This is a genomic window from Martinezella miluonensis (assembly GCF_900094545.1).
GTDB classification, from domain to species: domain Bacteria; phylum Pseudomonadota; class Alphaproteobacteria; order Rhizobiales; family Rhizobiaceae; genus Rhizobium; species Rhizobium miluonense.
Window position 1 is genome coordinate 1 of record NZ_FMAH01000004.1, and the last position, 110,006, is coordinate 110,006.

Here is a 110,006-nt window from a genome sequence, read left to right on the forward strand (position 1 = left end):
TGCATTCACCACACGGATCGCGGATGCCAATACGCAAGTGAGACCTATCGACGGGCGCTCGATGCCGCTGGTCTACAGGGTTCCATGAGCGCCGTCGGCAACCCTTATCATAATGCGCAGGCAGAGAGCTTCATGAAGACCTTGAAAGTGGAAGATATCTACCCCGCTGGCTACGAGACCTTCGCGGACGTGGCTGACCGCTTGCCCAGGTTCATCGAGGAGATCTACAATGCCAGGCGGTTGCACTCAGCCCTTGGCTATCGATCGCCAGCAGAATTTGAAACCCAACTCGCCCAGCAGGCGGCTTAGTTTGACGCGCATCGCTGGTCCAGCCCCAGGGGTTCACTCCAGCGTCGGGTCAGTTCCTAGCGGAAATCAACAGATAGGCAGCAAAAAGTGATTTAGGGAATTGGCGGCTCGTTCCCCGCGGGCTGAGAAAACGCTGTCACGAGCAGCGGGCATGGGATGGCGCAGTTTTGAAGCTTCATGATTTTCCGGTTCTCTTGACCGTCGCCTGCTTTGCGCTTTCCTGCGTGGTGGTATTCCTGACCGACGTTTTTGCGATGCCGGCTGCCATCAATGCGCAGAATCGTACCGAGAGAAGCTGGCGCCGCCGTCTTTGCGACTTTGCCGTCAGAATTCCCGTCATCGCATTGATCTATGCCGCCTTTTTTGCGATTTCCTGGCGCCCGATCTACAGTAGTCAGGCCGTCATCAGCTTCTTCGTGATCTTCACGGGGATTTCCCGGGCAAAGTTCGAATTCATTCGCGAGCCCCTGGTATTTTCCGACATCGCGCTCGTGGTCGACGTCTTCAAGTACAAGGAGATCTTCTACGCGACGTCGCTGAACATCTTCTTCTGGGTCATCGCCTTCGCTTACGTGTTCGGCCTAAGCGGCCTCTATATGTATTGGGAACCGACGGTCCTGCCTGCCCGGAACGGTGTTCTTTGGGTTCTTCTGATGATTGTCATAGCGGTTTCGCCATGGCTCGCTCTTTTCAGCAGGGTTGTCAGCGAACCGGTTTGCCGCTTCACGCAGAGATATCTTATCAAGGTCGATGTCAAAATGGATACCGTCCGCTTTGGCACCTTCGCCTCGGTGGTTTTTCATTTCGTCATCTGGGTCGGCGTCAGGCGCGAGGCGATCGTCGCGGATCTGTCGGGGCGTCTTATCTCTGCTTTGCATGAGCTTTGGGAGCACGGCGACGACGAGCCGCTCATTGTCGTCTGGCAGTCGGAATCCTTCATCGACCTCAGGCATTTCGGCGTCGAGAGCGTCAAACTTCCGAATCTCGACCGGCTGCGGGAGCGGGCCGCCCAATGGGGCCGGATGTCCAGTGTTTTTGAAGGCGGCTATACGCTGCGCACCGAATTTGCAGTCCTGAGCGGGCTGCTGCCGGAAAACGTGCATATCGATGCCAGCTATCCGTACCTGCGCGCCAGCCACTACAAGGATGTCGTCTGGCCGGCGCGGCTGAAGAAGGCTGGCTGGAAGACACAGTTCATTCATCCCTACGACAAGACCTTTTTCCTGCGCCATAAGGCGATGCCGCAGCTTGGCTTCGACCGGATGATGATGCTGGACGAGTTCGATCACAATTCGGAGCGCGATGGTCCTTATGTCAGCGACCAGTCGCTGACGAAGAGCGTGATTCGAGCGATCGACGAGGACGGAACGGACAAGAATTTCGTCTTCGTCGCATCCATGGCGAATCACGGTCCCTGGGAGTCAGGCCGCTGCGGCGATCTCGTCGATCCGGTGGAGATCTATGCCGAATTGTTGATGCGCGCCGATCACGCGCTCGGCAACCTGGCCCATCACCTCGACAGGCTGGATCGCCCGGTCTGGCTACTGTTTTACGGCGATCATGCGCCGTTGTTGAAAGCGTTTGCCGATCCGTTCCCCGATCCGCGGACCGACTATGTCATCGTTCCGCTCGGGCGGGCGCGGGCGCATTCGCAGAAGCCCACGCAGCCGCAGGAAGAGGCGCCCTGGAATTTCATCGGCACCATGCTGCGCTATGCCGGATTGAGCACCGAGGTCCCGGAGTAATGGCCGAAGGGAAGGGGGAGGCGGGTGATTCCCGACAGGTGTTCCTTTTCCTGCAGGGACCGTCCTCGCCGCTATTTGTGGAAACCGCCAGGTTACTTCGGGCTGCCGGCAGCCGATGCGTTCGCATCAACCTGAATGCCGGCGACTGGATTTCCTGGCGCACTGACGGTGCTTTCAATTATCGAGGCAATTTTGCCGGTTGGCGTAGCTATATCCGAGGCCGAATCGAAGCCGACAACGTCACGGACATGATTCTGCATGGCGAGGAACGCCCCTATCATCGTGTCGCGATCGAGGAGGCGCGGCGATTGGGCGTCCGCGTCAATGTTGTGGAAATGGGATATTTGCGGCCGGATTGGGTGACGCTCGAGCGAGATGGGCTGTCCTCCAATTCGCGCTTTCCGACCGACCCGGCCTATATCGTCGAGGCGGCATCAAATCTGCCCGAGCCGGATTGGACGCGTCGCTTCAGCCAGACCTTCCTTGCCGAAGCGCTTTACGATCTCGCCTACTATCTTCCGACCGTCTTTTTATGGTTTCTTTATCCCGGCTATCGCCGTCATGGGCTCTACCATCCCTTGATGGAATATGCCGGCTGGCTGCGCAGACTTCCGGCAAGCGGCAGGAGGTCTCGTGAGGCCGAAGGCCTGATCGAGGAGCTGATTGCCGGCGACAAGCGATTCTTTGTTTACCCGCTGCAGCTTCAGACCGACTACCAGCTGCGCTCGCACTCGCCTTTTCATCAGCAGCAGGATGCCATCAGGCTGATTCTCCAATCTTTTGCGGATAATGCCGCCGCCGGGACGGAACTCGTGGTCAAGCTGCATCCGCTCGACAGCGGGCTCGTGGATTGGAGAGCCTACGTAAATCGCATCAGCACCGCGCACGGGTTGTCTTCCCGCGTCCATTTCCTCGATGGCGGCAATCTCGACCGGTTGATCGTCGCCAGCCAAGGCATGGTGACGGTCAATTCCACTGCGGCGCTTTCGGCATTGCGGGCCGGCAAGCCTGTGAAAGTCCTGGGAATGGCGGTCTACGACATAGAGGGCCTAGCCGACCAGGGGCCCTTGGATCGATTCTGGACCCATCCGGCACAGCCATCGGCAGAGCTTTGCGCGGCATTCTTCAAGCTGCTTGCTGCAGCAGTACAGGTGCGCGGCAACTTCTGCTCCAAGGATGGAGCACAATCAGCCGCCGAGCAGATCGCTAAGAGATTATTGTCGTGCACGGTCAATCTGCCCGGCGCTTATGTCGAGCCGGCACCGCGGCAAAGGCCTTCGAAGATCTCGATACCCTGATCGCTCGATGAAACGCTGAGCTAGGATCAACACGCGCTCGGTCGTGGCGATGCAATTAACATTCCGGCCACTTACATATGGACTTGTAGTAAACTGATGCAGCGATTCGGCGTCAGGGCCTAAGCGCACAGTCGTTTGTTGGGAGCAAACGCCATGGGTGGAAGTAAGATGGAAAGATTCATGCTGAAAGAACTGCTTGTGATCATGGCAGCTCTTGGGCTTGTTTCCGTGGTTCTTCTGGGAGTTGTCATAACCGGCAATTACTGAGCGGCCGCCATCGCGATCTACAGAGGATCATCTGCGCATAGCGCAACGGTCATTCCATTTCGGCTAATCGCTCAATTTGTGAGGCTTAGAAATGGTGGGCGATGAGAGACTCGAACTCCCGACATCCTCGGTGTAAACGAGGCGCTCTACCAACTGAGCTAATCGCCCGTCAGGCAAGCGGGTCATTGGCCCGCCGCATCCGGTGGCCGTGATCTATGCGGAACGAGGAAAAACCGCAAGAGTGTTTGTGAAGATTTTTTGATTTTTTTGATTTTTCCCCACCCCGGTCTCGGTCGTCCATATGCACGGATGTGAAGCCTGCCGGATTATCCCCTGTGCATATCAGGCTCGCATGAAATGCGTGGGGCGGGAAGCTGCCATGCCAAATCGCGGGAACGGAAACTTGAGGGCGAGCTTGTCCAAAACAATTCGCACTCTGTCATCGATTTGTATTCAAACCTGCTTGACACCCAAACACGAACCCCGTAGTTAGCCGCTCATCGAACGGCGAGGGCCGCTTTGATGGGTGCGAAAGCATCCGGACTGCTTGAAATGAAATGCGGGTGTAGCTCAGTCGGTTAGAGTGCCGGCCTGTCACGCCGGAGGTCGCGGGTTCGAGCCCCGTCACTCGCGCCATTTCAAGGTCAAATCCGGATCATGCGCCCGGCCGAAAGGTCAAGCAATGCGCGGGTGTAGCTCAGTCGGTTAGAGTGCCGGCCTGTCACGCCGGAGGTCGCGGGTTCGAGCCCCGTCACTCGCGCCATTCTCTCCAAGCCATTACAATCAAACATCAATTTATTGCGATTGCGAAAGAGCCGTTTGGCCTTTGCGCCGATTTGTCGCGATGCCGTCGCAACATATTGATATCTACCGCTCGACAGTACTCCGAACGACAGATTCAAAAGGCTTGCGCCCGCGCTCCGGCTGCGCTAACCACGGCTTTGTTGCAACGCTCTTTCGCTTGCTGGGCATTTGCTCAAATGCGCCGCCCCGGCGCTGATCGCAAGCAGGGATGGACATGATGACTGGACTGCTCAGTTCCTATATTCCGATAGCGATTTTCATTGGTGTTGCCTTGGTGATTGGCTTGGCGCTGTTGATCGCGCCGTTTGCCGTCGCCTTCAAGGCGCCGGACTCCGAAAAGCTGTCGGCCTATGAATGCGGCTTCAACGCATTCGATGACGCCCGCATGAAGTTCGATATCCGCTTCTACTTGGTGTCGATTCTCTTCATCATCTTCGACCTGGAAGTCGCCTTCCTTTTCCCCTGGGCCATATCCTTCGGTGCGATCGGCTGGTTCGGATTCTGGTCGATGATGGTGTTCCTGGCGGTGCTGACCATCGGCTTTATCTATGAATGGAAGAAGGGAGCCCTGGAATGGGAGTAGCTCCGACTAACACGACGCTCGTGGCGCCGCAGCCGAAGGGGATCATCGATCCCGCGACCGGCAGGCCGGTTGGCAGCAACGATCCGTTCTTTGGCGAGATCAACAATGAGCTCGCCGATAAGGGTTTTCTGGTTACCTCCACAGATGAGCTGATCACCTGGGCCCGCACCGGCTCCCTCATGTGGATGACTTTCGGTCTCGCCTGCTGCGCCGTCGAGATGATGCAGGTTTCCATGCCGCGTTACGACGTCGAGCGTTTCGGCTTTGCGCCGCGCGCTTCGCCGCGTCAGTCCGACGTCATGATCGTGGCCGGCACGCTGACGAACAAGATGGCGCCCGCTCTGCGCAAGGTCTACGACCAGATGCCTGAGCCGCGTTACGTCATTTCGATGGGTTCCTGCGCCAACGGCGGCGGCTACTATCACTATTCCTATTCCGTCGTGCGCGGCTGCGATCGCATCGTGCCGATCGACATCTATATTCCGGGCTGTCCTCCCACGGCAGAAGCGCTGCTTTACGGCGTGCTTTTGCTGCAGAAGAAGATCCGGCGCACCGGCACGATCGAACGGTAAGGCAGGGGACAAGGTATTATGAGTGAAGCCCTGAACGAGCTCGCCGCCTACCTCACGGAAGTTCGCAGCGCCCTGATCTCTTCGATCGAGATCAAGTATGGCGAGCTGAACGTGACGACGACGACCGAAAACGTTATCGCACTGCTGACCTTCCTGCGTGACGACGCCAAGTGCGGCTTCGTCAACATGACGGACATTTGCGGTGTCGACTGGCCGCAGCGCGCCGAGCGTTTCGATGTCGTCTATCATCTGCTGTCGCCCAAGAAGAACCTGCGCATCCGCGTCAAGGTTCCGGTTGGCGAAGACCAGCCTGTTCCCTCCGCCTGCGGCATCTATCCCGGCGCCGACTGGTTCGAGCGCGAAACCTGGGACATGTACGGCGTTCTCTTTACCGGTCATCCGGATTTGCGCCGTTTGCTGACGGACTACGGTTTCGAAGGCCACCCGCTGCGCAAGGATTTCCCGACGACTGGTTTCGTCGAAGTACGTTATGACGATGCCGCCAAGCGGGTCGTCTACGAGCCGGTGGAACTGAAGCAGGAATTCCGCAACTTCGACTTCCTGTCGCCGTGGGAGGGCACCGACTACGTGCTCCCGGGTGACGAGAAGGCGAAGGCCTAATTGTTGGCGTGTGGCGGGCTTCGGCCTGCCATTCTCTGAAATTCTGAAAACGCGAGCATCGCCGCCATGACAGAACATAACGTTCGCAACTTCAACATCAATTTCGGCCCGCAGCATCCGGCTGCGCACGGCGTCTTGCGTCTTGTCCTCGAATTGGACGGCGAAATTGTGGAACGCGTCGATCCCCATATTGGCCTGCTGCATCGCGGCACGGAAAAGCTGATCGAATCGAAGACCTATCTTCAGGCCGTTCCTTACTTCGACCGCCTCGACTACGTGGCGCCGATGAACCAGGAACATGCCTACGCGCTGGCTGTCGAAAAGCTGCTCGGCATCGATATCCCGATCCGCGGCCAGCTGATCCGCGTGCTTTATTCGGAAATCGGCCGCATCCTGTCGCATCTCCTGAACGTTACGACGCAGGCCATGGACGTCGGCGCGCTGACGCCGCCGCTCTGGGGCTTCGAAGAGCGCGAAAAGCTGATGGTGTTCTACGAGCGCGCCTCCGGCTCGCGCATGCACGCAGCCTATGTCCGTCCGGGCGGTGTTCACCAGGATCTTCCCGAGAAACTGGTGCAGGATATCGGCGATTGGTGCGATCCCTTCCTGAAGGCGCTCGACGATATCGACGACCTTCTGACCGGCAACCGCATCTTCAAGCAGCGTAACGTCGATATCGGCGTGGTTTCGCTGGAAGACTGTTGGGCCTGGGGCTTCTCCGGCGTCATGGTCCGCGGTTCGGGTGCTGCCTGGGACCTGCGCAAGGCCCAGCCCTATGAATGCTATTCCGATCTCGAATTCGACATTCCGATCGGCAAGAACGGCGATTGCTACGACCGTTACCTCATCCGCATGATCGAGATGCGCGAATCCGTCCGCATCATGAAGCAGTGCGTCAATCGCCTGCTGGGCGATGCCAAGGCCGGACCGGTCTCGTCGCTGGATGGGAAGGTCGTTCCGCCGAAGCGCGGCGAGATGAAGCGCTCGATGGAAGCGCTGATCCACCACTTCAAGCTCTACACCGAAGGCTATCACGTGCCGGCCGGCGAGGTTTATGCGGCTGTCGAAGCGCCCAAGGGCGAGTTTGGCGTCTATCTCGTCTCCGACGGCTCCAACAAGCCTTATCGCTGCAAGATCCGTGCACCGGGCTATGCGCATCTGCAGGCCATGGACTTCATGTGCCGCGGCCATCAGCTCGCCGACGTCGCTGCCGTCCTCGGTTCGCTTGATATCGTCTTCGGTGAGGTGGATCGTTGATGCGAGTTTGGCAGGTGGTTATCCCGGCGCTTCTGGTCGCTTGCGGTGCTTCGGCACAGCAGACCGGCAAGACGCAGAGCCTGCCGACCATCAACTTGCAGGGTTCGAATGCGCCGAGCGCGAATTCTGCGAAAGGCGGAAATGCGGTTACGCAGGGCGGAGATTCGACAGTGGCGGATCTCCTCTCGCGCGGTTATCAGATCAAGGCCGCTGTGCCGAATGGCGGCAAGTTTGTTGTGTTTATGCAGAAAGACCAGTCGGCCTATGCCTGCGAATTCTCGTCTCTGACGAATACGCGGTGTGGGTCCTTAAACTGAGATAAGGCGTGAAAGATGTCCGTTCGTCGACTAGCCGAAGATCAATTCCAGCCTGCCGCTTTCGCCTTTAATGCGGAGAATGCGGTCTGGGCTGAAAAGACGATCAATAAATACCCCGAGGGCCGTCAGCAGTCCGCGATTATCCCGCTGATGATGCGGGCGCAGGAGCAGGATGGCTGGGTCACCAGGGCAGCGATCGAGAAGATCGCCGACATGCTGGATATGGCCTATATCCGCGCGCTCGAAGTTGCGACGTTCTACACGCAGTTCCAGCTGAACCCGGTCGGCACGCGCGCCCACGTTCAGGTTTGCGGCACGACGCCCTGCATGCTGCGCGGCGCCGAAGGGCTGATCAAGGTCTGCAAGAGCCGGATCCATGATCACGCCTTTGAGCGCAACGCCGACGGCACGCTCTCCTGGGAAGAGGTCGAATGTCAGGGCGCCTGCGTCAATGCACCGATGGTGGTGATCGGCAAGGATACCTATGAGGATTTGACGCCGGCACGTCTCGAAGAGATCATCGATGCATTCGCCGCAGGCAAAGGCAGCGAAGTTCCGACTGGCCCGCAGATCGACCGCGTCTTCTCCGCTCCGGAAGGTGGCTTGACGTCTCTCCTGTCGGATGAGACGAAGGCAAAGAGCGTTGCCGCTAAGGCCAAGGCTGCAGCAGAGCAACCTATTGCCGACACTGCGCCGGAAAAAACCGAAGCCGCCAAGAAGCCGTCGCTTGACGACAAGGATCGTCCCGCCGGTATCGAAAGACCCGCGCAGCCGGACGACCTGCGGCTGATTTCCGGCGTCGGCCCGAAGATCGAGTCCATCCTGCATGAGCTTGGCATCTTCACCTTCGCGCAGGTGGCCAGCTGGCATGAGGCCGAGCGCCATTGGGTTGACGGCTATCTGAATTTCAAGGGCCGGATCGAGCGCGACGACTGGGTCAGGCAGGCTGAGGCACTCGCTAAGGGTGGCGAAGCGGAATATATCAAGGTCTTCGGCAAGAAGCCGCGGTAAGAGGTGAAGCATGTTACAGGATCAGGATCGCATCTTTACCAATATCTACGGCCTCAAGGATAAGTCTCTCAAGGGCGCGATGTCGCGCGGCCATTGGGACGGCACGAAGCAAATCCTCGAAAAGGGTCGTGACTGGATCATCAACGAGATGAAGGCCTCCGGCCTTCGCGGTCGCGGCGGCGCAGGCTTCCCGACCGGTCTCAAGTGGTCCTTCATGCCGAAGGAAAGCGACGGTCGTCCGCACTATCTCGTCGTCAACGCCGACGAGTCCGAGCCGGGCACCTGCAAGGACCGCGACATCATGCGCCACGATCCGCACACGCTGATCGAAGGTTGCGTCATTGCCGGTTTCGCCATGGGCGCTAATGCCGCTTACATCTATGTTCGCGGCGAATATATGCGCGAGCGCGAAGCCCTGCAGGCGGCGATCGACGAATGCTACGATGCAGGATTACTCGGCAAAAACAACAAGCTCGGCTGGGATTATGACGTTTACGTTCATCATGGCGCCGGCGCCTACATCTGCGGCGAAGAAACCGCGCTGCTCGAAAGCCTGGAAGGCAAGAAGGGCCAGCCGCGCCTGAAGCCGCCGTTCCCGGCCAACATGGGTCTCTATGGCTGCCCGACGACAGTCAACAACGTCGAGTCGATCGCCGTTGCCCCGACGATCCTGCGCCGCGGTGCCGGCTGGTTCTCCTCCTTCGGCCGTCCGAACAATGTCGGCACGAAGCTGTTCATGCTCTCCGGTCACGTCAACCGTCCTTGCACGGTTGAAGAGACGATGGGCATCACTTTCCGCGAGCTGGTCGAAAAGCATGGCGGCGGTATTCGCGGCGGCTGGGACAATCTGCTGGCCGTCATTCCCGGCGGCGCGTCGTGCCCGGTCGTTCCGGCTGCCGATATCATCGACTGCCCGATGGATTTCGATGGTCTGCGCGAAGTCAAGTCGTCCTTCGGTACGGCAGCGGCGATCGTCATGGACAAGTCGACCGACATCATCAAGGCGATCGCCCGCATCTCGGCCTTCTTCAAGCACGAGAGCTGCGGTCAGTGCACGCCGTGCCGCGAAGGCACGGGCTGGATGTGGCGCGTTCTGGAGCGCATGGCGCGCGGCAACGCGCAGAAGCGCGAGATTGACATGCTGTTCCAGGTGACGAAGCAGATCGAAGGTCATACCATCTGTGCGCTCGGCGACGCAGCCGCATGGCCGGTGCAGGGCCTGATCCGCAATTTCCGCCCCGAGATCGAAAAGCGCATCGACCAGTATACCGCCAACGCGACAAGCCGCGGCGCCGTACTGGAAGCTGCCGAGTAAGGACGATGATGGCGAAGACCACGGATATCAGGCAAGGGAATGCAGTGGCCGGTGACGCATCGGCCGATCTCGGCCGCGTTGCCGCCGATATGCTGCGGAATTCGTCCGTTATGCCGATCTATCCACTGATGGCCAATCCGGCAGCGGCATTTGCCGCTGCGGCGGCCATCGGTTTCGGCGTTACCTCGCAGATCGCCGGAGCATTCTTCGGTGCACTTCAGGGTGCCGTCGAGGTTGCGAACAAGCGGGCTGCCGAGCCGGATCAAGGGAATGATGGCGCCGCCGAACAGAAAGCGGCAGCGAAGAAGGCCGGGGCAGGGGAAGCGAAGCCCGTAGAGGCATCGCCCGTTGCCGCTCCGGTCGCATCGAAGCCGGTGGCTGCAAAGCCGAAGCCCGCCGTCGCAAAGAAGGCCGCGCCAAAGCCGGCTGCGGTTGCTGTGACTACGGCAGCGCCGGCCAAGAGTAAGGCCAAGGTCGAGGTGGCGGCGCCTGTTGCAGCAAAGCCGGCTCCCGCGCGTAGCCGCAAGGCCGCGCCGAAAGCCGACGACCTGAAGCTCATTTCGGGCGTCGGCCCGAAGCTGGAGCAGGTGTTGAACGGACGCGGTATCCAGCGCTTTGCCGATATCGCTGTCTGGACCGATGCAGATGTCGAGCGGATCGATGCGGAGCTCGGCTTTGACGGCCGCATCCGGCGCGACGACTGGGTGGGCCAGGCGAAGGCGCTGCTGCCGAAGGGCCGGAATTGAGGTTTTTCCTTGGCTGTACGCGACAGCCGGGGAGGGTGAATGAAGGCGGTGGAAATGTTGCGGGCAAGCCCCGCATGTTTCGATCGCGACGCTGATCTTGCGGGGACAAGATTCGGCAAAGCTTATTGTGAGCGAACCGGTGCCCTGCGGCGGTCATGCCGCGCCGGTGGCAGTCCGGTTTGCGATCATGAAATTGCCTGCAGCCAGGTTCGGCTGGAGACGTGACATAGGACTGAGTGGACGATGGCTAAACTGAAGATTGACGGTAAAGAGATCGAAGTTCCGGATCACTACACGCTTATCCAGGCGTGCGAGGAAGCCGGCGCCGAAGTCCCGCGCTTCTGCTTCCATGAACGACTGTCGGTGGCCGGCAATTGCCGCATGTGCCTCGTAGAGGTAAAGGGTGGCCCGCCGAAGCCGCAGGCTTCTTGCGCCATGGGCGTGCGCGACATTCGCGGCGGCCCGAACGGCGAACTTCCGGAAGTCTTCACCAATACGCCGATGGTCAAGAAGGCCCGCGAAGGCGTGATGGAGTTCCTGCTGATCAACCATCCGCTGGATTGCCCGATCTGCGACCAGGGCGGCGAATGCGATCTGCAGGATCAGGCCATGGCCTTCGGTATCGACAGCTCGCGCTATCAGGAAGACAAGCGCGCCGTCGAAGACAAGTATATCGGCCCGCTGGTCAAGACCGTGATGAACCGCTGCATTCACTGCACGCGTTGCGTCCGTTTCACGACGGAAGTTGCCGGCATCTCCGAGCTCGGCCTGATCGGCCGCGGCGAAGACGCCGAGATCACCACCTATCTCGAGCGCGCAATGACCTCGGAGCTGCAGGGCAACGTCGTTGATCTTTGCCCGGTCGGCGCGCTGACCTCGAAGCCCTTCGCCTTCACGGCTCGTCCGTGGGAGTTGAACAAGACCGAATCGATCGACGTCATGGACGCGCTCGGCTCCGCCATCCGCGTCGATACGCGTGGCCGCGAAGTCATGCGCGTGCTGCCTAGGGTCAACGAGCAGATCAACGAAGAGTGGATCTCCGACAAGACGCGCTTCATCTGGGATGGCCTGAAAACGCAGCGCCTCGACAAGCCCTATGTCCGCAAGGATGGCCGCCTGCAAGCCGCAAGCTGGAGCGACGCCTTTGCCGCTATCAAGTCGGCGGTCTCCGCCACCAGCGGCGACAAGATCGGCGCCATCGCCGGTGACCTCGCTTCGGTCGAAGAGATGTACGCCCTCGGCGAACTGATGAAATCGCTTGGTTCGGAGAATCTCGACTGTCGCCAGGACGGGACGGCGCTTGATCCGTCGCTCGGCCGCGCAAGCTACATCTTCAACCCGAGCATTCAGGGTATCGAAGCCGCCGATGCGCTGCTGATCGTCGGCGCCAATCCGCGCTTCGAAGCTGCCGTGCTGAATTCGCGCATCCGTAAGCGCTGGCGCCGCGGTAAGTTCCCGATCGGCGTGATCGGCGAACATGCCGACCTGCGCTACTCCTACGACTATCTCGGTGCAGGCTCGGACACGCTCGCCGATATCGTCAACGGTTCGCACAGCTTTGCGGACGTTCTGAAGAAGGCCGAAAAGCCGATGATCATCATCGGCCAGGGCGCACTGATCCGTGAAGATGGCGCGCAGGTGCTGGCAAATGCCGCCAAGCTCGCGGCAGCCGTCGGTGTCGTCAAGGATGGCTGGAACGGCTTTGCCGTGCTGCACACGGCGGCATCCCGCGTGGGTGGCCTCGATCTCGGCTTCGTGCCGGGCGAAAAGGGCGTCAATGCGGCGACCATGCTGTCGTCGATGGACGTGCTCTTCCTGCTCGGCGCCGATGAACTCGATTTCAGCCGCAAGGGCGCCAAGTTCACCGTCTATATCGGCTCGCATGGCGACAACGGCGCACAGAGTGCCGACGTCATTCTCCCGGCTGCCGCCTACACTGAAAAGTCGGGCACCTGGGTCAACACCGAAGGCCGTGTCCAGATGGGCAATCGCGCCGGTTTCGCACCGGGGGATGCCCGCGAGGACTGGGCCGTCATTCGCGCCCTTTCCGACGTACTCGGCAAGAAGCTTCCCTTTGATTCGCTGAGAGAATTGCGCGCGAAGCTCTATGCAGCTTTCCCGCATTTCGCCGGCATCGACGAGATTGCCGAAGCCGATAGCGCCCAAATTGCCGCACTTGCGAAAAAAGCCGGCGCGATGGGCAAATCGGCATTTGCGTCGCCGATCAAAGACTTCTATTTGACGAACCCGATAACGCGCGCGTCGGCTGTCATGGCCGAATGCTCGGCATTGGCCCGCAACAATTTCCAGGCTGCGGCAGAGTAAGGGCAAGGACTATGGATTCATTCGTTTCGACCTATCTCTTGCCGGGGCTGATCATGTTCGGCCAGGCCTTGTTGCTCCTGGTCCCTCTGCTGATCTTCATCGCCTTTATTCTGCTTGCCGACCGTAAGATCTGGGCGGCGGTTCAGCTGCGCCGCGGCCCGAACGTCGTCGGTCCCTTCGGCCTGTTTCAGTCCTTCGCCGACCTTCTGAAGTTCATCTTCAAGGAGCCGATCATCCCGGCCGGTGCAAACAAGACCGTGTTTCTGCTGGCGCCGCTGGTGTCCGTGGTACTGGCGCTGTCCACCTGGGCCGTCGTGCCGCTGGCGCAGAATTGGGTCGTCGCCGATATCAACGTCGGCATCCTTTACATCCTGGCGATCTCGTCGCTGGAAGTATACGGCATCATCATGGGCGGCTGGGCTTCGAACTCGAAGTATCCGTTCCTCGGCGCGTTGCGCTCTGCAGCACAGATGGTGTCCTACGAAGTCTCGATCGGTTTCGTCATCGTCACCGTGCTGCTTTGCGTTGGTTCGCTGAACCTGACGGATATCGTGCTCTCGCAGCAGACGGGCCTCGGCACCAAGCTCGGCCTGCCGGCCTCGTTCCTCGACTGGCACTGGCTGTCGCTGTTCCCGATGTTCATCGTGTTCTTCATTTCGGCGCTCGCTGAAACCAACCGCCCGCCCTTCGATCTTCCGGAAGCGGAATCGGAACTGGTCGCCGGCTTCATGGTCGAATACAGCTCTTCCCCGTACATGATGTTCATGCTCGGCGAATATGCTGCCGTCGTGCTGATGTGCTCGCTCACGACGATCCTCTTCCTCGGCGGCTGGCTGCCTCCGGTCGATATCTGGATCCTGAATTGGGTTCCGGGCATCATCTGGTTCCTGCTGAAGTCCTGCCTTGTGTTTTTCATGTTCGCGATGGTGAAGGCTTTCGTGCCGCGCTACCGCTACGACCAGCTCATGCGCCTTGGCTGGAAGGTTTTCCTGCCGCTGTCGCTTGCCATGGTCGTTATCGTTGCATTCGTGCTGAAGCTGACGGGATGGGCGTGATGATGTCTGTCCCCGCTTCTGGCAGTTTTGGAGGTTAAGATGGCCGGTTTGTCCAACGCCGTCAGCTCGCTGTTTCTCAAGGAATTTGTCGGCGCGTTCTTTTTGTCGATGCGTTACTTCTTCAAGCAGAAGGCGACGATCAATTACCCCTTCGAGAAGGGGCCGGTCAGCCCGCGCTTCCGCGGCGAACATGCGCTGCGCCGCTATCCCAACGGCGAAGAGCGCTGCATCGCCTGCAAGCTCTGCGAAGCCATCTGTCCTGCCCAGGCTATCACCATCGAGGCCGGGCCGCGCCGCAACGACGGCACGCGCCGCACGGTGCGTTACGACATCGACATGGTGAAGTGCATCTATTGCGGCTTCTGCCAGGAAGCCTGCCCGGTCGACGCTATCGTCGAAGGGCCGAACTTCGAATTCGCCACCGAGACCCGCGAAGAGCTCTACTTCGACAAAGCGCGGCTTTTGGACAATGGCGACCGCTGGGAACGCGAAATCGCGCGCAACATCGCGATGGATTCGCCGTACCGCTGAGCGGAGTTTTGAGTATGCCGTGACGGGCGGCCCGTTGTCGCCGTCGCGGTTGAATCTAGACCGGGGCTTTGCCGGACGAAGGTCCGACCGAGCTCCATCGGGCAGGGGAAGCACCCCGCTGCCCGGGGGAAGACGAAAAAGGCACCAACATGGGTCTGCAGGCTCTTTTTTTCTACATCTTCGCCTTTGTCGCTGTGGCGTCGGCGTTCATGGTCATCTCAGCGCGGAATCCGGTCCATTCGGTCCTGTTCCTGATCCTGGTTTTCTTCAACGCGGCCGGCCTCTTCCTGTTGATGGGGGCCGAGTTCCTGGCGATGATCCTGCTGGTCGTTTATGTCGGCGCCGTGGCGGTTCTCTTCCTTTTCGTCGTCATGATGCTTGATGTCGATTTCGCCGAACTCCGGGCGGGCATTCTGGAATATGCGCCGATCGGCGCGCTGATCGGCGTCATCCTCGCCGCCGAGCTGATCGTCGTCATCGGCGGCAGCGTGATCTCGCCCCAGATCGCCAAGTCGGTCGCCATGCCGATCCCCGCCATCACGCAACGCACGAACACTGCCGCCCTCGGCGACGTGCTCTATACCAACTACGTCTATTTCTTCGAGATCGCCGGCCTTGTTCTGCTGGTTGCGATGATCGGCGCGATCGTGCTGACGCTGAAGCATCGCACGCACATCAAGCGCCAGAATATCCCCCAACAGGTCGCCCGCACGCCTGCGACCGCCGTCGAGGTGGTCAAGGTCAAGCCGGGGCAGGGCGTCTGAGGCGAGGCACGAGGATCAAAGGAACAAGAACATGGTCATCGGACTTTCCCACTACCTGACGGTTAGCGCCATCCTCTTCGTGCTCGGCGTCTTCGGTATCTTTCTCAACCGCAAGAACGTCATCATCATCCTGATGTCCATCGAGCTGATACTGCTCGCGGTCAACATCAACATGGTCGCCTTCTCGTCGTTCCTCAACGACATCGTCGGCCAGGTCTTCGCTCTATTCATTTTGACCGTCGCTGCGGCCGAAGCTGCGATCGGTCTTGCAATTCTCGTCGTCTTCTACCGTAACCGCGGCTCCATCGCGGTTGAAGACGTCAACGTGATGAAGGGCTGATACAGCTATGTTTTTATATAAGGCTATCGTCTTTCTTCCCCTGATCGGTGCGATTATCGCCGGCCTTTTCGGCCGCGCCATCGGCGCCAAGGCTTCGGAATATGTTACCACCGGCCTGATGATCGTCGCCGGCGTCCTATCCTGGGTCGTCTTCTTCACGGTGGCTCTCGGCCATACGGACGGCCCGATCAAGGTTGAAGTCCTGCGCTGGATCCAGTCCGGCGGCATCGACGCGTCCTGGGCGCTGCGCATCGACACGCTGACCTCGGTCATGCTGATCGTCGTGAACACGGTTTCGACCCTGGTTCACGTCTACTCGATCGGATACATGCACCACGATCCGCATCGTCCGCGCTTCTTCGCCTATCTGTCGCTCTTCACCTTCGCCATGCTCATGCTGGTGACCTCCGACAACCTCGCCCAGATGTTTTTCGGCTGGGAAGGCGTCGGTCTGGCCTCCTATCTGCTGATCGGCTTCTGGTTCAAGAAGCCGTCCGCGTCCGCAGCGGCAATCAAGGCCTTCATCGTCAACCGCGTCGGCGACTTCGGCTTCGTGCTCGGCATTGCGGGCGTCTTCGTCCTCTTCGGCTCGATCAACCTCGACGTCATCTTCGGCAATGTGCAGAGCTTTGCCGCAGGGCAGGGCGGTCAGCCGGGCGATATCGTACTCAACCTTTTCGGCATGCATCTCGATCGCGGTCACGCGCTCACCGGCGTCTGCCTGCTGCTCTTCATGGGCGCGATGGGTAAGTCGGCACAGTTCCTGCTGCACACCTGGCTGCCGGACGCCATGGAAGGCCCGACCCCGGTTTCGGCGCTCATCCATGCCGCAACGATGGTCACCGCCGGCGTCTTCCTCGTCGCCCGCATGTCGCCGATCTTCGAACTGTCGCAAGATGCCCTGACCGTCGTGACCGTCATCGGCGCGATCACGGCCTTCTTCGCCGCAACCGTCGGCCTCGTGCAGAACGACATCAAGCGCGTCATCGCCTATTCGACTTGTTCGCAGCTCGGCTACATGTTCGTCGCGCTCGGCGTCGGCGCTTACGGCGCTGCCATTTTCCATCTGTTCACGCACGCCTTCTTCAAGGCTCTGCTCTTCCTCTGCGCCGGCTCGGTCATCCACGCCGTCGATGGCGAGCAGGACATGCGCCATATGGGTGGCCTCCGTTCGCACATCAAGAAGACCTATTGGATGATGATCATCGGCACGCTGGCGATCACCGGCGTCGGCATTCCATTTTCGCCGATCGGCTTTGCCGGCTTCTTCTCCAAGGATGCGATCATCTCGGCTTCGTACACGTCGCACAATCCGGCCGCCGGCTTTGCCTTCACGCTGCTGGTCATCGCCGCGCTGTTCACCAGCTTCTATTCCTGGCGCCTGATCTTCATGACCTTCTTCGGCAAGCCCCGTGCCTCGCACGAAGTCATGCACCATGTGCATGAATCGCCGAATGTCATGTTGGTCCCGCTCTATCTGTTGGCGATCGGCGCCGTCTTCGCCGGCTGGTATTTCCATGACTACTTCGTCGGTCACGCCTATGAGGAATTCTGGAAGCACGCGCTCTTCACAGTGCCTGACAACAAGATCCTTGAAGAGATGGAGCATGCTCCGCATTGGGTCGAGCTCAGCCCGTTCATCGCGATGGTCGTTGGCTTCGTGGTTGCCTGGTACATGTACATCCAGTCGCCGGAAACGCCCCGTCGCCTCGCTCAGCAGCAGCGCCCGCTCTACGAGTTCCTCTTGAACAAGTGGTACTTCGACGAGCTCTATGACTTCCTCTTCGTTCGCTCGGCCAAGCGCCTCGGCCGCTTCCTTTGGAAGCAGGGCGATATCGGGGTCATCGACACCATCGGCCCGAACGGCATTGCCGCGCGCGTCGTCGATGTCACCAACCGCGTCGTGCGCCTGCAGACTGGCTACCTCTATCACTATGCCTTCGCGATGCTGCTCGGCATTGCGGCCCTCGTTACTTGGATGATGCTCGGGAGTTCCCTCTGATGACCGATTGGCCTATTCTTTCAACGGTCACGTTCCTGCCGCTGGTGGGCGTCCTTCTCCTGCTGTTTACGCGGGAAGACGGGCCCAACGGCCGCCGCAACATCCTGAATATTTCTCTGGCGACGACGGTCTTCACCTTCATCGTCTCGCTGTTCGTCTGGATCTGGTTCGACAACGCCAATCCGGGCTTCCAGATGATCGAGAAGCATGACTGGCTGACCAGCGGCATCAGCTATCACATGGGTGTCGACGGCATTTCGATGCTGTTCGTGATCCTGTCGACTTTCCTGATGCCTTTCTGCGTGCTGGCAAGCTGGCTTTCGGTCGAAAAGCGGCTGAAGGACTACATGATCGCCTTCCTCGTCCTCGAGACGATGATGGTCGGCGTGTTCGTCTCGCTGGATATTGTGCTGTTCTACGTCTTCTTCGAAGCCGGCCTCATCCCGATGTTCCTGATCATCGGCGTCTGGGGCGGCAAGGATCGCGTCTACGCCAGCTACAAATTCTTCCTCTACACGCTGCTCGGCTCGGTGCTGATGCTGCTTGCCATCATGGCGATGTACTGGCAGGCCGGTACGACCGATATCCCGTCGCTGCTCGCCTACAAGTTCCCGCCGCAGCTGCAGACGTGGCTATGGCTAGCCTTCTTCGCCTCCTTCGCGGTGAAGATGCCGATGTGGCCGGTCCATACCTGGCTTCCCGACGCGCACGTTCAGGCGCCGACGGCGGGCTCGGTCATTCTGGCCGGCGTCCTCCTGAAGCTCGGCGGCTACGGCCTCATCCGCTTCTCGCTCGGCATGTTCCCGAATGCGTCGGAATATTTCGCGCCGTTCGTCTTCGCCCTGTCGGTCATCGCCATCATCTACACCTCGCTGGTGGCGCTGATGCAGGAAGACATCAAGAAGCTGATTGCCTATTCCTCCGTCGCCCATATGGGTTACGTGACGATGGGTATCTTTGCGGCCAACCAGCAGGGTGTTCAGGGCGCGATTTTCCAGATGCTTTCGCACGGCATCGTCTCGGGCGCACTCTTCCTTTGCGTCGGCGTGATCTACGATCGGACCCATACCCGCGAGATCGCGGCCTATGGCGGCCTGGTCAACAACATGCCGAAATATGCCGTTGCCATGATGGTCTTCACCATGGCCAATGTCGGTCTGCCCGGCACCTCCGGCTTCATCGGCGAATTCCTGACCCTGATCGGCGTCTTCCGCGCCAACACCTGGGTTGCGCTCTTCGCCGCCACCGGCGTCATCCTGTCGGCTGCCTATGCGCTCTGGCTTTACCGCCGGGTCATTTTCGGCGTGCTGGACAAGGAAAACCTGAAGAAGCTGCTGGATCTGTCGCCGCGTGAACAGCTGATCCTCTATCCGCTGATCGCCCTCACGATCCTCTTCGGTGTCTATCCGGCGCCGATCTTTGACGCCACGGCCGCTTCGGTGGACCTCCTGGTGAATAATTACACCGCTGCCCTGCACGCTGCGCAGAATGTTGCGCTGTCGATGAATTGATGACGGGACCTATTCGATATGACTGCTGACACAATTTTTGCGAGCCTGCATCTTTCCATTCCGGAGCTCATCCTCGCGGTCGGTGCACTTGCGTTGCTCATGATCGGCGTCTTCTCGGGCGAGCGGTCGGGACCCATGGTCACCGGTCTTGCCATCGCGCTTCTTGCGGTGGCCGGTCTCTGGATCATCTTCGTGCCGGGCGAGGGGCTGGCCTATGGCGGTGCCTATCTCGCCGACGGCTTCTCGCGCTTCATGAAGATCGTTGCCTTGGTCGGCTCGATCGTCGCGATGTTCCTGAGCATGGGGCATGCGCGCGAGCAACAGCTCGATCGTTTCGAGTTCCCGGTTCTGCTTGTTCTCGCGACCCTCGGCATCCTGCTGATGATCTCGGCCCATGACCTGATCTCGCTCTACCTGTCGCTGGAACTGCAGTCGCTGGCGCTCTACGTCGTGGCTGCCATCAACCGTGACAGCGTCAAGTCGACCGAAGCTGGCCTCAAATACTTCGTTCTCGGTGCGCTCTCCTCTGGTATGCTGCTCTACGGCATGTCGCTGGTCTACGGCTTCACCGGCCACACGACCTTCGACGCAATTGCCACGGCCCTCAGCGCCGAGACCCGTTCGCTCGGCCTCGTCTTCGGTCTGGTCTTCGTGCTTGCCGGTCTGGCCTTCAAGATCTCCGCCGTTCCGTTCCACATGTGGACGCCGGACGTTTACGAAGGCGCTCCGACCCCGGTCACCGCCTTCTTCGCCGGTGCGCCGAAGGTTGCCGCCATGGCGATCCTGACCCGTATCGTGGTTACGGCTTTCCATCCGGTACTCGCCGACTGGCAGCAGATCATCGTGTTCATTTCGATCGCTTCGATGCTGCTCGGCTCCTTCGCCGCGATCGGTCAGCGTAATTTCAAGAGACTGATGGCCTATTCCTCGATCGGCCACATGGGCTATGCGCTCGTCGGTCTCGCCGCAGGGACCAAGACCGGTGTGTCAGGCGTCATGCTCTATATGGTCATTTACATGGTCATGACGCTCGGCTCCTTCGCCATCATTTTGGCGATGCGCCGCAAGGATGGACGTCAGGTCGAAAGCATCGAAGATCTCGCAGGCCTCTCCGCGACGAACCCCTTCATGGCGGTCGTGCTGACGGCGCTGATGTTCTCGCTCGCCGGCATTCCGCCGCTGGCAGGCTTCTTCGGAAAGTACTTCGTCTTCGTCGCTGCCATCCAGGCGCATCTCTACGCGCTCGCCATCATCGGCGTTCTGGCCTCGGTCGTTGGCGCTTACTACTATCTGCGTGTCATCAAGGTGATGTGGTTTGATGAAGCCAAGGACGAATTCACGCGCACGGCCGGTTCGCTGCGCCTGGTCTTCGGTCTCTCGGGCCTGTTCGTCATTACTTACGTCTTGTTCGGCGGCGCAATCGGCGGTGCTGCCGATCTGGCGGCCGCGACGCTGTTTTGATGGCGTTTGATATGAACAGCCGGAAGTCGCTCGCCGACTTCCGGCACGATGCCCTTTCAGAGACTTCCTCTACAAATAGCGTGTGTCTGGAAAGAGCGCGCTCTGGCGATCCTGGAAACCTGTGGGTGACCGCCGAGCGCCAGACCGGCGGCCGCGGTCGCCGCGGTCGTCCATGGGTTTCCGAGCCCGGCAATCTCTACGCATCGCTGCTTTTGATCGATCCCGCACCGATGGAGCGTCTCGGCTCCCTGCCGCTTGCGGTGGCGGTCGCCGTGCATCAGGCGGTGCGTGCCGTATTGCCGCTGGCGGCCGAGCCGGCCGAGATCAAATGGCCGAACGATATCCTGATCGGCCGCAAAAAGACCTGTGGCATCCTGATCGAGGGAGAAGCGCTCCCCGATGGGCGCTATGCGCTTGTCATCGGCATCGGTATCAATGTCACCACCATGCCGGACAATCCGATGTATCCAGTGACCAGCCTGCGCCAGCAGGGCTCTATGGTTTCAGCGGAAGAACTGTTTGCGCATCTCTACGCGGCAATGGCGGAAGTGCTTGCTGCCTGGAACAACGGCAAGGGCGTTCGGGAGGTCACCGCCCGCTGGCGGGAGGCGGCGTGCGGTATCGGTGAAAAGATCACCGTGAATTTGCCGGACCGGTCGATTTTAGGCCAATTCGTTGGAATCGATGATAATGGCTTGTTGATGCTCGAGACCGACGACGGCAAGACTATGCCGATCGCGGCGGGCGATGTTTTTCTTAAGTAATGGTTGGGAACGAAATGGCGAAGCAAGACGAACTGGTGTTTCTGCCACTCGGCGGCGTCGGCGAGATCGGTATGAATCTCGCATTGTACGGCTATGGTCCGCGGGAGAATCGCCAGTGGATCATGGTCGATTGCGGCGTCACCTTCCCGGGGCCGGATCTGCCTGGCGTCGATCTGGTGCTGCCGGATATCCGTTTCCTGGCCAAGGAGCGCAAGAACCTCAAGGGCATCATCATCACTCACGCGCATGAGGATCATTACGGCGCGCTGAATGATCTTTGGCCGGGCCTGAATGTCCCCGTCTACGCTTCGGGCTTTACTGCGGGCTTGCTGGAAGCCAAGCGGGACTACGAAAAGACTATGGGTGAGATTCCGATCACTCCGTTCAAGGCCGGCGACCGCATCAATGTCGGCCCCTTCAGCATCGAAGGCGTCGCCGTCAATCACTCGATCCCGGAACCGATGTCGCTGATGATCCGCACGCCGGTTGGCAACGTCATCCATACGGGCGACTGGAAGATCGACCACGAGCCGTCGCTCGGGCCGCTGACTGACGAGACCCGCTTCCGCCAACTCGGCGACGAGGGCGTGCTGGCGCTGATGTGTGATTCCACCAACGCCCTTCGCGACGGTGTCTCGCCTTCCGAGAAGGACGTCTCCGAAAGCCTGCGCAAGATCATCGAGGATGCCGAGGGTCGCGTTGCGGTTACCACCTTCTCCTCGAATGTCGGCCGTATCCGCACCGTCGCCGAGGCTGCCGAGGCTGCCGGTCGTGAGGTGCTGCTGCTCGGCAGTTCGCTGAAGCGCGTCGTCGATGTGGCTCGCGACATCGGTCTGATGGAGGGCATCAAGCCGTTCATCGCCGAGGACGAATACGGTTATATCCCGCGCGACAAGGTGGTGGTCATCCTCACCGGTAGCCAGGGCGAGCCGCGCGCTGCCCTTGCCAAACTGGCGAGAGATGAGATGCGCAATGTCGCACTGGCTGCGGGCGATATTGTCGTCTTCTCCTCGCGTGCCATCCCCGGCAACGAGAAAGCCATTCAGGATATTAAGAACGGCCTGATCGAACAGGGCATACATATCGTGACGGATGCCGAAGCGCTTGTTCACGTGTCCGGACATCCTCGCCGCAACGAACTACAGAAGATGTATGAGTGGACGCGGCCGAAGATCGTCGTTCCCGTTCATGGCGAGGCAACGCATCTGACTGCGCACAAGGAACTGGCCGAACAGAGCGGCATTTCTATCGTACCGCGCGTGCGCAATGGCGATATTTTGCGCCTCGCGCCGGGGCCGGCGGAAGTCATTGGTGAAGCGCCGCATGGGCGCATCTTCAAGGATGGCACTCTGATCGGCGATTTCGATGAGATGGGAATCGGCGAGCGCAAGAAGCTCTCCTATGTCGGCCATGTCGCTGTCAACGTCGTGCTCGATGCCCGTTACGACATCGTCGGCGATCCCGATGTCGTGGCGATCGGCTTGCCGGCCTATGACGACGAGGGTGACGAGATGGAAGACACGCTCTTTGACGCCGTCGTCAGCGCCATCGAAAGCATTCCCCGTGCCCGCCGTAAGGATCTGGACATGCTGCAGGAAGCTGCCCGCCGCGCCGTGCGCGCCGCCGCCAACCAGGGCTGGGGGAAGAAGCCTCTTGTGACCGTCTTCGTCACACGCACCGGCGGCTGAAGTTCGCCATCCGATCGGGGAGGAGAGATCGTGCTTGGACGGATCAATCATATCGCGCTTGCCGTTCCGGATATTGCAACGGCCAGTCGCGCTTATCACGAGACGCTTGGCGCCGTTGTGTCCGCACCGCAGGCTTTGCCCGAGCATGGTGTAACGGTCGTTTTCGTCGAATTGCCGAACAGCAAAGTCGAGCTGCTGGAGCCGCTCGGCGACGCATCGCCAATCGCAGCTTTCCTTGCGAAGAACCCGGACGGCGGCATGCATCACATCTGTTACGAGGTTGCCGATATTCTTGCGGCGCGTAACCATCTGGTCGCCACAGGCGCCCGGGTGCTTGGGAACGGCGAGCCGAAAATCGGCGCGCATGGCAAGCCGGTACTCTTCCTGCACCCGAAAGACTTCTTCGGGACGCTGATCGAGCTTGAGCAAGTGTGACATTAAAGCGCTGGAAGGTGCTTTGAAAGATGGCGGCTTTGCCCCTATAAGCAACTTGGAAGAGGGAAGGGCGAGCAGGCTCGTCTCTGGAGCAATTCCGGGAAAAGTGCGCAGCGGTTTTCCGTCCGGAATTGAGTAAAACAATAAGGTCGAGCGGTTCGGAGATTCCGTGAAGAACTGAACCGCTTTGAGGGAGCATAATGGCCCAGCAGATTGCAGCGAGCTTCGCGGTTTATTTCGTCATTTGGTGGATTACGCTGTTTGCCGTGCTGCCGTTTGGTTTGCGCACGCAGGCTGAGGACGAGCATGTGATCGCTGGAACCGTCGAAAGCGCGCCGACGAAATTTCGCGCCGGGAGAGTGGTATTCTTCACCACCCTGGTCTCGGCCCTCATCTACGGCGCCTGGTATATCGCCTCGCATTATTTCGGGCTGAGCATCGACTCCATTCCGAAAATCGTTCCGAGCTACGACAAGTAAGCAATCGTAACGGCCTGCAGCGTGGGTTGAATTCCAAACGCCTTGCAATCGCCTTCAATTCGTCACACGCCTGTCATCTGGGTGAAGCAAAGAGGCTGCAGATCATGGCCGAGAGGTCGTGACGGGAAGCGTTCGGCAACGCTTTCCGACGGGGCGTTCAAAGCATAGTTGGCCATAGTAAAAGCAAAAAAAAACAAGGCTATAAGCCTTGTTTTAAAGTATCGCGTGATCCTTATCCGTTACCGGGGCAGCGAACAAGCGCGCCTAAGATCTAATCCTCCCAAGACTTGACCGCGAAACGGCAAGAATTTAGCCTTCTTGCCTCTTTTGTGAGCTAAAATTAGCTCAAACATTGAGCTTTGTCATCTGTTTTTTTGCTTTTTTGCTACAGTCGCGCAGATTTTTTCTGTTGACAGATTTTCGTCGTAAATCCTTATAAAAACGCATCTTTTCGGAATCGTGAAAATATGCCGCATCGCCTGCATCCTCGGGCGTTTGCCAAGTTCCCCTCATGGAGAATGCGGGTTTCCTTCCGGCGCCGAAGCAGTTATGAACGGCCTCTATACATAATTTGCTAACGATTCCGTATAGAGCGGATCGTCAAACCATCTGGAACAAGCGTCATGCGTCTGTCTCGTTACTTCATGCCCATTCTGAAGGAAAATCCTAAAGAGGCTGAAATTGTTTCTCATCGGCTCATGCTGCGCACCGGCATGATCCGCCAGCAGTCGCAAGGCATCTATTCCTGGTTGCCATTGGGCAAGCGTGTGCTCGACAAGGTCAACAGGATCATCCGCGAGGAGCAGAACCGTTCCGGTGCCATCGAGCTTTCGATGCCGACGCTGCAGTCAGCCGAACTCTGGCAGGAAAGCGGCCGCTACGACGCCTACGGCAAGGAAATGCTGCGCATCAAGGACCGGCAGGACCGGCCCATGCTCTACGGCCCGACCAACGAGGAGATGGTCACCGACATCTTCCGGTCCTACGTCAAGTCCTACAAAGACTTGCCGCTGAACCTTTATCATATCCAGTTGAAGTTCCGCGACGAGATCCGTCCTCGTTTCGGCACCATGCGCTCGCGAGAGTTCATGATGAAGGATGCCTACTCCTTCGATCTGACGCAGGAAGGCGCTGTCCATTCTTACAACAAGATGTTCGCCGCCTATCTGCGCACTTTCAATCGTCTTGGCTTGCGGGCTATCCCCATGCGCGCGGATACCGGCCCGATCGGCGGCAATCTCAGCCATGAATTCATCATTCTTGCCGATACCGGCGAGTCGGAAGTCTTCTGCCACAAGGATTTCGTCAATTTCGACATTCCCGGCGAAGACACGAATTTCGACGACGTCGCCGGCCTGAAGGGCATCTTCGACAAGTGGACCTCGATCTATGCAGCCACTTCGGAAATGCATGACGAAGCTGCCTTCAATGCCATCCCGGAAGTCGAACGCCTGTCGGCGCGCGGTATCGAAGTCGGCCACATCTTCTACTTCGGCACGAAATATTCCGAGCCGATGGGTGCGAAAGTGCAGGGTCCGGACGGCAAGGAACACACTGTCCACATGGGATCTTACGGTATCGGCCCGACCCGCCTTGTTCCCGCCATCATCGAAGCATCGCATGACGACAACGGAATCATCTGGCCTGCGTCGGTTGCGCCGTTCGATGTCGTGGTGATCAACATGAAGTCCGGCGACCAAGCTTGTGACGAGGCTTGCGAAACGGTCTATGCCGCTCTGTCGAAGGCCGGCAAGGATGTCCTGCTCGACGATCGCGACGATCGTGCCGGAACGAAGTTCGCGACGGCAGATCTGATCGGTGTGCCCGTGCAGATCATCGTCGGACCGCGTTCGATCGCGAGCGGCGAAGTGGAAGTGAAGGACCGCAAGACCGGCGCTCGCGAGACGATGACGGTCGAGGCAGCGATCAAGCGGCTGGCGGGCTGACGAGAGCATGATGCCGAAAAGTGTAGGCGGTTTTCGGACGACATCATGCTCTACTTCTTTGATTTAGAGCGGATTTCAGATTTTAGGTCGGATCGACCTAAAATCATCCGGCTCTAGCGATAGATAGGATGGAAGGCGAATGGCGGTGAGTGCGGCAGTGGAACAGCAGGAAAATTCGTTCAAGGCCGGCCCATCGTCTCGTCCGTTTTCCGGATTCGAGCGGCTTGTGGCCTGGCGCTATCTGCGCTCCCGGCGCAGGGAGGCATCGATCTCGGTCATTGCCGGCTTCTCGCTGGTCGGCATCATGCTCGGCGTTGCGGCGCTGATCATCGTCATGGCCGTCATGAATGGCTTCCGCGCGGAACTCTTCAAGCAGATCCTTGGGTTCAACGGCCATGTCGTCGTCCAGCCTATTGATTCGCCGTTGAACGATTATGCTGAGCTGGCGAAGAAGTTTTCCACTGTCCCCGGCGTCATCATGGTCTTGCCGCTCGTCGAGGGAGAGACGCTTGCCTCCGGCCGCGGCGGCTCGGGCACCGGCGCGCTGGTGCGCGGCATCCGCTCGGAGGATCTGACGAGGCTCAAATCGGTATCGGATCACGTCGTTTCCGGCGATATGGTCGGTTTTGCCTCCGGGCAGGGTGTGCTGATCGGCAGCCGCCTCGCGCGGCAGTTGGGCCTGACGGCCGGTGACCAGATCACACTGACGGCGCCGGATGGGGATGTCACGCCGTTCGGCGTCAATCCGCGCGTCAAGGCCTACACGATCTCAGGTATCTTCGAAGTTGGTATGTCGGAATATGATTCCTCCGTCGTCTTCATGCCGCTGGAAGAGGCGCAGGTCTTTTTCAATGCCCAGGGCATTGCTGAGAAGATAGAGCTCTTCATCACCAACCCTGATGATGTCGATCAGCTGCGACCAAAGATCGAAGAGGCGGCCGGGCGGCAGATCTTCCTGACCGACTGGCGGCAGGTCAACGCCACCTTCTTCTCGGCTCTGCAGGTCGAGCGCAATACGATGTTCATGATCCTGACGCTGATCGTCCTCGTCGCCGCACTGAACATTATTTCAGGCCTGATCATGCTGGTGAAGGATAAGGGCAGCGATATCGCTATCCTGCGCACCATGGGCGCGACTTCGGGCTCGATCATGCGTATCTTCTTCATGACGGGGGCGGCCATCGGTGTCGTCGGTACGCTTGCAGGCGTAATCCTCGGCGTCTTTGTCTGCCTGAACATCGAGTCCATCCGTCAGTTCTTCAGCTGGATTTCGGGTACGGTGATTTTCAATCCGGAAGTCTATTTCCTCAGCAAACTACCGGCCAAGATGAATATGAGTGAGACCATCTCCGTTATCGTGATGGCTCTGACGTTGTCTTTCCTTGCCACGATCTTTCCGGCCTGGCGTGCCTCGCGGCTCGATCCGGTGCAGGCGTTGCGCTACGAATAAGGAATCCGCATTTGATGAAACGCAACGTCGTTCTTCAGCTCTCTGGCGTGGAGCGTCATTATGGGCAGGGTGAGATGCGCCTGCCGATCTTGAAGAAAGCCGATTTTACCCTGCGTAGCGGCGAGATGGTCGCGCTTGTCGCGCCTTCCGGCACAGGAAAGTCGACGCTCCTGCATGTCGCCGGCCTGCTCGAGCACCCGGATGGCGGCGAGGTGCTCGTCAACGGCCAGGCTTGCGAAGCCTTGTCCGACGACAAGCGCACGGCCGTGCGCCGCAGCGAGATCGGTTTCGTCTATCAATTCCATCACCTGCTGCCGGAATTTTCGGCTCTCGAGAACATCATGATGCCGCAGCTCATTTCCGGTCTCTCCCGCAAGGATGCGAGCGCGCGGGCCGCTCAGCTTCTCGATTACATGCGCATCGGCCATCGCGCCGATCATCGTCCGGCCGAATTGTCCGGCGGCGAACAGCAGCGCGTCGCGATCGCCCGCGCCGTCGCCAACGCACCGCTTGTGCTGCTGGCGGACGAGCCCACCGGCAACCTCGATCCGGATACCGCGCATTACGTCTTCGATGCATTGGAAGCGCTGGTGCGCCAATCTGGCCTTGCGGCCCTGATCGCCACCCACAATCACGAACTCGCCGCCCGCATGGACCGCCGCGTCACGCTGAACGACGGCAAGGTGGTCGAGTTCTGATCGTTCGTTATGGAACGATCAAGCCGCCGCGATAATCCAGCTCGTAGGCCTTGCGCTCCCTGATCATGATGGCCTCGTGGCCGGTGAAGTGGTCGCAAGCGCCGGTACTATGGTCGATATAGCGGCCATAAGCGTGTTCGAACTCATAGCCGCCGAGAAAGCGCTTTTCGTCCAGATAGAGACGCATGAGCGCCGCCTTGATGACCATGCCCGCGCGTGTCCCGTCGATCAGATCGGGCACGATGATACGACCGAAATAATTCATCGCCCAGATCGGCTCGCCATCGTACCAGACGATCTCCTGCCCGGCGAAATCCGTGCCGCCGAAATAGCTGTCGAGATAGCGCCAGCGGCCGCTGACATAGCCGATGTCATGCGAGCCATTGCGGCAGGACGGCTGGCGCTCGCCGTCGCCGACATAGGTCTCGGCCTTGGCGATGACAATAAAATCGTTCAGCTCGGCAAGATCCGGCATGACGCTCTCCAATTCTGGTGAGCGGCCACAATGCCTGCGATCAGGCGATTTGTAAAGAACAAAAAGAGAACATGCGTGGCTATTCGCCGTTTCCGCAGGCCTTCTGGCCGATATCGTCCTGCCAGTCCTGGATGCTGACGGTCTTGGCCTCGGCTTTCAGCGTCTTGCCGTCCTTGGTCACTTTGCCTGTTAGCACGTTGTAGTCGCAGTTATGGCTGTTATTCGGCTCGAGCGTATCGCGGGAGTCGTAAGTGTAGCCGGCAACTACGAAATTGTTGTTGCGATAGGCAAGCGTCAGCGTTTGATGCCAGCGATCCCGCCCGATGGCATCATTCTGCGAGACGATCGCGATCGAACCGTTCGGCAGCGCCGAGATCGACGGTTCCTGGCCGACGATGCCGCCGGGCGCGACGCTGCCCCATATCTTGTTCGGAGCGCTTGCGGCGAGCTTCAGCAAGGAGTGTTCGTCATCGCGCAGATAGATATAGACGCCGATCGGGTTGTCGGCCTGATCGTCCTCGGCGCCTGCTGCGAGCAGGGCGAGATCCGGCTTGCCATCCTTGTTCCAGTCGCCGATCGCGGCGTCAATGATGCGGCCGGGCGCGGCGGTGTCGTCAGCATGAGCAACCGTTGCAGCCGAAAGAAGAATGAGAGCGCAGGCAAGTGATTTCATCGTAATGTCCCCGTTTGCTTCTGCATAGCGCCGGACCATTTCCGCGTCCATCCGCAGACGGAAAAGTCGGGTGATGAATTTTACTGACACCTCTATTGACTCTCGAACAAAAATAGAACAAAAAAGAAACATAACGAGTAAGGAGAGCGTAAATGACCGATATCATTCGAGACGTTGCAGCATTCACCTCCATCGTCATGTTCGTTGCCAGCTTTTCCCTCATCATGATGGCGATGTGAATTTTATCCTCCATATGCACATGCTTGCTCCCGTATTTGATGGGAGCAACTTCTGGACTTTATGATCCGCAATGCCGAAAATAGCACTGATTCATTTTGGCATGCGGAAGGGTATGAGATGGCAGATGTAGGTGGCAGCGGCGCGGTTGCGCCGGTCGGCGAAATGCCGGAATTCGTGCACCTGCGGATTCATTCCGCCTACTCTCTGCTAGAGGGCGCACTGCCGCTCAAGAAGATACTGGCCAAGGCCGCCGGCGACAGTCAGCCGGCCATCGCAATCACCGATACCAATAACCTCTTCGTTGCGCTGGAATTCTCGCAGAAGGCGATGGACGAGGGCCTGCAGCCGATCATCGGCTGTCAGGTATCGATCGACATGGAAGATGGCGGCGAGGGCGAGAAACGCGGGCCGCAGCAGGCACTGGCGAAGCTGCCGTCGATCGTGCTGCTTGCCTCCACCGAGGAGGGCTATGAGCGCCTCGTCGATCTGGTGAGCCGCGCCTATCTCGGCGGCGAAGGCAATAGCGCCGTTCACATCACCGCATCATGGCTGGAAGAGATCGGCACGGAAGGCATGATCGCGCTGACCGGCTCGTTGAGCGGGCCTGTCGACATGGCGCTGAAGGAAGGGCACTCCGGGCAGGCGCTCTCCCGGTTACTGAGGCTGAAGCGTCTCTTCGGCGACAGGCTTTATGTCGAGTTGCAGCGTCACGGCACCTATGATCGCCGCCACGAGCAGAAGATGATCGCGATGGCTTACGAGCATGACATTCCGCTCGTTGCGACCAACGAGGCCTTTTTCCCGACGCGTGACGATTATGACGCGCATGACGCGCTGATGGCCGTTGCCCACAATGCCATCGTCTCGGACGATACGCGTTTCCGCCTGACGCCGGATCACTATCTGAAGAGCCGCGCCGACATGGCGAAACTCTTCGCCAATCTGCCGGAGGCTTTGGAGAATACGGTCGAGATCGCCCGCCGCTGCTCCTTCGTCCTGAAGACGCGCAAGCCGATCCTGCCGCGCTTCACCGGCGCCACTGACGATGCGGAAGAGGCCGAACGCGCCGAGTCCGCGGAGCTGCGCGCCCAGGCAGTGGAAGGGCTCGACCAACGTCTGGCTTCGCTCGGCATGGCACCGGGCTACGAGGAAAGGGAATATCGCGACCGGCTGGAATTCGAGCTCAGCGTCATCGAGCGCATGAAGTTCCCCGGCTACTTCCTGATCGTTGCCGACTTCATCAAATGGGCCAAACGGCATGATATCCCGGTCGGCCCGGGCCGTGGTTCAGGTGCGGGCTCGCTGGTCGCCTATGCGCTGACCATCACCGACGTCGATCCGCTGCGCTTCTCGCTGCTGTTCGAGCGCTTCCTCAATCCGGAACGCGTCTCGATGCCGGACTTCGATATCGACTTCTGCCAGGATCGGCGCGAAGAGGTGATCCGCTATGTGCAGGCCAAGTATGGCCGCGAGCAGGTGGCGCAGATCATCACCTTCGGTTCGCTGCAGGCGCGCGCCGCCCTGCGCGACGTCGGCCGCGTGCTGGAAATGCCCTATGGCCAGGTCGACAAGATCTGCAAGCTGGTGCCGAACAATCCCGCCAATCCGACCCCGCTCAGCAAGGCAATCGAGGAGGAGCCGCGTCTGCAGGAGGAGGCGGACAAGGAGCCGGTGGTCGCCCGCCTGCTCGATATCGCCCAGAAGATCGAGGGCCTTTATCGCCATGCCTCGACGCATGCCGCCGGTATCGTCATCGGCGACCGGCCGCTTTCGAAGCTGGTGCCGATGTATCGCGATCCGCGCTCCGACATGCCGGTCACCCAGTTCAACATGAAATGGGTGGAGCAGGCCGGCCTCGTGAAGTTCGACTTCCTTGGCCTGAAGACCCTTACGGTTCTGAAGACGGCTGTCGATTTTGTCGCCAAGCGCGGCATCAGTATCGATCTCGCCAGCATCCCGCTCGACGACAAGAAGACCTATGACATGCTCTCGCGCGGCGAGACGGTTGGCGTGTTCCAGGTGGAAAGTGCGGGCATGCGCAAGGCTCTCATCGGCATGCGCCCGGACTGCATTGAGGACATCATCGCGCTTGTGGCGCTCTATCGGCCGGGTCCAATGGAGAACATCCCGGTCTATAACGCCCGCAAGCACGGCGAAGAAGAGATCGAGTCGATCCATCCGAAGATCGACTATCTCCTCAAGGAAACGCAGGGCGTTATCGTCTACCAGGAGCAGGTGATGCAGGTCGCCCAGGTGCTCTCGGGTTATTCGCTCGGCGAAGCCGATCTTCTGCGCCGCGCCATGGGTAAGAAGATCAAGGCGGAGATGGACCAGCAGCGCGAGCGCTTCGTCGATGGTGCCATCAAGAACGAGGTTTCGAAGGGGCAGGCAGACGTCATCTTCGATCTGCTCGCGAAATTCGCCAACTACGGCTTCAACAAGTCGCACGCCGCTGCCTACGCCATCGTCTCCTACCAGACCGCCTATATGAAGGCGCACTACCCGGTGGAGTTCCTGGCAGCGTCGATGACGCTTGATATGTCCAATACCGAAAAGGTCAACGACTTCCGTCAGGATGCCAAGCGTCTGGGCATCGAGGTCATCGCGCCATCGGTGCAGACCTCTTTTCGCCATTTCGAGACCGGCGACAACCGCATCTACTACGCGCTGGCGGCGATCAAGGGCGTCGGCGAATCCGCCGTCGACCATATCCTCGAAGTGCGCGGCGATCAGCCATTTGCCGGCATCGAGGACTTCTGCCTGCGCATCGATCCCAAGCAGATCAACCGCCGCGTTCTGGAAAGCCTGATCTGCGCCGGCGCCTTCGACTGCTTCGAAATCGACCGTGCGCAGCTGATCGCCGGCCTTGATCGCATCATGGGCTATGCCCAGGTGGCGCAGGAAAACAAGCGCAGCGGCCAGCATGACATGTTCGGGAGTGCGGCGTCAGGTCCGGAAAAGATCGTGTTCCCGCCCTATACGCCTTGGCTTGCCTCGGAGCGGCTGCTGCGCGAGTTCCAGGTGCTCGGCTTCTATCTGACGGCGCATCCGCTCGACACTTACAAGAGCGTGCTCGACAAGATGCGCGTGCAGCCCTTCGCCGATTTCTCCGCCGCGGTGAAGCAGGGCGCCAGCAACGGCCGCCTGGCTGGCACGGTGATCTCGAAGCAGGAGCGCAAGACCCGCACCGGTAATAAGATGGGCATCTTCGTCTTCTCCGATGCCTCGGGACAGTTCGAAGCCGTGCTCTTCTCCGAAACGCTCAACCAGTATCGCGACGTTCTCGAAGTCGGCAAATCCTTCGTCATCACCGCCCAGGCGGACGAGCGCCCGGAAGGCATCAGTTTGCGCCTGCAGACGGCGCAGTCGCTGGAGGAGAAATCGCTGCAGATGCAGAAGGCTCTGCGCGTCTATGTCCGCGATTCCGGGCCGCTGAAAGCCGTTGCCGCGCATCTGAATGCCAAGGGCGACGGCCTCGTCTCCTTCATCGTCATCAAGGAGGAAGGCTTGCGCGAGGTCGAGGTAGCACTGCCGGAGAAATATCGGATCACGCCGGAAATCGCAGCCGCGCTGCGTACGGCGCCGGGCGTGATCGACGTGGAGCTGGTCTAGAGCAATTCCAGGAAAAGTGCATGGCGGTTTTCCGTCCGGAATTGCGTAAAAGCGAAAAGGCTTTAGCCCTTCTTCCCGAGCGCGCCGTTATTGGTGATGGTGATGAAATCGGTTTCGTTCCCGGTTTCAGGTCCAACGCCGGTGTCGGAAATCGTCAGCGATGAGCCGGCCGTCAACAGATCCTCGATGCGATGGCGCACCTCGTCGGGAACGCTGATGCGGCTCAGCGCCTGTTCGGCCGCATCAAGCGATTGCGATTGCTCCTCGCTGGAAATGCCGTACCGCTTCTTTGCTTGCTTGCTCAGATCTTCTTCCAGGGTCATGCCGAACCAATCTGCCTTGCCGTTGATGCGGTCGATCGTGTTGGCGGTGAAGAAGTGCACGCCGAGTGCCTCCTGTGGCTCGGCGATGATGGCAGGCCCTTCAAAGAGTGGCTTGAAATTCTGACGGACCATGATTGCGCCGTTCGGTGGTTCGCCCTTGCCGGCGGCGGCATAGACCACCTTCATCAGGGCCGGGCTGACAAGATCGCCTATAGCTTTGATGTCATGTGCCTTCCTGAAGTCTTCGATCGCCTGCACCGTCGAAGGTCCGAGCATGCCGTCGGGCGTTCCGGTGATGAACCCCATTCCGTTCAGGAGGCCCTGGAGGTCGCGCACATTTTCGCGCAGGCCACGCCGGGTGATCAGGATGCTGAGTGGCGCGAGATCGGCAGGCGGCGCAACGATTTCCTGGGCCTTTGGTATCTTGATCGAGGTAACATCGTTCGTCGCAACCTGCAGGGATTGTCCCTGCTGCAGAAAGCTTGCAGTCATGGGGCGAAGTTCAATGCCAGAGAACAATGCCGGCGGTGGCGCGGCTTGCGGCTGGAACAGCATCGCGTTTTCGAAGGGCTGGGGCACCAGCGGCTGATCGGCGATGACGACATGCACGCCGCGCTCGGTCATCTGGTAGAGCATCTTGGCAAAGGCCTTCGGCATGCGCACGCAGCCGTGGGATGCAGGGTAATTCGGAACCGAGTTGGATTCGTGCAGTGCGATGCCCGACCACGTCAGCCTCTGCATGAAGGGCATGGGCGATGCCGAGTAGAGATTGGACTCGTGATAAACCTTCTTTTCCAGAATGGAGAAGATGCCGCTCGGCGTCGTATGGCCGCGCTTGCCGGTCGAGACCTTTGACGTCGCCACCACCTGGTCGCCGTCATAGACCGCAAGCGATTGCCTGTCCTTCGATACAACGATCTGCAGGGTGCGGGCATCCGACGCGGCAAAAGCAGGCTGGGAAAGGGCGGTGGCTGACAAAAGACCAAGCCCAAGCAACAAAAACGGCTTCATAGACACAAACCAAAACGCAATACTCGTAGCGCCCAACGTTAGACTTCGAAGTTTAAGGAAGACTTGCCGAAAAGCAGTGCCCTGTTGCTCCGGTGAAAGCGTCTGGCTGTTTGGTTATAGCCAAATGCGACATCGCCGAAGCGGAGCGGTCAAACTCTGCTTCGGCGATGACTGAAACGTTGATCTCCCGGGATCAGTGAGCGCTGGAGGCCACCCAGTTGTGCCAGTCCTGCTCGCTGCCATGGAAGGCGTTGAGGTCGATCTTGCCGTCGACGCCGTGGGAGACGCCCGAGCCGGAATACTGCCAGAACAGCCATTTGCGGCCGGGATAGACCTTGGACGGATGCGCGGCAACCGCGCGCAGCCAGAAGGGATAGCTGAGCAGCTCGCCGCTCAGATTGTCACGATAGAAATCCGGAGCGGTATAGACGATCGGGCGCTGGCCGTAGTGCCTTTCCAGCTTGTCCAGGAAGACCTGCATCTTGGCAAGCACCTGTTCGCGCGAGGGGCGTCGCTTGCAGCTCGACTCGCCGTTCCATTCCACGTCGATAACAGGCGGCAGCGCCCCGGCTTCCCTCGGAACATTGCGGATGAACCAATCGGCCTGTTCGCCGGCAGTCCGGCACCAATAGAAGAAATGGTAAGCGCCATGTTTCAGACCGGCTTGCTGGGCAGCCCGCCAGTTCTTCTTGAACATCGGATCGAGATGGTCGCCGCCATCCGTGGCCTTGATGTAAACGAAGTTCGCGCCCTGCGTGCGCAGCGTATCCCAGTCGATTTCGCCCTGCCAGCGCGAGACGTCGACGCCATGGACAGCAAGCTTGCGAGGCGACGTCGAGGAGCCGAAGTTGATCGGCTTGGCATCGCGGAAGCGATGGCCATAGATCTGCATCGGCTGCTGCCGCAGAGCGCGGGGGATCGGGTTCGACGGCGCGAGCATGGCGAGCGGCCGTTGCAACGGCACCGGAGCGTCGCCGCCGCCCTGGCTGGACGGCACGAATGCTTCCGGCCGGATGTCGGTCGGCATCGCGACTGCCAGAGCTTGTTGCCGCTCGACGCGTGAAACCGTTTCGCCGATTTCGACCGACGGCACCGCTCGGCCGGTCTTTGTGATCGAGCTGGTCATTTCTTTCGAAGGCAGGCTGGCTTGCGCGGCTTCGCGCTCACCCCGTGCGGTGCAGCCTGAGATCGTCAGACAGGCGAGAAAAATGGTCGATACAGCCGATAGACGCATAGGAACCCGTACGCAAAACACAATCGACGACGAATCCACGCCGCCCGGAAGTTACAGACTCTGAGTCCTAATGGAAATTTACCAAGAAAGTTTGAATCCGAGCTTTTCTCGCGCAAGGAATCGCGCACGTAAGCGGATTATTTCCTGGGCAGCCAAGTGTCACTTGATGGTGATCTACCGATAAGATGTTGTTATTTATGGCGTTTATCGCCGAATGTGTAACCGGTCTCGACCGTCTTGTTGCCGAATTTTTCTCGCAGCTTGTCCATTGCAGCCTCCGCAGCTGCTCGGCGCGTCGCCTGTTCGTCGATAAGATCGGGCGGATCCGCGCGCCCGGCATCGCCAAGATCGGTGACGCCGATGCCAATGAGGCGGAACTTCGTCCCGTCGGTCTCGGCTTCAAGCAGACGCAGACCGGTGCGGAAAATCCGGTCCGCCAGCTGGGTCGGATCCTCCAGGCGGCGATTGCGTGTCCTGCTCTTGAAATCTGAAGTCTTCAGTTTGAGGACGACGGTCTGGCCGGCGATGCCGCTGCGCTTCAGGCGCCGCGAAACCTTTTCGGAGAGATCGCGCAGGATCGGTACGAGATCGTCATGGCGGGAAATATCTTCGAAGAAGGTGGTTTCGGAAGACACGCTCTTTGCTGCTTCGTTCGGATGCACCGTCCGGTCGTCGATGCCGCGCGAGAGGCGGAAAAGCCGCTGCCCGATGACGCCGTAGCGGCGCATGAGGTCGCCTTCCTCCATGCCCTGCAATTGGCCGATGGTGCGAATGCCATCGCTCTCGAGCGTTGCGGCAAAGGCTTTGCCGACACCCCATATGATCGTGACCGGCCGCGGCTCCAGGAAGGAGAGCGCCTCTTCCCGTCCAATGACGGAAAAGCCGCGCGGCTTCTGCAGATCGGAGGCCACCTTGGCGAGGAATTTGCAATAGGAGAGGCCGACGGAGATGGTGATGCCGATTTCCTGTTCCACGCGCCGGGCGAATTTGGCGAGGATGCGGGCCGGCGGATCGTGATGGAGCCGCTGCGTGCCGTCGAGTTCCAGAAAGGCTTCGTCGATCGAAAGCGGCTGCACCAGGGGCGTCAGATCCTGCATCATGCCACGGACTTCCCGGCCGATGCGGACATATTTCTCCATGTTCGGGCGGATGACGACGGCTTGGGGGCAGGCTTCCAGCGCCTTGAACATCGGCATGGCCGATCGGACGCCGTGGATGCGGGCGATATAGCAGGCCGTTGAGACAACGCCGCGCTTGCCGCCGCCGATAATGACGGGCTTGTCGGCCAGCTCCGGATTGTCTCGTTTTTCTATCGACGCGTAGAAGGCGTCGCAGTCGATATGCGCCAACGTCAGGGCATAAAGTTCCCGATGGTAGAGGAGGCGAGGGCTGCCGCATGCCCGGCATCGCGTTCGCGCCGCCGATTGCTCGCTCAAGCAATCGCGACAGAAGCCGGGAGTTTTGTCGGGCGCATTGGTCATCGAATGAGAACAAAAATTGAACATCGCCACTTTATGTTCTAACTTTGCGAGTCTCAAGCTGGAAAGCAACAGGGAGGTAGGCGTGGAGAATTTGAACGTGCAATCGTTGACGCCGGATCGCTGGGACGATTTTGAGGCGCTCTTCGGGCCTCGCGGTGCCTGTTATGGCTGCTGGTGCACCCATTTCCGGGTTCCGACGTCACAGCGCAAGACGATGGATGGAGACGCAAAGAAGCGCTTCATGCAGGAGCGCATTGCCGCCGGACCGCCGCCCGGCCTTCTCGGCTATATCGGCGAGCGCCCGGTTGCCTGGGTGCAGGTTGGTCCCCGTTCGGAGCTGCCGCAGTGGAATTCGCAGAAAACGGTATCGCGCCCGCTCGATCTGGCCGATGCTGAGGATAGCTCTGTCTGGGCCGTGAGCTGCTTCTTCATGAATGCGCAGGATCGCGGCAGGGGATATAGTCATCGCATGCTGTCGGAAGCCGTGAATTTCGCCAGGGCGTCCGGCGCGCGCCTGCTCGAGGGCTGTCCGATCGAGCGCACAAAGCAGTCGAAATCGGTCGGTCTCTATGTCGGCTCGCTGCGCATATTCGAGGCGGCCGGATTTTCCGAGATTGCCAAGCGCAAGGACGGGCGGCCATTGATGCGCCTCGTCCTCTGACATGGGCGGCTGGTTTCAGCGGATGATATGGGCCCGGAGCAAGGGGGCCGCCTGGCTCCATTCGTTCGCTTCGCTGATACCCGCCGGTGCGGAGGGCGCCATGCGATGAACGATGGAATCCGGCTTCAGATTGATCAGGAGGCAATCCGGAACATGTTCGCTGACCGAATGCAGATTGTGGGCCATGTCGTCGACGAAGGCGACCGGCAAAGCGCGTTCTGCATGCAACGATCGTACGATCGGCCCTTTCGGCTGCAACGACGCGAGCAGGGGATAGGCGAGCCCCAGCCGATCCAGAAGGCGCCGCCGCTGAGCCCAGAATTGCGGCGGCATGGCCGTGAGGAAAACGATATCGGCATCCCTAGAGAAATCGCCAAGCGTATCGACAACCCGATCGAATGGCGTCTGCCAGCGCTCTTGTGCTTCGAAGAAAGTGTCGATCAGCCGATGGACGTCTTTCTCCTCCAGCGCCGTTCCATTGAGCTTGGAAACAATATTGCCGGTCAGCCGGAAGGATCGCGGCAGGAATTCGTGACCCTCGCCATCAAGGAAAGTCAGGAAAGGCGCAAAGAAATGCAATACGACGTCATCGACATCGCAGACGATCAGAGGCCGATCCTGGAGGCGGATATGCGATGTATCGAATTCGAGCGCAGCATCCATCGTCAATATTCTCCGGAAGCGAGGCCAGGCGGCGAAAAATGCGCCGACGCGGCAGCAACAGCTTCGGGCGGAATGCCGCTTGCTTCGCAGAAGGCCAGCAATGTCGGCTCGTGGTGCATCAGGAAGTCCAGCATGCCCGCAAGAAAGGCGGGCTCGTTGATCGCGTTGCGCACCTGTGCCGGCTCGACGCCGGTAAGCGCCAGAAAGCGGCTGAACATATCCGGTTCATTGGCCAGCCAGCCGAGTACGGCAATGGCTGTCTCTTGCGGCTCAGCCGCATTCTTCTTCGGGTTCTTGAAGTTACTTTGCATTTTGAAGGGTGAGTTACCTATTTTTCAACCAAATCCCGGTAGTATGCGATTCAAGTATTTGTGGAATCGGTTCCTCGCGACCCTATATTTCGAGAGAATGGATGCAATACCGGATGCAGGGACATTTCTCCATGCCTAAACAGGTAATGATTGTAGAAGACAATGAGCTCAATATGAAGCTCTTTCGCGATCTGATCGAGGCGTCCGGCTATACGACGATCCAGACCCGGAACGGCATGGAAGCGCTTGATCTCGCGCGCAAGCATCGCCCGGACCTGATCCTCATGGATATCCAGCTTCCGGAGGTTTCCGGCCTGGAAGTCACTAAATGGCTCAAGGAAGACGACGATCTGCACGTCATCCCGGTGATCGCGGTCACCGCTTTCGCGATGAAGGGCGACGAGGAACGCATTCGCCAGGGCGGATGTGAAGCCTATGTCTCGAAGCCGATTTCCGTGCCGAAATTTATCGAGACGATCAAGACCTATCTTGGCGACGCCTGAAGATGGGAAGGGAATGATGACAGCGCGCATCCTGGTAGTCGACGATATCCCCGCCAACGTAAAGCTTCTGGAAGCACGGCTGCTGGCCGAATATTTCGAAGTGCTGACGGCCGAAGACGGTCTGAAGGCGCTCGACATCTGTGCGAGCACGCAGGTCGATTTGATCCTTCTGGATATCATGATGCCAGGCATGGATGGCTTTGAGGTGTGCGAGCGCCTGAAATCCGATCCCCGCACCGCCCACATACCCGTGGTCATGGTGACTGCGCTCGATCAGCCCGCCGACCGTGTGCGTGGCCTGAAGGCCGGTGCCGACGATTTCCTGACCAAGCCGGTCAACGACCTGCAGCTCATCTCACGCGTCAAGAGCTTGTTGCGCCTGAAGACGCTGAGCGATGAACTGCATATGCGCAACGAGACCGCGCGCAACTTCGGCATCGACGATCTGCTGCGCGCCGGCGATGGCCGCGCCGAAGAGGTCGGGCAGGTGCTTCTGGTCGACGGCCGCGCCAATTCGCAGGAACGAATCATTCGCACGCTCAAGCCGATTGCCCATGTCGTCGCCATGTCCGACCCGCAGGCGGCCTTGTTCGAAGCGGCGGAGCGGCCATTCGAGCTCGTGATCGTGAATTCGAATTTCGACGACCACGATCCGCTGCGGCTCTGCTCCCAGCTTCGCTCGCTGGAGCGTACGCGCTTTCTCCCCGTTCTGCTGGTGACCGAGCAGGGTGCGGATGAGATGATCATTCGCGCTCTCGATCTGGGCGTCAACGATTACATCGTTCGGCCGCTCGATCCGAACGAGCTGGTGGCCCGCTGTCTGACGCAGATACGCCGCAAACGCTATAATGACCGTTTGCGCGCCAGCGTGCAGCACACCATCGAGCTTGCCGTCACCGATGCGCTCACCGGCCTGAACAACAGGCGGTATCTGGATAACCATCTGAAGATCCTTTTCGATCGGTCGCTGGCGCGGGCACGGCCGCTCTCCGTCCTCATCGCCGATATCGATCGCTTCAAGCTGGTCAACGACACCTATGGCCATGATGCCGGTGACGAAGTGCTCAAGGAGTTCGCCACCCGCATCCGCTCCACCGTACGCGGCGCCGATCTCGCTTGTCGCTACGGCGGCGAAGAGTTCGTCGTTGTCATGCCGGACACACCCGCCGATATTGCTGCCGGCGTCGCCGAACGGCTGCGCGCTGCGGTAGAAAATATGCCGGTGCGGCTGAGGGATAGCGGCGTGGCGCTTAACATTACCGCCTCGTTCGGAATCTCGTGTCGTTTGGAGACAGTGGAGTCGCCGGAGCAGTTGATGAAGCAGGCCGATCGCGCACTCTATGAGGCGAAAAGAGCAGGGCGCAACCGAGTTGTCGCGTCAGCTGCCTGACCGGAAATGGGCCATTATAGGTAAGTTTCCCAGTGAATATTTGGGGGGATTCCTGAAGTTTTGAACGAGGCCCAAATGTTTTTGAACTTCATATTCTGGCCATAGCAGTTTCGGTCTCGTGAAAAATAACTCTCTTAGTTTTACTTATTGTTAGAGTGACAGTTGGTTGTTGTGGAGGTTGTTTTAACATATGTCGTATAAGTTGTTATAAAAGTCAGATTTATTTTCATTACTTTGATGGTCTTCGTGAAGATTGGCTGATTAATAGTCAAAATTTGCTTGTATGTGCGAATATTCTTAAGTATATGTATTTACAATTTGCCATTTATACGATAGTTTCATTTTTATTATTTGTATATTTTCAAATTTAATTTGTTAATTCTATAGAAAATTCTGCCGCCGAAGATGTGAATTTTAACCATCCGCGCAGACAGGTATTTTTCATCATTAAGAATTTGTTGATTTTCTTCCGATTTCGCGCGAATTTAGTCTCGTACAGAGACAGCCCCTAAGGGTTTCGAGATACCCCATGATGCTCAGGTCCGCCGCATCTCCTGGGTCGTGGGGTCGGTCGGCTGGCAGGCAAGAGATAACGGTTCCTCGTGCCGTTTTGCATGCTAGCCGGCCCCCAAACTCAAAACGCCGCTCTTCGTTTTTCGAAGGCGGCGTTTTTCTTTGAGGCAACCAGGCAATCTCTTTTGTAGTGCGTCTCGAATGGAAACGCTCGGCTGAGCTTGGAGCCGGAAAATGGCTGCAAAACAAAAAAGGCGCTAGCCAGCAGGCAGCGCCTTTTCAAAACCCTAGGTTTAGGAAACTTACTTGATCTTCGTTTCCTTGAACTCGACGTGCTTCTTAGCAACCGGGTCGTACTTCGTCTTCGTCATCTTGTCCGTCATCGTACGGCTGTTCTTCGTCGTGACGTAGAAGAAACCGGTGTCGGCCGTCGACAGCAGCTTGATCTTGATGGTGGTAGCCTTGGCCATGGTCGTCCTGCCTTTAATAAAAATGAACGCCGTGGACGGCCAGTGCGGAGGTCCACGGCGAATTCTGGCGCGAAACTACAAATCGCGCCCGAAAAGTCAACCCCTGTTGCCCATGAAAAGCAGCCGTATCCCCGAAAGCAGGACATAAAGGCCAAAGAAAAAGGCAACAGCCCAGGCAAAGCCGCTAGGATTAGCCAAATCCATGGCCGTGCCGATCGTCGGCGGGCCGAGAACCATGCCGATGGCATAGCAGAAGACGAAGGCTGCATTGGCCGCCACAAGGTCTGCGCCAGTCAGCCGCGTGCCCAGATGGCTGAGTCCGACCGTGTACATGCCGGAGACACAGCCACCCCAGAAGAGCAGAATGACGGCGAGAATGATCCAGTTCGAGGAGAGAGACGGCAGCAGCAGCGCGCCCACAAGGCCGATAATGGCCATGATCGACAACAAGGGCCGCTTGTCGCGCATACGGTCTGCAAGCAGCCCAAGCGGGATCTGAAAGACGAAATTGCCGACGCCCATGACGGTCAGCAGCAGCGCTGCTTGTGATTCGTTGAAGCCCAACCGCGTCGCGTAGCTGGTGAACAGGGAGCCGCCACCGACGGTGACGGCGCCGAACACGAAAACCGCAGCCGTCGCCGTCGGGACCAGGAAGATATAGCGTACGAAATGCAGTTCGGGCTTCTCGTCGATGAGCGGGCTTTCATTGCGGGCGATGAAGATCGGAATGGCGGCCGCCAGGATGATGCAGGCGCCGATGACAAAGGGCATGAGCCCTTCGCTGCCGACAAGCGAGAAGAGCAGGGGGCCGGCCGCAAAGCCGAGGGAGAAGACCGTGGAATACAGACCGAGCACGAAGCCGCGCTTGGAAGGCGGCGAGGCGGCATTGATCCAGAATTCCGACAGGATGAACAGCGTCGTCGTCGATCCGTGGAAGACGATGCGCAGCGGGAACCACAGGAGCAGGTTTTCCGCGTAGTAGAAGCCCAGCGAGCTCAGCGCGGAGAGTATGACGGCCCAGATCATCGTCTGTACGACGCCGAAACGATGCGCGAGTTTTGTCGTAATGATCGCGGCAAGCATGGCAGCTACGCCCATCATTGCCGTGTTCAGCCCGATCAGGCTCGAGGGTACGCCGCGTTTTTCCAGAATGATGCTGAGAAGCGGCAGGCCCAGGCCGATGGCAATGCCCACGGCGGACACCGACGCGATGGCTGCGACGAGCGAAGGCCAGTGAATCTCTTCGACATGGCCGGCCTTGTCGTTCGTCGGTTCAAGCATAAACGGATCCTTGGAGCGCATGGCAGGCGAATCGATCGGGACGTGGGAAACAGAAAGGCACGGCTCGGCCAAATTCAGGTGACGGGTCGGCTTTCATAAGATCGGTCATATTCCCGCAATGATCCTTTCGACGCCCGGCATGTTCAGACAAGAAATGGCGCTGATGTCAAGCCGTTGCCGGCAAAGCAATTCTTGCGAATCGCGAATATGCGACGAATCGATACCGGTTCTCGATAGAAAGCTGCGGCAATACGAAATGGCCGCGGCCAGTTGGGCGACCGTTGACACAGGCTGGCCAATATGGTCACGACCGGTTGTTTCCTTGGTCCCGTTCGTCCGGGCTGTCGTCATGGCCGCCGAAGCCATGCATGCGCAACGCCCATTGCAGGCCGATAACGCCGCCCTTGATGGGTTGTATGATGGCAAGTGCCGCGATGACGGTAATGGGAGCCCAGACGGCGAGATGCGCCCACATTGGCAGGCTGAAGGCCATATCCGTCATCATGTAGCCGCCAACGATGAGATGACCGAGAACGAAGATCACGAGGTAGGGCGGCAGGTCGTCTGCACGCTGATGAAAGATCTCTTCGTTGCACACGGCACAATGATCGACCGGCTTCAGGAAGGCGCCGAAGAGCTTACCCGTACCGCAGCGCGGACAGCGATTGAGCATGCCCCGGGAAATCGATCGGCCGAGCGGGCGTTCGTTTTCATCGGAGCCGCCATAGCGGATGGGGGAATCGGATGGACTGCCCGTCATGAATGCTCTTCCTTCTGGCCGGCAGCCGCCCCTTATCTGCGGCCGCGCGGCGGTCTCGTCCCCGGCGCTTTGCGTGCGGGGGTCTTGTTGCGGCGAGTTGCCTTGTGGAAGGAACGCACCGCCGTCGGCATCGGCCGCCCGTCGCTCAGCATTTCGAAGCGCAGCGCCCCGGCAAGCGGCACGGCTTCTGCCAGTTTTACGGTCACATCGTCGCCGAGACGGTAACCGAGCCCGGTCTTCTCGCCGGTCAGCGCCTGATGCGCCTCGTCGTAGATGAAGTAATCGGTGCCGAGCGTAGATATAGGGATGAAACCATCGGCGCCATAGTCGGGCAGGGTGACAAAAAGTCCCGACTTGGTGACGCCGCCAACGCGTGCCTCGAATTCCGCGCCGACACGGCCGGCAAGGTGATGGGCGATCAGCCGGTCCACGGTCTCGCGTTCGGCCGCCATGGCGCGGCGCTCGAAGGTGGAGATTTCAGCCGCGATATCGTCGAGCGATGCCTCTTCGTCCGGGGTGATGCCGCCTTCGCCGAGGCCGAGCGAGCCGACGAGCGCGCGATGCACGATCAGATCCGCATAACGGCGGATCGGCGAAGTGAAGTGCGCGTATTTCATCAGGTTGAGGCCGAAATGCCCGATGTTGTCGGGGCTGTAGATCGCCTGGCTCTGCGAGCGCAGCACCATCTCGTTGACCATGGTCTGATGCGGCGTGCCCTCCGCTTTCGCGAGGATGCCGTTGAAGCTGTTGGCGCGGACGTTGCCGCCCTTGGCGAGCGACATGCCGAGCGTCGCCAGGAATTCGCGCAGCACCTCCTGCTTGGCGAGCGTCGGCCCGTCATGGATGCGGTAGACGAGCACTTGTTTCCGCTTCTCAAGAGTCTCGGCTGCGGCGACGTTCGCCTGGATCATCATCTCTTCGATGAGCTTGTGCGCGTCGAGGCGCGGCGGCACGAAGACGCGATCGACCGTGCCGTCAGGCTTGAGCAGGATCTTGCGCTCGGGCATGTCGAGCTCGAGCGGCTGGCGCCGGTCGCGGCCCTTCTTCAGAATGTTGTAGGCGTGCCAGAGCGGCTTGAGGATCGGCTCCAGCATCGGCCCCGTCTTGTCATCGGGCTGGCCGTCGATCGCCGCCTGTGCCTGCTGGTAGGAAAGCTTGGCGGCGCTCTTCATCATGATGCGATGGAAGGTGTGCCCCGCCTTGCGCCCTTCCTTGGAGAAGACCATCCGCACCGCGAGGGCAGGGCGGTCGACGCCTTCCTTCAGCGAGCAGAGATCGTTGGAGATGCGCTCGGGCAGCATCGGCACGACGCGGTCCGGGAAATAGACCGAGTTGCCCCGTTTCAGCGCCTCGCGATCGAGCGGCGAGTTCGGGCGCACATACCAAGAGACATCGGCGATGGCGACGGTGATGATCACGCCGTCCGGATTGTCGGGCGAGGGATCCATTTCGGCATAGACGGCATCGTCATGGTCCTTGGCGTCGGCCGGATCGATTGTTATCAGCGGCAGGCTGCGCCAATCCTCGCGATGGGACATCGTTGCGGGCTTGGCCGCATCGGCCTCCGCAATAACTGCAGCGGGAAAGACATGCGGGATGCCGTGGGCATGAATGGCGATCATCGAGATCGCCTTTTCAGAGGCGACCGAACCGACGACAGACAGTACTTTGGCGCGTTGCAGGCCGAAACGGCCAAGGCGTGCCACTTCGACTTCGACCAGATCGCCGTCCTTGGCGCCCCCGGTATAATCCGGATCGATCACCATTTCCTCGCCGCGCCGTTCGATCGGCATCAGTCGGCCGCCACCGCCGGGCGTCTCGCGGAAGACGCCCATGGAGGCGCCTTGCCGCTTGTCGATGACCTTGATGATGCGGGCCGTATAGGCAGGGCCGCCGCGATCCACCGCCGGGAAGATCTTCGCGAGAACGCGGTCGCCCATGCCGGCGACGGGCGCCTTGCCCTTGCCGTTACGGCCGGCAGGCGATGAGGATTGCTTGATCATCACGGCCGGTGCAACACCGTTTTCATCTGCCCATTCGGCCGGGCGGCCGATCAAACTGCCATCCTTGTCGCGGGTGGTGATATCGAGAACGGCAATCGGCGGCAGCGCGCCGGGGCGGATGAGCGACTTGCGGCTCTTCTGCACCATGCCTTCTTCTTCGAGTTCGCGCAGCAGTTCCTTCAGCGCGACGCGGCTCTCGCCTTTCAAGCCGAAGGCCTTGGCTAGCTCGCGCTTGGAGGCCTGCTGCGGATGATCGGCGATGAAGCGCAGAATGACCTCGCGCGGCGGCAGGACGCCGTGGACGATAGCCATCATGGGCTCGGCATCGCCGCCTGCCTTACCGGCGCGGCCGGGTTTGCCGGAATGCCGTTCCGACGATGGGATCCTGCCGCGCGGTTCTCTGCTCACTCTGCACTCTTCTTTTTCGCTGCCGTCTTGGCCGGGGGCTTCTTTGCAGCAGCCTTCGGCTTGGCGGTCGTTTTCGTCGCTTTTGCGCCAGCTGCCGCAGTCTTTGCTTTGGCGGGCGCCTTCTTGGTGGTGCTGCCGCTCTTGCCGGCCTTCGCAGCAATCAGAGCCAAGGCCTCCTCGACCGTGATCGCCTGCGGATCCGTACCCTTCGGCAAGGTGGCGTTGACCTTGCCCCAGTTGACATAGGGGCCATACTTGCCGTCGCGGACCGTGATCGAGCCACCGCCGTCCGGATGCTCGCCGAGATCCTTCAGCGCTGCAGGAGTGCCGCCGCGTGCCCTGCCGCCAGCCGCCTTGTTCTGCCTTTCGGCAATCAGCGTCACGGCACGGTTCAGGCCGACGGTGAAGACGTCTTCCACGCTTTCGAGGTTGGCGTAGCTGCCGTCATGCAGAAGGAAAGGTCCATAGCGGCCGATGCCGGAAGAGATCATCTTGCCGCTTTCCGGGTGCTTGCCAATGTCGCGCGGCAGCGAGATCAAAGCCATCGCCTTTTCGTAGTCGATATCCTCGGGCTTCCAGCCTTTCGGCAGCGAGGCGCGCTTGGCATCCTTGCCGTCACCTCGCTGGATATAGGGTCCGAAGCGGCCCGAACGCAGCGTCAGCTCTTCACCGGTGACCGGATCGGCACCGAGCGCCTTCGGCTCGTTCAACCCATTGGATTCGGCTTCAGCGCCGCCTTCGGAAGAAAGCTGGCGGGTGTAGTTGCATTCCGGATAGTTCGAGCAGCCGACGAAGGCGCCGTATTTGCCGAGCTTCAGCGACAGGTTGCCCGTGCCGCAGACCTGGCAGATGCGCGGATCGCTGCCGTCTTCGCGCTTCGGGAAGACGAGCGGCGCCAGCGCCTCGTTCAGCGCGTCGAGCACGTTGGTGACGCGCAGTTCTTTGGTGTCTTCGATCTGGGCGAAGAAATCGCGCCAGAAGTCGCGGAGCACGTCCTTCCAGTTCAGTTCGCCGGCCGAGATGCGGTCCAGCTTCTCTTCGAGATCGGCGGTGAAGTCGTATTCGACGTATTTGGTGAAGAAGCTTTCGAGAAAGGCGGTGACAAGCCGGCCCTTGGCCTGCGGCAGCAGCTTGCGCTTGTCGATCGTCACGTAGTCGCGGTCACGCAGTGTCGCGAGCGTTGCGGCATAGGTCGATGGACGGCCGATGCCGAGTTCTTCCATCTTCTTGATCAGCGACGCTTCCGAATAGCGCGGCGGCGGCTCGGTGAAGTGCTGCGTCGAGTTGATCTTCTGCTTGGCGAGGTTTTCGCGAGCATTGATTTCGGGCAGGCGACCATCTTCGTCGTCGGCATCGTCACTCTGTTCGCCGTCTTCCTTCTGGTCGGTATAGGCGGCGATGAAGCCGTCGAAGCGGATGACGGAGCCGACGGCGCGCAGGCCTGCCTTCTTGCCGGCATTGTCGGCAAGGATTTCGACGGTGGTGCGCTCGATCTCGGCCGATGCCATCTGGCTGGCGATGCCGCGCTTCCAGATCAGGTCGTAGAGTCTGAGCTGGTCGGCATCGAGGAACTTGCGGACGCGGTCCGGCGTGCGATCGAAATCGGTCGGACGAATGGCTTCGTGCGCTTCCTGGGCATTCTTCGCCTTGGTCGAGTAGAAGCGTGCCTTCTCCGGTAGGTATCGGTTGCCGAATTGATCGGCAATGGCGTGTCGCGCCGCATCGATCGCTTCCGGCGCCATCTGCACGCCGTCCGTACGCATATAGGTGATGAGACCGACCGTCTCGCCGCCGATATCGACACCTTCATAGAGCTTCTGCGCGACCTGCATGGTGCGCGAGGCCGAGAAGCCGAGCTTGGAGGAGGCAGCCTGCTGCAGCGTGGACGTAGTGAAAGGCGGTGCCGGATTGCGCTTGACCGGCTTTGCCTCGACGCTGTCGACGACATAGGCGGCGCCTTCGAGCAATGCCTTCAGCTTGCCGGCCTCTTCGCCATTGCCGATTGCGCGCGGCTGCAGGCGCTTGCCGTCGGCGGCGACCAGGCGCGCCTCGAATTCATCGCCGCGCGGCGTCTTCAGGATTGCCGAAAGGTTCCAGTATTCTTCGGAAATGAAGCGCTCGATCTCGGATTCTCGGTCGCAGACGAGACGAAGTGCGACGGACTGCACGCGGCCGGCCGAGCGGGCGCCAGGCAGCTTGCGCCACAGGACCGGCGACAGGTTGAAGCCGACGAGATAGTCGAGGGCGCGGCGGGCGAGATAGGCATCGACCAGCGGCACGTCGATATCGCGCGGGTCGGCCATCGCGTCGAGCACGGCCTTCTTGGTGATGGCGTTGAAGACGACGCGCTTCACCGGCTTGCCGTTGATGACGCGCTTCTTGTTGAGCAGGTCGAGCACATGCCAGGAAATAGCTTCACCCTCGCGATCCGGGTCGGTCGCGAGGAACAGGCCGTCGGAGGATTTCATCGCGTCGGCGATGTCCTTCATGCGCTTTTGCGAAGCGCCGTCGACTTCCCACAGCATTTCGAAATCTTGATCCGGCAGCACCGAACCGTCTTTGGCGGGCAGGTCGCGCACATGGCCGAAGGAAGCAAGAACCTTATATCCGGGTCCCAGATATTTGTTGATTGTCTTGGCCTTGGCAGGCGATTCCACCACTACTACATTCATCATTAAGTCTCTGAATATGAGGTCGCGCCGGTATAAGGCGCGGGAGATACCGGTTTTTTCCGTCTTCCCGGCCTTCCGACATGGACAGGGAAATCGTCGCGGTCAAGAGGCGAAGGCGATTTTTGCGCTTGGCGTGACGATGCGATGCTTAGAATTGGTACGCGTGTCACAGTTTTCAATCCAGCATGGAGATCGACACCAGCCCGCCGGGATGGCGATGCAGCCGGCCGGCCATGTCCAATTCGAGAAGGACGGAATGAACAGCCGATATCGGTAGGCCGGTATGGCGGGCGATGTCGTCGATTTCGACCGGCGTCGGCCCGAGCGCCTCGACGATGTGGTCGCGCTCCGCATCATCGGGCGGTGTCGAGAGCGGCTTACGCCTTTCGACGGGCGCTTCGGGAGGGCGCGGATGGAAGAGATCGGGCTCGGCGAGCGGCCGCAGCGCCTCGACGACATCGTTCGGCGTCGTCACGATCATCGCGCCGTCCTTGAGCAGGCCGTTCGTGCCTTCGCAGCGAGGATCGAGCGGCGAGCCGGGAACGGCAAAGACGAGCCTGCCGAATTCGCCGGCAAGCCGCGCCGTAATCAGAGAGCCGGAGCGCGTTGCCGCCTCGACGACCACGACGCCGAGTGAGATGCCGGCGATCAGGCGGTTGCGTCGCGGGAAGTCGCGAGCCCTCGGCTCCCAGCCGAAGGGCATTTCGCTGACGGCAAGTCCGTTGCCGTCCCAGATTTCGTTCAGCAGGCTGATATTCTCGGGCGGGTAGGGCTGGTCGAGCCCGCCCGCCATGGCGGCGATCGTGCCGGTCGCGAGGCTGGCGCGGTGGGCAGCCGTATCGATGCCGCGCGCGAGGCCCGAGACCACGGCATAGCCGGCCTCGCCGCAGAGGCGGGCGATCATGGCGGTGAATTTTGCGCCGCTGATCGAAGAGTTTCGCGAGCCGACCATGCCGATGGCCGGTCTTGTCGCTGTGGGCATGTTACCTTTGACCGCAAGAAGCGGCGGCGCGCCGTCGATCTCCCGAAGAGCAGGAGGATAGTCCGGTTCGCCGATGCCGACGAAGCGTGCGCCAAAGCGATGCGCTGCTTCCAGCTCCCGCAAGGCGTCCCGTTCATCGGCGATGCGGATGGCCCGTGTCGAGCCGCCGCGCTGCGAAAGCTCCTGCAGCATGGCAAGTGCTGCTTCGGCCGAACCGTAGTGATTGATGAGATCGCGAAAGGTGGACGGTCCGACATTGTCGGAGCGGATGAGCCTGAGCCAGGCGATCCTTTGTTTTTCGGTCAGCGCAACTCCGGTCCGTCTTGCGCTGCCTGTGTCCATTACCCCTTCGCTCCGATCTTGCTTTCCGTCCCGGTGGTGAGCCGGGCGATGTTGGCCCTGTGCTTGTACCAGGAGATGATGGTCATCAGCGCCATGGCGGCGGCGATCTTATCGACGCCCAATATCCACAATACAACCGGGATGACAAGGGTTGCAACCAGCGCGGAAAGCGAGGAGTAACGGGTGGTGAAGGCGATGACCAGCCAGATGATGGCGAAAATCAAGGCCATCAGCGGCGCCAGGCCAAGCAGGATACCCAAATAGGTCGCGACGCCCTTGCCACCCTTGAAGCCGATCCAGACCGGGAAGATATGACCGATGAAGGCCGCGAAACCAGCGAGCACCGCCGCGTCATTGCCGAAGAAATGCGCGACGATCAACACGGCGACGGTGGCCTTGAAGGCGTCGAGCAGCAGGGTCGCGGCCGCAAGCCCCTTGTTGCCGGTGCGCAGCACATTGGTCGCGCCGATATTGCCCGAGCCGATGTTGCGCACGTCTCCTAACCCGGCCATGCGGGTCAGCAACAGGCCGAAGGGAATGGAGCCGAGCAGGTAGCCGATGACGAGGGCGGCCAGCGCGGTCTGTGGGGAAAGCTGCCAAGTCCAGAAGTCCGCCATCACGTCTTATTCTCCGTAAATTCCGGGCCTGTCCTAGAGGCTATGAACCAGCTTGCCGGCAACATAGGTTGCAACAGCCCTGCCGCTCATTCTCGCATCTTCGAAGGGTGTATTCTTCGAGCGCGACAGAAGCATGTCTTTTGCGACAAGCCAAGGCTCGTCGAGATCGACAAGCGCAATATCGGCCTTGGCGCCGGGCTTCAGCGTGCCCGCAGCGAGCCCGAAGATCTGTGCCGGCCGCGTCGAGAGCGCATCGACGAGCCGCATCAGGCTGACCTGGCCGCTGTGATAGAGCCGGAGCGCGGCGGGTAGCAGCGTCTCGAGTCCGACGGCACCGTCTTCCGCCTCTCCGAATGGCAGGCGCTTCGTATCCACATCCTGCGGGTCATGCGAGGAGACGATGATGTCGATCGTGCCGTCTGCCAGAGCTTCGATCATGCCCGTGCGGTCGTCTTCGGAGCGCAGCGGCGGATAGAGCTTGAAGAAGGTCCGATACTCGCCGATGTCGTTCTCGTTGAGCGCGAGATTGTTGATCGAGATACCGCAGGTAACCTTGGCCCCGCGCGAGCGGGCGAGGCGAATGGCCTCCGCCGATTCCGGCACCGAAATCATCGCTGCATGATAATGACTGCGCGTCAGCGTCGCGATGCGCAGGTCACGTTCCAGCGGGATCAACTCGGCTTCCTTCGGAATGCCTGAGAGCCCGAGCCAGCTTGCGAGCAAGCCTTCATGCATGACGCCGTTTGCGCCGAGATATTTGTCGCGCGTCTCGCAGGAGATCACCGCGCCGAATTCGCGCGCATAGGTCATCAGACGGCGCAGAACCTGGCTGTCGTGGACGCTGGAATGGGCGTCGGTGAAAACAACGGCGCCGGCTTCCCGCAGCAGGCCGATCTCGGTCATTTCCTCGCCGGCGAGCCCTTTGGTGAGGGCTGCGGCCGGGTAGACGTTGACGACGGCCGTGTCGCGCGCCGTCTTCCTGACGAACTCAACGAGGGCGATATCGTCGATGACGGGATCCGTGTCCGGCATCATGATGAAGGAGGTGACGCCGCCTGCCGCTGCCGCACGGCTCGCGGAGGCGATCGTTTCGCGATGTTCACCGCCGGGTTCGCCAACATGCACGCGGGCATCGACCAGACCCGGGATGGCAACGAGCCCGTTGCAATCGCGAACGGTCGCACCCTTAGGAACCCCGTGGTTCTTCGCATCCTTGCCGGATGCAACGATCACGCCGTTTTCGACAACGATCGTGCCGACCTCGTCGAGATTGCGCGAGGGGTCTACGATACGGACGTTCTGGAGAACGATCGAGTTGCTCATGCGCCCACTCCCTCGCTGCGAGGTCCTTGGTTCTGTGAAACGAGCAGGGTTTCCATCACGGCCATGCGGACAGCGACGCCCATTTCCACCTGTTCGGCGATGACGCTTTGCGGGCCGTCGGCCACTTCGGAAGCGATTTCCACCCCGCGGTTCATCGGGCCGGGATGCATGACGAGCGCATCCTCCTTGGCGGCCTTGAGGGTTTCCGCGTCAAGCCCGTAGAAGTGATAGTATTCGCGCACCGAGGGCACGAAGGCGCCGGACATGCGCTCGCGCTGCAGCCGCAGCATCATCACGACGTCGGCGTCCTTTAGTCCTTCCTTCATCGAATGGAAGACTTCGACGCCCATGTCGGCGATGCCGGCCGGCAGCAGGGTGGCGGGCGCCACGACGCGGACGCGCGCTCCCATGGCGTTCAGGAGTAGAATGTTGGAACGGGCCACGCGCGAATGCAGGACGTCGCCGCAGATCGCGACGATGATGCGCGAGAGCTTGCCCTTGGCGCGGCGGATCGTCAGCGCGTCGAGCAGGGCCTGCGTCGGATGCTCATGCTGACCGTCGCCGGCATTGACCACGGAGCAGGAGACCTTCTGCGCCAGCAGCGCGGCAGCACCGGCGCTCGAGTGGCGGATGACAAGCACGTCGGGCCGCATGGCGTTCAGCGTCATCGCCGTATCGATCAGCGTCTCGCCCTTTTTGACCGAGGAGTTGCCGACCGACATGTTCATCACATCGGCGCCGAGCCGCTTGCCGGCCAGCTCAAAGGAGGCTTGAGTGCGTGTCGATGCTTCGAAGAAGAGATTGATTTGCGTGAGGCCGCGAAGCGTCGACGTCTTCTTCTCGCGCTGGCGGCTTATCTTGACCGCTTCGTCCGCCTTGTCGAGAAGATAGGTGATATCCTGCTCGGTGAGGCCTTTGATGCCGATGAGGTGGCGGTGGGGAAAGAAGACCATGGACCTGCCCTCTGAATGTCGTCACGGGGTCTATAGAGAGGGAGCGCGAAAGGGGCAAGCGCGCGCATGCGAAGACCCTGCTTGTTCCCCATGCAATTTCGTCCGAATCCCGCTACAGCAGCTATGCTGTTCGGAGACGTAACTTCCAGTTTCCTTTTGCAACCCTCTTGCTCTACAAGCGATTCATGACCCAACCGACCCGGACTGATGACCCATTTGCCGACCTGAACCAGCCGAGCCTCTGGACCGGCATCAATGCCTATCGTTCCGATCCGCTGATTGTCGATCTGACCTCTGCATTGCCGCGTTCGATACGGGAAGACCTGGAGCAGCTGGGCCGTTTCGTCACTTCGCATGAGGCGCAGGAACTGGCTCGCATGGCGAACCAGGGTGCTCCACAATTGCGCACGCATGGTCCGCGCGGCGAGCGTCTCGATGTCGTGGAATACCATCCGGCCTGGCATGCGCTGATGCGCCGCTCCATGGCCTCTGGCCTGCATTCCTCGATCTGGGATGCCCAGGCCGATCCGGAAGCGAAAGGCCAGTCGCACAAGGTGCGCGCCGCGCGCTTCTATCTGACGGCGCAGCTCGAATGCGGCCATCTCTGCCCCCTGACGATGACCAGCGCCTCGGTGGCTGCGATGATGGCGTCTCCGGCCGTGCAGAAGGACTGGGCGCCGAGGATTCTCTCGCGCAAGTATGATTCGTCCAACAAGCCTGCCATGCAGAAGTCGGCCGTCACCATCGGCATGGGCATGACGGAGAAGCAGGGCGGCACCGATGTGCGCGCCAACAGGACGACCGCCGACAAGGTGAGCGAGGGCATCTACCGGCTTTCCGGCCATAAATGGTTCATGTCGGCGCCGATGAGCGATGCCTTCATCATGCTCGCCCAGACCAAGGACGGCATGGGCTGCTTCCTTGTGCCGCGGCTGCTGGAGGACGGCTCGGCCAACGGCCTGCATTTCCAGAGGCTCAAGGACAAGCTCGGCAACCGCTCGAATGCTTCCTCGGAAGTCGAGTTTACTGACACGTTCGGCTTTCTGCTCGGGGCGCCGGATGGCGGCATCCGCACGATCCTCGATATGGTGACGCTGACGCGGCTCGACTGCGCGCTGGCCTCCGCCGGCATCATACGGGCTTCATTGGCCGAAGCCGTGCATCATGCGCGCGGCCGCAGCGTCTTCGGCAAGATGCTCGTCAACCAGCCGATCATGACGCGCGTGCTCGCCGACATGGCGCTCGACGTCGCTGCCGCGACCGCGCTCGCCTTCCGTCTGGCCGAGGCCTTCGATAAGGCGAGCGGCAGCAGCGAAGACGCCGCCTATGCCCGCGTGATGACGCCGGTTGCCAAATATTGGTGCTGCAAGATCGCACCGGCGCTGATCTACGAAGCCATGGAGTGCATCGGCGGCAGCGGCTACATCGAGGAGCGCCCGATTGCCCGTCATTATCGCGAGGCTCCCGTCAACGCGATCTGGGAAGGCTCCGGCAACGTCATGGCGCTCGATGTGCTCCGCGTTTTGAACCGCGGCAGGGACCTGTTCGAGACTGTCTTTGCCGGTCTTGCCCGCGATCTCGGCCCGGCCGGCAAAAAGACGATCGAAGTCCTGCGTGCGGCCATGGCGCTTTGCGAGCAGGATGAGGGCGCGGCGCGCCTGCTGGTCGAGCAGATGGCGCTCGCAGCCGGTGCGGCCGAGCTTTATCGCCTCGGCGCGGGCAAGATCGCCGATGCCTTCATCGAAACCCGCCTGGCCGGCGGCTGGCGCGCGACTTACGGCATGCTCGATGCGCGTTTCGACGCGAGCTATATCGTCGATCTTCTTTATCCGCCGGCTACGTAAGCATGGTTTCCATTCGAACCGTTCGGCTGGAGGATATCGACCAACTCTACGCCATCTCGCTTTCGACCGGCGATGCCGGCAAGGACGCGGCGCCCCTCCATCGCGACGGCCGCCTGATCGGGCACATCTATTCCGCGCCCTACGCCACGCTTCATCCCGAGCTGGTCTTCGTTGCCGAGGATGAGGAGGGTGTCTTCGGCTACATCGCCGGTGTCTTCGATACGATCGCCTTCGACGAACGGCTGGAGCGCGAGTGGTGGCCGCACCTGCGGGGGCTCTACGCCGATCCCGAGGGCGATCCGGCCCTTTGGGATGCGGATCAGAAACGGATCTCGGCGATCCATCATCCGAAGCAGGCGCCGGCGATCCTTATCGAACAATTCCCCGCACATATTCATATGAACCTGCTGCCGCGAGCCCAGGGCAAAGGCGTGGGTACTGCACTGCTGGATCGCTGGATGGAGAATGCCCGGCTCGGCGGCATCAAGGGCATTCATCTCGGCGCTAACTCCGGCAATCACAGCGGCATCCGCTTCTGGTCGTCGCGCGGCTTCGTCCCCGTGGAACTTCCGCCGGGCCTGGCGTCCGAAACCACTGTATGGTTTGGTCAGTTTCTCTAATCTGTGGATTCGCGGGCCTTGATCAGCTCGCACCGGGGCGGCTCCGTTGTTCGGGGCCACGCAGCTTGCTATTCACCGATCGGTGACAGATTGGAGTCGAGTCGATGGCCGTCGCAAACACTGCCGTTAAAATCCCTTTGGAAATGCCTGTCGTGGAAAAGCGCGTGCGCAATCGCGCCGCAACCGAACAGGCCATCCTCGATGCCGCCAAGCGGCTCCTGGCAGAGGAGGGGTTCCAGAATTTCGGCATCAATGCGGTCGCCCGCGGCGCCGGCTGCGACAAGCAGCTGATCTACCGCTACTACGGCGGCCTCAATGGCCTGGTAGAGGCCATTGGAACCGACCTTGGCAGCTGGGTGGCGGATCGCATCCCCGACGATACCGGCGGCATGTTCCTCCTCACCTACGGCGATCTGATGGAACGGCTCTCGCTGCTGTTTCTCGACGCCTTGCGCGCCGACCCCTTGATGCGCCGCATCGTCGCCTGGGAAGTGTCCGAAAGCAGCGAACAGGTCCGCCGCCTGTCGGAAGCGCGCTCCAAGGCGCTCGCCGGCTGGATCGAGCGTATGCGCGGCTCGCTGGTGCCGCCCAAGGGCGTCGATGCTCAGGCGGTCAATGCCATGATCTTTGCGGCCATCCAGCACATCGTGCTGGCGTCGGCCGTCAGCGACCAGTGTGCCGGGCTTGCCTTGAAAAACAACAGGGACTGGGAGAAGGCGGCAACCGCTTTGAAGCGGATCGTGCGCGGCGTCTACGGCTGATGCCGACCCTCGAGCATGATGCCGAAAAGTGTTAGCGGTTTTCGGATGACATCATGCTCTACTTATTTGATTCTAGAGCGGATTCAGATTTTAGGTCGAACAGACCTAAAATCATCCGACTCTAGGCGAGGGATATCCACAAACCCGCTCCGCCGTTAACCTTAACAAATGGTTTACGTTGCGCGGCAACGGTTAACTCGTCAGTGTTAGGAGACGATTAGTTAACCATCAAGCGTGCAGCCATGGGGTCGAAACCCGCAAAATTAGTGTTTCTCGTTACGGCGATGATGTTCTTCGCCGTACTCGCACTAGATATAACGCTGCCCGCAATGGTGTTGAGCGCCATGGCGCTGTCGAACTGGCTCGTCCTTTCGGCTGGCACGACGCAATATCCGCGTCGGAGAGGTACCGCATGAAGTGGTTGTTGATTTGCTGGGCCGCCCCGGTCTCGTTCCTCGGGGCATGGTATTATCTGTCGTACTACGACATGAGCTTCGGCATCTTCATGCTGACGCGGCAGATGCACGATCTGGTGTTCGAGATCTACGGCAAGATCCTTGGCATTCCGCCGGAAACCATTCCGCCGCTGGTCGCCCGCGCCATCGCTTTCGACAGCGTATTGGTCTTCGCGATCTACGGCTTTCGCCGCCGCGCTGCCATCATCGAATGGTGGTGCCGCCGTCAGGCGTCGAGATCGGACAAGGTTGCCCTTCCGAGTGCCGACAGCCTGTCCAACGCCCCCTGAAGAATGAAGCTCGCCGCCGCCGAGTCGATGCGCTCGGCGCGCTTGGCACGCGAGACGTCCATTTCCAGCAGCGCCCGTTCGGCCGCAACGGTCGAAAGCCGCTCGTCCCAGAAAACGAAGGGCAGGGCGGTCTTTTCCGACATGCTGCGCACGAAGGCGCGCGTTGCCTGCACGCGCGGCCCGGCTGAGCCATCCATATTGATCGGAAGCCCTATGACGAAGGCCGCGACCTTTTCCTTCTCGGCGAAGGCAAGCAATGTTTCGGCGTCCTGCGTGAACTTCACTCGCTTGATGACGGGGCGTGGCGTCGCAAAGCGCCGCCCGAGATCGGACATGGCAAGGCCGATCGTCTTGGTGCCGAGATCGAGGCCGGCGACGGCCTGACCGGGCAGGAGCATCACGGCTAGGTCTTCGATGGTCAGCGTCGTCATCGGGGTCATGCTCCTGTCAAAACAAATTGAAGCCAAGGCCGCTTTTCTTTGCGGTGGTTTGGGATATTTCCTAGACACCAGCACTGTATTTCAAATCAAGTCTTAAGGAGCAATCCAATGAAGATCACCTGGCTCGGCCATGCCGCCTTTCGTATCGAAACGGCCAAGGCGAAAATACTCATCGATCCTTTCTTCACCTATAATCCTTCCTTTGCCGCTGCCGGCCTCAATATGAAGGAGGCGGTCGAAGGCGTGACCCATATCCTGCTGACGCACGGCCATGCCGACCATGTCGGCGACACGGTCCAGATCGCCAAGGATACGGGCGCCGTCGTGCTCGCCAATGCCGATCTCGCATCCTGGCTCGGCATCAAGGGCGTGGAGAAGCTGGAAATGGGCAATACAGGCGGCACCGTCGGTCTCGGCAGCTTCTCGGCCACCTTCACCAATGCCCTGCATTCCTCTGCTCAGATCACCGAGGATGGCGTTTCCCACGCGCTCGGCAATCCGAACGGCCTGATGTTGCATTTCGACGACGAGCCGACGCTGTTCCATATGGGCGATACCGACATCTTCTCGGATATGGGCCTCATCAACGAACTGCATCAGCCCGATATCGGCATCGTGCCGATCGGCGACCGCTTCACCATGGGCGGTGCTGTGGCCGCGCTCGCCTGCCAGCGCTTCTTCAGCTTCAAGACCGCGATTCCCTGCCACTACGGCACTTTCCCGATCATCGATCAGACTCCGGAAAAGTTCATCGCCGGGCTGGAAGGTTCCAAGACCGTGGTTGCGGCGCCGAAGGCTGGCGAGAGCGTTTCTGCTTAACGATACCCGTTGCGTATGGCGGACATGGTCTTTATAGCGATAGGAAAAATCCTATCCGGAGAATGCCATGTCCGTCGATCTCGCCACCGTCAAACGCGTCGCCCATCTTGCCCGTATCGCCGTCAATGAAGACGAAGCGCAGCGGATGATGGGTGAGCTGAACGGCATTCTGGGCTTTGTCGAGCAGCTCTCCGAAGTGAATGTCGATGGCGTCGAAGCCATGACCTCGGTAACCCCGATGGCGATGAAGAAGCGCACCGATGAGGTGACCGACGGCAACAAGGCCGCCGACATCGTCGCCAATGCGCCGAATACCGTTCAGAATTTCTTCCTGGTGCCCAAAGTCGTCGAATAACGGCTCTCTTCGAGCCCGTTCCGACCCGCTGCCTAATCCCAGATCTGAAGCGAAACAAAATGAGCGAACTGACCAGCCTGACCATTGCCGAAGCCCGCGCCAAGCTGCGCGCCAAGGACATCACCGCCACCGAACTCACCGAGGCCTATATCGCGGCGATCGATGCGGCCAACGGTCAGATCAACGCCTATATCGCGGTGACGCCCGAAAAGGCGCGCGAGATGGCCAAGGCCTCGGATGCGCGCTTGGCTAGCGGCAAGGCCGGCGCGCTCGAAGGCATCCCGCTTGGCATCAAGGATCTGTTCGGCACCGAAGGCATCCATACCCAGGCCTGCAGCCACATTCTCGACGGTTTCAAGCCGCGCTATGAATCGACTGTCACGCAGAACCTCTGGAACGACGGCGCCGTCATGCTGGGCAAGCTCAACATGGACGAGTTCGCCATGGGATCCTCCAACGAGACCTCCTATTACGGCCCGGTGATCAACCCCTGGCGTGCCGAGGGGTCCAACCAGCAGCTCGTTCCGGGTGGTTCGTCCGGCGGTTCGGCTGCTGCCGTTGCAGCACACCTCTGCGCCGGTGCGACCGCCACCGACACCGGCGGTTCCATCCGCCAGCCAGCCGCCTTCACCGGCACCGTCGGCATCAAGCCGACCTACGGCCGCTGCTCGCGCTGGGGCATTGTCGCCTTTGCTTCGTCGCTCGACCAGGCCGGCCCTATTGCCCGCGACGTGCGCGACGCCGCCATCCTCCTGAAGTCGATGGCAAGCATCGATGCGAAGGACACGACCTCCGTCGACCTGCCCGTGCCGGATTACGAAGCCTCGCTCGGCCAGTCGCTGCGCGGCATGAAGATCGGCATTCCCAACGAATATCGCGTCGATGGCATGCCGGAAGAGATCGAAACGCTCTGGCAGCAGGGCATCGCCTGGCTGAAGGACGCCGGCGCCGAGATCGTCAACATCTCCCTGCCGCACACCAAATATGCGCTGCCGGCCTATTATATCGTTGCGCCTGCCGAGGCATCCTCGAACCTCGCCCGCTACGACGGCGTCCGCTACGGCCTGCGCGTCGACGGCAAGGATATCGTCGACATGTACGAGAAGACCCGCGCCGCCGGCTTCGGCCAGGAAGTGAAGCGCCGCATCATGATCGGCACCTACGTTCTGTCGGCCGGCTACTACGACGCTTACTATCTGCGCGCCCAGAAGGTCCGTACGCTGATCAAGCGCGACTTCGAGCTTGCCTTCAACGCCGGCGTCGACGCGATCCTGACGCCCGCCACGCCGTCCTCCGCCTTCGGCGTCGCCGACGAGGAACTCGCTTCCGATCCGGTGAAGATGTATCTCAACGACATCTTCACGGTGACGGTCAACATGGCCGGTCTTCCGGGCATCGCCGTCCCCGCCGGCCTCGACTCCAAGGGCCTGCCGCTCGGCCTGCAGCTCATCGGCAAGCCGTTCGAAGAAGAGACCCTGTTCAAGACCGCCCACGTCATCGAACAGGCCGCCGGCAAGTTCACGCCAGCGAAGTGGTGGTAACGGGTCTAACGATCCGAGCGATGAATACGGCCGACCATGGCGCTTTCGCCAGTCGAAAAGGTTCATCTCGGGAAAACGTTGGTTTGATTTTACGCTAACGGCGTATCGCGGCGGCAGAAGCCGCCGCGACCGATTGCTATCTATTATTCAATTGCGCTCTCACCAGCCGTAGCCCCTTGTCGCTGATGCGGTAGGGATCGCCGTCAGTGGATTTGATGGCCTTGAGGCGTTTCAGCCTGCGGAAGAGGTCGATGCCGAAATCGGGGTAGAGCCAGCCGTCGCGCGTGAAGCAGGAGACGGTTTCGATCTTCTTATTTTCACTGCGTTCGGTTTCAATGCGCCCGCCCTGAGCGAGCAGGTGCAGGATGCGCTGTTCTGCGCGGGAGATGTCCATTGTTGTCAGAATCCGTATAGCGCCAAAAGGCGCACAAAAACGATCCGAAGCTTCCCTCAAGGGAAGTCGGGGCTTCGTTTTTTTCAGGCCCGGCACGCAAGAAGACTTGCGAGCGGGCCTTTACCGGGATTGACAAAAGTTAGACATCAAAACTCCATTGACGCGCACTGTCTAAAGCAGGTTGTGCTTCGCCGTCAAGCTCAACTCACCCGACGTGCTTCCCGCCGTCAAACAGGACGGCGAATCTCGCCGCTGGCAAAAGCCTCTGGCCGGTGCTTTACTGCTCACAAATGACGGGGGACCGATGATCCATATTCGCAATGCCCATGAAGGCGAAACCAAGGTGCTGGCAAGTATCGGCCTGCGCTCCTGGCAGAAGGCGATGGGCGCGATCGGTGGGATGGGCGAGCTGCTGGAAAGCGCAAGCGAGGCTTTTTCGAATTTTACCCGCAATCTCTGGCTGACGATCACGGTCATCGAGCTGAACGGCGAGGCGGTCGGGTGGGCTGCGCGCGAAGCGCTGGACGAGGCGATCTCGGATTTCTGGATCGATCCGGATTTCGCGAGGCGAGGCCTCGGCTCAGCGCTTCTGGAGCGCATCGAGCAGGATGTGCGCGAGCAGGGGCTGGAAAAGATTTCGCTACAGAGCCATGCGGGAAACACGGATGCCATCGCCTTCTTCAAGGCGCGCGGCTTTGAAATCCACTGGTTGTCGATCGTCTATTCCCCGAAGCTTGACGGTGATGTGCCGACCGTCGGGCTTTCCAAATCGTTGGTCGATGAGAGCGATGGCGCTTACGGACCGGGCATATAGCGCATCCGCGGATGCCGAAAGCCTTGCGCCGCCTCGCCAATTGCTCTACCTCACCAAAGCAGAAAACAGCATCATACAAGAGCTTCCCATGACCATTGTCGACGTCCGTACGCCAGATCCGAAACGCTTCATTCCCGGTGCCACCGGTGACTGGGAAGTCGTTATCGGGATGGAAGTCCACGCCCAGGTGTTGAGCAACTCCAAGCTCTTCTCCGGCGCATCGACGGAGTTCGGCAATCCTCAGAATTCCAATGTCTCGCTCGTCGATGCCGCCATGCCCGGCATGCTGCCCGTCATCAACGAGGAGTGCGTCAAGCAGGCCGTGCGCACGGGTCTCGGCCTGAAGGCTAAGATCAACAATCGTTCGATCTTCGACCGCAAGAACTATTTCTATCCCGACCTGCCGCAGGGCTATCAGATCTCGCAGTTCAAGGATCCGATCGTTGGCGAAGGCAAGATCGTCATTTCGCTCGGCCCCGATCGCCAAGGCCAGTTCGAGGATATCGAGATCGGCATCGAGCGCCTGCATCTGGAGCAGGATGCAGGCAAGTCGATGCACGACCAGCACGCCACCATGTCCTATGTCGATCTCAACCGCTCCGGTGTGGCGCTGATGGAAATCGTCTCCAAGCCGGACATCCGCTCGTCGGACGAGGCGAAGGCCTATATGACGAAGCTGCGCTCGATCGTGCGTTATCTCGGCACCTGCGACGGCAACATGGACGAAGGCTCAATGCGCGCCGACGTCAACGTCTCGGTGCGCCGCCCCGGCGGCGAATTCGGCACGCGCTGTGAAATCAAGAACGTCAACTCCATCCGCTTCATCGGCCAGGCGATCGAATACGAAGCGCGCCGGCAGATCGGCATTCTGGAAGATGGCGGCACGATCGATCAGGAGACCCGTCTGTTCGATCCGAACAAGGGCGAGACCCGCTCGCTGCGCACCAAGGAAGATGCGCATGACTATCGCTATTTCCCCGATCCGGATCTGTTGCCACTCGAATTCGACGACGCCTTCGTCAAGGGACTTGGCGAGCATCTGCCGGAACTGCCCGACGATAAGAAGGAGCGTTTCGTTCGCGAACTCGGCCTTTCGATCTACGACGCATCCGTGCTCGTCTCGGAAAAGGCGATCGCCGATTATTTCGAAGCCGTTGCCGCTGGCCGTGACGGCAAGATGGCTGCCAACTGGGTCATCAACGACCTGCTTGGCGCCTTGAACAAGTCAGGCAAAGGCATTGAAGAGACTCCGGTTTCGCCCGCCCAGCTCGGCGCGATCATCGATCTCATCAAGGCCGAAACCATCTCCGGCAAGATCGCCAAGGATCTGTTCGAAATCGTACTCAACGAGGGCGGCGATCCCGCCGAGATCGTTGAATCGCGCGGCATGAAGCAGGTCACCGACACCGGTGCCATCGAAAAGGCAGTCGACGAGATCATAGCCGCCAACCCGGATCAGGTCGCCAAGGTCAAAGCGAAGCCGACGCTTGCCGGCTGGTTCGTAGGTCAGGTGATGAAGTCGACGGGCGGCAAGGCCAATCCGCAGGCCGTGCAGGCGCTGGTTAAGGCCAAGCTCGGCATCGAAGAGGAATAATCGGTGTTCTTCGTGCGCACCGCCAGCGAGCAGGATCTGGAAAAGGTCCGCTCTCTGCTCGGAGAGACTTGGCATACGACCTACGACCATATTTACGGTCGCGACAAAGTTAGCGAGTTGCATGCCTCCTGGCATTCGCCTGCTTCGCTGAAGGCGCGGTTGGCGAACAAGAACTCCGAATTCCTGGTCGCGGATGACGGCAGGACGATCGGCGGCATGGGCTATGCCGCCATGTCCAAAGAGATGGCCAAGACCGTCATGCTGTACATGCTCTATGTCGGCCCGCGCTACCAGCGCCAGGGCATCGGCCGCGATATTTTCGCCGAGCTGGAAACCTGCTTCCCGGATGCGGAAATCATGCGTCTGGAAGTCGATCCGCAAAACGAGCCCGCGATCTCCTTCTACAAAGCGCATGGCTTTGTCGAAGTCGGCCACGCGGACAATAGCGGGCAGGGGCAGTCGGGCATGCCGACGCTGATATTCGAAAAGCCATTGGCTACGTAGTGGCCGGCAGGCTTTTAGCTGCGTTGCCGGTCTTTTGGGTCACTAGCGCGGCTTTGCTGGCTAGGCCACCTATTCGGTTTTCTCTACTTTTTTATAGCGTGCATGGAATTTGACTATCAACTCGAGAAGCCCTGGCTTTTCGTAGGTCAGATCCGAAACCGCGATACCAACGTGCTGCATATCCCCAGCCACTTGGCGGATACTACGCTTTGCGCCACGTAGCTGCCCTGTAATGCGCCGCCCTGGAGCCAACAGCAGCCAAACATGGTGGTCTGGCCGGCTCCAATCTAGCGTATCGGCAGAGAAAAGCGCACCTTCGGATAGGATTATCGCAATGACAAGCAAGCAAAGGCCCAGAAGTATGATGCCCAACATCATGCCCAGGCTTCGGCGGGGTGCAGGGACGTCAATTTTCTCGATATCGTCCCAAGGGATAAAGTCTGATCCCAATCGCGCATCCTTTATGCCTTCCGGCGATATGATCAAAATTGCCTTTCGCCCCTGAAAAATAAGCTTAAGCAATGCCATGACAGCGACGTACGCGGTCATCAGCGCAAGTGATATCCACGCGATGCTTGTGATGATGTTACTTCTTGAAAGAAAGGCTATAAAAACAAGCACTACCGTAAAAAATATATACGCTGCTGCCTCGGATCCCAACGCAGAATTGGCGTATTCGATCCTATACGTTTCGCTGGTCGACATGATTGCTTTTCAGTTCCTCCACGGAACAAAGACGTAGGTACGATACATTGCCCTCACAAGAACTACTTATCCGCGAGGCGAAAGAATCCGATCTTCCCTCACTGATCGGCCTTTTCGCCGACGACGCCATGGGTGGCCATGGCGATACGACCGCCCCCTCCGCCTATAGCGACTATCTGCGCGCCTTTCGCTCCATCGCGGCATCCTCCGACCAGACGCTCTATGCCGCCGAGCTTGCCGGCGAGATCGTCGGTACATTCCAGACGATCGTGGTCACCTCGCTGCATGGGCGCGGATCGTCGACGATGATCATCGAATCTGTGCAGACCCGAGCCGACCTGCGCGGGCGGGGGATCGGCGCCGCGATGATCAATTTCTGCATCGAGGAGGCAAAAGGCCGCGGCATGAAGATGGTGCAGTTGACCTCGAATGCTATCCGCAAAGATGCGCATCGCTTCTATGAGAGGCTGGGTTTCAAGCCGACACATCTAGGCTTCAAGATGACATTGAAATGAGCCGGTTTGCCTGCTGGAATCACTGGACAAGCCGGTTCCATGGCGGCATAAGCAAACGAACAAATTCTGGTATCGCTCGCCCCGCAGCGGGTATCGAGGAAAAGACATGTGGAATTTCATCGTACAAACCTTCACCTGGTGGAATGGTCAGACAATGGGGACGCGTTTCGCGACCTGGCGTTTTGGCAAGCGCGTCGGCGAAGATGAATTCGGCAATGTCTATTACGAAGGCGGTATGTCCTCCTACGGCCTCCCGAAGCGCTGGGTAATCTACAAAGGCTATGCCGAGGCTTCGGCAATTCCTCCGGGCTGGCACGGCTGGATGCATCACCGCACCGACGTTCCGCCGACCAAGGACAACTACGTCACCAAGGAATGGCAGAAGCAGCATCGCGCCAATCAGACCGGCACGCCGCAGGCCTATCGCCCGCCGGGTTCGCTGGCCGTTGCCGGTGAGCGTCCGCGCGTGACCGGCGACTATGACGCCTGGACCCCGGGCAACTGAGCACGAGAGCCGGCTCGTCCTTTGGCCACAATTGGCCGTTAGGCGCGAGGGATGCCGGCTCTTGCTCGGCGCTTTGACCGAGACCAAGCGGAGATTGCCGGATATGACGTTTTTCACGCGGAGCGCTTCTTTGCGTGCAATATCGGGGGCAGGGATCGCTCTCCTGGCCGGCATCATGTCCGCGCCCTCTGCCGAAGCGGCCCGCATCGCCAATCCGGTCGCCGTTTTCTCCGGCCTCGACAAGATCACCGGCCGCATCACGACATTCGATGTTTATATCAACGAGACCGTGCAGTTCGGCGCACTGCAGGTAACGCCGCGCACCTGTTATACGCGTGATGAGACCGAGCAGCAGAAGGTGGATGGCTTCGTCGAAGTCGACGAGATTACGCTGGACCGCCGCATCCGTCGTATCTTCACGGGCTGGATGTTTGCAGACAGCCCCGGCCTCAATGCGGTCGAGCACCCGATCTATGACGTCTGGCTGAAAGAGTGCAAGCAGAAGTCCGACGTTCCGCCGCCGGACAACGCCGGCGTAAAATAATCGCTTTCCAGAGTTTCGCTGCAGATCTGTGCCGCCCGCAGAAGCCTTGCTCCTGCGGGCAGAATTTTAGTGTCCTTCCGAATGGATAGCTGCATGTCCGATCGCTTGGCGATCAACGGCATCCGATAGGTCGAGAACGATCCTCATCCCGTCTCTGGCCCTGTGGCGCAGAACGTCGCTGCGGTCCGGATGAACGTTCAAATTGCCTCTGTCGTGGAGAGCCTGGAGCCTCGAACGCGAGATCGCCAGCTCCGACGCCAGCAGCCGGTCAAGGCGGAGGTTCGCCGAGAGTTTTGCTGCTATCTCGATTTCCAGCTTCGCCCAGTCGACTGCCTCCCGCACAGTCTCCTTCGCAACGACCGCATCCGGCGGTTCCTCGATGCGCTTGGCCTTCCGTTTCAGCCCGTCGAGATCGAATTCCTGCGCGCGTACCCAACTCGGGTCACTGTGCTGCAATGCCTCCAGGGTTGCGGGGGCGAGCTCGCGAAGGTTTCGCCGCTCGAAGAGCGTTCTGTTCCATGTCTTGTCGCAATCGACGCATTTGTAGATGAGCCAGGCATCGAGCCTTCTGCCGTTGGCGTTGAGCCTGACCTTGCCGCTTGACCTGAAGGGTTTCAAGCACCCACAAGTACTGCAGGCGATCCATGGGCGCGGTGCAGTCTGGGGAGAAATGGTCCAACGGACCTGAAGAATATTGCACATATCGTCTTGGTCTTCCGTCTGGAAGTCCACCAGGCTGGCGGTAAGACAAGCCCGTCAGGGCACGGTATGGCGATGTTGCGGGACGGCTGAAGAGCTGAGACAGCAATGGCTGCGCAAGGCGCGTTGTCACAATGCCAAACCGGTCTCAGGCCACCACCCGATGAACATGAATATGCGTCGAACAGCGGCATGCCGTCCCGATGCACTGGGTGAAACTGGATGAGACCGGTATTTACAAAGGCAAAGCAGAACCTCTATGCGCCAACGCTCTTCGCGCTGAGCGATAGCAAATAACAACCAGAGTTTGAAGCCCAAAAAGCTTCAGGCTGGGATTGTTCAAACGTCTATATTTCCCTTACGGCGAAACAGGCCGAGAATCTTGCGTCCGGCGGTAGCCACGCCCACCAGGACGACGATCAGCCCCTTCTTCAGCGCAGGGAGGGCGACGCCAAAGCTCTTGAAGAAGCGGAGAACGATCGCAAGGAAGCCAAGCTTTGCCGCAACCTTCACGCCGGCACCGGCTGCGATCATCCCGGCCATACTATAGCGGCGATCTTGTCGCCGTTGACGAAGTCGGCATAGCGATTGCCGCGTGGTTCTTCAAGATTCTCCCCCCGGCTGTTGAGCCGAACTTGGGGCACTCACGATCGGAATCAATTCACTTAGGGAAAATATCAACCGTTTGAGAAGCTGAGATTGGGCGATTCCATCGCCTTTTCGAGCAGTTTCGCATAGTCGTCCTTCGGCACGTCGATCGCGCCGAACGTCTTCAGATGCTCGGTGGTGAACTGGGTGTCGAGCAGGGTAAAGCCGCGTTGCTTCAGACGTTCGACCAGATGAACGAGGCAGATCTTGGAGGCGTCCGTGCGGCGGGAGAACATGCTCTCGCCGAAAAACGCCGAACCCAGCGAGACGCCATAAAGCCCGCCGACCAGTGTATCACCGTCCCACGCCTCGACGGAATGCGCATGGCTGATATGGTGAAGGGTGGCGTAGAGCGAGCGGATCGTGTCGTTGATCCAGGTGCTGGGCCGGCCGCTGGTCTGCTCGGCGCAGGCGGCGATAACAGCCTCGAAATCCGTGTTGAAGCGAATGTCGAAGGGATTTTGGCGGATCTTCTTTGCGAGGCTTTTGGATACGTGGAACGTATCGAGAGGGATGATGCCTCGTATTTCCGGTTCGACCCAGAAGATTTCCGGATCATCGGCCGACTCCGCCATAGGGAAGAGCCCGATGGAATAGGCGCGCAGCAAAATCTCCGGAGTAACGCCGGGATGTCTGCTGCGCGTTCCTGGCACGGCCTAGGCCGAGGTCTTGGCCAGGTAGTCTTCCAGCCAATGGATATCGTAGTCGCCATTGGCGATATCCTGATTGGAAACCAGATCCTGGAACAGCGGCAAAGTGGTCTTGATGCCGTCGACGACGAATTCATCGAGCGCGCGGCGCAGGCGCATCATGCATTCGACGCGGGTCCGGCCATGCACGATCAGCTTGCCGATCAAGCTGTCGTAGTAGGGTGGGATCCGGTAGCCTTGATAGGCGCCCGAATCGATGCGCACGCCAAGGCCGCCGGGCGCATGGAAATGCGTGATCGTGCCGGGCGAGGGGACGAAGGTGCGTGCGTCTTCGGCATTGATGCGGCATTCGATGGCATGGCCATGGAAATGCACTTCATCCTGCGTCACCGAGAGACCGCCGCCGGAGGCGACACGGATCTGCTCGTGCACGAGGTCGATACCGGTGATGGCTTCCGTCACCGGATGCTCCACCTGCAGGCGGGTGTTCATTTCGATGAAATAGAACTCACCATTCTCATAGAGGAACTCGATGGTGCCGGCGCCGCGATACTTCAGCTTCTTCATGGCGTTGGCGCAGATCTGGCCGATCTTCATGCGCTGTTCGACGTTAAGAGCCGGGGAGTTGGCTTCTTCCCATACCTTCTGGTGACGGCGCTGCAGCGAGCAGTCGCGTTCGCCGAGATGGATGGCGTTACCTTCGCCGTCGCCGAACACCTGAACTTCGATATGGCGCGGCGTGCCGAGATATTTTTCCATGTAGACGGATTCGTTACCGAAAGCGGCAGCCGCTTCCGTGCGCGCCGTCGACCACGCTTCGATCAGGTCCTCTTCCGTGCGCGCAACCTTCATGCCGCGGCCGCCGCCGCCGGCGGTTGCCTTGATGAGCACTGGATAGCCGATCTCGCGCGCCGTCTTCAGCGCCTCAGCTTCGGTCTTCACCTCGCCGTCCGAACCGGGAACGACCGGGATACCGAGCTGCTGCGCGGTGGTCTTGGCAGTAATCTTGTCGCCCATGATGCGGATATGCTCCGCCGTCGGCCCGATGAAGGTAATGCCGTGCGCCTCGAGAATATCGGCGAATTTGGCATTTTCCGAAAGGAAACCATAGCCGGGATGCACGGCGTCGGCGCCGGTAATCTCGCAGGCGGCGACGATCTGGTGGATGTTGAGATAGCTTTCGCGCGACGGCGGCGGGCCGATGCAAACGCTCTCATCCGCAAGGCGTACATGCATCGCGTCTGCGTCGGCGGTGGAGTGCACCGCAACGCTCGCAATGCCGAGCTCCTTGCAGGCGCGCAGCACACGCAGGGCGATCTCTCCGCGATTGGCTATGAGAATCTTCGAAATCATGGGCATGGGCTTACTCGATGACCACTAGGGCTTCGCCGTATTCAACCGGGCGTCCATCCTGAACCACGATTTCGGTGACCGTGCCGGACTTGGGCGCCGGGATCTGGTTCATCGTCTTCATTGCTTCGATGATCAGAAGCGTCTGGCCTTCCTTGACGGTCGAGCCGACCTGGATAAAGGCCGCTGAACCCGGCGCCGGTGCCAGATAGGCGGTGCCGACCATCGGTGCGCTGACGACGTTGTCGGGATTGCGGGTCTTGCCTGCAGGAGCAGCAGCCGGTGCTGCGGCAGGAGCGGCAAAAGCAGCCGGGGCGGCGATCGGCGCCTGAACATATTGCATCGTGCCGGCACGCGACACGCGGATACGCATATCTTCCTGCTCGACTTCGATCTCGGTCAGATCCGTCTCGTTGAGAATGTTGGCGAGATCGCGAATCAGCGCCTGGTCGATACCCGATTTCTTTTCAGCCATTGGATTTCTTGCCCTGTATTTTTGTTATTGGGTGATGGATTTCAGCGCATGAAGCGCCAGGATGTAGCTATAAGGTCCGAAACCGCAGATCATGCCCTTTGCAGCTGGCGCGATCATCGATTTGTGCCGGAATTCTTCGCGTGCGTGGATGTTGGAGATATGCACCTCCACGACGGGAATGGAAATGGCGCGGATTGCGTCATGCAACGCGATCGACGTGTGCCCATAGGCGCCGGGGTTGATGGCGACGCCGGCGGCCTTGTCGCCCGCCTCGTGCATCCAGTCGACCAGCACGCCTTCGTGATTGCTCTGGCGGAAATCGACGATAAAGCCCAGGCTTTCGCCCGCGGACTTGCAATCTGCCTCGATATCCTTGAGCGTCTTGCCGCCATAGATGCCCGGCTCGCGCTTGCCGAGAGCGTTCAAATTGGGTCCGTTGAGGACAAAAATAGTTTGCGCCATCAGTGGTTCCGTCAAAGTACAGCGCAACCTATAGACTCCCGAGACCATATAGGAAAGCCCCGGAGCGCAGGTTGCGTATCTCTAGGTGTGGAAACGCCGCGATTTTGGCATTTTTGAGCCCTATTGGAATCCAAGGGATTTCGATGGGGCCTCGAATACAGCGCGCGACGCCGGGTGGTGATCTTAGCAGGCGGTCTTGCCGCAGCTTCGGACGTTGGCGATCTTCTCCTGGATGGCTTCGAGCCCGATAGCGCCCGAAATGGTTTCGTTGCCGATGATATAGGCGGGGGTGCCGGTAACGTTGAGATCGGTGGCGAGCTGATAGGTTGCCTTGATCATGTTATTGTTGGGGCTCTTCGTCATTTCCGTGCGGATAGCCGCTTCGGTGACGCCGAGGGAGCTTGCAACTTCGATCGCGCTGTCTTCCGATGCACGGCCGTCGCTGCCCAGCAGCTTGTGATGGAACTCAGCATATTTTTCTGGCGCTAGCTGGCGGAATGCATTGGAAACCCGCGATGCGGCAACCGAATCCGCTCCGAGGATCGGGAATTCCTTCAGCACGAAGCGAACGTCCTTGTCCTGCTTCAGCAGCTTGTCCATGTCGCCGAGCGCGTGACGGCAATAAGTGCAGTTGTAGTCGAAGAACTCCACCACGGTGATACTGCCCTTCGGATTGCCGGTGACAACATCATCTTTGGAGTTGAAGATGGCATCCTTGTTCTGGTCGATCACCTGGGAGGCTTGAGCGAGGCGGGCGGCATCCTGCTTCTTTTCCAGTGCTGCCTGTGCATCCAGCAGGACCTCCGGATGCTCGACGAGGTATTCCTTGATGAATTCCCCGATTTCCTTCTTCTGCTGATCGTCCAGTGCGGCGGCGGGCTGGATTGCGGCGAAGGACGCTGCGAGAGCAATCGCCGAAACCGTCAGCAGGCTTTTGAAAGAAAAGGTCATTGGGTCCTCGTTTTGAATTTCTGCAGAGACTTCATTCTCGGATGCGGCATAGCACCGTCGGGTTAACATCCGCAAATATGGATAGGCAATTTACGGCGCATGCCTATTTCCAGAAATAGGAAATTTCACGACAAAGCCGCAATCGCAGGATTGTGAACGGTTCGATATTGCTGCAAATGTCGCTCGGCAATCCGATCCAAGAAAGAGTTGATCTTGTTTTCCTTATCCAAGCGTAGCGATGTCGAACCCTTCCACGCCATGGATGTGCTGGCCGAGGCGACCCGGCGGCGTCAGGCAGGGCATCCGGTGATATCGATGGCCGTCGGCCAGCCGTCTTATCCGGCGCCCCAGGCAGCCCTTGAGGCGGCACGCGCTGCCCTCGGTCACGGACGGATCGGCTATACGGATGCTCTCGGGACGCTGGCGCTGCGCCAGGCGCTCTCCGCGCACTACAAGACGCGTCACGGCCTGTCGATCGACCCCAAGCGTATCGCCATTACCACCGGCTCCTCGGCGGGCTTCAACCTCGCTTTTCTGACCTTGTTCGATGCCGGCGACAGCGTTGCCATCGCTCGCCCCGGATACCCGGCCTATCGCAACATTCTTGGCGCGTTGGGGCTCGATGTCGTCGAAGTGCCTGTAACGGAAGAGACGCAGTTCACGCTGACGCCGGAAAGCCTTGAGGCGGTGCAGGCCGCCAGCGGCAAGCGGCTCAAGGGCGTAATGCTGGCAAGTCCGGCCAATCCGACCGGCACAGTAACGGGCAGGGCGGCGCTGAAGGCACTCGCGGATTATTGCGCCGACCGTTCGATCGCCTTCATCTCCGATGAAATCTATCACGGCCTCACCTTCGTCGGCGAAGAGACGAGCGCCCTGGAGCTGACCGACGAAGCGATCGTCATCAATTCCTTCTCGAAATATTATTGCATGACCGGTTGGCGCATCGGCTGGATGGTCTTGCCGGAGCGGCTGGTGCGCCCGGTCGAGCGTGTTGCCCAGAGCCTTTACATCTCCCCACCGGAATTGTCCCAGATCGCCGCCGAGGCTGCTCTCGGTGCCGGCGCCGAGCTCGATGTCTATCGCGAGAGCTATGGCCGCAACCGCGACTTCCTGATGCGCCGCCTGCCTGAAATCGGCTTCCACATCGCGTCACCAATGGACGGCGCTTTCTACGCCTATGTCGATGTCAGCCGGTTCACCAATGACAGCATGGTCTTTGCCCGCAAGATGCTGGCGGAAATCAATGTTGCCGCGACACCCGGTCTCGATTTCGACCCGGCCGAAGGGCATCGTGTGATGCGGATTTCCTATGCCGGCTCCAATGCCGAGATCGAGGAAGCCACCGAACGCATGGCTGCCTGGCTGAAATAGATCCCCGATCAATGGGTTGCACCAGTCTGCGAAAGTGATTTCGCAGACCGCGAATTCGTTTTGTTGCGCGGCTCCAAAGCCTGCCGACCTGCCGTAACAAAAATCCGGCCGTGTCGCCACGGCCGGATTAAACACTCTGTCTGGATTTACGGCTCTCAGAAGAAGCCGCGGCGCTGCCACCAGCCAGCCTTCTTCGGCTTGGTCGGTTCACCGTCGCCATCGCTGCCTTCATTGGCGCGATTGGAGGTGACCACCGGTGCGGAGGAAGCAACGTTCGACTCGCGATTGGCGCGTGCCGGCTTGGCTGCTTCTTCGGAGGCTTCCGGAGCCGCAGGCTCGCTGGTGCTGTCCAGGGCTTGGGCGATCTCGGCAACCGTCTCGACTTCGGCGTCGGTCACAGGAGCCTTTTCCTCAACTGGCGAGGCTTCGACAGCCTTCGCCTTCCGGCGGCTGCGACCCTTGGCGGGCTTCACCTCTTCGGTGACGACAACTTCGGTCTCGATGGCTGCCATGGCAGGCTGGCCTTCGACAGCGGCTTCGCCCTCGGAGACGGCGATCTCCGCGACTGCTACCGCCACTTCTTCTCCACCATCGGCCGCGGTTTCCGCAGCTTCGTCGGAGCCGGTTTCATCTTCGCCGCTGGCATCCTGTTCGCTGCCTTCGTTTTCACGATTGCGGCGACCGCCACGCTTGCCGCGACGGCGGCGCTTGCGCTTCTGCTGCGCGTCGTCGCCATTGGCGGATGCATCGGCATCGGCGCTGGCGTCATCTTCACCCTCGTCGCCTTCTTCTCCGTCTTCGGCGGCTTCTGCCGCAGACGTATCATCGGAGGCCGCGCCGGTCTGAGCGTCGTTGCCACGGCCGCGACGGCGACGGCGACGCTTGCGCTTGCGGTTACCTTCATTGCTCTCGGAGCGGGCGGCAGGCTGCTCGGTGCTTGCAGCCTTTTCTTCCAGCTCTTCGTCTTCTTCCTCATCGGCTTCGATGACGATATCGTCGTCATCGTCTTCAGGGATCGCTGCGAAGTTGAACAGGCTTTCGATCTTCACCGGATTGGCAACCGGCTCACCACGATCGATCGCGAAATGCTGCGTGCCGACGGCAGTGTCAGCATCGATGACGATGGCGACACCGAAACGATTTTCGTAGTCGATGATCGTCTGACGCTTGTGATTGAGCAGATAGAGGGCAATGTCCGGCGTCGTGCGCACAGTGATGTCGTGCGTCGTATTCTTGAGCAGATACTCTTCAATGCCGCGCAGCACGTGCAGCGCAACCGAGGACTGCGAGCGCACATGGCCGGTTCCGCCGCAATGCGAGCAGATCTGCGTCGTGCTTTCGAGAACCGAAGCGCGGATGCGCTGGCGTGACATTTCCAGAAGGCCGAAATGCGAGATGCGGCCGACCTGGATGCGGGCGCGATCGTTTTTGAGGCATTCCTTCAGCTTCTTTTCGACAGCGCGGTTGTTGCGCTTTTCTTCCATGTCGATGAAGTCGATGACGATCAGGCCGGCAAGGTCGCGCAGGCGCAGTTGCCGCGCAATTTCCTCGGCAGCTTCCAGGTTCGTCTGAAGCGCGGTGTCTTCGATCGAATGCTCGCGGGTCGAACGGCCGGAGTTGACGTCGATCGAGACCAGCGCTTCCGTCTGGTTCATGATCAGGTAGCCGCCCGAACGCAGTGTCACCTGCGGCTGCAGCATACGGTCGAGCTGCGCCTCGATGCCGGAGCGCGAGAAGATCGGGTGAATGTCGCGATAGGGCTGAACCACCTTGGCGTGGCTCGGCATCAGCATCTTCATGAAGTCTTTCGCTTCACGATAGCCTTCTTCACCGGCAACGATGATCTCGCCGATATCCTTGTTGTAGAGGTCGCGGATCGAGCGCTTGATCAGGCTGCCTTCTTCATAGACCAGGCAGGGGGCGGTCGAGGCGAGCGTCAGCGTGCGGACGTTTTCCCACAGGCGCATCAGATATTCGAAGTCGCGCTTGACCTCGACCTTCGTGCGGTTGGCGCCGGCGGTACGCAGGATGACGCCCATGCCTTGCGGCACTTCGAGCATCTTGGCGATTTCCTTGAGACGCTTGCGGTCCTGCGGATTGGTGATCTTGCGGGAGATGCCGCCGCCGCGTGCCGTGTTCGGCATCAGGACCGAGTAACGGCCTGCGAGCGATAGATAGGTAGTCAGCGCCGCACCCTTGTTGCCGCGCTCTTCCTTGGCGACCTGCACCAGCAGAATCTGCCGGCGCTTGATGACTTCCTGAATACGGTACTGCTTGCGCGGCTTGCGCTGCACGCGGTCCGGAACCTCTTCCATCGCGTCTTCTGCGCCAACGGATTCGATCACTTCCTCTTCATGGTCGTGATCGTCATCATCGTCGTCATCGTGGCGGCGCTTGGAAGCTACGACATCCTCGGAGATCGAATCGCTTTCGACCATCGCGGCCATTGAGCCGGACGAACCTTCTTCGTCTTCGCCCGGCGCATCGACGGCAGCTGTTGCTTCCGGAGAGGGCGTCTCTTCGGCGGGAGCTTCTGCTACCGCCTTCTTGCGGCTGCGGCGCGGCTTGGCCGCCTTCTTGGCGGGCGCCGCTTCCGGAGCGAGGGCCTCTTCCGCGATCGCGACTGCGGCTTCTTCGCTCTCCTTGGGAACGATGCCGACATCGGGCTGTTCCTGCTGCGAAAGGTCGAGTGCCGTCTCCACATGCTCGACATCGTCGTCGCGGCGATGCTCTTCGGCTTCAGCCTTCAGCAGCGCCTGACGGTCGGCGAGGGGGATCTGGTAATAATCGGGGTGAATTTCGGCAAAGGCCAGGAAGCCGTGCCGGTTGCCGCCGTAATCGACGAAAGCCGCCTGAAGCGAGGGTTCGACCCTCGTTACTTTTGCGAGATAGATGTTGCCGCGGATTTGCTTCTTGTGCTGCGACTCGAAGTCAAATTCTTCTATGCGGTTCCCGCGAACGACAACGACGCGCGTCTCTTCCTCGTGAGACGCATCGATAAGCATTTTGTCTGCCATGAAAGCTGTGCTCCTCGGCGCCGGCAAGCGGAAGGGGGCCTGCCTGTCACTGGGACAAGCCGGATGTGTTCCGCAGTTGCTGCACCGGATAATGAAAGTCGCGATGGGTTATTCGGAGATGACAGCATCCAGACGGCAGCCGGGGCATTACTTCCCTGGGGTCTGTTCACTTTTTGAAAAAGCTGCTGCGGTGACATCCGTAACCAAGCGAGATCGACTATGCTTTAGACCCACAAAGCTGGGTCCGATGAATGTGCTCTAAAGAGCGTTTGGTGGCTCTCCACCGATGAACTTCCTGTTTGAAACCGGAAATTCAGATATCCACTGTTTGGAGCAGAAGTACTGCAGACGTCGGATGAATGCCGCTTATGGCGCCTGGTACTCGAGGCGGCTGCCGTTGCGACGACTCTATCCCGTCAACACTTCTACCCTAATATGCGTTGTATGTTTTATCTGTCACAATAGCAAGGGAAAAGCCAAGTATGCCATAATATTGATGGATTCCTCGGATGAGGAGGACGAAGAAGGGTTTGTTGCGATTCTCTTCCTGGCGCATCGTCGGGTGACGTCCATCACGTCAGACCTGGTTCCCGCTATTGGGACTTCAAAAACAACGCCAAAACCAATATGGGGCGCGTTGGACACTTGTTAAAGGGATTGCGGCATGTGGCGGAGAGTGGCGTGAAGGCTTTGCGATTTGCGACGGCGGCCTTCGCCCTGACAATGCTGGTGGCGTTTGCACCATTCGGGCCGGCCGCAGCCGCCGATCCCTTGCTCGCCTATGGTGCGCGTATAGCCGGCGACGATGCCCGCACGCGCATCGTCATAGACATGGATCGCGAGCCGACCTTTACTGTGCACTATCTCAACAATCCCGTCCGCGTCGTGGTCGACCTTCCCGCGACCGCATTCGGCTTTCCTGCCGCCGATCTCAAGCCGACCGGTCTATTCAAGGATATCCGCTACGGCACGATGGACGCCAACAGTGCCCGTATCGTCCTGACGGCCAAGAAGCCGGTGAAGCTGGTGGTGGCCAAGGCCCAGGCCGATGAGGGCGGGAAAGGCCATCGCCTCGTGCTCGATGCCGAGATGCTGCCGGCCGAGCAGTTTGCCGAACTGGTCAAGCAGCAGAGCTGGACATCAGCCGATACCGCAAAGGACGTCGGCCCGGTCGAGCCGACGCAAAAGGCCGATCCGAATACCTTCCTCGTCGCGGTCGATGCCGGTCACGGCGGCATCGATGCCGGTGCGACCGGTACCGACGGCGTTACGCAGGAAAAGGACATCACGCTCGCCTTCGCCAAGATCTTCGCCGACAAGCTAAACGCCCAGCCCGGCATCAAGGCTTTCCTGACACGCGACAAGGATCAGTATCTCTCTCTGTCAGAGCGCGTGACTATAGCACGGCAGAATCACGCCTCTCTATTCATTTCCCTGCATGCCGACACGCTCAAGCAGAAGGATATTCGCGGCTCGACCGTCTATACGATCTCGGACAAGGCTTCGGACCGGCTCGCCGGTGAAGTGGCCGATCGTGAAAACAACTCCGATCAGATCGCCGGGGCCGAGGCCCAGGCGCAGCCGGCAGCCGTTACCGACATTCTTATGGATCTGACCCGCCGCGAGACGCAGGCCTTCTCCATTTCGCTGGCGCAGGATGTATTGTCCTCGTTCAACGGCCAGATCTCCATGATCAACAATCCGCATCGCCACGCCGGCTTCCAGGTCTTGCAGGCGCCGGATGTGCCCTCGATCCTGCTTGAGCTCGGTTTTCTTTCCAATAAGGAAGACGAAAAGCTTCTGCTCGATCCCTATTGGCGGCAGAAGGTGGCCGATCGGCTGACGGAGGCCGTGAAGCAATACCGCGTCTCGATCATCGCAAATGGCGGTTAGAAGCGCCAGTCGTGGCTTCCGTGTAACAGCGGCGAACTTTAGAATCGAATGAAGTTGGGAATAGAGGAGCCAAGCCCTATTTTCCTCACATTCCCGCCTTTACAGCAAAGTATCATTCGCTCACGAGTGACGCGCGGCTTTGTCTCATTGCCGTCTTGCATTAACACCGTGAGCGTGCAAAACGCCCGTCGTTATGCGATTAGCTCGCATACATGGCGCATGAAGAACAAGCACCGGTAGTATCACATGATCAGACTGATTGGATATTTCTTTGGGCTAGGCTGCCTCCTGTTTCTGGGTGTGGCTGCGGCTGCGGCGATCTATCTGAGCGTCGTCTCCAAGGAGCTTCCAGACTACGAGGTGCTGGCGAAATACGCGCCGCCCGTGACGACGCGCATCCATGCCGGTAACGGCGCGCTGATGAAGGAATATTCGCGCGAGAACCGGCTTTTCGTGCCGATCCAGGCCATTCCCGATCGCGTGAAGGCAGCTTTCCTTTCCGCCGAAGACAAGAATTTCTACAACCACCCCGGCGTCGATGTCGGCGGCCTCATTCGCGCCGTGGCCGTAAACCTTCAGAATATCGGGTCAGGTCGCCGCTTCGTCGGTGCATCCACCATCACGCAGCAGGTCGCCAAAAACTTCCTGCTTTCCGCCGACCAGACCTTCGACCGTAAGATCAAGGAAGCGATTCTGTCGTTCCGCATCGAGCAGGCCTACAGCAAGGACAAGATCCTTGAGCTCTATCTCAACGAGATTTATTTCGGCCTCAATTCCTACGGTATCGCCGGCGCAGCGCTCACCTATTTCGACAAGTCGGTCAACGAGCTGACCATCGCCGAATCGGCGTATCTGGCGTCGCTCCCGAAGGGCCCTGCGAACTACAACCCCTTCCGCCGCGCCGAAGCAGCGCTTACCCGCCGTAATTGGGTGATCGACCGCATGGTGGAGAATGGCTATGTCGGCCAGAGCGACGGCGAAGAGGCAAAGAAGCAGCCGCTTGGCGTTGTGCCGCCCAAGAGCGGCCCGTCGCTCTTCGCTTCGGATTATTTTGCCGAAGAAGTCCGCCGGCAGCTGATCGACCAGTATGGCGAAAAGACTTTGTATGAGGGGGGGCTCTCCGTCCGTACCTCGCTTGACCCGCAGATGCAGCTCGAAGCTCGAAAGGCATTGCAGGACGGTTTGATCGACTATGACCAGCGTCGCGGCTATCGCGGCCCGATCAAGCAGATCGCCACATCGCAGGACTGGGGTGTAGAGCTCGCCAAGGTTCCCGGGCTGAGCGACGTGCCGGAATGGCAGGTGGCCGTTGTCCTTTCTGTATCCGACCAGGAAGTCGATATCGGATTGCAGCCGCGGGTCGACGCCGGCGGCAAGGTCTCGACGGACCGCAAGCGCGGGATGATTGCTGCTGCCGACATGCGCTGGGCTTTCCGCGCGGCCAGCGGCAAGGTTGCCAAGTCTCCGAGCGGCGTGCTGAGCGCTGGCGACGTCGTTTTCGTGCAGAAGACAGGCAATGCCGATTCGAGCAGCTATCGTCTGCGTCAGCCGCCGAAAGTGCAGGGTGGTCTGGTCGTTATGGATCCGCATACCGGCCGCGTGCTCGCCATGGTCGGCGGCTTCTCCTATGCGCAATCCGAGTTCAATCGCGCGACGCAGGCCAAGCGTCAGCCGGGTTCGTCGTTCAAGCCTTTCGTCTACGCGGCTGCAATGGACAACGGCTATACGCCGGCCTCGGTCATTCTCGACGATCCGCTGCAGATCACGCTCAGCAATGGCGATGTCTGGAAGCCTACCAACTATGAAGGTGAGGGCGGCGGCGTCCATACGCTGCGCTTCGCCATCGAGCACTCGCGCAACCTGATGACGGTTCGTCTCGCTTCCGACATGGGCATGCCTCTGGTCGCCGAATATGCCGAGCGCTTCGGGATCTACGACCATATGAACCCGGTTCTTGCCATGTCGCTCGGTGCCGGCGAAACGACGGTGCTGCGCATGGTCTCGGCCTATTCGGTCATCGCCAATGGCGGCAAGCAGATCAAGCCGACGCTGATCGACCGCATCCAGGACCGCTACGGCAAGACCATCTTCAAGCATGAGGAGCGTGTCTGCGACAGCTGCAATGTCAGCGGGTGGCAAAATCAGGATGAGCCTGTTATCGCCGACAACCGCGAGCAGGTTCTCGATCCGATGACCGCTTATCAGGTCACGTCGATGATGCAGGGCGTTATCATCCGCGGCACGGCCGCAGGCAAGATCAAGCTCAACACCGATGTCGCCGGTAAGACCGGCACCACCAACGACGAGAAGGACGCCTGGTTCGTCGGCTTCACGCCGAGCCTCGTCGCTGGCCTTTACGTCGGATACGACACGCCGACCCCGCTTGGTCGTGGCGGTACCGGTAGTGGCGTTGCTGCACCGGTCTTCAACGAGTTCATGCAGGCCGCCACCAAGGATCAGCCGTCCGAGAAGTTCCAGGTTCCAGCTGGGATGACGATGGTTGCCGTCAATCGCGCGACCGGCATGGCGGCGCAGCCGGGCGATCAGGGTGCCATCATGGAAGCGTTCAAGCCCGGTACCGGCCCGGCCACGAGCCTGCAGGTCATCGGCGGCGGCGAGGCTGCAGCACAGGTCGCGCCGGAGGAAATTCTCAGGACCTCGCCGCAGGCAAACCAGGCGGTCACGTCGGGTTCGGGCGGTCTCTTCTGAGTCCATCCTATTTGACCGATGATCATGCCGCGGGGCTTTACACCAGCGGCATGTATATCTATGTCACCAGCACTCTTTGAATTGGATGGCCGTTCGCATTGAGCGGCGAGATGAAGAAGCAGGACCATGAGAGCCGAAATCGAGAAAATAGTCGACGAAACCAAGCAGGCTATCACCCTGCTGAGGAGGCATCTTTGACTGGGACCAGGCCGTAAGACGACTGGACTGGTTGAATAACAAGGCGGAAGATCCGACCTTGTGGAACGATGCTTCCGAAGCGCAGAAGCTGATGCGCGAACGCCAGCAGCTTGATGACGGTATCAACGGTGTGCGCGCTCTCGAGCAGCAGCTTGCCGACAATATCGAGCTGATCGAGCTTGGCGAGGAAGAGGGCGATGCCGACGTCGTGCGCGACGCGGAAGATGCCCTGAAGGCCCTGAAGGCCGAGGCGGCACGGCGGCAGGTGGAAGCCATGCTGTCGGGCGAGGCTGACTCCAACGATACCTACCTTGAAGTTCACTCCGGCGCCGGCGGCACCGAGAGCCAGGACTGGGCTAACATGCTTTTGCGCATGTATACCCGCTGGGCCGAACGCCAGCGCTTCAAGGTGGAGCTGCTGGAAGTTCATGACGGCGAAGAAGCCGGCATCAAGTCCGCGACGCTGCTCGTCAAGGGACACAATGCCTATGGCTGGCTGAAGACCGAATCGGGCGTGCACCGCCTCGTTCGCATCTCGCCCTATGACAGCAATGCGCGCCGTCACACGTCGTTCTCGTCGATCTGGGTCTACCCGGTCGTCGACGACTCGATCCAGATCGAGATCAACGAAAGCGATTGCCGAATCGATACCTATCGTTCGTCCGGCGCCGGCGGCCAGCACGTCAACACGACCGATTCGGCTGTGCGTATCACGCATATACCGACCGGCATCGTCGTGCAGTGCCAGCAGGAGCGCTCGCAGCACAAGAACCGCGCCAAGGCGTGGGACATGCTGCGCGCCCGCATGTACGAGGCGGAATTGATGAAGCGGGAAGAGGCTGCCAATGCCGAAGCCGCTTCCAAGACCGATATCGGTTGGGGTCACCAGATCCGGTCCTACGTCCTGCAGCCCTATCAGCTGGTCAAGGATCTGCGCACCGGCGTTGCCAGCACCGCTCCCGGTGACGTGCTCGACGGCGATCTCAACGAATTCATGGAAGCTGCCCTCGCGCACCGCATCAGCGGCGCGGCCGACGCTGTCGTTGATGACGTCGAGTGAGCTTGGATAAAGCGGAATAAGCAAAAAGCCCCGGAGACGGGGCTTTTCTAATGGCGAGCGCAATGCCGGAAACAGTGTGCTGCGATTTTCCAGCCGGAGTTGCGCGAAGACGCACAGTCAGGGTGCCGATCGCTCCGGCGTGATGCCTCCCCGCAGCGGGAGGTCCCATTCAATCCGAAAATTGCTCTGCCAGAATCCTGTCCGACCATGACCCGTCCGGATCGGACAGGATGCGCGCCGTCGTATCCTCGCTCTGCATGATCCGGACGCCGACCACCGATTTGACCTCGGTATTGTCGGCCGCGGCATTGACCGGGCGCTTCTCCGCTTCGAGCACGGTGATATCGACCGTCACCTTGTTCGGAAGCAGGGCGCCGCGCCAGCGGCGGGGGCGGAAGGCGCTGACCGGCGTCATGGCAAGCAGGGGCGCTTCGAGCGGCAGGATAGGGCCATGGGCGGAAAGATTGTAGGCGGTGGAGCCGGCTGGTGTCGTCACCATCAACCCATCGCAAATGAGTTCAGGCAGGCGGACGCGGCCGTCGATCTCGACCTTCAGCTTTGCCGTCTGGTAGGACTGGCGAAACAGCGACACCTCGTTGATGGCGAGTGCAATGCAAGTGCTGCCGTCGGCATTGCGCGCGGTCATCTGCAATGGATGAAAGGCGTTCTCGACAGCGGCTTCGATGCGCTCCGCCAGGCCATCCGTACGATAGTCGTTCATCAGGAAGCCGATAGAGCCGCGATTCATGCCATAGACGCGCTTGCCGGTATTCATCGTTTTGTGCAGCGTCTGGAGCATGAAACCGTCGCCGCCGAGCGCCACGACGATATCGGCCTCATCCTGCGGCGTCTGGCCGTAGAGGCGAATCAGTTCTTCCTGGGCCGCCTGTGCTTCTGGAGCGGGCGAGGCGACAAAACAGACGGATTGAAAATGACGCGACATGCAATGCCCTTCTGATGATTGTACTAGGTAATGGTATTCCCCCCATGCGACAAGACGTTTTGCAAAGACTGGTAAATCCGGTCTGGCTTCTGAGCGGGGATACTGAGGGAGGCGGCGGATTTTCTCTTTACACGAGATCAAAATCTGCTACTTGGCATGCCGATGTGCCCTTGTAGCTCAGTTGGTAGAGCACCTGATTTGTAATCAGGGGGTCGCGGGTTCGAACCCTGCCGGGGGCACCATCTTTTTCCGGGAACTTTGCCATCTCGCTGTCCTCGCTATGGAAAATAGGCGATGGCAGACTAATATGTGAGTGCCGACGCCTTCGGGATGTCCAATCGATCTTCAACATAAATCCTGTCCTTGGAAAAACATGACCAGCAAGCCTAAGAAGCCCAAACTCGAACACTCCGAGCTCTCTGGCGAGTTCACCGATGACGGCGTGACCGTTTTGGTCGATATCTTTCGTCCGGCCGGCACCAATGCCGACTGGCGGATGGAAGTCATCACGCCGGAAGAGGACCTGATCGAATGGGAAGAGCCTTTCGCGACCGACCGCGAGGCCTTCGACGAGTTCCTGGCAACGGTTGCCCGCGATGGCATCAGGTCATTCTTCGACGAGGCTGATCCGGCGATTCATTGAGCAAGTCTCTTAGTTGGCCGGATTCGCTTGCCGCCTCGGGTTCCAAGGTGCTCGCGCGCTCGATGCGGGCTCATTTACAATGGACGAAATAGGCATACACTTCTGTCGCTAATGGCGAGTGAGGATATGCTCATGCACGCGACGTCGAGGCATGCCGTGTTGGGATTGCCGCTTATCGTGATCACGGTGATCGCAAGCGTGTCGGCGCTGGCCGGCGAGAATTGCTATTGCAAAAATACGGATGGAAAACAGCATGCGGTCGGCGAGGTCGCATGCATGACCGTGGGCGGCAAGAGCTATCTTGCGCAATGTGAGATGAATCTCAACGTCACTTCATGGTCGAAGCTGCAAGAGGGATGCCCGGTCACAGAGAGGTCGCTCTGGCAGCAATCGGCGTGGCATAGGCCGCCGATTGCGGTCCAATGAACATTGCCAGCCCTATTTGCGGACCAGCAGAAGCGGCTCGCCTTCCTCTTCTTCGGATTTCTGGAAAGTGCCGTCCGGCTTCATGTCGAAGGAAAGCGAGGAGCCGTCGCTGCCCAGCATCACCAGCCCAAAACCTTCCGCCGCCCAGAGAGAAAGCTTGAGGTCGCCGATCTCGCTGGCGCAGTCGCCATTCGGCGACATCTTGGCGGTGCCGTCCGGATCCTTGTCGGTGGTCAAGGTGATATCGCAGACCGGCCTGCCATCCGGACGCTGGATGCGCCACGCGCCCGCAAGGCTTGCGGCGGTCGGTACGTGATCGACGTCGCCGAGCGCCGGCAACAGCCATGTGGGATTACCGCCCTCGCTCTGCCAGGGCGAGCCTTCTTCCTGCTGGAAACGCATGAGCAGCTTGCCTGTGGCATCGGCGATAGCAAGCGAACCGTCGTCGGTGAAATTCCACATGGTGGCCTTGGCGAGAGCGGGTAGGGGTGTTGCGCAGGCGTCCGCGCCCGTGATTTCGTAGCCGCTGGAGACCGCATTCGTTCCGAAGGTGAGGCGGCAGCCCTTGGCGCCGCTTTCAGGCGCGACCAGCCAGGTTCCAGCCTGACCCTGGATGAGTTCGCTGTCGGCCGCGCGGGCCGGTTGAACCACTGTGAAAGCAAGGGCGGCGGAAACCGCCGCGAGACCGAGAACACGGATCAATGCAAATTCTCCCAACGTGCCGCGGCGGCCAATGCACCGCTATGATTTGAGATAGGATCGCGTCGCATATAGCGCGATCGCAGCTGCGTTCGAGACATTGAGCGATTTGATGGCGCCCGGCATGTCGAGCCGCGCCAATGCATTCACCGTCTCCCGGGTCTTCTGGCGCAAACCCTTGCCCTCCGAGCCGAGCACGAGGGCGATCTTGTCGCCGCTGAACGTACCTTCCAGCGGCGCCGGACCTTCCGAATCAAGGCCGATCGTCGTGAAGCCGAGCCGATGCAGCTCGCTGAGCGCATCCGCGAGATTGGTGATCTGTATATAAGGGATGAGTTCGAGCGCGCCCGAAGCGGATTTCGCCAGCACACCCGATTCGGTCGGACTGTGGCGCTGCGTGGTAATCACCGCGCCGGCATCGAAGGCCACGGCCGAGCGCATAATCGCGCCGACATTGTGCGGATCCGTCACCTGATCGAGAACGAGCAGCAGCGGGCTGCCCTTCAGCGCTTCGAGACGGCGAACGGGCAGGGGACGCGTTTCCAGCATCACGCCCTGGTGGATTGCTTCAGGCCCCAGCACCTTGTCGATATCCTGCGGCGAGACGATCTCGACGGGGACGCCGAGGGAATCGACCGGGCCTATTTCCAGCCGCACCAGCGCGTTCTGCGTCGTCGACAGCTTGATATTCTTGCGCTCGGGATTGCCAAGGGCGGCGCGGACCGTGTGCAGGCCATAAAGGAGGACCTGGTCGGGCGCGAGCGCCGGTGGCTTCCAATCGTCCGTGCTCGCCCGCTTGCGCTTCTGCGGCGCCGGCGTCGGAATTTCACCACGCTCGCGTTTTGCGTCGCGATGCGCGCGGCGCAGGGTGGCGTAATGGGTGTCCTTGGCGGACTTGTCGCCGGCGGTATTGTCTGGGCCGGAGCGGCCGGGTGTTTTATCTTTGCTCATGCGGCTTTATAACCAGCGCCTTCCTGGGCGCATAGTCCTCTTTCGGCCGCAGACTTTTCCCACAGGCTGAAATTTTTTCGTCATTTTTGCCAATTCCTTGTGTTGACAGAAGGAAATCGTCCGGTCATATACGCGGCGCAGATGACGGCGGCGACGCCAACATCTAGCAAGCTTGGTCGCAAGATCCAGTCGGAATACTGGAGGGATGCCCGAGTGGTTAAAGGGGACGGACTGTAAATCCGTTGGCTCAGCCTACGTTGGTTCAAATCCAACTCCCTCCACCATTCCGCGCCGGATCTTGACCACCCGCGGGTATAGCTCAATGGTAGAGCAGCAGCCTTCCAAGCTGAATACGCGGGTTCGATTCCCGCTACCCGCTCCAAGCCTCTCAATCACCTAGCTATATTTCGTTTCAGTCGGCGTTGTCGGCCGAGTTTGCATTGGCGTTTCCGCTATATGCCAACTGGCTGCCGTGGCTATGCCGGCGAGGGGCCTTTGCCGGGTTAAGCGGTGCAGGATCGCGGACATTCTCCCCCAACCTGCTGCATCGACAGTTTTGGTCCTATATTGGAGTTTACCGGTAGGCACCGCGTAGAGGTGTTTGGCTGTCTGCGTGAGGCACGGCTCCGCCGTGCCGATCGAGGGCCGTTCTCTTCCTCAACTTGCCGATCGATCTCAGGCGGCGTTCAGATCGGCAATCTCGCCATGCTTTGCCAGCAGGCGAGGCGACGACATATCGCCAGTTTCGTCGTCGACCATTACAGCATAGGCCGCGACGCCGACGAATCGAGCCGCCATGGACGCTGCGATCTTCTCTGCGGATGGGATGCTTGAAGCCTGTCGCATCTCGCCTGGAACAAGGTTCCCGCGGTTCTTCCGGTACGGCAGGATGATAAATTTCTCAGCGGTGCTCATGACGTCTTCCTTATTTTGTTCACAAAATGTTCCGGTCTTGAGGAAGAGTCAAGCGCGTGGAAAATGCTGGAGAGCCCTTTTTGCAACCTGCCTCGTCTCAAATTGCATATTTGACACGAAGGGTTGCTTATATCCGCGCGAGCGATAGGTATTGCTCGGGCAACCGAAACGGGAGAGCGCAAATGGGTATCTTCGACAAGATCAAGGGTGCAATCTGGGGCGAGGCAAAGGCTGCCGAGGCTGCTCCGGCTCCAGCACAGACCACGGCAGCGACCGCGAATCCGGAGGCTGCGCCGACGCCGGCTCCTTCGGCGACCACGGCCGCAACATCGCCCGCGACCAGCGCGCCTGCTGCTCCGGTCGATATCGCCTCGATCCTCGATGCCGCCGTCAAGAAGAGCGGTCAGAAGCTGGATTGGAAGCATTCCATCGTCGATCTGATGAAGGCGCTTGGCATGGATGCGAGTCTTTCGGAGCGCAAGGAGTTGGCGCAGGAGCTCGGCTATACCGGCGACGCCGGCGATTCCGCCAAGATGAACATGTTCCTCCACAAGGCGCTGCTGAAGAAGCTCGCCGACAACGGCGGCAAGGTCCCGGCCGATCTTCTCGACTGATAAACGTCATGCCGCGGTGAACCGCATCCGTCGGCGGCATCGGATAATGCGATCACGATTGCGGTCGTTCGACAGCTCTGCGCCCTTTCCTTTCGGGAGAGGGCGCTCTGCGTTGGTGGGTATCCCTGTTCGGATGGATGTCGCATTCCTGCGTCAGGCACTGGAATTGCCTACGACAGGTTCCTATCTAAGCACTTGAACCGGCAAATGCTTTTATGTCTTTCCGGATCGGCCGGCAAAGCTTACGCGGCGAAGGAATGTCGAAGGCCGGGGATCATCTGCCATCGGCCAGGCTTCGCCCGGAATAGGCCCTGCAATTAAGTCTTGCGCAAACGCGACGAAAGCCTTAAACGGCGGCACTAAACCGGTTCGCCGGGGTCACTCATTACGTTCATAGGAAGCATTCAAATGGCAAAGAGTAAGTTTGAGCGCAATAAGCCGCACGTCAACATTGGTACGATTGGGCACGTTGACCACGGCAAGACGTCATTGACGGCAGCGATCACGAAGTACTTCGGCGAGTTCAAGGCGTACGACCAGATCGACGCAGCACCGGAAGAGAAGGCACGTGGTATCACGATCTCGACGGCGCACGTTGAGTATGAGACGCCTGCTCGTCACTACGCTCACGTCGACTGCCCCGGCCACGCTGACTATGTCAAGAACATGATCACCGGCGCTGCCCAGATGGACGGCGCGATCCTGGTTTGCTCGGCTGCTGACGGCCCGATGCCGCAGACCCGCGAGCACATCCTGCTCGCTCGTCAGGTTGGCGTTCCGGCGATCGTCGTGTTCCTGAACAAGGTCGACCAGGTTGACGACGCGGAACTTCTCGAGCTCGTCGAGCTTGAAGTTCGCGAACTTCTGTCGTCCTACGACTTCCCGGGCGACGACATCCCGGTTGTCAAGGGTTCGGCGCTTGCTGCTCTTGAAGACTCCGACAAGAAGATCGGCGAAGACGCGATCCGCGAGCTGATGGCCGCTGTTGACGCCTACATCCCGACGCCTGAGCGTCCGATCGACCAGCCGTTCCTGATGCCGATCGAAGACGTGTTCTCGATCTCGGGCCGTGGTACGGTTGTGACCGGCCGCGTCGAGCGCGGTATCGTCAAGGTTGGTGAAGAAGTCGAAATCGTCGGCATTCGCCCGACGTCGAAGACGACGGTTACCGGCGTTGAAATGTTCCGCAAGCTGCTCGACCAGGGCCAGGCCGGCGACAACATCGGCGCGCTGGTTCGCGGTGTTAACCGTGACGGCGTCGAGCGTGGTCAGATCCTGTGCAAGCCGGGCTCTGTGAAGCCGCACAAGAAGTTCATGGCCGAAGCCTACATCCTGACGAAGGAAGAAGGCGGCCGGCATACGCCGTTCTTCACGAACTACCGTCCGCAGTTCTACTTCCGCACGACTGATGTGACCGGCATCGTGACGCTTCCGGAAGGCACGGAAATGGTTATGCCGGGCGACAACGTCACGGTTGCCGTTGAGCTGATCGTTCCGATTGCGATGGAAGAAAAGCTTCGCTTCGCGATCCGCGAAGGCGGCCGTACCGTCGGCGCAGGCATCGTTGCCTCCATCGTCGAGTAATTCGAAGGCGGCCACTTCATCCCGAGTGGCCGATTCGACGACAATAATATGATGCAAGCGGCGGTAGCCGCTTGCTTATGACATGGAAATGTTGCAAATGGCGCGCGAGCGCGATTTGCACTCTGCTTCGGGTACCGAAGCAGCTGATGAAATTAACAATAAGGTGGGCCCAAAGGCCTAAAGAGTGGATGGGGATGCCGCAGCCGGCGTCCCTCTCGATCTTTGAAACCGGTGGTCCGCCTTAGGAAAAAGAACAATCCGTGCCCTTTTTTGAGCGGCACGCGAGATAACAAAACACAAGGATAACGTCGAATGAACGGCCAAAATATCCGCATTCGCCTGAAGGCGTTCGATCACCGGATTCTCGATGCTTCCACGCGCGAGATCGTGTCGACGGCGAAGCGCACCGGTGCTAGCGTCCGGGGCCCCGTTCCGCTTCCGACCCGTATCGAGAAGTTCACGGTCAACCGGTCCCCGCACATCGACAAGAAGAGCCGCGAGCAGTTCGAGATGCGCACGCATAAGCGCCTTCTCGACATCGTTGACCCGACCCCGCAGACGGTAGACGCGCTGATGAAGCTCGATCTCGCCGCCGGTGTCGATGTTGAGATCAAGCTCTGAGACCTGGTTCTCGAGCTGAGTGAGAAGGATTGAACCGATGCGTTCAGGTGTGATTGCACAGAAGGTGGGAATGACCCGCGTCTATAACGACGCCGGCGAGCATGTCCCGGTAACCGTACTGCGTTTGGATGGCTGCCAGGTCGTAGCCCAGCGCACAGTTGAAAAGAATGGCTACACCGCAGTTCAGCTGGGTGCCGGCCAGGCTAAAGTTAAGAACACGACGAAGGCCCTGCGCGGTCATTTCGCCGTCGCAAGTGTTGAGCCCAAGGCCAAGCTCGTTGAATTCCGTGTTACGGACGACAACCTGCTCGACGTCGGCACCGAGATCAAGGCTGCTCACTTTACGGCAGGCCAGCTCGTCGACGTGACCGGCACAACGATCGGTAAGGGCTTTGCCGGCGCTATGAAGCGTCACGGCTTCGGCGGTCTGCGCGCTACGCACGGTGTGTCGGTTTCGCACCGCTCGCACGGTTCGACCGGCTCGCGCCAGGATCCGGGCAAGGTGTTCAAGAACAAGAAGATGGCTGGTCACATGGGCCAGACGCGCGTGACGACGCAGAACCTCGAAGTGGTATCGACCGATGAAGATCGCGGTCTGATCCTCGTCAAGGGCGCGGTTCCCGGCTCCAAGGGTGCCTGGATCATCGTGCGCGATGCCGTCAAGTCGGCAGCGAAGTAAGGGAGCCAAACCAATGGAATTGAACGTCAAGACCCTCGAGGGCAAAGACGCTGGGAAGGTTTCCCTTTCTGACGCGATTTTCGGCCTGGAGCCGCGTGAAGACATTCTCGCCCGCGTCATTCGCTGGCAGCTTGCCAAGAAGCAGCAGGGTACGCATCAGGCAAAGGGCCGCGCCGACGTTTGGCGCACCGGTGCCAAGATGTACAAGCAGAAGGGTACGGGCCGCGCTCGTCACCATTCGGCTCGCGCTCCGCAGTTCCGCGGCGGTGGTAAGGCTCACGGCCCGGTCACCCGCAGCCACGAGCATGATCTGCCGAAGAAGGTTCGCGCCCTCGGCCTGCGTCACGCTCTGTCTGCCAAGCTGAAGTCCGAAGACGTTATCGTCATCGACAGCCTGATTGCAGCCGACGCTAAGACCAAGGCTCTGGCCAGCACTTTCGAGACGCTCGGCCTGACCAACGCGTTGTTCATCGGCGGTGCCGAACTCGACAACAACTTCAAGCTCGCAGCCCAGAACATCCCGAACATCGATGTTCTGCCGGTTCAGGGCATCAACGTTTACGACATCCTGCGCCGCGGCAAGCTCGTCCTGTCCAAGGCCGCAGTTGAAGCTCTAGAGGAGCGATTCAAGTGACGGATCTTCGCCATTACGATGTGATCGTTTCTCCTGCGATCACCGAAAAGTCCACTCTGCTTTCGGACAATAACCAGGTTGTTTTCAACGTTGCCAAGACCGCGACGAAGCCTGAAATCAAGGCTGCCGTCGAAGCGCTGTTCGGCGTCAAGGTTACGGCCGTCAACACCCTGCTGCGCCTGGGCAAGACCAAGCGGTTCAAAGGTCTCGTCGGCAAGCAGAAGGACGTGAAGAAGGCTATCGTGACGCTCGCCGAAGGCCAGTCGATCGACGTCTCCACCGGTCTCTGAGGAATAAGAAAATGGCATTGAAAACATTCAATCCGACGACCCCGAGCCAGCGTCAGCTGGTCATCGTCGATCGCTCCTCGCTCTACAAGGGCAAGCCGGTCAAGACGCTGACGGAAGGTCTGACTTCGAAGGGCGGCCGCAACAACACCGGCCGCATCACTGTGCGGTTCCAGGGTGGCGGTCACAAGCGCAGCTATCGTCTGGTCGACTTCAAGCGTCGCAAGTTCGACGTTGAGGGAACTGTCGAGCGCATCGAATACGACCCGAACCGTACCGCTTACATCGCTCTGGTGAAGTACACGGACGGCGAACTGGCCTACATCATCGCTCCGCAGCGTCTCGCTTCCGGCGACAAGGTCATTGCTTCGGAAAAGGCTGTTGACGTGAAGCCCGGCAACACCATGCCGCTGCAGTTCATCCCGGTCGGCTCCATCATCCACAACGTGGAAATGAAGCCGGGCAAGGGCGGTCAGATCGCTCGCTCTGCCGGTTCCTACGCGCAGCTCGTTGGTCGTGACCAGGGTATGGCGATCCTTCGCCTGAACTCCGGCGAACAGCGCCTCGTGCATGGCACCTGCCTCGCGACGATCGGTGCGGTTTCGAACCCGGATCATGCCAACATCAACGACGGCAAGGCCGGTCGTTCGCGTTGGCGTGGCAAGAAGCCGCATAACCGCGGCGTTGTCATGAACCCGGTTGACCATCCGCACGGCGGTGGTGAAGGCCGCACCTCCGGTGGTCGCCATCCGGTGACCCCATGGGGCAAGCCGACCAAGGGCAAGCGTACGCGGTCGAACAAGTCGACCGACAAAATGATCATGCGCTCGCGCCATCAGCGCAAGAAGTAAGAGAGGAAGTCTCAAGTGGCTCGTTCAGTATGGAAAGGTCCGTTTGTTGACGGCTATCTTCTCAAGAAAGCTGAGAAGGTGCGCGAAGGCGGACGTAGCGAAGTAATCAAGATGTGGAGCCGTCGCTCCACCATCATGCCGCAGTTCGTTGGTCTCACCTTTGGTGTTTACAACGGCAGCAAGCATATTCCGGTCAGCGTCAATGAAGACATGGTCGGGCACAAGTTCGGCGAGTTCGCCCCGACCCGTACCTACTATGGTCACGGTGCGGACAAGAAGGCGAAGAGGAAGTAACAATGGGCAAGGCAAAAACCGAACGCCGGCTGAAGGACAATGAAGCGCAGGCAGTTGCGCGCACGCTCCGTGTCAGCCCGCAGAAGCTCAACCTGGTCGCGGCTTCGATCCGCGGCAAGAAGGTTGATCGCGCGCTCGCAGAGCTGGAATTCTCGCGCAAGCGCATCGCTGGCGCCGTGAAGAAGACGCTCGAATCCGCGATCGCCAACGCAGAAAACAACCACGATCTCGACGTTGACTCGCTGGTCGTAGCGGAAGCTTACGTCGGCAAGTCGATCGTCATGAAGCGTTTCCACGCCCGTGGCCGTGGCCGTGCGTCTCGCATCGAGCGTCCGTTCGCGCACCTGACGATCGTCGTTCGTGAAGTTGAAGCTCAAGAGGAGGCCGCATAATGGGTCAGAAAATCAATCCGATCGGTTTTCGTCTTGGCATCAACCGTACCTGGGATAGCCGCTGGTTTGCGGACAATGCCGAGTATGGTCAGCTTCTTCACGAAGACCTGAAGATGCGCAAGTTCGTCATGAACGAACTGAAGCAGGCTGGTATCTCGAAGGTGGTTATCGAGCGTCCGCACAAGAAGTGCCGCGTCACGATCCACTCGGCTCGTCCGGGCCTGATCATCGGCAAGAAGGGCGCTGACATCGACAAGCTCCGCAAGAAGCTGTCGGACATGACGAATTCCGAAACGCACCTCAACATCGTTGAAGTTCGCAAGCCGGAAATCGACGCGACGCTGGTTGCCCAGTCGATCGCTCAGCAGCTCGAGCGCCGTGTTGCTTTCCGTCGCGCCATGAAGCGTGCCGTTCAGTCCGCGATGCGTCTTGGCGCCGAAGGCATCAAGATCACCTGCGCAGGCCGTCTCGGCGGCGCTGAAATCGCTCGTACGGAATGGTACCGCGAAGGCCGCGTGCCGCTGCATACGCTGCGCGCCGACATCGACTACGGTACGGCTGAAGCAGAAACCGCTTTCGGCATCTGCGGCATCAAGGTTTGGATCTTCAAGGGCGAAATCCTTGAGCATGATCCGATGGCCTCCGAACGCCGTGCGCTCGAGGGCGACGCCCAGGGTCCGGCTAGCCGCGATCGCGATAGAGACCGTCGCCGCGACAACGCTTGATAGCGTACGTGGCAGATAAGTTCGGAGAATAAGAAAATGTTGCAGCCAAAGCGTACGAAGTACCGTAAGCAATTCAAGGGTCGCATCAAGGGCATCGCCAAGGGTGGCTCTGACCTTGCGTTCGGTGAATTCGGTCTGAAGGCGCAGGAACCTAACCGCGTCAACGCTCGCGAAATCGAAGCGGCTCGCCGCGCGATCACGCGCTATATGAAGCGTGCCGGCCGTGTATGGATCCGCGTGTTCCCGGATGTTCCGGTAACCAAAAAGCCTACCGAAGTCCGCATGGGTAAAGGTAAGGGCTCCGTCGAATACTGGGCATGCAAGGTCAAGCCCGGCCGTATGATGTTCGAGATCGATGGTGTGAGCGAAGAAATCGCTCGTGAGGCTTTGCGCCTCGGCTCCGCCAAGCTCTCGGTCAAGACGCGCTTCGTGCAGCGCATTGCAGAGTAAGGAAGAAGCTCATGAAAGCCGCAGATGTTCGCGCCCTGAGCGCCGACCAACTCAAGGACGAGCTTGCCAAGCTGAAGAAGGAGCAGTTCAACCTGCGCTTTCAGAAGGCGACCGGCCAGCTTGAAAAGTCCTCGCGCATCAACGAAGTCCGCAAGGACATCGCTCGCATAAAAACCATTGCCCGCCAGAAGGCGGCAGAGGCAAAGGCCTAAAGGAAAAATAACATGCCGAAGCGCATTCTGCAGGGCGTCGTGGTCAGCGACAAGAACGAGAAGACAGTAGTGGTTCGCGTTGAGCGTCGTTTCGCTCACCCGCTGCTCCAGAAGACTGTTCGTCGTTCCAAGAAGTACAAGGCTCACGACGAGAACAATCAGTACAAGGTCGGCGACGTCGTTTCCATCGAGGAATGCGCGCCGATTTCCAAGGACAAGACCTGGACGGTCGTTTCCGCCCAGTCCAAGTAACAGAATTTCGCTCAGGCCCTTGCGCTTGGGCGAAATATCTGTATGAAGCACGAGCTTGGAAGCAGGACGCTCGATTACGGGCGTTCTTTTGCTTTAATGATGACTGGCAATGGCGATCCTGAGGGGTCCCCTGATGCCGCGAAATCAGACAAGAGACTAGTTCATAAGCCGGGGTAGGGGGTCGGCTGACCCAACCATTCCGGTAACAACAAGAAGGCGACCTGACATGATTCAGATGCAAACAAACCTCGACGTGGCGGATAATTCCGGCGCACGTCGTGTCATGTGCATCAAGGTGCTGGGCGGCTCGAAGCGCAAGTATGCCTCGATCGGCGACGTTATCGTCGTTTCGATCAAGGAAGCTATCCCGCGCGGCCGTGTGAAGAAGGGTGACGTGATGAAGGCGGTTGTCGTTCGTACCGCCAAGGACATCCGTCGTCCGGATGGCAGCGTCATCCGCTTCGATACCAACGCAGCAGTCCTCATCGACAACAAGAAAGAGCCGATCGGCACCCGTATCTTCGGACCGGTTCCGCGCGAACTTCGCGCCAAGAACCACATGAAGATCATCTCGCTGGCTCCAGAAGTACTGTAAGGAGCGGAGCGATGCAGAAGATCCGTAAAGGCGACAAGGTCGTCGTATTGACCGGTAAGGACAAGGGCCGCACCGGAGAAGTTGTTCAAGTGCTGCCGAAGGAAGACCGTGCGGTCGTTCGTGGCGTCAACGTCGTAAAGCGCCATCAGCGCCAGACGCAGACCCAGGAAGCCGGCATCATCAGCAAGGAAGCCCCGCTTCACCTGTCCAACATCGCGATCGTCGACAAGGACGGCAAGCCGACCCGCGTCGGTTTCAAGGTTGTGGATGGCAAGAAGGTCCGTGTGGCCAAGACCTCTGGAGAAGTGATCGATGGCTGAGGCAAAGTACGAGCCGCGGCTCAAGAAGGAATACGTCGCCCGCATCCGCGCGGCCATGCAGGAGCAGTTCTCCTACGCCAACGAGATGCAGATCCCGAAGCTGGACAAGATCGTGATCAACATGGGCGTCGGCGAAGCAACGGCTGATTCGAAGAAGCCGACTGTTGCTGCTGCCGATCTCGCGGCGATCGCTGGTCAGAAGCCGGTCATCACGCGCGCACGCAACTCCATCGCTGGCTTCAAGGTCCGCGAAAACATGCCGATCGGCGCAAAGGTCACCCTGCGCGGCGCCCGCATGTACGAGTTCCTGGATCGCCTGGTCAACATCGCGCTTCCGCGCGTTCGCGACTTCCGCGGCCTGAACCCGAAGAGCTTTGACGGTCGTGGCAATTTCGCCATGGGCATCAAGGAACACATTGTGTTCCCTGAGATCAACTACGACAAGGTTGATCAGATGTGGGGCATGGACATCATCGTTTGCACGACGGCGACGACCGACGACGAAGCACGGGCTCTTCTGAAAGAGTTCAACTTCCCGTTCCGTCAATAACCGTAACGACGAGCGTAGAAAAGGAACCCTGATATGGCGAAGACAAGCGCAGTTGAAAAGAACAAGCGCCGCCGCAATACGGTTGCCAACCAGGCCGCGAAGCGGGCTGCTCTCAAGGCAATCATCATGAACCAGTCTCTCTCGATCGAAGACCGGTTCAAGGCCACTCTGAAGCTGGCATCGCTCCCGCGCGATGGATCGAAGACCCGTATTCGCAACCGTTGCGAAGTTTCGGGCCGTCCGCGCGCGTACTACCGCAAACTGCGCATGTCGCGTATCGCGCTGCGTGAACTCGGCAACCTCGGCAAGGTGCCGGGCATCGTCAAGTCGAGCTGGTAAGGAGCAGATTAGATGACCATGACTGATCCTTTGGGCGATATGCTCACCCGCATCCGCAATGGCGCTTCGCGCCGCAAGTCGTCGGTTTCGACGCCTGCTTCCAAGCTCCGTGCACGCGTTCTCGATGTGCTCCAGGCTGAAGGCTACATCCGTGGCTACTCTGTCGTCGATTTCGGCAACGGCAAGTCTGAGCTCAGCATCGAGCTGAAGTACTACGAAGGCACATCGGTGATCCGTGAGATCGGCCGCGTGTCTAAGCCGGGCCGCCGAGTTTATGTCTCGGTTAAGTCCATTCCGCAGGTCGCGAACGGTCTCGGCATCACTATCCTTTCGACTCCGAAGGGTGTGATGGCTGATCACCAGGCTCGTGAACAGAATGTTGGTGGTGAGGTTCTCTGCTCGGTCTTCTAAGATCGAACAGGGATCTCCTTCGAAACAGACAGGTTTGAAAAAATGTCTCGTATCGGTAAGAAGCCCGTTCAGGTGCCTGCAGGGATCACGGCCTCGGTTGATGGCCAAAAAGTGACTGCCAAGGGCCCTAAGGGCGAGCTGTTTTTCGTCGCTAACGACGAAATCGGTCTCAAGCTGGAAAACAATGCAATCGTCGTAACGCCGCTTAACGACTCCAAGGACGCTCGCTCAAAGTGGGGCATGTCCCGCACGATGGTCGAGAACATCCTGAAGGGTGTTAAGGACGGCTACGAGCGGAAGCTCGAAATCAACGGCGTCGGCTACCGTGCCGCCCTGCAGGGCAAGAACCTGCAGCTCGCGCTCGGCTTCAGCCACGACGTGATTTATGTGCCGCCGGAAGGCATCACGATCGCTGTGCCGAAGCCGACGGAAATCGTCGTCACCGGCATCAACAAGCAGCAGGTCGGCCAGGTTGCCGCTGAAATCCGCGAATATCGCGGTCCTGAGCCCTACAAGGGCAAGGGTGTTAAGTATGCCGGCGAGCGGATCGTCCGCAAAGAAGGCAAGAAGAAGTAAGGATCACGCGAAATGGCTAGCAGGAAAGAAGCACTTGCACGTCGTGCCAACCGCGTGCGCCGTCAAATCAAGTCGGTGGCCAATGGCCGTCCGCGCCTGTCGGTTCATCGCTCGTCGAAGAACATCTACGCCCAGGTCATCGATGATGTGGCCGGCAAGACGCTTGCGTCTGCCTCCACCCTCGATAAGGATCTGCGCGGTTCTCTGAAGACCGGTGCCGACACCGCCGCCGCTGCCCTCGTTGGCAAGCTCGTTGCAGAGCGCGCCTCCAAGGCCGGCGTCAAGGAAGTCGTGTTTGACCGCGGCGCCTTCATCTATCACGGCCGCATCAAGGCTCTGGCCGATGCAGCCCGTGAAGGCGGCCTGACCTTCTGATCACGTTTCCGGCCGGTAGCTTATAAGCGCCGGCCGGATATTCACCGGACCGCAAGTTTCCCCTCAAGGGGAAGGCATGCGGTCTTTGTTGTTTGCCGATTGCACCCGGAAAAGAAAAAGGAAGAGGACAATGGCACAGGAAAAGAGGGGCTCGCGGGATGACCGTCAGAGCCGTGAAGAGCGCGATAGCGAATTCGTCGACAAGCTGGTCGCGATCAACCGCGTCGCCAAGGTTGTAAAGGGTGGCCGCCGTTTCGGTTTCGCCGCTCTCGTTGTTGTCGGCGACCAGAAGGGCCGCGTTGGCTTCGGTCACGGCAAGGCACGCGAAGTGCCGGAAGCGATCCGCAAGGCAACCGAAAGCGCCAAGCGCGACATGATCTTCGTACCGCTGCGTGACGGCCGTACGCTGCATCACGACGTCCATGGCCGCCATGGCGCCGGCAAGGTTCTGCTGCGCTCGGCCAAGGTCGGTACCGGTATCATCGCCGGCGGCCCGATGCGCGCCGTTTTCGAAACGCTCGGCGTTCATGACGTCGTCGCCAAGTCGACCGGTTCGTCGAACCCGTACAACATGGTTCGCGCCACGTTCGACGCCCTGAAGCACCAGGTTCACCCGAAGGACATCGCAGCTCAGCGCGGCATCAAGTATGCCACTCTGCAGGCTCGTCGCGCTGCTTCGGGCAACGCCGCCGAAGAATAAGGGAGTTTGACCTATGGCCAAGACGACCAAGAAGGCTGAAGCCAAGGCGACCGTTACGGTCGAGCAGGTTGGCAGCCCGATCCGCCGTCCGGATGTTCAGCAGAAGACGCTGATCGGTCTCGGACTGAACAAGATGCACCGTCGCCGCACGCTGGAAGATACCCCGGCCGTTCGTGGCATGATCCGTGCTGTCCAGCATCTCGTTCGCATCGTCGACGAGAAGTGAGCCGGAGGTAATTCGCTATGAAACTGAATGAGATCAAGGATAACGAAGGCTCGACCCACAGCCGCAAGCGCCTCGGCCGCGGCATCGGCTCCGGCTCCGGTAAGACCGGTGGCCGTGGTGTGAAGGGTCAGAAGTCCCGTTCGGGTGTTGCGATCAACGGCTTTGAAGGTGGTCAGATGCCCATCTATCGTCGCCTGCCGAAGCGCGGCTTCACCAACATCTTCGCTGCCGATTACGTTGTCGTATCGCTGGAGCGCATCCAGGCTGCCGTCGATGCCGGCAAGCTCGATGCCAAGAACACGATCGATGCTGCTGCCCTCAAGGCGGCCGGCGTGATTCGCCGCGTCAAGGACGGCGTTCGGGTTCTCTCGGACGGCGAACTGAAGGCAAAGGTTACGCTTGAAGTTGCAGGCGCATCCAAGTCGGCTGTTGAAAAGATCGAGAAGGCCGGCGGCTCCGTCAAGCTGCTCGCTTCTGTCGCAGAATAATATGATCAATAATCGCCCGAGGTGCTTCACTTCGGGCGATTTTGCTCCCATATGTGAGCCTCACGAACCTGAACGATGCGGCAGTGTCCTTCCGGTTGATAACGGGAACCAAGGGTGAGGCGTCCGATTGCATCGCAATCCGTCCGAAGCCCGGCTTTTAAACAATTTATTTACTGATTCCGGACCCGGCCGATTATGCCGGAATTGGTAATGCGGAGATTTGCATGGCTTCTGCAGCGGAACAATTGGCGTCCAATCTCAATTTTTCGACCTTTGCCAAGGCCGAGGATCTCAAGAAGCGCCTGTGGTTTACGCTCGGCGCTCTCCTCGTTTACCGGCTCGGTACTCATATTCCGCTCCCCGGCCTCAATCCGGCCGCTTATGCCCAGGCTTTCCACAACCAGTCGGGCGGCATTCTCGGCCTCTTCAACATGTTCTCGGGCGGTGCTGTACAGCGCATGGCGATTTTCGCGCTCGGAATCATGCCTTATATTTCGGCCTCGATCATCGTCCAGCTGATGACGTCAGTCGTCCCGTCGCTCGAAAACCTGAAGAAGGAAGGCGAGCAGGGCCGTAAGATCATCAACCAATACACCCGTTACGGCACCGTGCTGCTTGGCGCATTGCAGGCCTATGGCATTGCGATTGGCCTTGAGCATGGCAATGGCGTTGTAGTCGATCCGGGCTGGTTCTTCCGCATTTCCACCGTCATAACGCTGCTCGGCGGCACGATGTTCCTGATGTGGCTCGGCGAGCAGGTGACGTCGCGCGGTATCGGCAACGGTATCTCGCTGATCATCTTTGCCGGCATTGCCGCCGGTCTCCCGACCGCTCTGGCCGGCACGCTCGAACTTGGCCGTACCGGCGCGCTTTCGACGGGCCTCATTCTCGCCGTTCTCGTCGTTGCCGTCCTGGTCATTGCGCTCATCGTGTTCGTCGAGCGCGCGCAGCGTCGTCTGCTGATCCAGTATCCGAAGCGCCAGGTCGGCACCCGCATGTTCCAGGGCGATACGTCGCACCTGCCGCTGAAACTCAACACCTCGGGCGTCATTCCGGCAATCTTCGCATCCTCGCTGCTCCTGCTGCCGGCAACGGTCGCCGGCCTCGGCAACAACACGGCGCTTCCGACCTGGGTTACCTCGATCGTTGCGGCGCTCGGCCACGGCCAGCCCGTCTATATGGTGTTTTACGGCGCTCTGATCGCTTTCTTCGCCTTCTTCTACACGGCGCTGGTCTTCAATCCGAAGGACACGGCCGACAATCTGAAGAAGCATGGCGGCTTCATTCCGGGCATCCGTCCGGGTGAGCGCACCGCCGAATATATCGATTATGTGCTGACCCGCATTACGGTCATCGGCGCGATCTATCTCGTCTTCGTCTGCATCCTGCCCGAAATTCTCGTGTCCCAGACCGGTATTCCCTTGTCTCTGGGTGGTACTTCGCTTCTGATCGTGGTTAGCGTAACGCTGGATACGGTGGCGCAGATTCAGGGTCACCTGATCGCACAGCAATATGAAGGCCTGATCAAGAAATCGAAGTTGCGTGGAGGAAAGAGGGGGCGATGAGACTCATACTTTTAGGGCCACCGGGTGCAGGTAAGGGGACCCAGGCCCAGCGTATCGTGGACAAGTACGGCATTCCGCAGCTTTCCACAGGCGACATGCTGCGAGCCGCGGTAAGCGCGGGGACGGAAGTCGGCAAGCGCGCCAAGGCCGTCATGGATGCGGGCAAGCTCGTTTCCGACGAGATCGTCAATGCCATCGTCTCGGAGCGTATCGATCAGCCGGATTGTGCCAATGGGTTCATCCTCGACGGCTTCCCGCGTACTTTGGTACAGGCAGATGCCACCGAGCAGATGCTCAAGGCGAAGGGGCTGGAGCTTTCCGTCGTCATCGAGCTAAAGGTCGACGATGCGGAGCTGATTCGCCGCGTTTCCGGTCGCTATTCCTGCTCGAACTGCGGCAGCGTCTATCATGACACTGACAAGGTTCCTGCAACGGCGGGTGTCTGCGACAAGTGCGGCTCGACGCATTTCAAGCGCCGGCCGGATGACAACGCCGAAACGATGGCGACGCGCCTCCAGGTCTACTACAAGGAGACCTCGCCGCTGATCGGTTACTACTATGCCAAGGGCAAGTTGCAGAGCATCGACGGCATGGCCGATATCGAGCATGTGACCGATAGCATCGAAGCTATCCTGGCCAGGCTTTAAGTAGCTTAAAATAAACTAGCCGGGGGCGGTTGCTTTTTTGCACTGATTCCGCTAAACACCGCGCCAACTCGCGACATGCTATGCGATCGGCGCGGATTTCCAACGGGAAGTCCGAGCACGGTCGTTTTGACATGTGGCGGATGCACATCGAACAAGCAGCTCCCGGGCTGCATAACAAGACCCTTTGCCAAGGCAAAAGGAATGCAAGGAGAACAGGCGTGGCTCGTATCGCTGGCGTCAACATCCCGACTGCAAAGCGCGTAGTTATTGCGCTTCGTTATATTCACGGGATCGGACCGAAGTTTGCACAGGAAATCTGCGAGAAGGTCGGTATTCCGGCTGAGCGTCGCGTCAACCAGTTGACGGATGCTGAAGTTCTGCAGATTCGCGAAACCATCGACCGTGACTATCAGGTCGAAGGTGATCTGCGTCGCGAAACCGCGATGAACATCAAGCGTCTGATGGACCTGGGTTCTTACCGTGGCCTGCGTCATCGTCGCGGCCTGCCGGTTCGCGGCCAGCGCACGCACACCAATGCCCGCACCCGCAAGGGCCCGGCAAAGGCGATCGCTGGTAAGAAGAAGTAATTTCCGGGAAACCGGAAGTGGGAGGCTGGCGGTCCGCCGGCCTCTTTTGAGTTTGGAGTGGGGCTCGATGAGCGTCACTCCGGTGTAGCCGCTGGGATTACGGCGGTGCAGAGATCCAAGAAAGGACTAACATGGCCAAGGAAGCCGTCCGCGTTCGCCGTCGCGAGCGCAAGAATATCACGTCGGGCGTCGCACACGTCAACTCGACCTTCAACAACACGATGATCACCATCACCGACGCACAGGGCAACGCCATTGCCTGGTCGTCCGCTGGTGCCAAGGGCTTCAAGGGTTCGCGCAAGTCGACCCCGTTCGCTGCCCAGATCGCTGCCGAAGACTGCGCCAAGAAGGCTCAGGAACACGGCATGAAGTCGCTCGAAGTTGAAGTTTGCGGTCCGGGCTCCGGTCGTGAATCCGCTTTGCGCGCCCTCCAGGCTGCTGGTTTCATGATCACGTCGATCCGCGACGTGACCCCGATCCCGCACAATGGTTGCCGCCCGCGCAAGAAGCGTCGCGTCTGATCATCGCCACTCACGACACCGGCCGGGGTAGATGCGCCCGGCTTGGTGTTACTCAAGCTCGGTTGCCACGATTGGATGGTGGCAACGAACGGAAGGCAAAAACATGATTCAGAAAAACTGGCAGGAACTGATCAAGCCCAACAAGGTCGAGTTCACCTCGAGCGGCCGCACCAAGGCAACGCTCGTGGCCGAACCGCTGGAGCGTGGCTTTGGTCTCACCCTCGGCAACGCGCTGCGTCGCGTGCTGCTGTCCTCTCTGCGCGGTGCCGCTGTAACGGCCGTGCAGATCGACGGCGTGCTGCATGAGTTCTCCTCTATCCCGGGCGTCCGGGAAGACGTGACGGACATCGTGCTGAACATCAAGGAAATCGCCATCAAGATGGATGGCGATGATGCCAAGCGCATGGTTGTCCGTAAGCAGGGCCCAGGCGTTGTAACGGCTGGCGACATCCAGACGGTCGGCGATATCGAAATCCTCAACCCCGAGCATGTCATCTGCACGCTCGACGAGGGCGCCGAAATCCGCATGGAATTCACCGTCAACAACGGCAAGGGCTATGTCCCGGCCGAACGCAATCGTGCGGAAGATGCTCCGATCGGTCTCATCCCGGTCGACAGCCTCTATTCGCCGGTCAAGAAGGTGTCCTACAAGGTTGAAAATACCCGTGAAGGACAGGTTCTCGACTACGACAAGCTGAGCATGTCGCTCGAAACCGATGGTTCGATCAGCGGTGAAGATGCTGTCGCTTTCGCGGCGCGCATCCTGCAGGATCAGCTTGGCGTGTTCGTCAACTTCGACGAGCCGCAGAAGGAAACCGAAGAGGAAGCAGTTACCGAACTCGCTTTCAACCCGGCGCTCCTCAAGAAGGTGGACGAGCTCGAACTGTCCGTTCGTTCGGCAAACTGCCTGAAGAACGACAACATCGTCTACATCGGCGACCTCATTCAGAAGACCGAAGCAGAAATGCTCCGCACGCCGAATTTTGGTCGCAAGTCGCTGAACGAAATCAAGGAAGTTCTCGCTTCCATGGGCCTGCACCTCGGCATGGAAGTGCCGGCATGGCCGCCTGAGAACATCGAAGATCTCGCCAAGCGCTACGAAGACCAATACTAACGTTTCAAACGGCAGGCGACGGATGCCTGCAAGTGAAGGAGAATAGCAATGCGCCACGGTAAAGCCGGCCGCAAGCTGAATAGAACCGCTAGCCACCGTAAGGCGATGTTCGCCAACATGGCTGCTTCGCTCATCACCCATGAGCAGATCGTAACCACTCTCCCGAAGGCGAAGGAAATTCGCCCGATCGTTGAGAAGCTGGTTACCCTCGGCAAGCGCGGCGACCTGCACGCTCGTCGTCAGGCCATCTCGCAGATCCGCGACGCTGTTGTCGTCGCCAAGCTGTTCGATGCGATCGCAACGCGTTACGCCACCCGCAACGGCGGCTACCTGCGTATCATGAAGGCTGGCTTCCGCCAGGGCGACAATGCCGCTCTCGCAGTCGTCGAATTCGTCGATCGCGACACCTCTGCCAAGGGCGCAGCCGACAAGGCTCGCGTTGCTGCCGAGGAAGAAGCTGCAGCCGCTTAAGGCCAGCTTCGGGTAAAAGATCCAGGGCCGGATGAGCGATCATCCGGCCTTTTGGCGTTCGGGGCGACGGGAGCAGACTTTCATTCTCCGTGCTCGCTATGGAATATCGATGCTCACCCGCTGAGTCGCATGGCGACTTGTGCATATCCCGGCACGGAGAGCATCGTTGAACATGCAGCGAAGACTGGCACGTACGAGACTTTTTCTGCTCTCGGCGCTGTTGTTGACCATCGTCAGCGGCTTGGCGCTCCGGCGATACGGCTATGCGCTGAACCTGCCTTTCGTGATCGTCAAATATGGTGGCTCGCTCTTATGGGGAGCGATGGTCTACTGGCTCCTAGCGGCAATTCTTGTTTCCATGCGGCGTTTCAAGCTCGCCTTGGCTGCGCTCGTGATCGCTGTGCTCGTAGAACTCTCCAGGCTGTTGCATACGCCGGATCTGTACGCATTCCGATTGACCCAAGCCGGCGCTTTGCTGCTGGGCCGGGTCTTTTCGCCTTGGAATATCGTGGCCTATGCAGCGGGCATTGCCGTAGCGCTGGTGCTTGATCGCACGCTGACAAGGCAGAAACCTCTTCTTTGACGTTGGGGGCGTTGCTCATTCGGCGGCTACGGCCGGCTGAAGCGAGCATATAGGCCTTCGTGAATAAGAACTGCAGGTTTTCTCGGCGTGGGGAGGGGGCCCTCATGCGCATAGTTCGGCCTTACGATGACATGACCCGATCCTTTCCGGTGGAGTGGCGTTGCATCGAGGAATCACTGTGGGGACCGATTTGCCTGATCGCCAATCGTTTCGCGCATAGCTGCATTTCCCATTCCAGATAGCGCTTCGCATCATAATAATTTGAATCCTAATTAGTTTGGTGCTAATAGATTCCCATGAAGCCGTTAATCTCCCTGCAACGCATATTCACCGCCAATCTGCTCACAACCGGCCGCCAATGGCGTCGGGTCGTGGATCTCGCGCTGAGCTCCTATGGCATATCGGAAGCCGCGGCTGCGCCGCTGCTTTGGATTGGCCGTCTGGGAGGAGGTGTGCGGCAAGTGGTTCTCGCCACCTATGTCGGCATCGAAGGTCCGTCGCTGGTCCGGTTGCTCGATCAGCTCGAAAGCATGGATCTTGTCGTCCGCAAGGATGATCCGACGGATCGGCGTGCGAAGGGCCTGTGGCTGACGCCGGAAGGCGAAGTTCTGGCCGCGCGCATGGAAGATGCTCTCGACGAACTGCGTGGAAACATCCTCGCCAATGTGGACCCGGCCGATCTCGAAGCTGCCGTCCGCGTTCTGAAGGCCTTCGAAGAGTTCGAGACGTGGAAGGCCGTGGCTGCCGAGCAGGAGCCGGAGAAGGTCTAATGAGCATTCCATCCTGGCGCGACTGGCTGTTTTCCGTCAAAGCCTTCATTGCCGCGATCATGGCGCTGTTCATCGCGCTGTCGCTGGACCTGCCGCGTCCCTACTGGGCGATGGCCGCCGTCTACGTGGTCGCCAATCCCCTCGCTGGCGCGACCAGCTCGAAGGGGCTCTATCGCGCGCTCGGCACGCTCATCGGTGCCACCGCATCGGTGATCCTTGTGCCGCTCTTCGTCAATGCGCCGGAACTACTCTCCGTCGTCGTCGCGCTCTGGACCGGCACCTTGCTGTTCATCTCGATGCTCGACCGCACCTCGCGCAGCTATGTCTTCATGCTCGCCGGCTATTCGCTGCCGCTGATCGCGCTTCCGACCGTCGGCGCGCCGGAAACCGTATTCGATGTCGCGCTTTCCCGTTCCGAGGAGATCATCATCGGTATCGTCTGCGCGAGCATCGTCAGCGCCATCGTCTTTCCGAGCAGCGTCGGCACCACGCTCGGCCAGCGCATCGGTTCCTGGCTGGATGACGCAGGCACCTGGGCCGATGAAATCCTGCGCGGCGAGGGCGCTTCTCCCGCTACGCCGCTGAAGCGCCAGAAGCTTGCCTCGGATGTGACCGGTCTCGACCTCGTCATCAGCCAGCTCAAATATGATGCGGGCAGCCGTGACATCGTCAGGCATTCCCGCGAGCTGCGCGGCCGCTTGTTGATGCTGCTGCCGCTCTTCTCCTCTCTTGCCGATCGCCTGCATGCGCTGAAGGCCGGCGAAAAGCCGTTGCCGCAGGAGCTGGTTGCAGTCCTGAACGATGTTGCCGATTGGTTGGGGCAGGGTGGTCGCGGCAAGGCCGATGATACGGCCAATATCTTGTCGAAGAAGATCGAGGAACTGCAGCAGAACGACATTGATCTCGGCTGGGATGATCTCGTCCGGTCGAGTGCGCTGGATCGCTTGAAGGAGATCGTCGATCTCTGGCAGGATTGCCTGACGCTGCGCGACCAGATCGTCTCCGGGCAGCAGGTCGGCACATGGCGCCCCGCTTTCCGCCATCGCAACGTCGTTGGACACATCAGGCACTTTGACTATGCGCTGTTGGCCTTCTCGGCCAGCGCAGTCGTCGTCGGCATCGCCGTTGCCTGCGTCTTCTGGATCTATTCCGGTTGGCAGGACGGAGCCGGTTTTGTCACCATGGCCGCCGTCGCCTGTTCGTTTTTCGCCGCGCTCGATCGGCCCGCACCCTTCATCACCTCGATGTTCGTCTGGTGCGCCGTGAGCCTGATTATCGCCAGCGTCTATATCTTCGGCGTATTGCCGTCGATCTCCGGCTTCGAGATGCTGGTGCTGGTCTTCGCACCGCCCTTCCTGGTGATGGGCCTGTTGATCCCGCGGCCGCAGACCAACATGCTCGCCATGCTGCTGGCGGTGAACGGCGCGACCTTCATCGCGCTGCAGGACCGCTATACCGCTGATTTCGGCGCCTTCGCCAATAGTGCGGTCGCGGCTCTGGCGGGCGTCGGCTTCGCTCTGGTCTGGACCCTGCTGACCCGTCCGTTCGGCGCCGAGTTCGCCGCCTGGCGGTTGGTGCGGGCCGGCTGGACCGATCTCGCCGAAACTGCTGCCGGTATTCGCCGCGCCGATCATGAGCGTCTGTCCGGCCGTATTCTGGACCGCTTGGGCCAGCTCGTGCCGCGCCTTGCAAGTATCGAAGACCGCGAGCTGAAGAAGGTCGATGGTTATGCCGATGTCCGTCTCGGTTTCAACGTTCTGATGCTGCAGAAGGAGCGCGGCCAATTGAAGCCGGCGGCCAGCGCATCCGTCAGCGAAGTCCTGATCGGTGTTTCGGATTTCTATCGCTCGCGGCTGAAGGCCAAGCGTGCTGTCGATCCTTCCGACGACCTGCGCGTGTCGATCGACCGCAGCCTCGAGGCTGTGGCGCGGGAAAGGCGGCATGCCGGCCGGGCGAGCCTCGATGCGCTTGTCGGTCTTCGCCGGGCGCTCTTCCCCCATGCCGAGCCGCCGGCGAGCTGGCGACCGCCCGTATCGGATACCACTCAACCACTTTCCATTGCCGCCGAGTAACATCATGCCCGCAGAATTCGATCTTTATGGCGTCTATATTCCGCGCCTTCTCGTTCTCATGCTCGTGACGCTGTTTGCCGTCATCATCCTTCGACGCCTGCTCGCATGGATCGGAGCCTACACTCTGGTCTGGCATCGCGGTCTTTTCGATCTCGCGCTTTACGTCCTGCTGCTCGGTGCCGTCTCCTCTGTCTCTCGTTGGTACTTCACATGAACGCGTTGAAACTCATCGGCCGTGTTGCCGTCACTCTCATCTTCGTCGTCGCTGCTATCTATGTCGGCCGCCAGCTCTGGGGCCATTACATGGAGGAGCCCTGGACGCGCGATGCGCGCCTCAGGGCCGATGTCGTCGGCATCGCGCCTGATGTCTCCGGCCTCGTAAGCGACGTCCTCGTCAAGGACAACCAGACCGTCAAGAAAGGCGATGTCCTCTTTCGTGTGGATCGCGATCGCTTTGCCATCGCTCTCGAGCAGGCGGATGCAGTACTCGCAAGCAGCAAGGCCGCCCTAGAGCAGGCTCGTCGCGAGAACGACCGGCAAGGGCGTCTCGGCGACGCTGCCTCCATGCAGAAGAAGGAACAGGCGCAGACCGCCGAGGAGCAGGCCGAAGCCTCTCTTCGCCAGGTGACTGCCAATCGCGAACTCGCTCAACTGAACCTCGATCGTTCAGAGGTTCGCGCCACCGTCAACGGCACGATCTCGAACCTCAGCCTGCGTCCGGGTGATTACGTCGCGGCCGGCACCGCCAAGGTCGCGCTGATCGATACCGACTCCCTCCGAGTCGAAGGTTATTTTGAAGAAACCAAGCTGCCGCGCATCCATGTCGGAGATGAGGTCGCCATCCATCTGATGGGCCAGGCCGAAAAGCTGACCGGCCACGTCGAAAGCATCGCTTACGGCATCGAGGATCGCGAACGCACCTCCGGCAGCCTGCTCGCCAACATCACGCCGACCTTCAGCTGGGTGCGCCTGGCGCAGCGCGTGCCGGTGCGCATCGCGCTCGACAAGGTGCCCGACGGCACAAAGCTGATCGCCGGCCTGACGGTGACCGCCGAGGTGCAGGAGAAGGGGCAACCGAAGATCGCCAGCGCGGCGGACTGACCAAAAATCTGAAAAGGGAGGGCGGCCGGGTTCAGGCCGCTCTGGAACTGGAAGCTGCAACCGGCCTGCGCGCAGCCCGCCGTCTCTCCATCATGATCGGCCGGTAGGATCGATAGAGGATCATGGCGATCAGCAGGCCGATATAGATGAACTGCTCGAGCGACAGCACCTTGGTCGACAGGGCGAAGTGCAACGCACCGCAGGCGGCGATGATATAGACCAGGCGATGCAGCCAGATCCATTTCTTGCCGAGTCGCCGGATCGAGAAATTGTTCGAAGTCACGGCAAGCGCCAGCAGCATGACGAGCCCCGCCATGCCGAACATGATGAAGGGCCGCTTCAGCACGTCATCGACAACAGCCTGCACATCCAGCGCCTGGTCGAGAACCATATAGACGGTCAGATGCATCAGGACGTAGTAGAAACAGAGCAGGCCGAGCGCGCGGCGATAACGCAGATAGTTCCAGTTGAAGAGATCGCGAAGCGGGGTGACCGCAAGCGTCAGCAGCAGGAAACGGATGGCCCATAGCCCCAGGAAAAGCTCGAAGGTCTTGACTGCATCGGCGCCGAGCTGGTCCGTGGCGCCGAGATAAAATTCCCAGGCCGCCGGCAAAAGCCCGACGATATACAGCGCCCAGACGGAGGCTGATTGCCAGCGCTTGGGGAGAGCGAAGGAAACAGCCATCAGAAATTCACCCTGAGGTCCATGCCGCTATAGAGGCTTGCCACTTGGTCGGCATAGCCGTTGAAGGGCAGGGTGGGATGACGATTGGAGCCGAAGAAGCCGCCTTCGCCGATGCGCCGCTCCGTCGCCTGGCTCCAGCGCGGATGATCGACCGCCGGATTGACATTGGCATAGAAGCCGTATTCCTGGCTGTTGGTCGCCTGCCAGGTATTCAGCGGCTGCTTGTCGGTAAGCGTGATCCGCACGATCGACTTGATGCCCTTGAAGCCGTATTTCCAGGGTATGACGAGGCGGATCGGTGCGCCGTTCTGGTTCGGCAGGGTTTCGCCGTAGAGGCCGACGGCGAGCAGCGTCAGCGGGTTGCGTGCCTCATCCAGACGAAGGCCCTCGACATAGGGCCAATCGAGGGATTGCAGGAGGCCTGACTGTCCCGGCATTTCGGCCGGTCGCACGACCGTTTCGAACGCGACGAACTTGGCGCTGCCCTGCGGTTCCACTTTATCGAGCAGGGCCGACAGCTGGAAGCCGTCCCAGGGGATGACCATCGACCAGGCTTCGACGCAGCGCATGCGATAGACGCGCTCTTCCGGCGGAAACTCCTTGATCAGCGCATCGATGTCGAAAGTGCCGGGCTTGTTGACCATGCCGTCGACCTTGATGGTCCAAGGCCGCGGTTTGAATTTGCCGGAGAGGTTGGCGGGGTCGGCCTTGTCGAGGCCGAATTCATAGAAGTTGTTGTAGGTGGTGACATCCTTGATCGGTGTCAGCTTCTCGTTGACCGTATAATTGCTCTTGGTCGCCGTCAGTGCCTCGGCCAGTGCGGCCTTGCCGCCAAGCGCCGTCATGCCGATGCCGGCTGCGGCCGCCGTCAGGAACTCGCGGCGCTTCAGATAGATCGAGCGGGGCGTAATCTCGGAAGAAGCAATCTTGGGCAGGCGGTAGGAGGCCATGAAACAATTCCTCTATGCGGTAGCAGCTTCGATATCAGCCATACGCAACGGATGCAGGTTTTGTTACACTCTTAAGCTGGCATTTCTTTGGAAGTGAAAGCAACTTTTTGTGTGCGCTTGTGATCGGGCCGTCGCATTCCCAATTCTGAGCTTACAGCGCGATTGCTCGGATGCGGCGCTAGCCCTGCAGCGTACCGGATTCGCTTGAGTTGATAGTGACAGTATTGCACGATTGGATTAGGACAATTCCAAAAAGCGGAGTTGCCGGCGTTCCCTTCGGCCCGAAACCTTTGGCCCTGCCGACGCCGCACAAATTCCAGGATGACGAGGAAGATACCATGCCAGCTTATCGTTCCAGAACCACGACCCACGGCCGCAACATGGCCGGCGCACGCGGCCTTTGGCGCGCGACGGGTATGAAGGACAGCGATTTCGGCAAGCCCATCATTGCGGTCGTCAATTCCTTCACCCAGTTCGTGCCCGGCCACGTTCATCTCAAAGATCTCGGCCAGCTCGTCGCGCGCGAGATCGAGGCAGCCGGCGGCGTTGCCAAGGAATTCAATACCATTGCCGTCGATGACGGTATCGCCATGGGTCATGACGGCATGCTCTATTCGCTGCCGTCGCGCGAACTCATCGCCGACAGCGTCGAATACATGGTCAACGCCCATTGCGCCGACGCGATGGTCTGCATCTCCAACTGCGACAAGATCACCCCCGGCATGCTGATGGCCTCGCTGCGCCTGAACATCCCGACCGTCTTCGTTTCGGGCGGCCCGATGGAAGCCGGCAAGGTCGTTCTGCAAGGCA

Annotated in this window: 118 protein-coding genes and 6 tRNA genes (1 of these 124 running past the window's edge); 90 read left to right on the top strand and 34 right to left on the bottom strand. The window is 59.8% G+C overall.

Features of this window, described 5'->3' with window-relative positions; all coding sequences use genetic code 11:
- The 3 genes from GA0061102_RS05440 to GA0061102_RS05450 form a co-directional block, all read left to right on the top strand.
- Positions 1-309 (top strand): integrase core domain-containing protein (locus tag GA0061102_RS05440; protein WP_139115033.1); only part of this gene is annotated, 309 nt, incomplete at its 5' end.
- A gap of 167 nt (positions 310-476) precedes the next feature.
- Complete coding sequence (locus GA0061102_RS05445; RefSeq protein ID WP_092844804.1) at positions 477-2,054, top strand: LTA synthase family protein; 1,578 nt, start codon at positions 477-479, stop codon at positions 2,052-2,054.
- Positions 2,054-3,352 (top strand): capsule biosynthesis protein, encoded by a 1,299-nt coding sequence (locus tag GA0061102_RS05450; RefSeq protein WP_092844806.1) that lies wholly within the window; start codon positions 2,054-2,056, stop codon positions 3,350-3,352. Before GA0061102_RS05445 ends, GA0061102_RS05450 begins: the two co-directional genes overlap by 1 nt.
- Before the next feature lie 359 nt (positions 3,353-3,711).
- On the opposite strand, the gene GA0061102_RS05455 is transcribed toward GA0061102_RS05450, so the two are convergent.
- Positions 3,712-3,787, bottom strand: a tRNA-Val gene (locus tag GA0061102_RS05455).
- Between the two features lie 391 nt (positions 3,788-4,178).
- Between GA0061102_RS05455 and GA0061102_RS05460 the strand changes: the two genes are divergently transcribed.
- The 25 genes from GA0061102_RS05460 to GA0061102_RS05580 all read left to right on the top strand — a co-directional run bounded on the left by GA0061102_RS05460 (position 4,179) and on the right by GA0061102_RS05580 (position 28,294).
- Positions 4,179-4,255: transfer RNA gene (locus GA0061102_RS05460), tRNA-Asp, on the top strand.
- Positions 4,256-4,305: 50 nt separating this feature from the next.
- A tRNA-Asp gene (locus tag GA0061102_RS05465) sits at positions 4,306-4,382 on the top strand.
- Positions 4,383-4,640: 258 nt separating this feature from the next.
- Positions 4,641-5,006 carry an NADH-quinone oxidoreductase subunit A gene (locus GA0061102_RS05470; protein WP_092845249.1) on the top strand — a complete coding sequence of 122 codons (366 nt, stop codon included), beginning with the start codon at positions 4,641-4,643 and terminating at the stop codon, positions 5,004-5,006.
- A complete protein-coding gene (locus tag GA0061102_RS05475; protein ID WP_092844808.1) occupies positions 4,997-5,578 on the top strand; it encodes a NuoB/complex I 20 kDa subunit family protein in 582 nt (193 codons plus the stop codon). The genes GA0061102_RS05470 and GA0061102_RS05475 overlap by 10 nt, the downstream gene beginning before the upstream one ends.
- A gap of 18 nt (positions 5,579-5,596) precedes the next feature.
- On the top strand, positions 5,597-6,199 hold the full coding sequence (locus GA0061102_RS05480; protein WP_004122457.1) for an NADH-quinone oxidoreductase subunit C: 603 nt from the start codon (positions 5,597-5,599) through the stop codon (positions 6,197-6,199).
- Positions 6,200-6,265: 66 nt separating this feature from the next.
- Positions 6,266-7,456, top strand: a complete 1,191-nt coding sequence (locus tag GA0061102_RS05485; RefSeq protein WP_092844810.1) for an NADH-quinone oxidoreductase subunit D — start codon at positions 6,266-6,268, stop codon at positions 7,454-7,456.
- Entirely contained in the window at positions 7,456-7,773 is a 318-nt protein-coding gene (locus GA0061102_RS05490; RefSeq protein WP_092844811.1) for a hypothetical protein, read from the top strand. Before GA0061102_RS05485 ends, GA0061102_RS05490 begins: the two co-directional genes overlap by 1 nt.
- Positions 7,774-7,788: 15 nt before the next feature.
- The gene (gene nuoE, locus GA0061102_RS05495; protein WP_092844813.1) at positions 7,789-8,784 is read left to right on the top strand and encodes an NADH-quinone oxidoreductase subunit NuoE; all 996 of its coding nucleotides are present in this window, start codon (positions 7,789-7,791) and stop codon (positions 8,782-8,784) included.
- 10 nt (positions 8,785-8,794) lie between these two features.
- Positions 8,795-10,099, top strand: a complete 1,305-nt coding sequence (nuoF, locus tag GA0061102_RS05500; protein WP_092844815.1) for an NADH-quinone oxidoreductase subunit NuoF — start codon at positions 8,795-8,797, stop codon at positions 10,097-10,099.
- A gap of 5 nt (positions 10,100-10,104) precedes the next feature.
- On the top strand, positions 10,105-10,845 hold the full coding sequence (locus GA0061102_RS05505) for a 5' DNA nuclease (protein WP_092844817.1): 741 nt from the start codon (positions 10,105-10,107) through the stop codon (positions 10,843-10,845).
- Positions 10,846-11,088: 243 nt separating this feature from the next.
- Positions 11,089-13,170, top strand: a complete 2,082-nt coding sequence (gene nuoG / locus GA0061102_RS05510; protein ID WP_092844819.1) for an NADH-quinone oxidoreductase subunit NuoG — start codon at positions 11,089-11,091, stop codon at positions 13,168-13,170.
- An 11-nt stretch (positions 13,171-13,181) separates the two neighbouring features.
- Entirely contained in the window at positions 13,182-14,225 is a 1,044-nt protein-coding gene (nuoH, locus tag GA0061102_RS05515) for an NADH-quinone oxidoreductase subunit NuoH (RefSeq protein ID WP_092844821.1), read from the top strand.
- Positions 14,226-14,264: 39 nt separating this feature from the next.
- Entirely contained in the window at positions 14,265-14,756 is a 492-nt protein-coding gene (nuoI, locus tag GA0061102_RS05520) for an NADH-quinone oxidoreductase subunit NuoI (RefSeq protein WP_004122484.1), read from the top strand.
- A gap of 149 nt (positions 14,757-14,905) precedes the next feature.
- A complete protein-coding gene (locus GA0061102_RS05525; RefSeq protein ID WP_092844823.1) occupies positions 14,906-15,520 on the top strand; it encodes an NADH-quinone oxidoreductase subunit J in 615 nt (204 codons plus the stop codon).
- Positions 15,521-15,551: 31 nt separating this feature from the next.
- Positions 15,552-15,860: an NADH-quinone oxidoreductase subunit NuoK gene (nuoK, locus tag GA0061102_RS05530; protein ID WP_004122490.1), complete on the top strand. Its 309-nt coding sequence runs from the start codon at positions 15,552-15,554 to the stop codon at positions 15,858-15,860.
- Positions 15,861-15,867: 7 nt separating this feature from the next.
- Positions 15,868-17,862: an NADH-quinone oxidoreductase subunit L gene (gene nuoL, locus GA0061102_RS05535; protein WP_092844824.1), complete on the top strand. Its 1,995-nt coding sequence runs from the start codon at positions 15,868-15,870 to the stop codon at positions 17,860-17,862.
- On the top strand, positions 17,862-19,373 hold the full coding sequence (locus GA0061102_RS05540) for an NADH-quinone oxidoreductase subunit M (RefSeq protein WP_092844826.1): 1,512 nt from the start codon (positions 17,862-17,864) through the stop codon (positions 19,371-19,373). Before nuoL ends, GA0061102_RS05540 begins: the two co-directional genes overlap by 1 nt.
- 18 nt (positions 19,374-19,391) lie before the next feature.
- Positions 19,392-20,834: an NADH-quinone oxidoreductase subunit NuoN gene (nuoN, locus tag GA0061102_RS05545; protein WP_092844828.1), complete on the top strand. Its 1,443-nt coding sequence runs from the start codon at positions 19,392-19,394 to the stop codon at positions 20,832-20,834.
- Positions 20,834-21,598 (top strand): biotin--[acetyl-CoA-carboxylase] ligase, encoded by a 765-nt coding sequence (locus tag GA0061102_RS05550; protein ID WP_092844830.1) that lies wholly within the window; start codon positions 20,834-20,836, stop codon positions 21,596-21,598. The genes nuoN and GA0061102_RS05550 overlap by 1 nt, the downstream gene beginning before the upstream one ends.
- Positions 21,599-21,612: 14 nt before the next feature.
- On the top strand, positions 21,613-23,286 hold the full coding sequence (locus GA0061102_RS05555; RefSeq protein ID WP_092845251.1) for a ribonuclease J: 1,674 nt from the start codon (positions 21,613-21,615) through the stop codon (positions 23,284-23,286).
- Between the two features lie 30 nt (positions 23,287-23,316).
- The gene (gene mce / locus GA0061102_RS05560) at positions 23,317-23,721 is read left to right on the top strand and encodes a methylmalonyl-CoA epimerase (RefSeq protein ID WP_092844832.1); all 405 of its coding nucleotides are present in this window, start codon (positions 23,317-23,319) and stop codon (positions 23,719-23,721) included.
- Positions 23,722-23,921: 200 nt separating this feature from the next.
- A complete protein-coding gene (locus GA0061102_RS05565) occupies positions 23,922-24,200 on the top strand; it encodes a DUF1467 family protein (protein WP_092844834.1) in 279 nt (92 codons plus the stop codon).
- A 623-nt stretch (positions 24,201-24,823) separates the two neighbouring features.
- On the top strand, positions 24,824-26,146 hold the full coding sequence (proS, locus tag GA0061102_RS05570) for a proline--tRNA ligase (RefSeq protein WP_092844836.1): 1,323 nt from the start codon (positions 24,824-24,826) through the stop codon (positions 26,144-26,146).
- A gap of 139 nt (positions 26,147-26,285) precedes the next feature.
- Positions 26,286-27,596, top strand: coding sequence for a lipoprotein-releasing ABC transporter permease subunit (locus GA0061102_RS05575; protein ID WP_092844838.1), 1,311 nt, complete (start codon positions 26,286-26,288; stop codon positions 27,594-27,596).
- Between the two features lie 14 nt (positions 27,597-27,610).
- A complete protein-coding gene (locus GA0061102_RS05580) occupies positions 27,611-28,294 on the top strand; it encodes an ABC transporter ATP-binding protein (RefSeq protein WP_092844840.1) in 684 nt (227 codons plus the stop codon).
- Positions 28,295-28,301: 7 nt separating this feature from the next.
- Here GA0061102_RS05580 and GA0061102_RS05585 read toward each other — a convergent pair whose 3' ends face one another.
- A complete protein-coding gene (locus GA0061102_RS05585; protein ID WP_092844842.1) occupies positions 28,302-28,769 on the bottom strand; it encodes a DUF5680 domain-containing protein in 468 nt (155 codons plus the stop codon).
- Between the two features lie 79 nt (positions 28,770-28,848).
- The gene (locus GA0061102_RS05590; RefSeq protein WP_167667915.1) at positions 28,849-29,442 is read right to left on the bottom strand and encodes a hypothetical protein; all 594 of its coding nucleotides are present in this window, start codon (positions 29,440-29,442) and stop codon (positions 28,849-28,851) included.
- 357 nt (positions 29,443-29,799) lie between these two features.
- Between GA0061102_RS05590 and dnaE the strand changes: the two genes are divergently transcribed.
- Positions 29,800-33,294: a DNA polymerase III subunit alpha gene (gene dnaE, locus GA0061102_RS05595; RefSeq protein ID WP_092845253.1), complete on the top strand. Its 3,495-nt coding sequence runs from the start codon at positions 29,800-29,802 to the stop codon at positions 33,292-33,294.
- Positions 33,295-33,356: 62 nt separating this feature from the next.
- Here the strand turns inward: dnaE and GA0061102_RS05600 are convergent, their stop codons facing one another.
- The 3 genes from GA0061102_RS05600 to GA0061102_RS05610 form a co-directional block, all read right to left on the bottom strand.
- Positions 33,357-34,628 carry a L,D-transpeptidase family protein gene (locus GA0061102_RS05600; RefSeq protein WP_092844846.1) on the bottom strand — a complete coding sequence of 424 codons (1,272 nt, stop codon included), beginning with the start codon at positions 34,626-34,628 and terminating at the stop codon, positions 33,357-33,359.
- A 193-nt stretch (positions 34,629-34,821) separates the two neighbouring features.
- Complete coding sequence (locus tag GA0061102_RS05605) at positions 34,822-35,862, bottom strand: glycoside hydrolase family 25 protein (protein ID WP_092844848.1); 1,041 nt, start codon at positions 35,860-35,862, stop codon at positions 34,822-34,824.
- A 191-nt stretch (positions 35,863-36,053) separates the two neighbouring features.
- Positions 36,054-37,343, bottom strand: a complete 1,290-nt coding sequence (locus tag GA0061102_RS05610) for a DNA polymerase IV (RefSeq protein ID WP_092845255.1) — start codon at positions 37,341-37,343, stop codon at positions 36,054-36,056.
- 82 nt (positions 37,344-37,425) lie between these two features.
- Here GA0061102_RS05610 and GA0061102_RS05615 point away from each other — a divergent pair, with 82 nt between their 5' ends.
- Positions 37,426-38,004: a GNAT family N-acetyltransferase gene (locus GA0061102_RS05615; RefSeq protein WP_092844850.1), complete on the top strand. Its 579-nt coding sequence runs from the start codon at positions 37,426-37,428 to the stop codon at positions 38,002-38,004.
- Between the two features lie 15 nt (positions 38,005-38,019).
- Here the strand turns inward: GA0061102_RS05615 and GA0061102_RS05620 are convergent, their stop codons facing one another.
- Together GA0061102_RS05620 and GA0061102_RS05625 are read right to left on the bottom strand one after the other, a co-directional pair.
- On the bottom strand, positions 38,020-38,667 hold the full coding sequence (locus tag GA0061102_RS05620; RefSeq protein WP_092844852.1) for a hypothetical protein: 648 nt from the start codon (positions 38,665-38,667) through the stop codon (positions 38,020-38,022).
- A gap of 2 nt (positions 38,668-38,669) precedes the next feature.
- Positions 38,670-38,978, bottom strand: a complete 309-nt coding sequence (locus GA0061102_RS05625; RefSeq protein ID WP_092844854.1) for a DUF3572 domain-containing protein — start codon at positions 38,976-38,978, stop codon at positions 38,670-38,672.
- Between the two features lie 131 nt (positions 38,979-39,109).
- Between GA0061102_RS05625 and GA0061102_RS05630 the strand changes: the two genes are divergently transcribed.
- Both GA0061102_RS05630 and GA0061102_RS05635 read left to right on the top strand, forming a co-directional pair.
- On the top strand, positions 39,110-39,481 hold the full coding sequence (locus GA0061102_RS05630; protein ID WP_028754034.1) for a response regulator: 372 nt from the start codon (positions 39,110-39,112) through the stop codon (positions 39,479-39,481).
- 16 nt (positions 39,482-39,497) lie between these two features.
- Positions 39,498-40,871: a PleD family two-component system response regulator gene (locus tag GA0061102_RS05635; RefSeq protein ID WP_092845257.1), complete on the top strand. Its 1,374-nt coding sequence runs from the start codon at positions 39,498-39,500 to the stop codon at positions 40,869-40,871.
- Positions 40,872-41,686: 815 nt separating this feature from the next.
- Here the strand turns inward: GA0061102_RS05635 and rpmG are convergent.
- The 9 genes from rpmG to GA0061102_RS05680 all read right to left on the bottom strand — a co-directional run bounded on the left by rpmG (position 41,687) and on the right by GA0061102_RS05680 (position 53,195).
- Entirely contained in the window at positions 41,687-41,854 is a 168-nt protein-coding gene (gene rpmG, locus GA0061102_RS05640) for a 50S ribosomal protein L33 (protein ID WP_003547442.1), read from the bottom strand.
- Positions 41,855-41,950: 96 nt separating this feature from the next.
- Positions 41,951-43,135 carry an MFS transporter gene (locus GA0061102_RS05645; RefSeq protein WP_092845259.1) on the bottom strand — a complete coding sequence of 395 codons (1,185 nt, stop codon included), beginning with the start codon at positions 43,133-43,135 and terminating at the stop codon, positions 41,951-41,953.
- Positions 43,136-43,439: 304 nt separating this feature from the next.
- Positions 43,440-43,895, bottom strand: coding sequence for a DUF983 domain-containing protein (locus tag GA0061102_RS05650; protein WP_092844856.1), 456 nt, complete (start codon positions 43,893-43,895; stop codon positions 43,440-43,442).
- 32 nt (positions 43,896-43,927) lie between these two features.
- Positions 43,928-46,306: a ribonuclease R gene (gene rnr, locus GA0061102_RS05655; protein ID WP_092844858.1), complete on the bottom strand. Its 2,379-nt coding sequence runs from the start codon at positions 46,304-46,306 to the stop codon at positions 43,928-43,930.
- A complete protein-coding gene (gene topA / locus GA0061102_RS05660) occupies positions 46,303-48,978 on the bottom strand; it encodes a type I DNA topoisomerase (protein WP_092845261.1) in 2,676 nt (891 codons plus the stop codon). The genes rnr and topA overlap by 4 nt, the downstream gene beginning before the upstream one ends.
- 175 nt (positions 48,979-49,153) lie before the next feature.
- Positions 49,154-50,302, bottom strand: coding sequence for a DNA-processing protein DprA (gene dprA / locus GA0061102_RS05665; protein WP_092844860.1), 1,149 nt, complete (start codon positions 50,300-50,302; stop codon positions 49,154-49,156).
- Positions 50,302-50,919 carry a glycerol-3-phosphate 1-O-acyltransferase PlsY gene (gene plsY, locus GA0061102_RS05670; protein ID WP_092844862.1) on the bottom strand — a complete coding sequence of 206 codons (618 nt, stop codon included), beginning with the start codon at positions 50,917-50,919 and terminating at the stop codon, positions 50,302-50,304. The genes dprA and plsY overlap by 1 nt, the downstream gene beginning before the upstream one ends.
- A 33-nt stretch (positions 50,920-50,952) precedes the next feature.
- Positions 50,953-52,242: a dihydroorotase gene (locus GA0061102_RS05675; RefSeq protein ID WP_092844864.1), complete on the bottom strand. Its 1,290-nt coding sequence runs from the start codon at positions 52,240-52,242 to the stop codon at positions 50,953-50,955.
- Positions 52,239-53,195: an aspartate carbamoyltransferase catalytic subunit gene (locus tag GA0061102_RS05680; protein WP_092844866.1), complete on the bottom strand. Its 957-nt coding sequence runs from the start codon at positions 53,193-53,195 to the stop codon at positions 52,239-52,241. The genes GA0061102_RS05675 and GA0061102_RS05680 overlap by 4 nt, the downstream gene beginning before the upstream one ends.
- A gap of 185 nt (positions 53,196-53,380) precedes the next feature.
- Here GA0061102_RS05680 and GA0061102_RS05685 point away from each other — a divergent pair, with 185 nt between their 5' ends.
- The 5 genes from GA0061102_RS05685 (at position 53,381) to GA0061102_RS05700 (ending at position 57,165) form a co-directional block, all read left to right on the top strand.
- On the top strand, positions 53,381-55,039 hold the full coding sequence (locus tag GA0061102_RS05685) for an acyl-CoA dehydrogenase family protein (RefSeq protein WP_092845263.1): 1,659 nt from the start codon (positions 53,381-53,383) through the stop codon (positions 55,037-55,039).
- Positions 55,040-55,041: 2 nt separating this feature from the next.
- Positions 55,042-55,659 (top strand): GNAT family N-acetyltransferase, encoded by a 618-nt coding sequence (locus GA0061102_RS05690; RefSeq protein WP_092844868.1) that lies wholly within the window; start codon positions 55,042-55,044, stop codon positions 55,657-55,659.
- A gap of 104 nt (positions 55,660-55,763) precedes the next feature.
- The gene (locus tag GA0061102_RS05695) at positions 55,764-56,420 is read left to right on the top strand and encodes a TetR/AcrR family transcriptional regulator (protein WP_092844870.1); all 657 of its coding nucleotides are present in this window, start codon (positions 55,764-55,766) and stop codon (positions 56,418-56,420) included.
- 242 nt (positions 56,421-56,662) lie between these two features.
- Positions 56,663-56,836, top strand: a complete 174-nt coding sequence (locus tag GA0061102_RS33105; protein WP_167667918.1) for a hypothetical protein — start codon at positions 56,663-56,665, stop codon at positions 56,834-56,836.
- The gene (locus tag GA0061102_RS05700; RefSeq protein ID WP_092844872.1) at positions 56,833-57,165 is read left to right on the top strand and encodes a DUF6105 family protein; all 333 of its coding nucleotides are present in this window, start codon (positions 56,833-56,835) and stop codon (positions 57,163-57,165) included. Before GA0061102_RS33105 ends, GA0061102_RS05700 begins: the two co-directional genes overlap by 4 nt.
- Here GA0061102_RS05700 and ruvX read toward each other — a convergent pair.
- Positions 57,102-57,596: a Holliday junction resolvase RuvX gene (gene ruvX / locus GA0061102_RS05705; RefSeq protein ID WP_092844874.1), complete on the bottom strand. Its 495-nt coding sequence runs from the start codon at positions 57,594-57,596 to the stop codon at positions 57,102-57,104. The genes GA0061102_RS05700 and ruvX overlap by 64 nt on opposite strands.
- A gap of 117 nt (positions 57,597-57,713) precedes the next feature.
- On the opposite strand from ruvX, the gene GA0061102_RS05710 reads away from it, so the two are divergent.
- The 3 genes from GA0061102_RS05710 (at position 57,714) to gatA (ending at position 60,320) form a co-directional block, all read left to right on the top strand.
- Positions 57,714-58,424, top strand: coding sequence for a metal-dependent hydrolase (locus GA0061102_RS05710; protein ID WP_092844876.1), 711 nt, complete (start codon positions 57,714-57,716; stop codon positions 58,422-58,424).
- 67 nt (positions 58,425-58,491) lie between these two features.
- The gene (gatC, locus tag GA0061102_RS05715) at positions 58,492-58,779 is read left to right on the top strand and encodes an Asp-tRNA(Asn)/Glu-tRNA(Gln) amidotransferase subunit GatC (protein WP_092844878.1); all 288 of its coding nucleotides are present in this window, start codon (positions 58,492-58,494) and stop codon (positions 58,777-58,779) included.
- 59 nt (positions 58,780-58,838) lie between these two features.
- Positions 58,839-60,320: an Asp-tRNA(Asn)/Glu-tRNA(Gln) amidotransferase subunit GatA gene (gene gatA, locus GA0061102_RS05720; protein ID WP_092844880.1), complete on the top strand. Its 1,482-nt coding sequence runs from the start codon at positions 58,839-58,841 to the stop codon at positions 60,318-60,320.
- Positions 60,321-60,456: 136 nt separating this feature from the next.
- Here gatA and GA0061102_RS05725 read toward each other — a convergent pair whose 3' ends face one another.
- Complete coding sequence (locus GA0061102_RS05725) at positions 60,457-60,714, bottom strand: YjhX family toxin (RefSeq protein WP_092844882.1); 258 nt, start codon at positions 60,712-60,714, stop codon at positions 60,457-60,459.
- Positions 60,715-61,018: 304 nt separating this feature from the next.
- Here GA0061102_RS05725 and GA0061102_RS05730 point away from each other — a divergent pair, with 304 nt between their 5' ends.
- The 3 genes from GA0061102_RS05730 (at position 61,019) to GA0061102_RS05740 (ending at position 63,626) form a co-directional block, all read left to right on the top strand.
- Positions 61,019-61,528, top strand: a complete 510-nt coding sequence (locus GA0061102_RS05730; RefSeq protein ID WP_092845265.1) for a GNAT family N-acetyltransferase — start codon at positions 61,019-61,021, stop codon at positions 61,526-61,528.
- 88 nt (positions 61,529-61,616) lie between these two features.
- Positions 61,617-63,122 carry an Asp-tRNA(Asn)/Glu-tRNA(Gln) amidotransferase subunit GatB gene (gene gatB / locus GA0061102_RS05735; RefSeq protein ID WP_092845267.1) on the top strand — a complete coding sequence of 502 codons (1,506 nt, stop codon included), beginning with the start codon at positions 61,617-61,619 and terminating at the stop codon, positions 63,120-63,122.
- Between the two features lie 3 nt (positions 63,123-63,125).
- Positions 63,126-63,626: a GNAT family N-acetyltransferase gene (locus tag GA0061102_RS05740; RefSeq protein WP_092844884.1), complete on the top strand. Its 501-nt coding sequence runs from the start codon at positions 63,126-63,128 to the stop codon at positions 63,624-63,626.
- Positions 63,627-63,695: 69 nt separating this feature from the next.
- Here GA0061102_RS05740 and GA0061102_RS05745 read toward each other — a convergent pair whose 3' ends face one another.
- Complete coding sequence (locus GA0061102_RS05745) at positions 63,696-64,331, bottom strand: hypothetical protein (protein WP_092844886.1); 636 nt, start codon at positions 64,329-64,331, stop codon at positions 63,696-63,698.
- A 47-nt stretch (positions 64,332-64,378) separates the two neighbouring features.
- Here GA0061102_RS05745 and GA0061102_RS05750 point away from each other — a divergent pair, with 47 nt between their 5' ends.
- From GA0061102_RS05750 to GA0061102_RS05760, 3 genes are all read left to right on the top strand, one after another.
- Entirely contained in the window at positions 64,379-64,846 is a 468-nt protein-coding gene (locus GA0061102_RS05750) for a GNAT family N-acetyltransferase (RefSeq protein WP_245297932.1), read from the top strand.
- A gap of 106 nt (positions 64,847-64,952) precedes the next feature.
- Positions 64,953-65,351, top strand: coding sequence for an NADH:ubiquinone oxidoreductase subunit NDUFA12 (locus tag GA0061102_RS05755; protein WP_092844891.1), 399 nt, complete (start codon positions 64,953-64,955; stop codon positions 65,349-65,351).
- Positions 65,352-65,454: 103 nt separating this feature from the next.
- The gene (locus tag GA0061102_RS05760; protein ID WP_092844893.1) at positions 65,455-65,895 is read left to right on the top strand and encodes a DUF2155 domain-containing protein; all 441 of its coding nucleotides are present in this window, start codon (positions 65,455-65,457) and stop codon (positions 65,893-65,895) included.
- 66 nt (positions 65,896-65,961) lie between these two features.
- On the opposite strand, the gene GA0061102_RS05765 is transcribed toward GA0061102_RS05760, so the two are convergent.
- The 7 genes from GA0061102_RS05765 to GA0061102_RS05795 all read right to left on the bottom strand — a co-directional run bounded on the left by GA0061102_RS05765 (position 65,962) and on the right by GA0061102_RS05795 (position 71,130).
- Entirely contained in the window at positions 65,962-66,513 is a 552-nt protein-coding gene (locus GA0061102_RS05765; RefSeq protein WP_245297933.1) for a DUF1062 domain-containing protein, read from the bottom strand.
- A 420-nt stretch (positions 66,514-66,933) separates the two neighbouring features.
- On the bottom strand, positions 66,934-67,128 hold the full coding sequence (locus tag GA0061102_RS05770) for a hypothetical protein (RefSeq protein WP_245297934.1): 195 nt from the start codon (positions 67,126-67,128) through the stop codon (positions 66,934-66,936).
- Between the two features lie 143 nt (positions 67,129-67,271).
- Entirely contained in the window at positions 67,272-67,895 is a 624-nt protein-coding gene (aat, locus tag GA0061102_RS05775; protein WP_092844897.1) for a leucyl/phenylalanyl-tRNA--protein transferase, read from the bottom strand.
- Positions 67,896-67,898: 3 nt separating this feature from the next.
- Positions 67,899-69,251 (bottom strand): acetyl-CoA carboxylase biotin carboxylase subunit, encoded by a 1,353-nt coding sequence (accC, locus tag GA0061102_RS05780; RefSeq protein WP_208858612.1) that lies wholly within the window; start codon positions 69,249-69,251, stop codon positions 67,899-67,901.
- Between the two features lie 4 nt (positions 69,252-69,255).
- Positions 69,256-69,717: an acetyl-CoA carboxylase biotin carboxyl carrier protein gene (gene accB / locus GA0061102_RS05785; protein ID WP_092844899.1), complete on the bottom strand. Its 462-nt coding sequence runs from the start codon at positions 69,715-69,717 to the stop codon at positions 69,256-69,258.
- Positions 69,718-69,741: 24 nt separating this feature from the next.
- The gene (gene aroQ / locus GA0061102_RS05790) at positions 69,742-70,179 is read right to left on the bottom strand and encodes a type II 3-dehydroquinate dehydratase (protein ID WP_092711062.1); all 438 of its coding nucleotides are present in this window, start codon (positions 70,177-70,179) and stop codon (positions 69,742-69,744) included.
- Positions 70,180-70,362: 183 nt separating this feature from the next.
- On the bottom strand, positions 70,363-71,130 hold the full coding sequence (locus GA0061102_RS05795) for a DsbA family protein (RefSeq protein ID WP_092844901.1): 768 nt from the start codon (positions 71,128-71,130) through the stop codon (positions 70,363-70,365).
- A 213-nt stretch (positions 71,131-71,343) separates the two neighbouring features.
- Between GA0061102_RS05795 and GA0061102_RS05800 the strand changes: the two genes are divergently transcribed.
- Positions 71,344-72,501 (top strand): pyridoxal phosphate-dependent aminotransferase, encoded by a 1,158-nt coding sequence (locus GA0061102_RS05800; RefSeq protein ID WP_092845271.1) that lies wholly within the window; start codon positions 71,344-71,346, stop codon positions 72,499-72,501.
- Between the two features lie 155 nt (positions 72,502-72,656).
- Here the strand turns inward: GA0061102_RS05800 and GA0061102_RS05805 are convergent, their stop codons facing one another.
- Positions 72,657-75,518: an Rne/Rng family ribonuclease gene (locus GA0061102_RS05805; RefSeq protein WP_092844903.1), complete on the bottom strand. Its 2,862-nt coding sequence runs from the start codon at positions 75,516-75,518 to the stop codon at positions 72,657-72,659.
- 723 nt (positions 75,519-76,241) lie between these two features.
- Here GA0061102_RS05805 and GA0061102_RS05810 point away from each other — a divergent pair.
- From GA0061102_RS05810 to prfB, 3 genes are all read left to right on the top strand, one after another.
- Positions 76,242-77,411, top strand: coding sequence for an N-acetylmuramoyl-L-alanine amidase (locus tag GA0061102_RS05810; protein WP_167667926.1), 1,170 nt, complete (start codon positions 76,242-76,244; stop codon positions 77,409-77,411).
- 246 nt (positions 77,412-77,657) lie between these two features.
- Positions 77,658-80,120 (top strand): penicillin-binding protein 1A, encoded by a 2,463-nt coding sequence (locus GA0061102_RS05815; RefSeq protein WP_092844907.1) that lies wholly within the window; start codon positions 77,658-77,660, stop codon positions 80,118-80,120.
- 126 nt (positions 80,121-80,246) lie between these two features.
- A protein-coding gene (prfB, locus tag GA0061102_RS05825) for a peptide chain release factor 2 (protein ID WP_139115034.1) occupies positions 80,247-81,378 on the top strand; the annotation gives its coding sequence in 2 pieces (ribosomal slippage) (positions 80,247-80,315 and positions 80,317-81,378; 1,131 coding nt in all).
- Between the two features lie 169 nt (positions 81,379-81,547).
- Here the strand turns inward: prfB and GA0061102_RS05830 are convergent.
- Entirely contained in the window at positions 81,548-82,321 is a 774-nt protein-coding gene (locus GA0061102_RS05830; protein WP_092844911.1) for an NAD kinase, read from the bottom strand.
- 166 nt (positions 82,322-82,487) lie between these two features.
- Between GA0061102_RS05830 and GA0061102_RS05835 the strand changes: the two genes are divergently transcribed.
- The 3 genes from GA0061102_RS05835 (at position 82,488) to GA0061102_RS05845 (ending at position 83,390) form a co-directional block, all read left to right on the top strand.
- Positions 82,488-82,563, top strand: a tRNA-Thr gene (locus GA0061102_RS05835).
- 131 nt (positions 82,564-82,694) lie between these two features.
- Entirely contained in the window at positions 82,695-82,964 is a 270-nt protein-coding gene (locus GA0061102_RS05840) for a hypothetical protein (protein WP_092844913.1), read from the top strand.
- Positions 82,965-83,096: 132 nt separating this feature from the next.
- Positions 83,097-83,390 carry a hypothetical protein gene (locus GA0061102_RS05845; RefSeq protein ID WP_092844915.1) on the top strand — a complete coding sequence of 98 codons (294 nt, stop codon included), beginning with the start codon at positions 83,097-83,099 and terminating at the stop codon, positions 83,388-83,390.
- 12 nt (positions 83,391-83,402) lie between these two features.
- Here GA0061102_RS05845 and GA0061102_RS05850 read toward each other — a convergent pair whose 3' ends face one another.
- Both GA0061102_RS05850 and rlmB read right to left on the bottom strand, forming a co-directional pair.
- Entirely contained in the window at positions 83,403-84,092 is a 690-nt protein-coding gene (locus GA0061102_RS05850) for an AprI/Inh family metalloprotease inhibitor (RefSeq protein WP_092844917.1), read from the bottom strand.
- Positions 84,093-84,131: 39 nt separating this feature from the next.
- Positions 84,132-85,040, bottom strand: coding sequence for a 23S rRNA (guanosine(2251)-2'-O)-methyltransferase RlmB (gene rlmB, locus GA0061102_RS05855; protein ID WP_092844919.1), 909 nt, complete (start codon positions 85,038-85,040; stop codon positions 84,132-84,134).
- 199 nt (positions 85,041-85,239) lie between these two features.
- Between rlmB and GA0061102_RS05860 the strand changes: the two genes are divergently transcribed.
- Both GA0061102_RS05860 and GA0061102_RS05865 read left to right on the top strand, forming a co-directional pair.
- Positions 85,240-85,324 (top strand) — tRNA-Tyr (locus GA0061102_RS05860).
- Positions 85,325-85,348: 24 nt separating this feature from the next.
- Positions 85,349-85,422: transfer RNA gene (locus GA0061102_RS05865), tRNA-Gly, on the top strand.
- Between the two features lie 293 nt (positions 85,423-85,715).
- On the opposite strand, the gene GA0061102_RS05870 is transcribed toward GA0061102_RS05865, so the two are convergent.
- Positions 85,716-85,955 (bottom strand): hypothetical protein, encoded by a 240-nt coding sequence (locus tag GA0061102_RS05870; protein WP_004122649.1) that lies wholly within the window; start codon positions 85,953-85,955, stop codon positions 85,716-85,718.
- 182 nt (positions 85,956-86,137) lie between these two features.
- Here GA0061102_RS05870 and GA0061102_RS05875 point away from each other — a divergent pair, with 182 nt between their 5' ends.
- From GA0061102_RS05875 to GA0061102_RS06040, 34 genes are all read left to right on the top strand, one after another.
- Positions 86,138-86,569: a DUF3597 domain-containing protein gene (locus GA0061102_RS05875; protein ID WP_092844921.1), complete on the top strand. Its 432-nt coding sequence runs from the start codon at positions 86,138-86,140 to the stop codon at positions 86,567-86,569.
- Positions 86,570-86,977: 408 nt separating this feature from the next.
- Complete coding sequence (gene tuf, locus GA0061102_RS05880) at positions 86,978-88,153, top strand: elongation factor Tu (protein ID WP_092844923.1); 1,176 nt, start codon at positions 86,978-86,980, stop codon at positions 88,151-88,153.
- A gap of 312 nt (positions 88,154-88,465) precedes the next feature.
- Positions 88,466-88,774, top strand: coding sequence for a 30S ribosomal protein S10 (gene rpsJ / locus GA0061102_RS05885; RefSeq protein ID WP_003547547.1), 309 nt, complete (start codon positions 88,466-88,468; stop codon positions 88,772-88,774).
- 37 nt (positions 88,775-88,811) lie between these two features.
- The gene (gene rplC, locus GA0061102_RS05890; RefSeq protein WP_092844925.1) at positions 88,812-89,453 is read left to right on the top strand and encodes a 50S ribosomal protein L3; all 642 of its coding nucleotides are present in this window, start codon (positions 88,812-88,814) and stop codon (positions 89,451-89,453) included.
- 13 nt (positions 89,454-89,466) lie between these two features.
- Positions 89,467-90,087 carry a 50S ribosomal protein L4 gene (gene rplD / locus GA0061102_RS05895; protein WP_092844927.1) on the top strand — a complete coding sequence of 207 codons (621 nt, stop codon included), beginning with the start codon at positions 89,467-89,469 and terminating at the stop codon, positions 90,085-90,087.
- The gene (locus tag GA0061102_RS05900) at positions 90,084-90,377 is read left to right on the top strand and encodes a 50S ribosomal protein L23 (protein WP_007690755.1); all 294 of its coding nucleotides are present in this window, start codon (positions 90,084-90,086) and stop codon (positions 90,375-90,377) included. The genes rplD and GA0061102_RS05900 overlap by 4 nt, the downstream gene beginning before the upstream one ends.
- A gap of 11 nt (positions 90,378-90,388) precedes the next feature.
- A complete protein-coding gene (gene rplB / locus GA0061102_RS05905) occupies positions 90,389-91,225 on the top strand; it encodes a 50S ribosomal protein L2 (RefSeq protein ID WP_092844929.1) in 837 nt (278 codons plus the stop codon).
- Between the two features lie 15 nt (positions 91,226-91,240).
- A complete protein-coding gene (gene rpsS, locus GA0061102_RS05910) occupies positions 91,241-91,519 on the top strand; it encodes a 30S ribosomal protein S19 (protein ID WP_004118389.1) in 279 nt (92 codons plus the stop codon).
- A gap of 2 nt (positions 91,520-91,521) precedes the next feature.
- A complete protein-coding gene (gene rplV / locus GA0061102_RS05915; protein WP_015339603.1) occupies positions 91,522-91,911 on the top strand; it encodes a 50S ribosomal protein L22 in 390 nt (129 codons plus the stop codon).
- Positions 91,911-92,636, top strand: coding sequence for a 30S ribosomal protein S3 (gene rpsC / locus GA0061102_RS05920; protein ID WP_004118393.1), 726 nt, complete (start codon positions 91,911-91,913; stop codon positions 92,634-92,636). The genes rplV and rpsC overlap by 1 nt, the downstream gene beginning before the upstream one ends.
- 36 nt (positions 92,637-92,672) lie before the next feature.
- Complete coding sequence (gene rplP, locus GA0061102_RS05925) at positions 92,673-93,086, top strand: 50S ribosomal protein L16 (protein WP_092844931.1); 414 nt, start codon at positions 92,673-92,675, stop codon at positions 93,084-93,086.
- 11 nt (positions 93,087-93,097) lie between these two features.
- The gene (gene rpmC, locus GA0061102_RS05930; protein ID WP_004118398.1) at positions 93,098-93,298 is read left to right on the top strand and encodes a 50S ribosomal protein L29; all 201 of its coding nucleotides are present in this window, start codon (positions 93,098-93,100) and stop codon (positions 93,296-93,298) included.
- A 12-nt stretch (positions 93,299-93,310) separates the two neighbouring features.
- Positions 93,311-93,550 carry a 30S ribosomal protein S17 gene (rpsQ, locus tag GA0061102_RS05935; protein ID WP_004118399.1) on the top strand — a complete coding sequence of 80 codons (240 nt, stop codon included), beginning with the start codon at positions 93,311-93,313 and terminating at the stop codon, positions 93,548-93,550.
- A gap of 226 nt (positions 93,551-93,776) precedes the next feature.
- Complete coding sequence (rplN, locus tag GA0061102_RS05940) at positions 93,777-94,145, top strand: 50S ribosomal protein L14 (RefSeq protein WP_003573790.1); 369 nt, start codon at positions 93,777-93,779, stop codon at positions 94,143-94,145.
- Positions 94,146-94,156: 11 nt separating this feature from the next.
- Entirely contained in the window at positions 94,157-94,465 is a 309-nt protein-coding gene (gene rplX / locus GA0061102_RS05945; protein WP_092844933.1) for a 50S ribosomal protein L24, read from the top strand.
- Positions 94,458-95,015, top strand: a complete 558-nt coding sequence (gene rplE / locus GA0061102_RS05950; RefSeq protein ID WP_069611901.1) for a 50S ribosomal protein L5 — start codon at positions 94,458-94,460, stop codon at positions 95,013-95,015. Before rplX ends, rplE begins: the two co-directional genes overlap by 8 nt.
- A 33-nt stretch (positions 95,016-95,048) precedes the next feature.
- Entirely contained in the window at positions 95,049-95,354 is a 306-nt protein-coding gene (gene rpsN, locus GA0061102_RS05955; RefSeq protein ID WP_004118406.1) for a 30S ribosomal protein S14, read from the top strand.
- A 12-nt stretch (positions 95,355-95,366) separates the two neighbouring features.
- On the top strand, positions 95,367-95,765 hold the full coding sequence (gene rpsH, locus GA0061102_RS05960; RefSeq protein WP_034507380.1) for a 30S ribosomal protein S8: 399 nt from the start codon (positions 95,367-95,369) through the stop codon (positions 95,763-95,765).
- Between the two features lie 42 nt (positions 95,766-95,807).
- Positions 95,808-96,341 (top strand): 50S ribosomal protein L6, encoded by a 534-nt coding sequence (rplF, locus tag GA0061102_RS05965; RefSeq protein WP_092844935.1) that lies wholly within the window; start codon positions 95,808-95,810, stop codon positions 96,339-96,341.
- A 12-nt stretch (positions 96,342-96,353) separates the two neighbouring features.
- A complete protein-coding gene (gene rplR / locus GA0061102_RS05970) occupies positions 96,354-96,716 on the top strand; it encodes a 50S ribosomal protein L18 (RefSeq protein WP_092844937.1) in 363 nt (120 codons plus the stop codon).
- 130 nt (positions 96,717-96,846) lie between these two features.
- On the top strand, positions 96,847-97,416 hold the full coding sequence (gene rpsE, locus GA0061102_RS05975; protein WP_092844939.1) for a 30S ribosomal protein S5: 570 nt from the start codon (positions 96,847-96,849) through the stop codon (positions 97,414-97,416).
- Between the two features lie 13 nt (positions 97,417-97,429).
- On the top strand, positions 97,430-97,642 hold the full coding sequence (rpmD, locus tag GA0061102_RS05980) for a 50S ribosomal protein L30 (protein WP_004118415.1): 213 nt from the start codon (positions 97,430-97,432) through the stop codon (positions 97,640-97,642).
- A 17-nt stretch (positions 97,643-97,659) separates the two neighbouring features.
- Entirely contained in the window at positions 97,660-98,130 is a 471-nt protein-coding gene (gene rplO, locus GA0061102_RS05985) for a 50S ribosomal protein L15 (RefSeq protein WP_092844941.1), read from the top strand.
- A gap of 224 nt (positions 98,131-98,354) precedes the next feature.
- Positions 98,355-99,695: a preprotein translocase subunit SecY gene (gene secY / locus GA0061102_RS05990; RefSeq protein WP_092844943.1), complete on the top strand. Its 1,341-nt coding sequence runs from the start codon at positions 98,355-98,357 to the stop codon at positions 99,693-99,695.
- Positions 99,692-100,342, top strand: a complete 651-nt coding sequence (locus GA0061102_RS05995; protein WP_092844945.1) for an adenylate kinase — start codon at positions 99,692-99,694, stop codon at positions 100,340-100,342. Before secY ends, GA0061102_RS05995 begins: the two co-directional genes overlap by 4 nt.
- Positions 100,343-100,560: 218 nt before the next feature.
- Positions 100,561-100,929, top strand: a complete 369-nt coding sequence (rpsM, locus tag GA0061102_RS06000; protein ID WP_004118424.1) for a 30S ribosomal protein S13 — start codon at positions 100,561-100,563, stop codon at positions 100,927-100,929.
- A 131-nt stretch (positions 100,930-101,060) separates the two neighbouring features.
- Positions 101,061-101,450: a 30S ribosomal protein S11 gene (rpsK, locus tag GA0061102_RS06005; RefSeq protein WP_004118426.1), complete on the top strand. Its 390-nt coding sequence runs from the start codon at positions 101,061-101,063 to the stop codon at positions 101,448-101,450.
- A 103-nt stretch (positions 101,451-101,553) separates the two neighbouring features.
- Positions 101,554-102,564 carry a DNA-directed RNA polymerase subunit alpha gene (locus GA0061102_RS06010; protein WP_034507362.1) on the top strand — a complete coding sequence of 337 codons (1,011 nt, stop codon included), beginning with the start codon at positions 101,554-101,556 and terminating at the stop codon, positions 102,562-102,564.
- Positions 102,565-102,612: 48 nt separating this feature from the next.
- The gene (gene rplQ / locus GA0061102_RS06015; RefSeq protein WP_007690793.1) at positions 102,613-103,035 is read left to right on the top strand and encodes a 50S ribosomal protein L17; all 423 of its coding nucleotides are present in this window, start codon (positions 102,613-102,615) and stop codon (positions 103,033-103,035) included.
- A 172-nt stretch (positions 103,036-103,207) separates the two neighbouring features.
- The gene (locus GA0061102_RS06020; protein WP_092845275.1) at positions 103,208-103,618 is read left to right on the top strand and encodes a ribosomal maturation YjgA family protein; all 411 of its coding nucleotides are present in this window, start codon (positions 103,208-103,210) and stop codon (positions 103,616-103,618) included.
- A 296-nt stretch (positions 103,619-103,914) separates the two neighbouring features.
- Positions 103,915-104,388 carry a MarR family winged helix-turn-helix transcriptional regulator gene (locus GA0061102_RS06025; RefSeq protein ID WP_092844946.1) on the top strand — a complete coding sequence of 158 codons (474 nt, stop codon included), beginning with the start codon at positions 103,915-103,917 and terminating at the stop codon, positions 104,386-104,388.
- Positions 104,388-106,460, top strand: a complete 2,073-nt coding sequence (locus tag GA0061102_RS06030; protein WP_092844948.1) for an FUSC family protein — start codon at positions 104,388-104,390, stop codon at positions 106,458-106,460. Before GA0061102_RS06025 ends, GA0061102_RS06030 begins: the two co-directional genes overlap by 1 nt.
- Before the next feature lie 4 nt (positions 106,461-106,464).
- On the top strand, positions 106,465-106,674 hold the full coding sequence (locus tag GA0061102_RS06035; RefSeq protein WP_092844950.1) for a DUF1656 domain-containing protein: 210 nt from the start codon (positions 106,465-106,467) through the stop codon (positions 106,672-106,674).
- Positions 106,671-107,561, top strand: coding sequence for an efflux RND transporter periplasmic adaptor subunit (locus GA0061102_RS06040; protein WP_092844952.1), 891 nt, complete (start codon positions 106,671-106,673; stop codon positions 107,559-107,561). The genes GA0061102_RS06035 and GA0061102_RS06040 overlap by 4 nt, the downstream gene beginning before the upstream one ends.
- 31 nt (positions 107,562-107,592) lie before the next feature.
- Here the strand turns inward: GA0061102_RS06040 and msrQ are convergent, their stop codons facing one another.
- Together msrQ and msrP are read right to left on the bottom strand one after the other, a co-directional pair.
- Positions 107,593-108,246: a protein-methionine-sulfoxide reductase heme-binding subunit MsrQ gene (msrQ, locus tag GA0061102_RS06045; RefSeq protein WP_425348515.1), complete on the bottom strand. Its 654-nt coding sequence runs from the start codon at positions 108,244-108,246 to the stop codon at positions 107,593-107,595.
- Positions 108,246-109,196, bottom strand: a complete 951-nt coding sequence (gene msrP / locus GA0061102_RS06050; RefSeq protein WP_092844955.1) for a protein-methionine-sulfoxide reductase catalytic subunit MsrP — start codon at positions 109,194-109,196, stop codon at positions 108,246-108,248. The genes msrQ and msrP overlap by 1 nt, the downstream gene beginning before the upstream one ends.
- A 338-nt stretch (positions 109,197-109,534) precedes the next feature.
- On the opposite strand from msrP, the gene ilvD reads away from it, so the two are divergent.
- Positions 109,535-110,006, top strand: the beginning of a protein-coding gene (gene ilvD, locus GA0061102_RS06055) for a dihydroxy-acid dehydratase (protein WP_092845277.1). The gene runs 1,367 nt beyond the window's last position; only the first 472 of its 1,839 coding nucleotides appear in the window; its start codon is at positions 109,535-109,537; its stop codon lies beyond the right edge, outside the window.

Excerpts from the sequence above, each read along its gene's own strand:
- GA0061102_RS05450 (WP_092844806.1), top strand. The coding sequence starts at position 2,054 with ATGGCCGAAGGGAAGGGGGAGGCGGGTGATTCCCGACAGGTGTTCCTT.
- GA0061102_RS05470 (WP_092845249.1), top strand. The coding sequence starts at position 4,641 with ATGACTGGACTGCTCAGTTCCTATATTCCGATAGCGATTTTCATTGGT.
- GA0061102_RS05475 (WP_092844808.1), top strand. The coding sequence starts at position 4,997 with ATGGGAGTAGCTCCGACTAACACGACGCTCGTGGCGCCGCAGCCGAAG.
- GA0061102_RS05480 (WP_004122457.1), top strand. The coding sequence starts at position 5,597 with ATGAGTGAAGCCCTGAACGAGCTCGCCGCCTACCTCACGGAAGTTCGC.
- GA0061102_RS05485 (WP_092844810.1), top strand. The coding sequence starts at position 6,266 with ATGACAGAACATAACGTTCGCAACTTCAACATCAATTTCGGCCCGCAG.
- GA0061102_RS05490 (WP_092844811.1), top strand. The coding sequence starts at position 7,456 with ATGCGAGTTTGGCAGGTGGTTATCCCGGCGCTTCTGGTCGCTTGCGGT.
- nuoE (WP_092844813.1), top strand. The coding sequence starts at position 7,789 with ATGTCCGTTCGTCGACTAGCCGAAGATCAATTCCAGCCTGCCGCTTTC.
- nuoF (WP_092844815.1), top strand. The coding sequence starts at position 8,795 with ATGTTACAGGATCAGGATCGCATCTTTACCAATATCTACGGCCTCAAG.
- GA0061102_RS05505 (WP_092844817.1), top strand. The coding sequence starts at position 10,105 with ATGATGGCGAAGACCACGGATATCAGGCAAGGGAATGCAGTGGCCGGT.
- nuoG (WP_092844819.1), top strand. The coding sequence starts at position 11,089 with ATGGCTAAACTGAAGATTGACGGTAAAGAGATCGAAGTTCCGGATCAC.
- nuoH (WP_092844821.1), top strand. The coding sequence starts at position 13,182 with ATGGATTCATTCGTTTCGACCTATCTCTTGCCGGGGCTGATCATGTTC.
- nuoI (WP_004122484.1), top strand. The coding sequence starts at position 14,265 with ATGGCCGGTTTGTCCAACGCCGTCAGCTCGCTGTTTCTCAAGGAATTT.
- GA0061102_RS05525 (WP_092844823.1), top strand. The coding sequence starts at position 14,906 with ATGGGTCTGCAGGCTCTTTTTTTCTACATCTTCGCCTTTGTCGCTGTG.
- nuoK (WP_004122490.1), top strand. The coding sequence starts at position 15,552 with ATGGTCATCGGACTTTCCCACTACCTGACGGTTAGCGCCATCCTCTTC.
- nuoL (WP_092844824.1), top strand. The coding sequence starts at position 15,868 with ATGTTTTTATATAAGGCTATCGTCTTTCTTCCCCTGATCGGTGCGATT.
- GA0061102_RS05540 (WP_092844826.1), top strand. The coding sequence starts at position 17,862 with ATGACCGATTGGCCTATTCTTTCAACGGTCACGTTCCTGCCGCTGGTG.
- nuoN (WP_092844828.1), top strand. The coding sequence starts at position 19,392 with ATGACTGCTGACACAATTTTTGCGAGCCTGCATCTTTCCATTCCGGAG.
- GA0061102_RS05550 (WP_092844830.1), top strand. The coding sequence starts at position 20,834 with ATGGCGTTTGATATGAACAGCCGGAAGTCGCTCGCCGACTTCCGGCAC.
- GA0061102_RS05555 (WP_092845251.1), top strand. The coding sequence starts at position 21,613 with ATGGCGAAGCAAGACGAACTGGTGTTTCTGCCACTCGGCGGCGTCGGC.
- GA0061102_RS05565 (WP_092844834.1), top strand. The coding sequence starts at position 23,922 with ATGGCCCAGCAGATTGCAGCGAGCTTCGCGGTTTATTTCGTCATTTGG.
- proS (WP_092844836.1), top strand. The coding sequence starts at position 24,824 with ATGCGTCTGTCTCGTTACTTCATGCCCATTCTGAAGGAAAATCCTAAA.
- GA0061102_RS05575 (WP_092844838.1), top strand. The coding sequence starts at position 26,286 with ATGGCGGTGAGTGCGGCAGTGGAACAGCAGGAAAATTCGTTCAAGGCC.
- GA0061102_RS05580 (WP_092844840.1), top strand. The coding sequence starts at position 27,611 with ATGAAACGCAACGTCGTTCTTCAGCTCTCTGGCGTGGAGCGTCATTAT.
- GA0061102_RS05585 (WP_092844842.1), bottom strand. The coding sequence starts at position 28,769 with ATGCCGGATCTTGCCGAGCTGAACGATTTTATTGTCATCGCCAAGGCC.
- GA0061102_RS05590 (WP_167667915.1), bottom strand. The coding sequence starts at position 29,442 with ATGAAATCACTTGCCTGCGCTCTCATTCTTCTTTCGGCTGCAACGGTT.
- dnaE (WP_092845253.1), top strand. The coding sequence starts at position 29,800 with ATGGCAGATGTAGGTGGCAGCGGCGCGGTTGCGCCGGTCGGCGAAATG.
- GA0061102_RS05600 (WP_092844846.1), bottom strand. The coding sequence starts at position 34,628 with ATGAAGCCGTTTTTGTTGCTTGGGCTTGGTCTTTTGTCAGCCACCGCC.
- GA0061102_RS05605 (WP_092844848.1), bottom strand. The coding sequence starts at position 35,862 with ATGCGTCTATCGGCTGTATCGACCATTTTTCTCGCCTGTCTGACGATC.
- GA0061102_RS05610 (WP_092845255.1), bottom strand. The coding sequence starts at position 37,343 with ATGACCAATGCGCCCGACAAAACTCCCGGCTTCTGTCGCGATTGCTTG.
- GA0061102_RS05620 (WP_092844852.1), bottom strand. The coding sequence starts at position 38,667 with ATGGATGCTGCGCTCGAATTCGATACATCGCATATCCGCCTCCAGGAT.
- GA0061102_RS05625 (WP_092844854.1), bottom strand. The coding sequence starts at position 38,978 with ATGCAAAGTAACTTCAAGAACCCGAAGAAGAATGCGGCTGAGCCGCAA.
- GA0061102_RS05630 (WP_028754034.1), top strand. The coding sequence starts at position 39,110 with ATGCCTAAACAGGTAATGATTGTAGAAGACAATGAGCTCAATATGAAG.
- GA0061102_RS05635 (WP_092845257.1), top strand. The coding sequence starts at position 39,498 with ATGACAGCGCGCATCCTGGTAGTCGACGATATCCCCGCCAACGTAAAG.
- rpmG (WP_003547442.1), bottom strand. The coding sequence starts at position 41,854 with ATGGCCAAGGCTACCACCATCAAGATCAAGCTGCTGTCGACGGCCGAC.
- GA0061102_RS05645 (WP_092845259.1), bottom strand. The coding sequence starts at position 43,135 with ATGCTTGAACCGACGAACGACAAGGCCGGCCATGTCGAAGAGATTCAC.
- GA0061102_RS05650 (WP_092844856.1), bottom strand. The coding sequence starts at position 43,895 with ATGACGGGCAGTCCATCCGATTCCCCCATCCGCTATGGCGGCTCCGAT.
- topA (WP_092845261.1), bottom strand. The coding sequence starts at position 48,978 with ATGAATGTAGTAGTGGTGGAATCGCCTGCCAAGGCCAAGACAATCAAC.
- dprA (WP_092844860.1), bottom strand. The coding sequence starts at position 50,302 with ATGGACACAGGCAGCGCAAGACGGACCGGAGTTGCGCTGACCGAAAAA.
- plsY (WP_092844862.1), bottom strand. The coding sequence starts at position 50,919 with ATGGCGGACTTCTGGACTTGGCAGCTTTCCCCACAGACCGCGCTGGCC.
- GA0061102_RS05675 (WP_092844864.1), bottom strand. The coding sequence starts at position 52,242 with ATGAGCAACTCGATCGTTCTCCAGAACGTCCGTATCGTAGACCCCTCG.
- GA0061102_RS05680 (WP_092844866.1), bottom strand. The coding sequence starts at position 53,195 with ATGGTCTTCTTTCCCCACCGCCACCTCATCGGCATCAAAGGCCTCACC.
- GA0061102_RS05685 (WP_092845263.1), top strand. The coding sequence starts at position 53,381 with ATGACCCAACCGACCCGGACTGATGACCCATTTGCCGACCTGAACCAG.
- GA0061102_RS05690 (WP_092844868.1), top strand. The coding sequence starts at position 55,042 with ATGGTTTCCATTCGAACCGTTCGGCTGGAGGATATCGACCAACTCTAC.
- GA0061102_RS05695 (WP_092844870.1), top strand. The coding sequence starts at position 55,764 with ATGGCCGTCGCAAACACTGCCGTTAAAATCCCTTTGGAAATGCCTGTC.
- GA0061102_RS33105 (WP_167667918.1), top strand. The coding sequence starts at position 56,663 with ATGGGGTCGAAACCCGCAAAATTAGTGTTTCTCGTTACGGCGATGATG.
- GA0061102_RS05700 (WP_092844872.1), top strand. The coding sequence starts at position 56,833 with ATGAAGTGGTTGTTGATTTGCTGGGCCGCCCCGGTCTCGTTCCTCGGG.
- ruvX (WP_092844874.1), bottom strand. The coding sequence starts at position 57,596 with ATGACGACGCTGACCATCGAAGACCTAGCCGTGATGCTCCTGCCCGGT.
- GA0061102_RS05710 (WP_092844876.1), top strand. The coding sequence starts at position 57,714 with ATGAAGATCACCTGGCTCGGCCATGCCGCCTTTCGTATCGAAACGGCC.
- gatC (WP_092844878.1), top strand. The coding sequence starts at position 58,492 with ATGTCCGTCGATCTCGCCACCGTCAAACGCGTCGCCCATCTTGCCCGT.
- gatA (WP_092844880.1), top strand. The coding sequence starts at position 58,839 with ATGAGCGAACTGACCAGCCTGACCATTGCCGAAGCCCGCGCCAAGCTG.
- GA0061102_RS05725 (WP_092844882.1), bottom strand. The coding sequence starts at position 60,714 with ATGGACATCTCCCGCGCAGAACAGCGCATCCTGCACCTGCTCGCTCAG.
- GA0061102_RS05730 (WP_092845265.1), top strand. The coding sequence starts at position 61,019 with ATGATCCATATTCGCAATGCCCATGAAGGCGAAACCAAGGTGCTGGCA.
- gatB (WP_092845267.1), top strand. The coding sequence starts at position 61,617 with ATGACCATTGTCGACGTCCGTACGCCAGATCCGAAACGCTTCATTCCC.
- GA0061102_RS05745 (WP_092844886.1), bottom strand. The coding sequence starts at position 64,331 with ATGTCGACCAGCGAAACGTATAGGATCGAATACGCCAATTCTGCGTTG.
- GA0061102_RS05755 (WP_092844891.1), top strand. The coding sequence starts at position 64,953 with ATGTGGAATTTCATCGTACAAACCTTCACCTGGTGGAATGGTCAGACA.
- GA0061102_RS05760 (WP_092844893.1), top strand. The coding sequence starts at position 65,455 with ATGACGTTTTTCACGCGGAGCGCTTCTTTGCGTGCAATATCGGGGGCA.
- GA0061102_RS05770 (WP_245297934.1), bottom strand. The coding sequence starts at position 67,128 with ATGATCGCAGCCGGTGCCGGCGTGAAGGTTGCGGCAAAGCTTGGCTTC.
- accC (WP_208858612.1), bottom strand. The coding sequence starts at position 69,251 with ATGCCCATGATTTCGAAGATTCTCATAGCCAATCGCGGAGAGATCGCC.
- accB (WP_092844899.1), bottom strand. The coding sequence starts at position 69,717 with ATGGCTGAAAAGAAATCGGGTATCGACCAGGCGCTGATTCGCGATCTC.
- aroQ (WP_092711062.1), bottom strand. The coding sequence starts at position 70,179 with ATGGCGCAAACTATTTTTGTCCTCAACGGACCCAATTTGAACGCTCTC.
- GA0061102_RS05795 (WP_092844901.1), bottom strand. The coding sequence starts at position 71,130 with ATGACCTTTTCTTTCAAAAGCCTGCTGACGGTTTCGGCGATTGCTCTC.
- GA0061102_RS05805 (WP_092844903.1), bottom strand. The coding sequence starts at position 75,518 with ATGGCAGACAAAATGCTTATCGATGCGTCTCACGAGGAAGAGACGCGC.
- GA0061102_RS05810 (WP_167667926.1), top strand. The coding sequence starts at position 76,242 with ATGCTGGTGGCGTTTGCACCATTCGGGCCGGCCGCAGCCGCCGATCCC.
- GA0061102_RS05815 (WP_092844907.1), top strand. The coding sequence starts at position 77,658 with ATGATCAGACTGATTGGATATTTCTTTGGGCTAGGCTGCCTCCTGTTT.
- GA0061102_RS05830 (WP_092844911.1), bottom strand. The coding sequence starts at position 82,321 with ATGTCGCGTCATTTTCAATCCGTCTGTTTTGTCGCCTCGCCCGCTCCA.
- GA0061102_RS05840 (WP_092844913.1), top strand. The coding sequence starts at position 82,695 with ATGACCAGCAAGCCTAAGAAGCCCAAACTCGAACACTCCGAGCTCTCT.
- GA0061102_RS05845 (WP_092844915.1), top strand. The coding sequence starts at position 83,097 with ATGCACGCGACGTCGAGGCATGCCGTGTTGGGATTGCCGCTTATCGTG.
- rlmB (WP_092844919.1), bottom strand. The coding sequence starts at position 85,040 with ATGAGCAAAGATAAAACACCCGGCCGCTCCGGCCCAGACAATACCGCC.
- GA0061102_RS05870 (WP_004122649.1), bottom strand. The coding sequence starts at position 85,955 with ATGAGCACCGCTGAGAAATTTATCATCCTGCCGTACCGGAAGAACCGC.
- GA0061102_RS05875 (WP_092844921.1), top strand. The coding sequence starts at position 86,138 with ATGGGTATCTTCGACAAGATCAAGGGTGCAATCTGGGGCGAGGCAAAG.
- tuf (WP_092844923.1), top strand. The coding sequence starts at position 86,978 with ATGGCAAAGAGTAAGTTTGAGCGCAATAAGCCGCACGTCAACATTGGT.
- rpsJ (WP_003547547.1), top strand. The coding sequence starts at position 88,466 with ATGAACGGCCAAAATATCCGCATTCGCCTGAAGGCGTTCGATCACCGG.
- rplC (WP_092844925.1), top strand. The coding sequence starts at position 88,812 with ATGCGTTCAGGTGTGATTGCACAGAAGGTGGGAATGACCCGCGTCTAT.
- rplD (WP_092844927.1), top strand. The coding sequence starts at position 89,467 with ATGGAATTGAACGTCAAGACCCTCGAGGGCAAAGACGCTGGGAAGGTT.
- rplB (WP_092844929.1), top strand. The coding sequence starts at position 90,389 with ATGGCATTGAAAACATTCAATCCGACGACCCCGAGCCAGCGTCAGCTG.
- rplV (WP_015339603.1), top strand. The coding sequence starts at position 91,522 with ATGGGCAAGGCAAAAACCGAACGCCGGCTGAAGGACAATGAAGCGCAG.
- rpsC (WP_004118393.1), top strand. The coding sequence starts at position 91,911 with ATGGGTCAGAAAATCAATCCGATCGGTTTTCGTCTTGGCATCAACCGT.
- rplP (WP_092844931.1), top strand. The coding sequence starts at position 92,673 with ATGTTGCAGCCAAAGCGTACGAAGTACCGTAAGCAATTCAAGGGTCGC.
- rpmC (WP_004118398.1), top strand. The coding sequence starts at position 93,098 with ATGAAAGCCGCAGATGTTCGCGCCCTGAGCGCCGACCAACTCAAGGAC.
- rpsQ (WP_004118399.1), top strand. The coding sequence starts at position 93,311 with ATGCCGAAGCGCATTCTGCAGGGCGTCGTGGTCAGCGACAAGAACGAG.
- rplN (WP_003573790.1), top strand. The coding sequence starts at position 93,777 with ATGATTCAGATGCAAACAAACCTCGACGTGGCGGATAATTCCGGCGCA.
- rplX (WP_092844933.1), top strand. The coding sequence starts at position 94,157 with ATGCAGAAGATCCGTAAAGGCGACAAGGTCGTCGTATTGACCGGTAAG.
- rplE (WP_069611901.1), top strand. The coding sequence starts at position 94,458 with ATGGCTGAGGCAAAGTACGAGCCGCGGCTCAAGAAGGAATACGTCGCC.
- rpsN (WP_004118406.1), top strand. The coding sequence starts at position 95,049 with ATGGCGAAGACAAGCGCAGTTGAAAAGAACAAGCGCCGCCGCAATACG.
- rpsH (WP_034507380.1), top strand. The coding sequence starts at position 95,367 with ATGACCATGACTGATCCTTTGGGCGATATGCTCACCCGCATCCGCAAT.
- rplF (WP_092844935.1), top strand. The coding sequence starts at position 95,808 with ATGTCTCGTATCGGTAAGAAGCCCGTTCAGGTGCCTGCAGGGATCACG.
- rplR (WP_092844937.1), top strand. The coding sequence starts at position 96,354 with ATGGCTAGCAGGAAAGAAGCACTTGCACGTCGTGCCAACCGCGTGCGC.
- rpsE (WP_092844939.1), top strand. The coding sequence starts at position 96,847 with ATGGCACAGGAAAAGAGGGGCTCGCGGGATGACCGTCAGAGCCGTGAA.
- rpmD (WP_004118415.1), top strand. The coding sequence starts at position 97,430 with ATGGCCAAGACGACCAAGAAGGCTGAAGCCAAGGCGACCGTTACGGTC.
- rplO (WP_092844941.1), top strand. The coding sequence starts at position 97,660 with ATGAAACTGAATGAGATCAAGGATAACGAAGGCTCGACCCACAGCCGC.
- secY (WP_092844943.1), top strand. The coding sequence starts at position 98,355 with ATGGCTTCTGCAGCGGAACAATTGGCGTCCAATCTCAATTTTTCGACC.
- GA0061102_RS05995 (WP_092844945.1), top strand. The coding sequence starts at position 99,692 with ATGAGACTCATACTTTTAGGGCCACCGGGTGCAGGTAAGGGGACCCAG.
- rpsK (WP_004118426.1), top strand. The coding sequence starts at position 101,061 with ATGGCCAAGGAAGCCGTCCGCGTTCGCCGTCGCGAGCGCAAGAATATC.
- GA0061102_RS06010 (WP_034507362.1), top strand. The coding sequence starts at position 101,554 with ATGATTCAGAAAAACTGGCAGGAACTGATCAAGCCCAACAAGGTCGAG.
- rplQ (WP_007690793.1), top strand. The coding sequence starts at position 102,613 with ATGCGCCACGGTAAAGCCGGCCGCAAGCTGAATAGAACCGCTAGCCAC.
- GA0061102_RS06020 (WP_092845275.1), top strand. The coding sequence starts at position 103,208 with ATGCAGCGAAGACTGGCACGTACGAGACTTTTTCTGCTCTCGGCGCTG.
- GA0061102_RS06025 (WP_092844946.1), top strand. The coding sequence starts at position 103,915 with ATGAAGCCGTTAATCTCCCTGCAACGCATATTCACCGCCAATCTGCTC.
- GA0061102_RS06030 (WP_092844948.1), top strand. The coding sequence starts at position 104,388 with ATGAGCATTCCATCCTGGCGCGACTGGCTGTTTTCCGTCAAAGCCTTC.
- GA0061102_RS06035 (WP_092844950.1), top strand. The coding sequence starts at position 106,465 with ATGCCCGCAGAATTCGATCTTTATGGCGTCTATATTCCGCGCCTTCTC.
- GA0061102_RS06040 (WP_092844952.1), top strand. The coding sequence starts at position 106,671 with ATGAACGCGTTGAAACTCATCGGCCGTGTTGCCGTCACTCTCATCTTC.
- msrQ (WP_425348515.1), bottom strand. The coding sequence starts at position 108,246 with ATGGCTGTTTCCTTCGCTCTCCCCAAGCGCTGGCAATCAGCCTCCGTC.
- msrP (WP_092844955.1), bottom strand. The coding sequence starts at position 109,196 with ATGGCCTCCTACCGCCTGCCCAAGATTGCTTCTTCCGAGATTACGCCC.